The 115343-nt window shown below is 28.0% G+C and carries 97 protein-coding genes and 1 other annotated feature (2 of these 98 only partly in view); of the genes, 15 read left to right on the top strand and 82 right to left on the bottom strand.

The window, feature by feature from the left end; translation table 11 throughout:
- The 18 genes from wecB to ACTG48_RS05440 form a co-directional block, all read right to left on the bottom strand.
- A protein-coding gene (gene wecB, locus ACTG48_RS05525) for a non-hydrolyzing UDP-N-acetylglucosamine 2-epimerase (RefSeq protein WP_479918345.1) crosses the window boundary here: on the bottom strand, positions 1–621 show its 5' portion. It extends 504 nt beyond the left edge of the window; only the first 621 of its 1125 coding nucleotides appear in the window; it begins with the start codon at positions 619–621; its stop codon lies beyond the left edge, outside the window.
- Positions 622–681: 60 nt separating this feature from the next.
- On the bottom strand, positions 682–1767 hold the full coding sequence (locus ACTG48_RS05520; RefSeq protein ID WP_479918344.1) for a glycoside hydrolase family 113: 1086 nt from the start codon (positions 1765–1767) through the stop codon (positions 682–684).
- A 36-nt stretch (positions 1768–1803) separates the two neighbouring features.
- Entirely contained in the window at positions 1804–3885 is a 2082-nt protein-coding gene (locus ACTG48_RS05515; RefSeq protein ID WP_479918343.1) for a cellulose biosynthesis cyclic di-GMP-binding regulatory protein BcsB, read from the bottom strand.
- A gap of 22 nt (positions 3886–3907) precedes the next feature.
- The gene (locus tag ACTG48_RS05510) at positions 3908–5164 is read right to left on the bottom strand and encodes a glycosyltransferase family 2 protein (protein WP_479918342.1); all 1257 of its coding nucleotides are present in this window, start codon (positions 5162–5164) and stop codon (positions 3908–3910) included.
- Between the two features lie 48 nt (positions 5165–5212).
- Complete coding sequence (locus ACTG48_RS05505) at positions 5213–6874, bottom strand: DUF2334 domain-containing protein (protein ID WP_479918341.1); 1662 nt, start codon at positions 6872–6874, stop codon at positions 5213–5215.
- Positions 6867–7715: a diguanylate cyclase domain-containing protein gene (locus ACTG48_RS05500; protein ID WP_021383776.1), complete on the bottom strand. Its 849-nt coding sequence runs from the start codon at positions 7713–7715 to the stop codon at positions 6867–6869. The genes ACTG48_RS05505 and ACTG48_RS05500 overlap by 8 nt, the downstream gene beginning before the upstream one ends.
- A 355-nt stretch (positions 7716–8070) precedes the next feature.
- The gene (locus ACTG48_RS05495) at positions 8071–9123 is read right to left on the bottom strand and encodes an ABC transporter substrate-binding protein (protein WP_479918340.1); all 1053 of its coding nucleotides are present in this window, start codon (positions 9121–9123) and stop codon (positions 8071–8073) included.
- Positions 9123–9797: an ABC transporter permease gene (locus tag ACTG48_RS05490; protein WP_003432155.1), complete on the bottom strand. Its 675-nt coding sequence runs from the start codon at positions 9795–9797 to the stop codon at positions 9123–9125. The genes ACTG48_RS05495 and ACTG48_RS05490 overlap by 1 nt, the downstream gene beginning before the upstream one ends.
- Before the next feature lie 104 nt (positions 9798–9901).
- Positions 9902–10738, bottom strand: a complete 837-nt coding sequence (locus ACTG48_RS05485) for an ABC transporter permease (protein WP_021383784.1) — start codon at positions 10736–10738, stop codon at positions 9902–9904.
- Position 10739: 1 nt separating this feature from the next.
- Positions 10740–11783: a spermidine/putrescine ABC transporter ATP-binding protein gene (gene potA / locus ACTG48_RS05480; protein ID WP_021383779.1), complete on the bottom strand. Its 1044-nt coding sequence runs from the start codon at positions 11781–11783 to the stop codon at positions 10740–10742.
- Between the two features lie 18 nt (positions 11784–11801).
- Entirely contained in the window at positions 11802–12341 is a 540-nt protein-coding gene (locus tag ACTG48_RS05475) for a helix-turn-helix domain-containing protein (protein ID WP_021383760.1), read from the bottom strand.
- Between the two features lie 432 nt (positions 12342–12773).
- Positions 12774–13463, bottom strand: coding sequence for a YczE/YyaS/YitT family protein (locus tag ACTG48_RS05470; protein ID WP_479918339.1), 690 nt, complete (start codon positions 13461–13463; stop codon positions 12774–12776).
- A 331-nt stretch (positions 13464–13794) separates the two neighbouring features.
- Positions 13795–14460 (bottom strand): amino acid ABC transporter permease, encoded by a 666-nt coding sequence (locus tag ACTG48_RS05465; protein ID WP_021383742.1) that lies wholly within the window; start codon positions 14458–14460, stop codon positions 13795–13797.
- Between the two features lie 9 nt (positions 14461–14469).
- A complete protein-coding gene (locus tag ACTG48_RS05460; RefSeq protein ID WP_479918338.1) occupies positions 14470–15270 on the bottom strand; it encodes a transporter substrate-binding domain-containing protein in 801 nt (266 codons plus the stop codon).
- 418 nt (positions 15271–15688) lie between these two features.
- Positions 15689–17629, bottom strand: a complete 1941-nt coding sequence (locus ACTG48_RS05455; protein ID WP_479918337.1) for a CotH kinase family protein — start codon at positions 17627–17629, stop codon at positions 15689–15691.
- A 16-nt stretch (positions 17630–17645) separates the two neighbouring features.
- Positions 17646–18320, bottom strand: a complete 675-nt coding sequence (locus tag ACTG48_RS05450) for a DUF4956 domain-containing protein (protein WP_021383793.1) — start codon at positions 18318–18320, stop codon at positions 17646–17648.
- Between the two features lie 77 nt (positions 18321–18397).
- Positions 18398–19087, bottom strand: a complete 690-nt coding sequence (locus tag ACTG48_RS05445) for a polyphosphate polymerase domain-containing protein (protein ID WP_021383737.1) — start codon at positions 19085–19087, stop codon at positions 18398–18400.
- Positions 19088–19485: 398 nt separating this feature from the next.
- Positions 19486–20073, bottom strand: a complete 588-nt coding sequence (locus ACTG48_RS05440) for a LysE family transporter (protein ID WP_479918336.1) — start codon at positions 20071–20073, stop codon at positions 19486–19488.
- A gap of 106 nt (positions 20074–20179) precedes the next feature.
- Between ACTG48_RS05440 and ACTG48_RS05435 the strand changes: the two genes are divergently transcribed.
- Entirely contained in the window at positions 20180–21067 is an 888-nt protein-coding gene (locus ACTG48_RS05435; RefSeq protein ID WP_021383775.1) for a LysR family transcriptional regulator, read from the top strand.
- Positions 21068–21165: 98 nt separating this feature from the next.
- Positions 21166–22704 (top strand): amidase family protein, encoded by a 1539-nt coding sequence (locus ACTG48_RS05430; protein WP_479918335.1) that lies wholly within the window; start codon positions 21166–21168, stop codon positions 22702–22704.
- A 233-nt stretch (positions 22705–22937) separates the two neighbouring features.
- On the opposite strand, the gene ACTG48_RS05425 is transcribed toward ACTG48_RS05430, so the two are convergent.
- Both ACTG48_RS05425 and ACTG48_RS05420 read right to left on the bottom strand, forming a co-directional pair.
- Entirely contained in the window at positions 22938–24800 is a 1863-nt protein-coding gene (locus ACTG48_RS05425; RefSeq protein WP_479918334.1) for an ABC transporter ATP-binding protein, read from the bottom strand.
- A 35-nt stretch (positions 24801–24835) separates the two neighbouring features.
- The gene (locus ACTG48_RS05420; RefSeq protein WP_479918333.1) at positions 24836–26563 is read right to left on the bottom strand and encodes an ABC transporter ATP-binding protein; all 1728 of its coding nucleotides are present in this window, start codon (positions 26561–26563) and stop codon (positions 24836–24838) included.
- A 72-nt stretch (positions 26564–26635) separates the two neighbouring features.
- Between ACTG48_RS05420 and ACTG48_RS05415 the strand changes: the two genes are divergently transcribed.
- Both ACTG48_RS05415 and ACTG48_RS05410 read left to right on the top strand, forming a co-directional pair.
- A complete protein-coding gene (locus ACTG48_RS05415; RefSeq protein WP_479918332.1) occupies positions 26636–27466 on the top strand; it encodes a MerR family transcriptional regulator in 831 nt (276 codons plus the stop codon).
- Between the two features lie 16 nt (positions 27467–27482).
- Complete coding sequence (locus tag ACTG48_RS05410) at positions 27483–28460, top strand: CPBP family intramembrane glutamic endopeptidase (RefSeq protein ID WP_479918331.1); 978 nt, start codon at positions 27483–27485, stop codon at positions 28458–28460.
- Positions 28461–28667: 207 nt separating this feature from the next.
- On the opposite strand, the gene ACTG48_RS05405 is transcribed toward ACTG48_RS05410, so the two are convergent.
- Both ACTG48_RS05405 and ACTG48_RS05400 read right to left on the bottom strand, forming a co-directional pair.
- The gene (locus tag ACTG48_RS05405) at positions 28668–29291 is read right to left on the bottom strand and encodes a hypothetical protein (protein WP_479918330.1); all 624 of its coding nucleotides are present in this window, start codon (positions 29289–29291) and stop codon (positions 28668–28670) included.
- A gap of 54 nt (positions 29292–29345) precedes the next feature.
- A complete protein-coding gene (locus tag ACTG48_RS05400; protein WP_021383780.1) occupies positions 29346–30425 on the bottom strand; it encodes an amidohydrolase family protein in 1080 nt (359 codons plus the stop codon).
- Positions 30426–30630: 205 nt separating this feature from the next.
- On the opposite strand from ACTG48_RS05400, the gene ACTG48_RS05395 reads away from it, so the two are divergent.
- Positions 30631–32187 carry a PucR family transcriptional regulator gene (locus ACTG48_RS05395; RefSeq protein ID WP_479918329.1) on the top strand — a complete coding sequence of 519 codons (1557 nt, stop codon included), beginning with the start codon at positions 30631–30633 and terminating at the stop codon, positions 32185–32187.
- Positions 32188–32259: 72 nt separating this feature from the next.
- Complete coding sequence (locus ACTG48_RS05390) at positions 32260–33342, top strand: immunity protein Imm33 domain-containing protein (RefSeq protein ID WP_479918328.1); 1083 nt, start codon at positions 32260–32262, stop codon at positions 33340–33342.
- Positions 33343–33531: 189 nt separating this feature from the next.
- Here the strand turns inward: ACTG48_RS05390 and ACTG48_RS05385 are convergent, their stop codons facing one another.
- From ACTG48_RS05385 to ACTG48_RS05375, 3 genes are all read right to left on the bottom strand, one after another.
- The gene (locus tag ACTG48_RS05385; protein ID WP_021383797.1) at positions 33532–35145 is read right to left on the bottom strand and encodes a sensor domain-containing diguanylate cyclase; all 1614 of its coding nucleotides are present in this window, start codon (positions 35143–35145) and stop codon (positions 33532–33534) included.
- 217 nt (positions 35146–35362) lie between these two features.
- Positions 35363–36850, bottom strand: coding sequence for a HAMP domain-containing sensor histidine kinase (locus ACTG48_RS05380; protein WP_479918327.1), 1488 nt, complete (start codon positions 36848–36850; stop codon positions 35363–35365).
- Positions 36840–37556: a response regulator transcription factor gene (locus tag ACTG48_RS05375; protein ID WP_021383749.1), complete on the bottom strand. Its 717-nt coding sequence runs from the start codon at positions 37554–37556 to the stop codon at positions 36840–36842. The genes ACTG48_RS05380 and ACTG48_RS05375 overlap by 11 nt, the downstream gene beginning before the upstream one ends.
- A 480-nt stretch (positions 37557–38036) precedes the next feature.
- Here ACTG48_RS05375 and ACTG48_RS05370 point away from each other — a divergent pair, with 480 nt between their 5' ends.
- The gene (locus ACTG48_RS05370) at positions 38037–38456 is read left to right on the top strand and encodes a hypothetical protein (protein ID WP_479918326.1); all 420 of its coding nucleotides are present in this window, start codon (positions 38037–38039) and stop codon (positions 38454–38456) included.
- Between the two features lie 90 nt (positions 38457–38546).
- Here the strand turns inward: ACTG48_RS05370 and nagB are convergent, their stop codons facing one another.
- The 3 genes from nagB to ACTG48_RS05355 form a co-directional block, all read right to left on the bottom strand.
- A complete protein-coding gene (gene nagB / locus ACTG48_RS05365) occupies positions 38547–39296 on the bottom strand; it encodes a glucosamine-6-phosphate deaminase (protein ID WP_479918325.1) in 750 nt (249 codons plus the stop codon).
- Between the two features lie 98 nt (positions 39297–39394).
- Positions 39395–40528 (bottom strand): N-acetylglucosamine-6-phosphate deacetylase, encoded by a 1134-nt coding sequence (nagA, locus tag ACTG48_RS05360; protein ID WP_479918324.1) that lies wholly within the window; start codon positions 40526–40528, stop codon positions 39395–39397.
- Positions 40529–40537: 9 nt separating this feature from the next.
- Positions 40538–41272, bottom strand: coding sequence for a GntR family transcriptional regulator (locus ACTG48_RS05355; protein WP_021383802.1), 735 nt, complete (start codon positions 41270–41272; stop codon positions 40538–40540).
- Between the two features lie 293 nt (positions 41273–41565).
- Here ACTG48_RS05355 and ACTG48_RS05350 point away from each other — a divergent pair, with 293 nt between their 5' ends.
- Positions 41566–42408 (top strand): CvfB family protein, encoded by an 843-nt coding sequence (locus tag ACTG48_RS05350; RefSeq protein WP_479918323.1) that lies wholly within the window; start codon positions 41566–41568, stop codon positions 42406–42408.
- A 409-nt stretch (positions 42409–42817) separates the two neighbouring features.
- Here the strand turns inward: ACTG48_RS05350 and ACTG48_RS05345 are convergent, their stop codons facing one another.
- A complete protein-coding gene (locus ACTG48_RS05345; protein ID WP_479918322.1) occupies positions 42818–43081 on the bottom strand; it encodes a zinc ribbon domain-containing protein in 264 nt (87 codons plus the stop codon).
- Positions 43082–43205: 124 nt separating this feature from the next.
- On the bottom strand, positions 43206–44090 hold the full coding sequence (locus ACTG48_RS05340; protein ID WP_479918321.1) for an AraC family transcriptional regulator: 885 nt from the start codon (positions 44088–44090) through the stop codon (positions 43206–43208).
- 302 nt (positions 44091–44392) lie between these two features.
- Here ACTG48_RS05340 and ACTG48_RS05335 point away from each other — a divergent pair, with 302 nt between their 5' ends.
- Positions 44393–45172, top strand: coding sequence for a class I SAM-dependent methyltransferase (locus ACTG48_RS05335; protein WP_479918320.1), 780 nt, complete (start codon positions 44393–44395; stop codon positions 45170–45172).
- A 102-nt stretch (positions 45173–45274) separates the two neighbouring features.
- On the opposite strand, the gene ACTG48_RS05330 is transcribed toward ACTG48_RS05335, so the two are convergent.
- From ACTG48_RS05330 to ACTG48_RS05150, 37 genes are all read right to left on the bottom strand, one after another.
- Positions 45275–45616: a GNAT family N-acetyltransferase gene (locus tag ACTG48_RS05330; RefSeq protein WP_479918319.1), complete on the bottom strand. Its 342-nt coding sequence runs from the start codon at positions 45614–45616 to the stop codon at positions 45275–45277.
- Positions 45617–45870: 254 nt separating this feature from the next.
- Positions 45871–47052 carry an NAD(P)-dependent malic enzyme gene (locus tag ACTG48_RS05325; RefSeq protein WP_479918318.1) on the bottom strand — a complete coding sequence of 394 codons (1182 nt, stop codon included), beginning with the start codon at positions 47050–47052 and terminating at the stop codon, positions 45871–45873.
- A gap of 66 nt (positions 47053–47118) precedes the next feature.
- On the bottom strand, positions 47119–47667 hold the full coding sequence (locus ACTG48_RS05320; protein ID WP_479918317.1) for a Fe-S-containing hydro-lyase: 549 nt from the start codon (positions 47665–47667) through the stop codon (positions 47119–47121).
- 12 nt (positions 47668–47679) lie between these two features.
- The gene (locus ACTG48_RS05315) at positions 47680–48519 is read right to left on the bottom strand and encodes a fumarate hydratase (protein WP_479918316.1); all 840 of its coding nucleotides are present in this window, start codon (positions 48517–48519) and stop codon (positions 47680–47682) included.
- Positions 48520–48717: 198 nt separating this feature from the next.
- Positions 48718–49188: a Cys-tRNA(Pro) deacylase gene (gene ybaK / locus ACTG48_RS05310; RefSeq protein WP_479918315.1), complete on the bottom strand. Its 471-nt coding sequence runs from the start codon at positions 49186–49188 to the stop codon at positions 48718–48720.
- Positions 49189–49309: 121 nt separating this feature from the next.
- Positions 49310–50008, bottom strand: coding sequence for an ABC transporter ATP-binding protein (locus ACTG48_RS05305; protein WP_479918314.1), 699 nt, complete (start codon positions 50006–50008; stop codon positions 49310–49312).
- On the bottom strand, positions 49996–50781 hold the full coding sequence (locus ACTG48_RS05300) for an ABC transporter permease (protein ID WP_021383772.1): 786 nt from the start codon (positions 50779–50781) through the stop codon (positions 49996–49998). Before ACTG48_RS05300 ends, ACTG48_RS05305 begins: the two co-directional genes overlap by 13 nt.
- Positions 50753–51748, bottom strand: a complete 996-nt coding sequence (locus tag ACTG48_RS05295) for an ABC transporter substrate-binding protein (protein WP_479918313.1) — start codon at positions 51746–51748, stop codon at positions 50753–50755. Before ACTG48_RS05295 ends, ACTG48_RS05300 begins: the two co-directional genes overlap by 29 nt.
- Before the next feature lie 106 nt (positions 51749–51854).
- Positions 51855–53789 (bottom strand): YgiQ family radical SAM protein, encoded by a 1935-nt coding sequence (locus tag ACTG48_RS05290; protein WP_479918312.1) that lies wholly within the window; start codon positions 53787–53789, stop codon positions 51855–51857.
- 183 nt (positions 53790–53972) lie between these two features.
- Positions 53973–57521, bottom strand: a complete 3549-nt coding sequence (locus ACTG48_RS05285) for a sensor domain-containing diguanylate cyclase (protein ID WP_479918311.1) — start codon at positions 57519–57521, stop codon at positions 53973–53975.
- 677 nt (positions 57522–58198) lie between these two features.
- Positions 58199–59449 (bottom strand): DUF1015 domain-containing protein, encoded by a 1251-nt coding sequence (locus ACTG48_RS05280; RefSeq protein ID WP_021383787.1) that lies wholly within the window; start codon positions 59447–59449, stop codon positions 58199–58201.
- 30 nt (positions 59450–59479) lie between these two features.
- Positions 59480–60421: a D-2-hydroxyacid dehydrogenase gene (locus ACTG48_RS05275; protein ID WP_479918310.1), complete on the bottom strand. Its 942-nt coding sequence runs from the start codon at positions 60419–60421 to the stop codon at positions 59480–59482.
- 226 nt (positions 60422–60647) lie between these two features.
- Positions 60648–61724, bottom strand: a complete 1077-nt coding sequence (locus tag ACTG48_RS05270; protein ID WP_021383755.1) for a pyridoxal-phosphate-dependent aminotransferase family protein — start codon at positions 61722–61724, stop codon at positions 60648–60650.
- Between the two features lie 351 nt (positions 61725–62075).
- The gene (locus ACTG48_RS05265; protein ID WP_479918309.1) at positions 62076–62591 is read right to left on the bottom strand and encodes a PaaI family thioesterase; all 516 of its coding nucleotides are present in this window, start codon (positions 62589–62591) and stop codon (positions 62076–62078) included.
- A gap of 282 nt (positions 62592–62873) precedes the next feature.
- Positions 62874–63944, bottom strand: coding sequence for a 3-isopropylmalate dehydrogenase (gene leuB, locus ACTG48_RS05260; protein WP_479918308.1), 1071 nt, complete (start codon positions 63942–63944; stop codon positions 62874–62876).
- A gap of 6 nt (positions 63945–63950) precedes the next feature.
- Complete coding sequence (leuD, locus tag ACTG48_RS05255; RefSeq protein WP_021383791.1) at positions 63951–64442, bottom strand: 3-isopropylmalate dehydratase small subunit; 492 nt, start codon at positions 64440–64442, stop codon at positions 63951–63953.
- Between the two features lie 14 nt (positions 64443–64456).
- Complete coding sequence (leuC, locus tag ACTG48_RS05250; protein ID WP_479918307.1) at positions 64457–65734, bottom strand: 3-isopropylmalate dehydratase large subunit; 1278 nt, start codon at positions 65732–65734, stop codon at positions 64457–64459.
- Positions 65691–67433, bottom strand: coding sequence for a 2-isopropylmalate synthase (gene leuA / locus ACTG48_RS05245; RefSeq protein WP_479918306.1), 1743 nt, complete (start codon positions 67431–67433; stop codon positions 65691–65693). The genes leuC and leuA overlap by 44 nt, the downstream gene beginning before the upstream one ends.
- 127 nt (positions 67434–67560) lie before the next feature.
- Positions 67561–67807, bottom strand: a binding site (T-box leader).
- Between the two features lie 156 nt (positions 67808–67963).
- Positions 67964–68410, bottom strand: a complete 447-nt coding sequence (locus ACTG48_RS05240) for a hypothetical protein (RefSeq protein WP_479918305.1) — start codon at positions 68408–68410, stop codon at positions 67964–67966.
- A 20-nt stretch (positions 68411–68430) separates the two neighbouring features.
- On the bottom strand, positions 68431–69150 hold the full coding sequence (locus ACTG48_RS05235) for a phosphatase (protein WP_021383759.1): 720 nt from the start codon (positions 69148–69150) through the stop codon (positions 68431–68433).
- Between the two features lie 117 nt (positions 69151–69267).
- Positions 69268–70533 carry a 30S ribosomal protein S1 gene (locus tag ACTG48_RS05230; RefSeq protein ID WP_021383773.1) on the bottom strand — a complete coding sequence of 422 codons (1266 nt, stop codon included), beginning with the start codon at positions 70531–70533 and terminating at the stop codon, positions 69268–69270.
- Between the two features lie 210 nt (positions 70534–70743).
- Entirely contained in the window at positions 70744–72111 is a 1368-nt protein-coding gene (locus ACTG48_RS05225; protein ID WP_021383746.1) for an MATE family efflux transporter, read from the bottom strand.
- 253 nt (positions 72112–72364) lie between these two features.
- Positions 72365–72802 carry a COG2426 family protein gene (locus tag ACTG48_RS05220; protein ID WP_021383745.1) on the bottom strand — a complete coding sequence of 146 codons (438 nt, stop codon included), beginning with the start codon at positions 72800–72802 and terminating at the stop codon, positions 72365–72367.
- Positions 72803–72833: 31 nt separating this feature from the next.
- Positions 72834–73463, bottom strand: a complete 630-nt coding sequence (locus ACTG48_RS05215; RefSeq protein WP_021383778.1) for an HAD family hydrolase — start codon at positions 73461–73463, stop codon at positions 72834–72836.
- Between the two features lie 21 nt (positions 73464–73484).
- Positions 73485–74372: a decaprenyl-phosphate phosphoribosyltransferase gene (locus tag ACTG48_RS05210; protein ID WP_479918304.1), complete on the bottom strand. Its 888-nt coding sequence runs from the start codon at positions 74370–74372 to the stop codon at positions 73485–73487.
- A gap of 28 nt (positions 74373–74400) precedes the next feature.
- Positions 74401–75621, bottom strand: a complete 1221-nt coding sequence (locus tag ACTG48_RS05205; RefSeq protein ID WP_234781101.1) for a DUF6080 domain-containing protein — start codon at positions 75619–75621, stop codon at positions 74401–74403.
- A 307-nt stretch (positions 75622–75928) separates the two neighbouring features.
- Positions 75929–77071: an aldo/keto reductase gene (locus ACTG48_RS05200; RefSeq protein ID WP_021383748.1), complete on the bottom strand. Its 1143-nt coding sequence runs from the start codon at positions 77069–77071 to the stop codon at positions 75929–75931.
- Positions 77072–77211: 140 nt separating this feature from the next.
- The gene (locus tag ACTG48_RS05195; RefSeq protein ID WP_021383688.1) at positions 77212–78078 is read right to left on the bottom strand and encodes a cation diffusion facilitator family transporter; all 867 of its coding nucleotides are present in this window, start codon (positions 78076–78078) and stop codon (positions 77212–77214) included.
- A 252-nt stretch (positions 78079–78330) separates the two neighbouring features.
- Positions 78331–79878 (bottom strand): ABC transporter permease/substrate-binding protein, encoded by a 1548-nt coding sequence (locus ACTG48_RS05190; protein WP_479918303.1) that lies wholly within the window; start codon positions 79876–79878, stop codon positions 78331–78333.
- A complete protein-coding gene (locus ACTG48_RS05185; protein ID WP_479918302.1) occupies positions 79871–81007 on the bottom strand; it encodes an ABC transporter ATP-binding protein in 1137 nt (378 codons plus the stop codon). Before ACTG48_RS05185 ends, ACTG48_RS05190 begins: the two co-directional genes overlap by 8 nt.
- 340 nt (positions 81008–81347) lie before the next feature.
- A complete protein-coding gene (gene dinB, locus ACTG48_RS05180; protein ID WP_021383701.1) occupies positions 81348–82445 on the bottom strand; it encodes a DNA polymerase IV in 1098 nt (365 codons plus the stop codon).
- A 390-nt stretch (positions 82446–82835) separates the two neighbouring features.
- Positions 82836–84341 (bottom strand): DUF1846 domain-containing protein, encoded by a 1506-nt coding sequence (locus tag ACTG48_RS05175; RefSeq protein WP_021383690.1) that lies wholly within the window; start codon positions 84339–84341, stop codon positions 82836–82838.
- Positions 84342–84602: 261 nt separating this feature from the next.
- Positions 84603–84953 carry a DUF6483 family protein gene (locus ACTG48_RS05170; protein ID WP_021383697.1) on the bottom strand — a complete coding sequence of 117 codons (351 nt, stop codon included), beginning with the start codon at positions 84951–84953 and terminating at the stop codon, positions 84603–84605.
- A 222-nt stretch (positions 84954–85175) separates the two neighbouring features.
- A complete protein-coding gene (locus ACTG48_RS05165) occupies positions 85176–85367 on the bottom strand; it encodes a hypothetical protein (protein ID WP_021383686.1) in 192 nt (63 codons plus the stop codon).
- A 119-nt stretch (positions 85368–85486) separates the two neighbouring features.
- The gene (gene blaAHM / locus ACTG48_RS05160; protein WP_479918301.1) at positions 85487–86401 is read right to left on the bottom strand and encodes an AHM family subclass B3-like metallo-beta-lactamase; all 915 of its coding nucleotides are present in this window, start codon (positions 86399–86401) and stop codon (positions 85487–85489) included.
- A gap of 162 nt (positions 86402–86563) precedes the next feature.
- Complete coding sequence (locus ACTG48_RS05155) at positions 86564–88060, bottom strand: 4Fe-4S dicluster domain-containing protein (RefSeq protein WP_021383683.1); 1497 nt, start codon at positions 88058–88060, stop codon at positions 86564–86566.
- 267 nt (positions 88061–88327) lie between these two features.
- Positions 88328–89818 carry a 4Fe-4S dicluster domain-containing protein gene (locus ACTG48_RS05150; protein ID WP_479918300.1) on the bottom strand — a complete coding sequence of 497 codons (1491 nt, stop codon included), beginning with the start codon at positions 89816–89818 and terminating at the stop codon, positions 88328–88330.
- A gap of 466 nt (positions 89819–90284) precedes the next feature.
- On the opposite strand from ACTG48_RS05150, the gene ACTG48_RS05145 reads away from it, so the two are divergent.
- Entirely contained in the window at positions 90285–90485 is a 201-nt protein-coding gene (locus tag ACTG48_RS05145) for a cold-shock protein (protein ID WP_003418660.1), read from the top strand.
- Between the two features lie 173 nt (positions 90486–90658).
- Here ACTG48_RS05145 and speB read toward each other — a convergent pair whose 3' ends face one another.
- Genes speB through ACTG48_RS05125 form a run of 4 tightly spaced genes read right to left on the bottom strand, consistent with a single transcriptional unit; the run spans position 90659 to position 94361 of the window.
- Positions 90659–91537 carry an agmatinase gene (gene speB / locus ACTG48_RS05140; RefSeq protein ID WP_021383698.1) on the bottom strand — a complete coding sequence of 293 codons (879 nt, stop codon included), beginning with the start codon at positions 91535–91537 and terminating at the stop codon, positions 90659–90661.
- Complete coding sequence (gene speE / locus ACTG48_RS05135; RefSeq protein ID WP_021383695.1) at positions 91527–92378, bottom strand: polyamine aminopropyltransferase; 852 nt, start codon at positions 92376–92378, stop codon at positions 91527–91529. The genes speB and speE overlap by 11 nt, the downstream gene beginning before the upstream one ends.
- Positions 92379–92413: 35 nt before the next feature.
- Positions 92414–92827 (bottom strand): adenosylmethionine decarboxylase, encoded by a 414-nt coding sequence (gene speD, locus ACTG48_RS05130; RefSeq protein ID WP_003418655.1) that lies wholly within the window; start codon positions 92825–92827, stop codon positions 92414–92416.
- Positions 92828–92885: 58 nt separating this feature from the next.
- A complete protein-coding gene (locus ACTG48_RS05125; protein ID WP_479918299.1) occupies positions 92886–94361 on the bottom strand; it encodes an aminotransferase class I/II-fold pyridoxal phosphate-dependent enzyme in 1476 nt (491 codons plus the stop codon).
- Positions 94362–95072: 711 nt separating this feature from the next.
- On the opposite strand from ACTG48_RS05125, the gene ACTG48_RS05120 reads away from it, so the two are divergent.
- Both ACTG48_RS05120 and ACTG48_RS05115 read left to right on the top strand, forming a co-directional pair.
- Entirely contained in the window at positions 95073–95507 is a 435-nt protein-coding gene (locus ACTG48_RS05120; protein ID WP_479918298.1) for a MarR family winged helix-turn-helix transcriptional regulator, read from the top strand.
- The gene (locus ACTG48_RS05115) at positions 95500–96831 is read left to right on the top strand and encodes an MATE family efflux transporter (RefSeq protein ID WP_479918297.1); all 1332 of its coding nucleotides are present in this window, start codon (positions 95500–95502) and stop codon (positions 96829–96831) included. Before ACTG48_RS05120 ends, ACTG48_RS05115 begins: the two co-directional genes overlap by 8 nt.
- 146 nt (positions 96832–96977) lie before the next feature.
- Here ACTG48_RS05115 and ACTG48_RS05110 read toward each other — a convergent pair whose 3' ends face one another.
- The 11 genes from ACTG48_RS05110 to ACTG48_RS05060 all read right to left on the bottom strand — a co-directional run bounded on the left by ACTG48_RS05110 (position 96978) and on the right by ACTG48_RS05060 (position 112361).
- The gene (locus ACTG48_RS05110) at positions 96978–98282 is read right to left on the bottom strand and encodes an MATE family efflux transporter (protein WP_479918296.1); all 1305 of its coding nucleotides are present in this window, start codon (positions 98280–98282) and stop codon (positions 96978–96980) included.
- Between the two features lie 97 nt (positions 98283–98379).
- Positions 98380–99174 (bottom strand): MerR family transcriptional regulator, encoded by a 795-nt coding sequence (locus tag ACTG48_RS05105; protein ID WP_479918775.1) that lies wholly within the window; start codon positions 99172–99174, stop codon positions 98380–98382.
- 190 nt (positions 99175–99364) lie between these two features.
- Positions 99365–100003, bottom strand: a complete 639-nt coding sequence (locus ACTG48_RS05100) for a GntR family transcriptional regulator (RefSeq protein WP_021383687.1) — start codon at positions 100001–100003, stop codon at positions 99365–99367.
- Positions 100004–100243: 240 nt separating this feature from the next.
- Positions 100244–102109, bottom strand: a complete 1866-nt coding sequence (locus tag ACTG48_RS05095; RefSeq protein ID WP_479918295.1) for a glycoside hydrolase family 13 protein — start codon at positions 102107–102109, stop codon at positions 100244–100246.
- 4 nt (positions 102110–102113) lie between these two features.
- Positions 102114–104534, bottom strand: coding sequence for a glycogen/starch/alpha-glucan phosphorylase (locus tag ACTG48_RS05090; protein ID WP_479918294.1), 2421 nt, complete (start codon positions 104532–104534; stop codon positions 102114–102116).
- 13 nt (positions 104535–104547) lie between these two features.
- The gene (gene glgA, locus ACTG48_RS05085) at positions 104548–105990 is read right to left on the bottom strand and encodes a glycogen synthase GlgA (protein WP_021383699.1); all 1443 of its coding nucleotides are present in this window, start codon (positions 105988–105990) and stop codon (positions 104548–104550) included.
- Positions 105991–106018: 28 nt separating this feature from the next.
- Positions 106019–107149, bottom strand: a complete 1131-nt coding sequence (gene glgD, locus ACTG48_RS05080; RefSeq protein ID WP_021383704.1) for a glucose-1-phosphate adenylyltransferase subunit GlgD — start codon at positions 107147–107149, stop codon at positions 106019–106021.
- 1 nt (position 107150) lies between these two features.
- Positions 107151–108311, bottom strand: coding sequence for a glucose-1-phosphate adenylyltransferase (locus ACTG48_RS05075; protein WP_021383694.1), 1161 nt, complete (start codon positions 108309–108311; stop codon positions 107151–107153).
- A 771-nt stretch (positions 108312–109082) separates the two neighbouring features.
- Positions 109083–110126 (bottom strand): SPFH domain-containing protein, encoded by a 1044-nt coding sequence (locus ACTG48_RS05070; protein ID WP_021383684.1) that lies wholly within the window; start codon positions 110124–110126, stop codon positions 109083–109085.
- A gap of 20 nt (positions 110127–110146) precedes the next feature.
- Positions 110147–110593 (bottom strand): NfeD family protein, encoded by a 447-nt coding sequence (locus tag ACTG48_RS05065; RefSeq protein ID WP_479918293.1) that lies wholly within the window; start codon positions 110591–110593, stop codon positions 110147–110149.
- Positions 110594–110774: 181 nt separating this feature from the next.
- Entirely contained in the window at positions 110775–112361 is a 1587-nt protein-coding gene (locus ACTG48_RS05060) for an NAD(P)H-hydrate dehydratase (protein WP_479918292.1), read from the bottom strand.
- 801 nt (positions 112362–113162) lie between these two features.
- On the opposite strand from ACTG48_RS05060, the gene ACTG48_RS05055 reads away from it, so the two are divergent.
- From ACTG48_RS05055 to ACTG48_RS05045, 3 genes are all read left to right on the top strand, one after another.
- A complete protein-coding gene (locus ACTG48_RS05055) occupies positions 113163–114065 on the top strand; it encodes an ABC transporter permease (RefSeq protein ID WP_479918291.1) in 903 nt (300 codons plus the stop codon).
- Positions 114052–114807, top strand: a complete 756-nt coding sequence (locus tag ACTG48_RS05050; RefSeq protein ID WP_021383681.1) for an ABC transporter ATP-binding protein — start codon at positions 114052–114054, stop codon at positions 114805–114807. Before ACTG48_RS05055 ends, ACTG48_RS05050 begins: the two co-directional genes overlap by 14 nt.
- 97 nt (positions 114808–114904) lie before the next feature.
- Positions 114905–115343 carry the start of an ABC transporter substrate-binding protein gene (locus ACTG48_RS05045; RefSeq protein ID WP_479918290.1) on the top strand. Its footprint extends 599 nt past the window's final position, so 439 of the gene's 1038 nt are visible here — the first part of the coding sequence; it begins with the start codon at positions 114905–114907; its stop codon lies beyond the right edge, outside the window.

Below are 115343 nucleotides of genomic sequence, written 5' to 3'. Positions count from 1 at the left end.
GTGAGAAGTTAATAAAATCATCCTATCATTACCAATCTTATCAATTATAGGATGATTGTAGTCTTCTTTTATTGTCATCTTTAACGCATCAATTGCAGTATTACCAGTTACAAATATATTATTTTTAGGCTTTCCTTCAGAAATTAAGTTTTTTCTAGCCAAACTAGTAGGAGCAAAGTGTATATCAGCAATAATACCTGTAAGTTGTCTATTTAATTCCTCTGGAAATGGAGAATATTTATCATAGGTTCTAAGTCCAGCTTCTATGTGACCAACAAAAATTTTACTATAAAATGCAGTCAAACTAGTAGCTAGAGTTGTGGTTGTATCTCCATGCACTAATATTATATTTGGATTTTCCTTATTTATAATTAATGGAAGTTCATTTAAAATTTTGCATGTTATATCGTTTAAACTTTGTCCTTTTTTCATTATATCCAAATCATAGTCTACATTTATGTTAAATGTCTCTATAACTTGGTCAAGCATTTCTCTATGTTGAGCTGTAACACACACAATACTTTTTATATGCTCTCTTTCTTCAAGTTCTTTTATCAAAGGTGCCACTTTGATAGCTTCAGGTCTAGTACCAAACACAGTCATAACCTTGATGTCATTCATTTGTATCTCTCCTAATCATCCATTTTAATTTATGCAAATACTAATATTTACATAATAAAACTATTCATACCAAGACTTAATAATCTTTATACTCTCCTTTGATGGGTAAAAATTTTTTTCTTCATCTATTTTACCTACACAAAACACAGAAAAGCCCTTTATCCAATCTTCATTTTCAAAAACCTTTTTATATGCCTCAAAGCACCTTGCTTGCTCTTCACCATTTATAACTTTTGAAGGAATATGATTCCAAGGTTGAGAACTCGCATTTTCTCTATTTGAAAAACCTAGTTCTCCAAAAAATATTGGTTTTCTATGAACCTTATAAAGATTATATATTTCTTCTTTTATATTTTGTCCTCTATTATTTACAGTAGATGAATATAGTGCAGAAACCAATTCATCCACTGTATTAACAGATTTATTACTTAATTCAAAATATGTTGCTATAGATATAAAATCTAATTTATCAAAAAAGTTATTATTTAGCTTTTCTTCATAAGACAATTTACTATTTAAATCATCTTTTTTTGTATACCACCAATTAGTCCTGTATGTTATAAGACCATCAAATTTTGATTGTACAAAATCTATTATCTCACTCCAATTTTTCTGATATTCCTCTAAATGTACAAAATTAGAACCTATATTCAAAACATTTACATCTAGAGGATTTGCCACATCTATTATAAGTTCATTTAATATAGTATTTTGCCATGTATAAAAAAATCTTTCTTTATTTCTAGGATTCCAGTCAGTCTCATATAACTTGCCATTTTCTATCCATGGATATGCTTCTAATATTGTTGAAACACCTTTTTTATTTAGTTTTTTTATCAACTTAATTGCTTTTTCTTTACTGGTATTATCTATTGACATAATATCAGAATTAATTTCATCTACATTTATAATTATAGGTACATTTACTGTATTCAATCCTAGTTTATCTATATCCTTCATAACTTGCTTTATTTCATAGTCTACAGATAAATTGGCTGATTTAATCTTACCATTATATTGATTCTTTATTAAACTTTTTTCTTTTAATTCTATGCTTATAAAGTAAATTATAAATATAAAAATTAAAACCATCACTGAGATTAAAACATTTCTTTTTAATTTAAATTTATTTACATGTTTATTCAAATTATATACCTCTTTTAAAATAATAGATTTATCATTTTATCTTCTTTTATACTTTTTTATATATAACATTGACAATACTGCTCCTACAATTATAATAATAAAAGAAATCATTAAAAATACTTTAGTAGTCTTACTAATACTGATGTTACTGTTTGAATCTTTTACTTCCTTATTAATTTTTAAATTATAAGCTAAATCTTCTACCTCTCCATATTCATCAACTGTTAATGTATCTCCTTTTAAATCATTAACTTTACTTTTATTCAATAAATAATCCATACCTAAATATAAATTTTTTTCATTTATTGAACTAATTGCCATGATATCCTTTTGATTATTATAAGGTGATTTTATTAATTGAATTGCACAAATATTTTTTCCATAATTATCAATAAAACTTATCTTATCATTTGATAAAAAGTTGGAGTAACTTTTATTAAACTTTATGTTTAAATTATTGTTTAACATCTTTATAACAGAATTATTAAATGGTACTCCAAAAACTATAATATTGGTATCCTTATATTTCTCATTAAATTCTTTTCCTCTAATTACATTTATATTTCCTTTATATGAATTTATATTTGCACCTAAATTAACCCCTAATCTAGACATCCAAGTCATAGCTTGTGAACCTGAATAATCTGGCATTATCACAGTTAAGTCATTAAACTCATCATCTTTAACAAATGGATATGGATAACTTTCAAAGGACAAAGCCTCATTTTCTTTTGTAGATAACTCCAAATAAGAACTATTTAATACATATGCCCAAGGATTATTACTTTCTCTTGTAATACAATTCGAATTTTTTATACTCAAATTAAAAGCTAACTTAACTTGATAGTAATTTTTATTATCTATATCTTTAGGTATTTTTAGTTCTAACTTATCATTATTAGAATGTGACCTATCCAATTTTTTACTTCCCACAACAACATCATTTATAGACACTGTAAGCAACGATTTTTCAAAGTCCAAATTATCAGAGTACCTTAAATTTAATACAATTTTTGAACCATTATCTAATACTTTGCCCTTTGGTATTTTAACATCAAACAAAGCTTGTTGACTAAATGCACCTTCTAACAAAAAATCTGAATATCCTAAATCTTTTAATGTCAAATGAGCTAAGTTTAGTTCTTGTTGTTCATTAATTTTTATATTAGTATCTTCATTTACAAGTACTGATGACGATAGCACTTTACTAGAAATTTTATTTTCTACTAATAAATTTGATGCTTTTATTAAATAATCTTCATTACTACCAATTATCACCATCATCTTTTTATTCTTATTGTAAGGTGAATCTACTTGCTTAATTATGCAATTTGAAGATAAGAGGGTTTGTTCTTTTGTACTTAAAATATTCAAAATTTCTTCTGCTGTATTTTCAGGTTTACCTATATATATAATATTATCTTCTGACCAATTTTTCATTTCTGAAAATAGTTTAACATCAAGTCTTAAATCATCATTTTGTGTTATTTTTCCAAATTCTGAAGCTAGATTGAATACAGCTGTGGATTCTCCTCTAGTCATATTGTCTGGAACTACTATAGTTGTATCTAAGTTAAGCTTATCTTCAATTTCTGCATATGGATATGGATATTCATTTATCGAATTTCCCATATTTTTCTGCTTATATCTAATTGATGTATATGATTCTTTATGAATAACCATCCAATTTCCAGTATTAGAATCATCCTGACAAATTTCATCAGATATTGTTTTATATGCTTTTATTTTTATTTCATTATAACCTTCTATTATATAATCTTTTGGTACTAGTACTTCTAGTGTATTTTTATAATTTGTTTTAGTATTTAATTTAATAGATTTTATTGGTACATTATTTATTAAAACAGTTAAACTTGAAACATCTCCATTTAATATTTGACTTTTACTAAAACTAAGATGTAATAAAACTTCCTCAATATCCCAATTTTTATTTACCTCAAAAAAAGTACTATTACTTCCTATAACACCATCAATAGTGATGTCTCTTTCAAACTTATAGTTTTTAACTTTCGTCTCATCAGCCTTTACTTCATCTACAATTGCTATATTTGAAAAAAACAATACTAGAGATATAATTGATATAATAAATTTTTTCATGCTAGTTCCTCCTGTACATGAATCAAAATCTTTCTGTTTTATACCATTTAACTTCTCTTTTAAAAATTATATCTTTTAAATACTCTATCATTCCTTTTATAGCTACAAATAGCCATAATTGAGAGTATGTAAAATACATGATTGCAACTATGAATATATTTTCAAATGTTGATTCACCTTTTTCTATACTCAGACTTATACTCACCTCTATGATAAATAAAAGATATGATAGTATCCATATTAGAAAAAAGTTAATTGGAATTGAAATCTCTATTAGTTTAGATATACTTAAAACAAATAAAATATCTGATATGATGACAGATGTTAAGAATAAAAAATATACAGAAAAAAAGTATGCTATATCAAATACAATTTTATTTTTTCCCTGTTTAAATATATTTTTTATATATTTCATTAAGACATATATATTACCCTTTGCCCATCTGGTACGTTGCTTTATCCATACCTTAACAGTTTCTGGTTCTTGTTCCCATGTTATAGACTGTGGTACAAGCTTTATCTTATACCCCAAGTTATATATCCTAAAGCTAATTTCTGTATCTTCTGCAATTGCTTTACTATCCCATCCTCCAATTTCTTCTATGATACTTTTTCTCAATATAAAGTTAGTTCCTGGTATTGTACACAGATTAAATAATTGCCATCTACCAGCTTGTGACATCCATTGAAAGCTTAGCGTTTCTATGTTTATGAATTTTGTTAATAGATTTTTATTTTTATTTCGAGTTCTAAATTTTCCAATAACAGCACCTAATTCATCGTCCATTACTATTGTTTGTATTAAATATCTAAGTGCATTTCTGTCCGGTGTGTTATCTGCATCATAAACAGCTATAAACTCTCCTTTAGAAATGGTATATCCAATATTCAATGCATTTGATTTTCCTTTTCCTCCAGTTAAATTATCTGTATTTATTATGGTAAAATTATAATTATTATACTTATTTTTTATGCTTTCTAAAATTTCTTTACTATTATCAGATGAGTTATCATTTATAACAATAAGTTCCATTTTATCCTTAGGATAATTAAGTAATAGTAAAGATTCCACAGTTTTACCTATTACTTTAGCTTCATTATGAGCAGGAACAAGTATTGATACCATAGGATATTCATCAATTTTTTTTACTTCTTTATCAATATTTTTAAAATAAAATATATAACCACCCATAGCTAAAATAATATTTATAAGCAATAAAGACCATATACTAAATAAACTAAATATAAATAAATACTCTGATATATTTAAATCTCTCATAAATTTCTCCTAAAAGTTTTTAAAACATTGATTCTAATATAAAATCACTTATTTTAAAAATTTCTTTTTATCTATTTTTTTAAAATATATAAATATAATCACAAATGTTAAAACACTTACAGATACTATTAATATCAAAATTTTGCTAATATTGGATATGGACTTAAATTTAATATCACTTTCAGTATTTTCTTCTAATTTTCTATCATAAGTTACTCTAATTTCATCTCCAACATTTCTTATTTGTATTTCGTCGACTTTTACCCAATTATCAAAATCTCTTAAATCCATAAAATCTATATCTTGTTTTTCTAGATATTCTATTGCGTATTTTAAATACTCTATATCTAAATATGAATGAAAAAAGAATCCTCCACTAAAACCTCTAACAATAGATATTTTATCTAAATTTTCTTTTATATTTTGAAAAGTAAAATTATCTTTTGGGTCTATATATCCTAAATTTTCAGGTATAAGTATATTAAACTCTTCTGTATCCCGAATAACATAAGGATATGTATTTGTACTAAATTTTTTATCATTATTTTGATGTTGACCTACATAAGTAGAAAAATATTTTTTTAACTCTCTGTATCCTTCCGATTCTATTGCATAATGTGGTGCTTCAAACGCAAGAGGATAAATTCCATTTTCTATGCATATTCTAAGGCCACTCAACACCCTATTTTTTACAAATACTTTCATGTCTTCCTTTAAAGGTGCATCCCTTTCTCCATCCCAAAATTCGTACCCTTCTCCAGAAACTGCTTCTTTTTTATATTGATGAGTATATCCATGTAATATCACTGTACCCCCCTTATCTTGCATATATTTTATTGCTTTGACAATCTCAGGGCTTTCTGATAAAGTAGTTATTTTATGATTCTTAGGATTTACATAAGCTGGTATCAGTGCAATTGTAAATGGTATATTCTTATCACTTAAATAATCAGCTATCTTTACAAGGTCTTCTGGGTCTCTGAAAGCATGTACATCTTCTATTCTTACAAATAGACTTCCCTTATCAAACTCTTTAATATTAAAAATATCGTTCAATGAATCACAGAATATATAAAATAAAACACCATCCAAATCCAATTTTGATACATAGAAAAGATTTTTATCATTTATTATATATGGATACTTGTTTAATGTATCATCAATCCTTCCTATCACTTTATTACTTGTATCTTTTGATTTTATAAGGTTAAATAAATAGTGTTCATTCAAATTGTATGATTTCCCCTTATAATTTACATTAACTATATTATTTGTTTTTCCCAAATACTCTAAATTATACTTTTTATATTCCAAAAGATTTTCTATACCATACCCTAACCAACATATATTGCCTTTATATGAATCCAATGAGCTAAGTAAATATTTAGTTTTTTTGTCATTACTATATGAATTTTCATTAATTCCTATAATAAACACATGACTATAATAATTTTTATTTATTTCATCATCATAGTTACTTAATTTTAATGATTCAATATCTGAACTAAATCTTCCCAATAGAGTCCTCATAATTTTTAAAATATCTCTATTGTAAGCTGTTTCTTTCTTAGAATCATATATGATTAAGACCTTATTTTTATTAGAAGTAATTTCTGATGCATATGAAGATAGGTTAAAATTTAATATTATTAATACTATTGATAATATCATTACTAGTCTTGATAAACTCTTATTAAATATTTTAAACATCGTATTGTAGTTCCTCTTCAACCATATTCTTAAAATTTATACTATCTCCAAAGCTGTCTTTATACTCTAAAAATGCAATTTTAATGTCTATATTTACATACTTTCCTTTATTGTTTAAATCTAAATTTAGTTCTCTTATCCTTTTATTTATTCTGTCTTTAACAACTTTTGAGCCTTCCAGAGATGTATTTGGCATTAATATTCCTATCATATCTTTTTGTAAACTATAGATTATATCCTCATTTCTTGTACAGTCTATAATACTAGAACTGATATGTTTTACTATTTTATTAGTTTTATTTTCTCCAAATATTGTCTGTAGATTTCCGTAGTATGGCAATTTTACTATCATAAGAGAAAAATTAGTATTATGTCTAGTAGATTTACTTATCTCCATATTTACATCATTATAAAAAATCTTTAAATTTCTAAGTCCAGTTTCTCTATCAATAGTCACTAATTCTTTATATTGTTCAGATAACTTTATGTTCGTATCTTGTAATTCATTTATATTTTTATTTAAAGTACCTATTATAATTGAAGATATAGGTATTGCTATTATCCACATATATGATATAAATTCAACATCTATATTATGAGTAATATTGTTATATAAAATATAGGATGTATATATAAATATAGTTATCGAACTTGTTATCAATCCTACTACTGAGTTTGATAAATAAGTTAACATTATTATGAAAAAAATTACTGCAAGCATTATAAATACATTCAATTTATTTTCTGTTCTAATAGATAATATTACTATTCCAACAATTAAAAACATAAAAACTAGTAAACTCAATATTAATAAATCTATTTTTTTATTTATCCTATTCATTTTTATAAATTTACACCTCCAATTATTCTATTAAGTTGCCCATTTTTTCTAATTATTATTAAAGTCATTATACAAATAAGCTTTTCACTTACTTAATTCTTATTTAAATTGTATGTGAACATAGTTTAATAAAAAAACAAGCAAACACTTGACATTAAAGTCATATATTTGCTTGTTTTTATGAGTGTTATTACAAAACTAGTAATCAACTAAACTTATTGAATTTTAAATTATTATAAAAATAAATTCAAAAAAAGTATATAATATGAGCAAAAAATAAAACTGTTCAATAATTAGAAAATTAATTTCTAAAAAGAACAGTTTTATTAAGTAAATATAATTAATCACCAAAACTCTATTTTGACTTTAATTCTATCCAAGCCTTATCATATAACTTTATGTTTTCACCAATATCTTCAAAAGTCTCACATTTACTAAGTACTTCTTTAGACGGATATGCAACAGGATTATTAGTTATTTCTGGGTCTAATAATTTTAGTGCTCCTGTATTAGGTGTCGAATATCCAATATACTCAGCATTTATTTTTGCATTTTCTGGGTCTAATAAAAAGTTTATAAACAATTCAGCTTCTTTTTTATTTTGTGCAGTTGTAGGTACACACATAGCATCTACCCATTTATTAGTACCTTCTTTAGGTATAGCATAATCAAGGTCAGGGTTTTGGTCCATCAATGTAACTGCATCTCCAGAATACAACATACCCATTGCTACTTCTCCACCAAGTAGTCTATCCTTACCTTCATCATTTACATAGGCTAATACCAAGTCTTTTTGTTTCATTAAAAGATTTTTCGCTTCATTTATTTCTTTTGGATTTACACTATTCATACTATATCCTAATTTTTTAAGAGTTATTCCTATAGTATCTCTAACAGAATCAAACATCATTATATTGCCCTTATACTTTGGATTCCAAAGTATATTCCAGCTATCTATAGGTTCTTTAACTTCTTTTTTATTGTACAATATTCCAAGAGTTCCCCACATATATGCAACACTATATTCATTAGTTTCATCGTATACAGGATTTAAAAAACTCTTATCTAAATACTTCATATTAGGTATATTTTTAAAATCTAGCTTTTCCAAAAGACCTTCATTTTTCATTTTTTCTACCATATAGTCTGAAGGAAAGACTAAATCGTAGTGTGTACTACCACTCTTTACTTTTTGATACATCATTTCATTAGTATCATAAGTCGAATATTGAACATCTATTCCCGTTTCTTCTTCAAACTTATCTATAAGAGATTCATCTATATAATCTCCAACATTATATACATTTAAAACTTTTGTAGAATCAGTTGCTTTATTACATCCTGTAAATAGAGTAACTGTCATCACACCTACAGCTATAAGGGCTATTACTTTTTTAAACTTAATCATTATTTAGTCCCCCTTACTATAGATTCTTTTTTGTTAGCTAATAAAAGTAATCCTAAAACCACTGCAAACATTATTGTTGATAATGCATTTATTTCAGGTTTTATACCTCTTCTAGCCATTCCATAGATTTCTATAGAAAGATTACTTACACCATTTCCAGCATTAAAGAAACTTATTATAAAGTCATCTATTGACATAGTAAATGCAATTAAAAATCCAGAAACTATACCTGGCTTTATTTGTGGTAAAATTACCTTTCTAAGAGCATATATAGGTGTTGCTCCTAAGTCCATAGCTGCATCTTCTATATTATCAGGCAATTGCTTCATTTTTGGTAAAACTGAAAGTATAACGTATGGCAAACAAAACATTATATGTGCCAATAGCATTGTTGTAAATCCAAATTCCATTTTTACAAATACAAACAGACTCATAAGAGCTACTGCTGTAACTATCTCTGTATTTAAAATAGGAAGATAGTTTACATTTAGTATTAGTTTTTTGCTCTTACCTCTCATCTTATGTATTCCTATAGCACTTATAGTTCCTACTATTGTAGATATTACAGATGCTAATATAGCTATTACGATAGTATAATATAAAGCACTCATTATACTCTCATTTTGAAGTAATTGACCATACCACTTCCATGTAAATCCATTCCATCTTGCCATTGATTTTGAATCATTGAAAGAGAATAGTACTAAGGCAAATATGGGTGCATATAAAAACAAGAATACTAATGCTAAATATATATTAGAAGTTATTTTCTTTAATTTTAAAATAGTAACCCACCGCCTTCTTTGTCAGACTCATCTCCAAATTTTGACATTATAGACATCGATATCAATATTACTATCATCATAAATATCGATATTGCTGAGCCAAAGTTCCAATCTCCAACAACTGTAAATTGTTGTTCAATCAAATCTCCAACTAGCATTATTTTACCTCCACCTAACAGTCTTGATATTGCAAAAGTAGTAACTGCTGGCATAAATACCATAGTTATTCCAGACATTACACCTGGTAAACTCAAAGGAAATATAATTTTTCTAAATACTGTCATATTATTTGCACCTAAGTCATGAGCAGCATTTATCAAATCATTATCCATCTTTGATAGTGCAGTGTATATTGGAAGAACCATGAATGGTAAAAAGTTATATACCATACCTAAAAGTATAGCAAAATTAGTATACAAAATTGCTAATGGCTGTATTCCAAACCAACCTAAAAATGTATTTAAAAGTCCATTTTTTCCTAATATAGCAACCCATGCATACGTTCTTAAAAGAAAATTCATCCACATAGGAAGAATAAATAATAATATTAATGAACCTCTTCTACTTACATGAGCTTTTGAAATTATATACGCCACTGGATAACCAACTACAAGGCATATCAATGTCGCTCCTCCTGCTAAAAGAATAGAACGAGCAAATACTTTAATATATATGGGGTCTATTACTTCTTTATAATTCTCAAGTGTAAATGCATAACCTCCACCTGATTCTTTTGTAAAACTGAAAAATACTACTAGTATTAAAGGAATTATTACAAATATCGCACTCCAAACTACATATGGATATGCTAAGAAAGATTTTCTCTTCATCTTAGTTATTCTCTTTTCTCATTATATGGATGTCTTCTGGATATATGTCCATACCTAGTTCTGTTCCAACCTCAGCATTTTTAGTATTATGAAGTATCCATAATCTGCCATTCTCATTTAATTCTATCTCGTAATGCACTCCTTTAAACACAGTAGATGTAACTTTCCCCTTTAACATTCCTTCTTCTGGCTTTACCATTTTTATATCTTCTGGTCTTATTACCACTTCTATATTTTCATTTTTTTCAAACCCTTTATCAACACATTCAAAATCCCTATTACAGAAATTTACTTTATAATCTTCTATCATAATTCCATCAAATATATTACTTTCACCTATAAACTTAGCTACAAATGAGTTTTTAGGTTCATTGTATATATCCTGTGGTGTTCCCATTTGTTGTATCTTACCCTTATACATTACGACAATAGTGTCTGACATAGTAAGAGCCTCTTCTTGGTCATGAGTTACAAACACAAATGTTATTCCTAATTTTTTTTGAATTCTTTTTAATTCTATTTGCATTTCTTGTCTTAACTTTAAATCAAGTGCTCCAAGTGGCTCATCTAGTAACAGTACTTTTGGTTCATTAACTAGAGCTCTTGCTATTGCAATTCTCTGTTGCTGTCCTCCACTTAGTGAGTCAACTTGTCGTCTTTCAAAGCCTTCTAGTGCAACAAGTTTTAAAACCTCTTTCACTTTAGCATCTATTACATCTTTTGGAGTCTTTTTAATTTTTAGTCCAAAAGCTACATTTTCATACACATCCATATGTGGAAATAAAGCATATTTTTGGAACACTGTATTTACTTGTCTTTCATATGGTGGCAAATTATTTATCTCTTTACCTTCAAATAAAACTTTACCATCATCAGCATACTCAAATCCTGCTATTATTTTTAATGTAGTAGTTTTTCCACATCCACTTGGTCCAAGTAAAGTTAAAAATTCATTTTTCTTTATATCTAAATTGAAATTATCTAAAACGGTAAGTTCTTCATAATGTTTAGATATATCTCTTAATTCTATTATATTTTCTACCAATTATTAAACACCTCTATTCTAAAATGATGGTGGCGTACTTACCCAAATCACTTTTGCTGTCGTTTTACCTTCGTTTGATATATAGTGATTTGCTCTTGGTCTAAAGTAAAAGCTTTCTCCTTTTTTTACCTTATTTTTCTTTTCGCCTATATGAACATATATCGAACCTGCTAATACATATCCAAATTCTTCGCCTTCATGTGGCTTTTCTTCTTTATATTGTCCTCCTGGATACAATGTTATTATTATTGGCTCCATTTCATTTTTTTGTGAGTTCGGAATTAGCCACTTCAGTTTATATTTTAAGTCTTCATCTTCCGTTTCAAACATATCCTCTTTTGTAAAACTAATTCTTTCGTCATCTATTTCATTAAAAAATTCCCTTAAATTCGTACCTAGTATTTCAAGTATATCTATAAGGGTAGCTATGGATGGTGATGTTAAGTTATTTTCTAATTGAGAAATAAATCCCTTTGACAATTCACATCTATTAGCTAACTCTTCCTGGGTCAGTTGTTTTTCTGTTCTTAATCTTTTTATCTTTTCACCTATATCCATGTTGCACCTCCTAGTTTCTGTTTTATTTTACTAAACATTTTGTTTACTAAACATTGAGTTTAAAATTTGTAAACAACATAGGTAATTATATATAAAATTTGGATATAATACAAGAGTTTTTTTGACATTTTTTTATTTTTTTATTTAGAATAGATGCAAGTATTTTAAAGGCTTTGGAAAATACACAATCTAAGGGTGTTTATATTAATATCTATAAAGTTTAGTATCCCTAATTATAAATTAATCAATTCATTAAATACATAATAAAACTTCTAAAACATAAAAAAATGTTAAACAAATAAAAAATTGCTAGAAATCTATATTTTATAGATTTCTAGCAATTTTCATAGTTTAATATTCTTTTAATATCCAACGTTATATATATAATTTTAAATTTACAATATTTAACCTTTTACTAAGTTTATTGTTAAGTTACTTAGCTATATTTTGAGCAGTAGTTTTTTTATCTCCACTCATATATATCTTAATAAATTTTATATCATCTACTATAAATCTATGTTTAATCTTGCTACAATCCAATTTAAATAAACTAAATATTATCTGTGTAAAATAACCTAATCCAAATGCACTTATTATAGTTCCTACACCAACTTTTCCTCCTAGGAAAAATCCTACTATTAATGCTCCAACTTCTATAGTTCCTCTTATTAAGTTAAGTGATTTTCCAGTTTTCTTTTGAAGTGCAACCATCAGACCATCTCTAGGTCCACTTCCTAAACCACTTCCCATATAAAATACCATTCCAATAGCCAAAAGAATTAATCCTAATATTAACATAATTATTCCTACAAATAAACTATCAGCCTCTGGAATTAATTTACTATACAAAAGTAAATCCATAAAGAATCCAATTAATAGCATGTTAAAAACAGTTCCCCATCCTACATTCTCACCAAGAACAACATCAGCTATAACTACTATAGAGCCTACAATTATAGAGGCAGTCCCTATAGTTATTCCTATATGATTTGAAAGACCTTGATGAAATACATCCCAAGGAGATAAACCAAGGTTACAATTTATCGTCAGTACTATACCAACTGAACATATAAATAAACCTGCTACTAGCTTTAAAAATTTCCATAATACTTTTTGTAACAAAATCTACCCCTCCTAAACATAATTTAACTACTCACTTTAAAAATCAAAAGCCAGCAGTTCTCTTTTAAAAAATCTTACTTTATTAATTTTATAATACACTTCTATGATACATCATTTTATGCTAAATAACTACCATTTTATTACAATTTAGTTACAATTTTTAATTATTTTTTTATTATGGATTATCTAGTTTTAGCATTTCTAAAATTGCTTTCTATATTTTAAAAGTCTTTATTACTTTATTGCCCATAAATAAAACAATAAAATAGAAACCACTTAAATATAATAGGAAATTTTATTTAAATGGTTTCTATTTTATTATGTAATACTATTAATATGCAGAATTTAGTTTTGCTTCTATTTTCTTTTGAACAAGTCCAAATACAAATAATATAAACCAATATACAAATCCTGCAACTAAGAATGCTTCTAGATATTTATATTTACTACCACCATTATAATTTGCTGCTGCCATTATTTCTATTACCCCTATAGTAAAAGCTAATGAGGAACCTTTAATTAAATCTACAAAGTGATTAGATAATGCAGGAATAGCTACTCTTATAGCCTGTGGCATGACTATCCTTCTAAATATTTGTACATTTGTAAGTCCAATGGAAGCTCCTGCTTCATATTGTCCCTTATCTACAGAAGAAATTGCTCCTCTTATAGTCTCTGACATATATGCAGACATATTTACTGATAAAGCAATTATCATTGCAGTAAATGGAGACATATCTACAAGAGCTGGAATAGCTCTTGGTAATCCAAAATACAATGCATACAACTGAACTAACAGTGGTGTACCTCTAAAAATTGAGGTATAAACTTTAACAATTTCATTTAATATTTTAACTTTGTTATAGCTTATTAACGCCATTATAGTTGCTATTATTAAAGATAGTACTAGTGATATTAAAGCCATTATTATTGTTTCTTTAGATGCTATAAATATTTCTGGCAAAATGTTAAACATGAATGATACATCTAAGCTCATAAAATTCACCTATCTCTCAATTGTTATATCTTCTCCAAACCATTTTTTAGAGATTTCAGTAAGAGTTCCATCTTTTCTCATAGCCGTTATTGCATCATCAACCTTAGCTTTTAAAGCCTTTGATTCTTCATCTTTTCTAAATGGATACGCATTTATTTCTTCATAAATAGGTTCTCCAACAGATATGAAATTTGAACCCGCTTTTTTATTTCTAGCAGCTGTTGCAGAAACAGAAATTATCCTTGCGTCAGATCTCCCAAGTTCAAGACCTTCATATGAATCAGCTCCATCATTGAATACTAGTTCCATTGAATTATCTTTATTTTTTTCCTCCATTATTGCTCTTTCAGATGAATTTGCTCCAACTTCAACTTTTTTTCCTTTTAAATCTTCAAGAGTTTTTATCTTGTCTTTATCTTCTGGTCTAATAGTTATCATTAGAGGATTATAAGCATATGGTACTGTAAAATCATATACTTCTTCTCTTTCTGGTGTTATACTTATTTGTTGAGCTGCTGTATCTGCTTTACCACTGTCCACCATTCCAAGTAAACCACCTGTATCTCCATTATTTACTTCATACTTAATTTCAGAATCTAATCTTTTTCCAATTTCATTCCATATATCAATTTCAAAACCTTGCATTTTCCCGTCCTCTCTAAAATTAAACGGATAATACTTTGCTCCTGTGGCTACTGTAATAGTCTTTTTTTCTTCTTTTTTAGCCTCTTCTTTTGTTGAACAACCTATTGTTAATCCACAAATAACTAACCCTAATGTTAATAAGCTTAATGCTCTTTTCCAATACATTAAAATCCCTCCATACTTGATGATATTTTTATTTACATGAATTTAAACTTTATTTATATACCATGATTTAGTTTTATAATTTTTCAACTTACATGTAACCTTTTACTTTAATATAAGTTAAATTTAAAACATTCATTTTTATGGATATTTCTACAAAATATAAGTTTATTTTCCATTTACCCCAAAACAATCGTATTATACTTTTCATACTTTGTCTAATTGTTTTTTTCTATGCACTTTTTTAATAGAATTAAATTTTACTATATCTTCTTAAAATTATAAATGTACGAAATTACAACGATTATTAATCTAACACCCATAAGAAAATACTTTTTATTAAAAACAAAGATATTAAAATAAAAAAAATACTGTTAAGTAGATATTTACTTAACAGTATCAATATTATTTGTATCTTAATCTATTTTGACTTTATAAATCTTCTTCGGTTTATCTTTGATACACCTACTAGCATAACTGACATGATTATCATTGAAGCTCCACCTAAAATTAATTTAGAGTATGTTGTTGTTTTATTCATAGAGCCGCCTCCTTTATTACCAAAACCTCCAGCTTCCTTTGGATTTCCTTGACTTCTATCTATATTCATATCTCCATTTTTACCATTCATATCACCCTTATCCATATTTCCCATTCCTGGTGGTGTTTTACCATCCATACCTTCAGGTGGCTCTGGCATACCACCCATGTTCTCATCAGATTTTTCTGTGTCTTTACTTTCACTTGAACTATTATCATCAGAAGTTTCCTTAGTTGAAGAAGATTCTCCACTTAATTGAGCATTTATAGTTTTACTCATATTTTCTGCAACTTCTAAAACTCCTGGTATTGACTTTCCACCTTTGCCCATAGGTCCTCCTGACTTTTCATTAGTATCGTTTCCATCTTTATTGGTATTTGTATTATTCTCATTTTCACTATTATCTTTAGTATTATTTTGAGTATCATTATCCGTATTAGTTTTGACTTCGCTTAATGTTAATTCAGCATTAACTTCTTTTTCATTACTTTTGTTTTCAAAACTCTTATTTTCATTGTTAGAGTTATTATTGTTAGAATCATTGTTATTGGATTCATTGTTGTTAGAATCTTTATTATTAGAATCATTATTATTAAACTCTTTATCACCAAATCCCTTATTATCACTAGAATCTTCAATTGAAGATGTTATATTTTTCTCAAATTCTTCATAAGTATAAAATGCTGTTGGGTCTTCTTTTACATATGATGCTATCAAGTCATGTAGTTTTGTTGTCATATTTTCTAGATAATCTGAATCCAAATACTTGGTTACTATTTCTTCTAGATATTCATGATACTTAGTTTTATATGTATCATTTTTTAATAATGCAGATATTAAAGGTCTATCTTCCAAATTACCCGTTGTAGGTTCATCAATAGCTATAGATTGACTACCTCCACCAAAACCACTAAATCCACCAAATGACATATTAAAATCCCATGGCAACATAGAAAACACTCCATCTTGTTCATATAAATAGTAATTATGAGCAAAACTACCTTGATAACTATCTAGATTTAATAAAGCTGTACTTATTGCTATATTTTTGAGGACAGAATCTACATCAAGATATTTTTCAATATCTTCACCTGTATCTAAAGATTTTAGTAGTTTTGTAACTTTAGACCAATCAGCTGTTTTTTTATCACTTTCAACGATTAGATTTGAGTAACTATCTGGGTCATCACCCTCATATTGTAATGAGGCTCCTTCATCTGATTTGTATAAGTCTCCAGTTACATCTCCAAAATTATTTTCAAGATACGATTCTTTTAATCCTTCTACTGCCAAATATAATCCATGATATTCACCATTTATAGAAACTTTAGCATATGCAAATTCTGGAGTAGCTAAGCCCATATCCTCACAGACACTATATGTTAAAAATTCTCTCATATAAGATGGGTCAGAATAACAGTTATTAAGGTTTAATTGAGTAAGACCTTCCATACTTTGACTAGTATTATATTTATCGAAATTAATCTTATAGCTATATCTATCGCTATCACTATTTGCTACTGATGTAAGACTTGAATTTCCTTTAGTTCTTATACCAACGTTTCCATATGTGTCTCCATTTACAGTTACTTTTGCAACTTTAAATTCTTCTTTTATAGCATTTTCATTCATGTCTTCCAAGTCACTTTCATCTATTTCTATATTAACTTCCATAACCTTGTCTCTGTCAAAATATTTTTCAATATATACATTGCTATATAAATCAACACCTTTATTACCATATGTACTGTAAACTCCAACTACTGCACATAAAAATATAATCATAATTGAGATAAGAAGGGTAAATTTTTTATCTTTCATAAAAGATTACTCCTCTCTATGCTACATAGTCACCATTATAACTTACAAGAACTGCATTAGTAACTCCATCTACTTGGCTTAAGTCATTTATAAGACTTGTTTCTCCATCCTTCATTCTTACTTCAAATACCAATTCTATACCTTTTTCTGGTGTAACACTTTTTGATTTTATTTGATACTTAGAAAATACTTTTTTAATTTTGTCAGTTGCAATATCCTCTGAATTTTCATTATTACAATTTACCATCAATATATATGGTGTTTCAGATATTGTTTTGTTTGAAAAGAATATTAGAATCAATCCCATGATTATTGAACCCATAACAGCCAATGGAATCAAACCTGCTCCTAAAACTATACCTGAACCTAATGACCAAAATAGAAATACCAAATCCATTGGGTCTTTGATTGCTGTTCTAAATCTTACTATAGATAAAGCACCAACCATACCTAGAGATAAAACTACATTTGATGTAACTGCCAATATTACGAAAGTTGTAAGCATTGTAAGTGCTACAAGTGACACATTAAATGGTCGAGAATACATAATCCCCATATATGTCTTTTTGTAAATCATATATATGAACAAACCTACTAAAAATGCTGAACCTAGAGCTAAAGCACTATCTATAAATGAAAAACCTGATACATTTTCTATAAAACTTGATTTAAAAATATCGTTAAATGTCATAACTAAAATCATCCTTCCTGTTTCTTAATTTTTTTATTTTATTTAAACACTCTTTACATAAAACTTAGATTCCATTCCTATATATACAGTCTACTTGATGCATACTTTGAAACTGCTGTAGAAGTGGTTTTATTAATCTGAACCAAATCTTTTATAAAATCTGGTATAAACTCATCATATTTAACTTCTAATACAGTCATATTTTCATCAATAACTGATACTGTTGGCAGTTCTTTATTGAACAAATCTATTGAATTTACAGAAGTTTTAATGTCACTATCGATTGTGACTCTTACATTTCCAAGCGGATAAACAAAAGCTTCTCTATCATAATCAACTATACTTTTTGCCTCCAATCTTTCACATTTTATTTTTAAGTAAAACTCTCTTAATAAGCAGTTTGTCGATTCTTTTAAAAACTCAATGTCATTTTTTAATATCTTCTCTACTTCTTTTTTAGTTAAACTAGCTGATAGCTTTGATGTCATATTATAATGTTTTATTTTCTTCTCCAACTTTATATAAGAAGGGTTATTGTTATAAAATCTTATTCTAAACTTTTCTCTCATTGCAACTCCATTTAACTTATCTAAAAGCGCTTTATCTTCAGGTGTATCAAAATACAAACTTCTGATAAGATACTTTCCATCTTTTGATGCGTTTCTATCTTTCTTCATTATTGGATAAAGTCTTGATTTTAAAGCTAGGACATCAGCTTCAGTTATTTTGTGTTTCATCTCAAATCTATAGTTTAACTTCTTATCCATTATTATCACCTCTCAATTCATTTAACTATGTTTGATTTATTTTATATTTAGAGTATACTTCACTTTACTTTGTTAAATCTCCGTAAAATAAGTGCATCTTTATGGCATATATGTGGCAAATAAGATTAGATAAAAAAATAAATGTGAATTTATTTATCTAATTTTTAATAATATCTTATATCTTCATCTGTAAATTAAATTTTATATAGTATTAGATTCTGTATAACTAACAAATAGTAGTTTTAGGAAGCAAAAAAAGAAGATGTTACTTATAGATAAATTAAATCTTTCAAATAAAAAATAAAATTTCTTATTCAAAATTATATAACCTATAGTTTCATCTTCTAAATTTATAATACTAAATAATTAAATTTATATATTTCTACCTATATGCTCAGTTATGTTAAAATTAGTTTTACTGCACTCCAAATAAGTACTAGTGCCATAATGATATTAATTACTTTGTAATGTTTGTTTATATATTTTTGTAAAATACCTCCTGCTAGAGCCCATGTCAAAGTCCCAGATATGCCCACAATACTATTACAAACTGCTGCTGATAATAAATATTCAACTGACTGTGACACAGGTATTACATACCCTGTATATACAGTAATAGCAAATATTATAATTTTTACATTAACAAACTGCAAAATAAATCCAGTCCAAAAGGATTCTTTCTTCACATCACTATCCTTGTTTGGTTTGCTCTTAGCTACTTGTATTGCTAACCAAATAATATAAAGTGCTCCTATGTACTTCATAATACCAGTAATCATTGGTATAAACTTTGATAATTCAAGGCATCCAAGAGCACATATGAACATAATACACATAAATCCCATGCCAATTCCTATAACTACTGACTTCCCTTTTTTCCATCCATTAGTACTAATCGTATTTAACGCAAGGATATTATTAGGTCCTGGTGTAAAACCTGTAACAAATGCGTATGGTAAAAAAGATAATAAAACTTCACTCAACACTTGCAATCACTCTCCTTTTATATTATAATACTATAAATTAAACCATAAAAAAAATCGAAATATTTAAATTTATACTTCAATTATATTGAATGAAATGAGGTTAAATATGTATCTTAAATACCTACAAACTTTTAAAACTATAATAGAAGAAGGCAGTTTTTCTAAAGCAGCAAATAAGCTCAATTACACACAATCAACAATAACATTTCAAGTACAACAGCTAGAACAAGAACTATCTACACATTTATTTGAAAAAATAGGAAGAAAAATGGTTCTAACTAAAGCTGGTAAAAATCTAATACCTTATGTGGATGATGTTCTATGTTCTGTTGATAAAATGAAGAATTTTGGTACTGACTTATCTGAGTTACGTGGTGATTTGCATATAGCAATGGGAGAAACTCTTATTTGTTATAAAATGCCTTCTATCTTAAAACAATTTCATGAAATGGCACCAAATGCACGACTATTTCTTCGCTCAATGAATTGCTATGATATTAGAAATTCTTTGCTTGCAGGAAGTATTGATTTAGGAATATTTTATAAAGATATTGGAGGCTTAGGAAATTCTATTTCTACCTATACTGTTGGAGAATCACCTTTAACACTAGTTGCATCACCAAAAGTAAAAAAACAATTCCCTGATTTTATTACTCCAAACCAAGAATTAAATATTCCTTTCATAATAGATGAACCAGCATGCATTTTTAGACAGATGTTTGAATCATATTTAAATGAAAAGAATATTATTCTAGACCATACGATTGAACTTTGGAGTATACCTACTATTAAAAATTTAGTCAAAAATGATATGGGAATATCATATCTCCCTACGTTTGCAGTAGAAGATGATTTGAAAACAGGAGAACTATGTGCAATAGATACAGAGTTAGATGATAAGAGTATTGTTTCAGTATGTGGTCATCATAAAAATAAGTGGATTAGTCCACTTATGCAATTATTTATTGATTTAGTTGTTGCAAATGAAAAATAGAGCTTGTGAATTCTATTTATATATATTGGTATTTAAATTGATAAATAGTAACTTATATTAATAAACAATTAAAGTAGATACAGTTTAGGAGGTAGAACATGAAAAAAAAGATTATTATTGGAATAACCATATTTATTTCAAGTCTTTTAATTTGTGCATATGTATACATTAAAAACGTTATTCCACCTGGAGAAGAATGGATTTCTTATCAAAATGATAAGATAATTAAATCTATCAATCAGCAATTGAGTAAATTAGATATAGATAGTATAATGGCAAATAAAGAAAAATATGTAGTTGAAAAAAATATTGATGAAATCCAAAAATCAGTAGAAAATGGACTAATAACTTATGAGGAAATTACAGCAATATATCTTTATAGAATTAAAATGATAGACCAAATTAAACATGGATATAATTCCGTGGTAGAAGTAAATCCAGGTGCAATTGCTGATGCCAGAACTATGGATTCAGAGAGATTAAAATTGTCTTCACAAGATAAAATAATACCTTCTCCACTTTTTGGTATTCCTGTCATGTTAAAGGATAATATTAATACCTCTAATATGCCGACAAGTTCAGGTACTGTTGCCTTTGCAGATTTTATTCCTAATGAAGATGCTAATTTAGTAAAGGATTTGAAAAAACAAGGTGCTATTATATTGGGAAAAAATAATCTGTCTGAATTCGCAAATTATATTTCAGGAATAATGCCTAGCGGATATAGTGGTAAAAAAGGTCAGACAGTTAATCCTTTTGGCCCTTTAAAGATATCTCCATCTGGTTCTAGTAGTGGTAGCGCTGTCTCTGTTACCGCAAATATAGTTCCAATCTCCATAGGAACAGAAACAGATGGTTCCATTGTTGCTCCAGCCTCAGCAAATTCAGTGGTGGGATTTAAACCATCTAGAGACAAAATATCTAGTGATGGAATTATGCCACTAGTCAAAAAAATTGACACAGCTGGTCCAATAGGAAAAACAGTACAAGATGTAGCGATTGCTTATAATGCAATTTCAAATGAAAATATATCATTGGACTTTGATATTAACTCACTGAAGGGTATGAAGATTGGGTTATTAAGCTATGAGTATAATGATGAAAAAATGCTAAAAAATCTAAATCAAGAATTAGAAAAAATGAATGTCACTGTTGTGCCTATTAGTCTCAACGAAGAAGGAATTGGCATAATAAATACTATCAATTTATCCTTTAAAAAAGACTTTGAAGACTTTGCTGATAAGTATAATATGCCGATAACAAAATTAAATGCCTTAATTGAATTTAATAACGCTGACTCCAAAAGAAGAATTAAATATGGCCAAGACTTATTGGAAGAAGCTAATCAAGTAGAAAAAAGTAATATGAATAAAATAGATGATTCAATCCAGAAAGCGAAATCAGTCCTTAATAAAACTTTTAAAGAAAAAAACTTGGACGTTATTGTTTTTTTAGATAGCTCTGGTTCTACAATGGCATCAGCATCAGGATATCCTGAATTAAATGTACCATTTGGATTGGACGAAAAGGGAGCTCCTATTGGAGTTACGTTTATGACACTGTATGGTGAAGATAAAAAAGTCTTAGATATTGGATATAGCTTTGAAAAAAATATTAGAGGAAGATTAACTCCATAAAAGAGTCTTTAATATAATTAATACATTATAAATGTGAATGTAAATATTAGATTTAAATAAAACTGACTAAGCAATATTTTTTAATTAAGATTCAACATATATACTTAGAATCAAAATAGAGATAATAAAATTACTTTTAATTATTGGAGTAATTTTTATTATCTCTATTTTTCTTGTAATACAATTCTTAATATCCTAATTATATATAAAATCTTATATTATAATATTATTAATTATACAACTTCTTCATCATATTCACTTGAAAATTGACTATTATAAAGTTCTTCATAAAATCCTTTATTTTCAATAAGTTCCTTATGATTTCCTTGTTCGATAATATTACCTTCTTTCATTACTAATATTAAATCTGCATCACGAATAGTTGATAATCTATGTGCAATAACAAAGCTAGTTCTTCCCTTCATCAAGTTGTTCATTGCCTTTTGAATCTCAACCTCTGTTCTGGTATCAACACTAGAGGTTGCTTCATCAAGAATTAACACTGACGGGTCTGAAAGTATTGCCCTGGCAATTGTTAAAAGTTGTTTTTGACCTTGAGACAGATTAGAAGCATCTTCAGTCAATACAGTATCATACCCTTGAGGTAAAGTCCTTATAAAGTGGTCTACTCTTGCTGATTTTGCTGCCTTTACAATCTCATCCATTGTAGCATCTGACTTACTATAAGCAATATTTTCTTTTATACTACCATTAAACAGCCATGTATCTTGAAGAACCATTCCAAACATAGTTCTAAGCTCTCCACGCTTTAAGTCTTTTATATTAACTCCATCAATAGTAATTCTTCCACCTTGTATCTCATAAAACCTCATAAGTAAATTTACAAGAGTTGTCTTCCCAGCTCCTGTAGGTCCAACAATTGCAATTTTATCTCCTGCATTCAATTTAATATTAATGTCTTTCATAAGAATAGAATCATCACTATATCCAAATTTAACATGCTCAAATTCTACCTTTCCTTTAGGCATGTTGATAACTTTTGAATCTTCTTTGTCCTTCATTTCTTCCACTTCATCCATAACTGCAAAAACTCTCTCTGCAGATGCAATTGCTGCTTGAAGCATATTTACAATATAAGATATCTCTGTAGTAGGCTCTGATGCTTGATTTACATATTGGATAAATGCCTGTATACTACCAAGAGTCATTGCTCCAGTTGATGCAAATACACCACCCACAACTGCTATAATAACATACCCAATTTGATTTATAAATCTAATAATTGGAGATATAGCATATGATGAGAATTGAGCTTTTCTACTAGCATTATAAAGATTTTGATTTAATTCTTTAAAGTTTTTTATAGTATCTTTTTCTTTGCTAAATGCCTTAACTACTATTTGACCAGTAAACATCTCTTCTATATTGCTATTTAATTCTCCTAATGCTTTTTGATTTTCTGAAAATCTAGTTTGTGATTTTCTTGCAATTATGACAGTAATACCTAAAGAAACAAGCAATGTTACAGCTGATACTATTGTAAGTGGTATACTTATGCTTATCATCATTACAATAGAACCAATCACTGTGACCACTGCTGTAATAAGTTGCATTAATCCTTCTTGTAAACTATCTGCTACCTTCTCTAAATCATTTGTAACTATACTAAGTGTTTCCCCTTTTTTGTGAGAATCATAGTATTTAAGCGGAAGTTTATTTAATTTATCACTTAAATCTTTTCTCATGTTAAGAACTAAACTTTGTGCAACACCTGACATAATATATTGTTGTATATATATAAATACTGCACTAATTAAATACAACCCTAGAAGTATTGATATTATACCTCCCATAGTACTAAAATTCACACTGAACTTTGTACCTGTTTGAACTGCAGTTTTAATCCCATTAAATAATTGGTCAATAGCTTTTCCCATAACCATTGGTGCTAAAACTGTAAGAGCTGAACTTATTAATACTGAAATAAAAATCATTAATAACTTAAATTTTTGTTTTTTCATATATTTCAATAATCTTTTAGTTGTCTTTTTTGCATTTCTAGCTTTTTCTGCTGACATACCATCTTCAAAGCTAAGTACTTCTACATCTTGTTTTTCTGTTATTTTTTCACTCATATTACACCTCCAAATACACAGATTGATTCTTCACTCTATGCAAGTTCTTCTTTACTAAGCTGTGAATCTGCGATTTGCTTATAAACTTCACAATTTTCAAGTAACTCTTTATGTTTTCCTATACCTACAATTTCTCCATCATTCAAAACTATAATCTGATTAGCATCCATAATTGTACTTATACGCTGTGCTATAATTATAGCTGATGAATCTTTAATTTCATTCTTTAATGCTTTTCTAAGCCTTTTATCTGTCTTGAAATCTAATGCAGAAAAACTATCATCAAAAACATATACTTCTGGTTTTCTAACTAATGCCCTTGCAATAGATATTCTCTGTTTCTGACCACCAGATAAGTTATTTCCACCTTGTGCTACAAATGAATCATACTTATCTTCCATATCAGAAATAAACTCATCAGCTTGGGCTATACTTGCAGCATGCTTTACTTCTTCAATACTTGCATCTTCTTTTCCATATCTTATATTTTCTTCTATTGTCCCACTAAATAAAAAGGCTTTTTGTGGTACAAATCCAATCTTATCTCTAAGCTCTTTTTGAGGCATGTTCTTAATATCTTGACCATTTATAGATATTTCTCCAGATTGAATTTCAAAAAAACGTGGTATTATATTTGCAATAGTAGATTTACCAGAACCAGTGCTTCCTATAATTGCAGTTACTTCTCCAGATTTTGCTTCAAATGTTATATTATTTAAAACGGGTTCCTCCGACTGGGAATATGAAAAAGTTACGTTTTTAAATACTAAATGACCTCTTTCTGAAGTAATATCCTTATATCCATTTCCATCTACAATTTCAGGTTCTATATCTAAGATTTGATTTACTCTATCTGCACAAGCTCCTGCTCTAGGTATGTACATAAATACCATTACTCCCATAATTAAATAAAATAATATTAGGATACAATATTCAACTAGTGCCATTATATGACCTATCTCCATATTTCCATTGCTTACTCTCATACCACCAAACCAAATTATACTCACTATACCTAAGTTCATTATTAACATTACAACAGGCATAAGTACTGCAAATATTTTATTTATTGAAATTGCCGTTTCAGAATAATCTATTGCAGTTCTATCAAATCTCTTTTTTTCAAAACGACTCCTATCAAAAGCTCTTATAACTCTTACTCCAGTTACTACTTCACGTAATACTCTATTCATATTATCCATCTTTATTTGCATCATTTTAAACAATCGGATAACTTTTTTACCAACCAAAAATGCAGATAACATGAATAGAAACATTACTGTAACAATAATAATTGTCATTACTTTATCTATAGAATATGCTAAGAATAAACCAGAAACCGTTATAATTGGTGCTGGTAATACCAATTGAATAAACATAAACAAAGATTGACCTATTAAAGTAATATCACTAGTACTCCTAGTAATCATTGAAGCTGTACCTATCTTATTAAAATCATTTATTGATAAATCTTGTGATTTTATAAATACTGCTTCTCTAATATCTCTACAAAATCCAGATGAGAGATTTGATGATACTTTGCAAACTAAAACAGCTGATAAAGCTGTTATACCTGTTGCTATCAACATAATTAGACCTGTCTTTACAATATAATCTACGTCCCCCTTTACTACACCATTATTTACTATATTTGCTGTAAGTGTTGGTATATATAAAGTTCCAAGAGTTTGTAAAAATGTAAACATCAGCACTGTAACAATTAAAACTCTATATGGTTTTAAAAAACGAATTAATTTTTTCATACAATCACACTCCTTTATAGAATATTATGATAAACTATACTGTAACAGGATAGTCAAGGAGGAATTTTAATTATGAGTCAAATTTCGAAAAATTATTTCACAACTGGAGAATTTGCAAAGATTTGTGGAGTCAATAAAAAGACGCTTTTTCATTATGATGATATAGGTCTTTTCTCTCCAGAGTTAAAGAAGGAAAACGGATATAGATACTACTCATACCATCAACTCAGTATTTTTGGTATAATTTCTTCACTTAAGGAAATTAAAATGCCTTTAAAAGAAATTAAAACTTATATAGATAAACGAACTCCTAATTTACTAGTTGAACTTTTAGAAAAGAAAACTATTGATATTAATAATGAAATTGAAAAACTGAATAATATTAAGGCTTTAATGGAGTCTACTATTTCATTTACTAAAAAGGCCTGTAATATAGATGCAAATACGATTATTTTAGAAGAACATGAGGAAGAATACTTAGTCAAAACGCCTCTTACTTCTAAAGAACCCTTTCTTGGAGACGATGATGAAAACTTTTTATATGAATGTATTAACTTTATGGATAACTATGATTTAGGTGATGATGGTATGATTGGTTCAATCATTAAAGGCGAAGATATAATGAATAGAGATTTTGAGTCATATTCATATTTATTTACAAAAGTTAATAAAGACTATAAGAAATATCCTACATCAATCAAACCAAAAGGGCTTTATGTAACTGCTTACCATAAAGGAGGTTATGAAACTATTAATAAAACTTATGAAAAACTCTTAGAATTTTTTAATCAGAATAATTTATATATGGGAGATTTTGTTTATGAAGAGTATCTCCTATATGACATAAGTGTACGAGATTCTAATGAATATCTAACTCAAATCTCAGCAGAAGTTAAAATGTAAAGGGAGATAAATTATTATGATAAAAAGTAATATAGCTGAGAAAAACAATGATAAAAAAATAAATAGTATAGAAGTCGCAATATTTTTTATAGTCACTTATGGTATATCACTATTATTTGGAATCCCTCTCTACTTTAAAGAATATATGAACCCAGAAATAATGGTAATATTTATGACTATACTACCAGCATCAGGAGTTTCAATAGCAAGAATTTATAGATATAAGAAAAGTGATAAACATATCATACTTAATTATGTCATAATAGCTGACTTTTTATTATCTTTATCTCTAGTTACTTTAAAAACATTTCGAATAATAGATGATGAAACTATAAACCTAGGGATAGGTATTTTAGTTTTATTTGCTGGTATTACAACTATATGTTATGTATGTATAGAAGGTAAAGAACTTTATCCATTTAAAAACGAAAAAAAATCTATTAAATATATTTTTATTTTTATAATAGTAATTAATTTAAGTAAATTTATAATGTTAGGATGTAAGGATATTAATTTTATTAATTTATTTATGAGCATATTTTCCATTATTCCTTATCTCGCAACCCAAAGTATTCTTTTTTTTGGTGAAGAATATGGATGGAGAGGATTTCTTCAAGAAAAAATGCAGATAAAGTTTGGTAAACGAATAGGAGTTATTTTATTGGGGGTTATATGGGAGCTATGGCACATACCTTTATGGTTTACAGTTTATCATGTAGACGGTTTAGGCATATTACTTAGATTATTTTTTGTAATTAGTATTTCTATATTTTTAGGCTATGTTTATATGAAAACTAAAAATATATGGGCATGTATTGTAATTCATTTAATTAATAATACAGTTTTTTTAGATGCTGATTTGAATAATATCTTTTTAAATTTTAATTCTTCAAATCTTAATTCAAATATTATATTAGGTTGTTTAATTTTTTCTGTACTCCTTTCATTATTTATTTTTACTAAAGAGTACAAAAAAGAATATAAAAAGGAGTAACAAAAATAGCAAATTAAATAAATTTTTTATAGAGTATTATCTTAAATATACAAAGTTTATTTAAAAAGAGGCTGTCTCAAAAGAGAGATAAGTCTCTTTTTCATTGTTGAAATGATAAAAATATATTTGATTTCATACAAAGAAGAGTGCCTCATAAACTAAAAAGTTCATTTTGAGACACCCCCCTTTATTTATATTTAAAACAATCTAAATTCTAGAGTTCTCTAATAGCCATTTTTCTGCATCTTTATAAAGTCTATCAACCTTTTCTGGTCTATCTATTCCAGGAAGTTCTTGATTTATTTTATATCCATCCTTACTAAGCATATAAGAAAGACTTGCATATGAAGGTCTATAATCCTGTATGTCTTTCTTAGAAGTTTTGACATCTCCATCCTGATAAACAGGTAAAATTATATCTTTTTCATATATAGCATCCATAGATATTATATACCATATATCATCTATCTTTTGAGTCTTATACAAAAACTTGACATCTGACTGAAGTTCAACTAAATTTCCATCAATTTCATTTCTAATATGAATAGCCCCCATTGTGATTGATACTGCCTTATTATTATTTATCCAAACTAATGTATCACAAATTTTATGTGGTGCATAAGATTTCATCTTACTTGATTCTTCTACAAACCCTTTTCCACTACCTTGATACCAAGATATTGAAACAGTAGATTCCTTTGCAAAGCATTTTTTCATTTCATCCCATAATGCATTATCCCTACAAAATCTCTCAAATTCTATAAGTTCTTTTACACTATTTTTATCTACTATATCTTGCATAGAATTCTTTCCTGGTCTACTTAATAACATGTTCTCAATCTCCTTTAACATAAATTTCTTTTATTTTTAACACTACTCAGTTTACTATCTTACTTTATTGCCTTTTATCCATACACCTTTTATATTTCTAGTTGCTGTTATATCTTTAATTGGGTCACCTTCAACCATTACTAAATCAGCTCTTTTTCCTTCTTTTATTAATCCACGGTCATTAAGACCTAATAGTTTTGCTGGCAAACTTGTTGCACTCTCAAGTACCTCAATTGTATTAAGACCTGCCTTAACTAATAATTCAAATTCACGATGAAGGGACTCCCCATGTTTCACTATACTAACAGAATTCTCATCATTATTTGCATCAGTTCCAGCTAATATCACCACTCCAGCTTTTTTCAATGTAGCTGTATTTTCTATTGCTGTTTCTAACCTAACCTCTTCTCTTCCTGTAGCTTTTTTTATATTTGATATTATACTTTCCATCATAACTATAGTTGGAATTGATATAAGATTTTTCTCTTTTATCCTTTTTACTACATCATCAGATAATTTCCCTATAAAAGGAATATGATTTATTACATCAACATTTGCTTTTTCTGCATATTCATAAGCTATAGTTGTAGGTGCATGAGCAAATACTTTTTTCCCATTTTCATGAGATATTTCAACTACTCTTTTTATTGTCTCAAAATCAAAAGCTATTTTAGATGCTTTTGGGTCTTCTATTATAATTTTTACGAAATCTGCTCCTTGTTTAATTTGTTTCTTAGCAAAATGTTCAGCATCTTTAATAGTATGTATTTTACTATCTTTAAACCCCATGCCCATAAGATGAGGGTGTGATGCTGGTGCAACAGGTTCATATACACTACGAATATCTGTTAGTCCATCTATATTTCTTAAAGATTCTACTATCTCTTTGCTATTAGTTGCCATATCAAGCATAGTAGTTATCCCCCAGTTAGTTGCATCCTCCAAGTTTTTTATACTATCTAAATGAACATGAGAATCAATAAATCCTGGAAGTAAGGTACATCCTTCCCCATCTATAATAATATCAGCAGTTGTTTTTGATGATATTACTCCATCTTCTATTACAATACTCTTTTGTTTTGAAAGTTTTTCTCCATCAAATATTTTAATATTTGTAATTTTAGTTATTGCCATACTCCACACTCCCTTTATTTTTATTTACTAAAAACCTTATTCTTATTTAATTAAAATTTTTTACTTTGATGCTTTCTTAGTTTATATAACTAATTATATATAAATTAATTTGCTTAAACTATGTGTTAGAATCTAAACTTTGATGTAAAATATACTATATCTATTGTGTTATAGTACAATCAGATATAATGAGAGGAGGTTTCCCATGAAATTAGTATATTTAATGAAAGGTATATCTCAATATATCTCAGTATTAAAGCCATTTCTAGATGAATATATAGATATCACTAGCTTAAATATTTATAAAAATAATCAAACTGAATTTAATACTGGATGTTTATATTTAGGAAATATAACAGATATTTCTGTAGATTTGACCAATATGAATTTTTTAGGTATCTTTATACAAAATGAAGTTAACATTGATTTAGAAAGATATAATTTAAACCCAAATATTTGTATCATAAAATCTAAAAAAGAAAAGTATGACCTTTTTGGTGAATTGTTAAATATCATGAATCAAGAAGTACATCTTAGTTTATGTTCTCAAAAGTTTTTTGATGTAGTTTCTGAGAATAAAGGCATACAATATTTAATCGACATAGCACATGAAGAATTCGGCTATCCTATAATAATTCGTGACTCTAGCTTCAAAGTTTTAGCTTATTCTTATGATGTCAGTGATATATTACAACTTACTGAGGATTCTAATGGAGATAAATATTTAGACGAAGAAACTATAAATTACATAAAATATCAAAATATCCATAAAAAAATACATTATAATAAATCTACTAAAGATGAAAATAAACCAGATAACTGGCTTGGAACATTAGTCTCATCCGTATGTGTAGAAGAAATTGAAGTAGCTCATATAGCTATCTGTGAATGGAAAAAACCACTTAATGAGTTTCACTTTAAATTATTAGAATCACTTAATAAAGCTTTATCTCTAGAACTACAAAAAAATAATTTGTTTAATATAGATAAAAAACTTATTCCTAATTATATACTTTCTGATTTGTTGGAAAAAAAGTACCTAGATGATGATACTATAAGCAAAAGATTCCATTATTTAAATTGGACTAAGTCAAATTCATTAAATATAATGGTAATAGTAAACAAAGATAACAATTATTTTGATAGTAAAGTTCCTTTTATCATGCAATCTTTAAGTGCATTTATACCATCTAATAACTGTGTAGTACATAAATCTGCTTTAGTCGTTTTTATTAATGATTCTTTAATTCATAATTTAATTGACAATGAGAATGAAGAATTTATTAATTACTTAAAACTAAATTCACTTTATGCTGGAATAAGTTCAAGATTTTCAAAGCTATCTGATAGTTGGAAGTATTATATTCAAGCTAAAAGAGCTAGTGAAATTGCTCAAAAATATGATATAAACTTTTCTCCATTTGGGAAAAGCATACCATATATACTCTACGAGCTACTTAGTACTAATTATGATTTATATGACCTCAATCATCCAGCTGTAACCAAACTAATTGAAGAAGATAAAAAAAATGGTTGTAATTTATTAGATACCTTAAAACAATATATATACTTTAATAATTCACCAAGCAAGGCTGCTAAAGTCTTAAATATTCATAGAAATACTCTGTTTTATAGAATTAATAAGATAAAAGAAATCACAGGTATTACACTAGACTATGCTGATGAAATACTTCAGATTTATATTTCTATAAAAATGATTGAAATTAACTCAAGAAATAAAAGCTATGAAACACATAATTAAACTATATACTTTATAGCTTTTATTTTTTATATGTATGTGCTTTTACAAATATAAAAAGTAAGGAGAATTTATATGAAATTATCTAGTAAAAAGGAACAAAATGTCGAAAACTCAGAAATGAAACAGTATATAACTGGAGCAGGAGGTTGTATTGTCAGTAAATCAATTCTCAATGGAACATCAAAATTGAAGTGGCTTTTTAGAGAAGACAGTGAATTTGGAAATGGATGGATTGCTTTTGGAGATACAGATACACAGGAGTATGTTGATAATCCTAAAAACATGACAATTATAGATTTTAATACTCTTGTTAATATTGAACCAACTACTTTAAATATTTTTTATATGCCTATAGGAACAGACCTAGAATTTCGCTCTGATAAAAGTGGAAAATATTTTATTGACACAAACACAAGGAAAGAAATTAGAGAACCAGTTAAGCATCCTGCACAAATAGCCTTTGAAAAGAACCTAAAATTTTTAAATCAGGAAAATTATCCAATAGAATTTTTTAAAAGCTTGTTTCAAAAAAGTGACAAACTTGAACCATTTATCGTGGGGAAAACAGATTTTCCAAGCGGAGAAGTTGTCCTTGCAGACCCTCTTGCATATTTAGGGAGTGAGTATGAAACTTGTTTAGAAAGAAAAATACCAGTTGGAAGTTATTCTGTAGAAATATCTATTTGTCATTCTAAAATTGCTGGACTTAGAATTGCAGCAGCTAGATTAATTATTAGTGACAAGCAACCTATTACATATGAAATTGCTATGCCAAAAGGAAAAGGAATCGAAGACTTTGGAAAAGCAGGAGCATGGACTTTTTTTGGTGTGGATACAGGATTAGCTTGCTTTTCAGACGCAAAAGTTGCAAAGGAATATGCTAGTTTTACAACAAAATGGCAAAATGAAAATCCAGATAAAAATAAATATCATGATTATTTTTCAGCACTTTTTAAAAAAAGCTATGAAATGTATCCAAACATCCAGAATAAAGATGGCAATTTCTTGATTTGGCAATTGCCACAAACACCCTATAGATTAATTATGTTAACAAGTGGCATGGGTGATGGTATTTACAGTGGATATTGGGGACTTGATGCATATGGAGAGGTCACAGAACTCATAATACCATTTATGAATCCAATATATTTTTAAGCTATAAAACTTATTGTCGATTTAGGTTTACTAAATAATCTCCTTTTAAAATACATAATACTTAGTTGAATAGAAAAGTAAGGCTATGCTTTTTATGACCATAGCCTTGCTAATAAATGTTTATAAATTCAGCTACATGAGCCAACTTTTTAATAATTTATCTATATACTTAAACTATATATTCTAAATTCACTGTATATATAGTTCTTCCTCAAACAAACAATAAGAATTCTTACCAGATGCTTTTACATTATAAAGTGCTCTATCTGCATTTTTGAACAATTCTATAAATGAATTTCCATTTTGGGGATATATTGCAATACCTATACTAACAGAAGCCTCAAAACTAAAACTTAAGTCATTATAATTATCATAAAGAACTCTGTTTAATTCTTTTGCTTTTTTATGCAAGTTTACTTCTGAATGATAATCTTGCATATATACTACGAATTCATCACCACCAATTCTTCCAACTAAATCTTCATTACCAAAACTGGCTTGTATCTTCTCAGCAAAAGTTTTTAACACAAAATCACCAAATGGATGCCCGAAATTATCATTTATTTCTTTAAAATCGTCTAAATCAATAATGAATAAAGCATCTTTTTTGTTATTTTTATTTGTAGATATAACTTCTTCTACTAGTTTTTCAAATGTACCTTTATTATATATATTTGTCAATGAATCACTTTCTGCTCTAGTTTTTAGCTCTTCATATTTTTTTATATCACTATCTACATCTACAATCACGCCTACAACCTTTAAAAGTTTATTTTCATCATCAAAAATCTTTGTTACTGATGTTCTACACCAAATATATTCGCCATTAGATTTTTTTAAACGATATATTACTTGATTATGTTTGTCATTTTCTTTAATACTTTCAAGAAAATCTTCAAATACACTGTAATCTTTACGATGAACTAATTCTTTATCTCTAATCTCTTTTAAAAGATTTTCACATTTACTGCTATATCCAAATTTTTCAGTCCAGGCCTGAGATACAAATGATTTATCTTCTTTAAGATTCCATTCAAAGACAACAGAGTCAGTCTGTTCAACAATAATCTTATAACGTTCATTACTAAGTCTTAATTCTTCCTTATGAATTATTTCTTGCTCAAGTATTTCATACTTCATAGATAATTTAGTTTTATCTATAATAGATTTAAATAGATAAAATACAATAAAATTAATATATAAAATACCAATACTTGATATTAAATTTAGAAATTTTAAACTTTCAGAACTAAAGAACTTGTTTATATCAAATATAGAAATAGCTAGAAATAAACTAAATAAAGGTATTGCAAGTAAAATAATCCAATACTTTATTGGCATATCTGAATGTACATCTTTTTTAAATAAACAAACAATCTTACATATAAATAAAAAAACGATTTTAGATAAAATTGTGGCTAATACTCTTATACCATTGTTTTCAAACATTATTTCAAAGCCTTCTTTTATAAATAAGACAAAAATACTTGTAACCACAATTTCTGATAATATAAAGAATACATTTAATAAAACAGTAGCAAATAATCGTGTCTGTATATTTCCTTCATATAAAAATGATGCTGAAAAAATAAGAATAAAAATTAAAGGTATTGTGATTGCAGGATTTAAAGTTATTAAATTACAGACTCCTAAGCATATTATAAAACCCAATCTAGCATATCTTATAGCTCTTGTATATCCTTCTTTCTGACCTAAAAAATCTGATAAAAACATATGGACAACAAAAGCTTCAAATATAACAGTTACTAAATTTGTAATATCAAAAAGCAGTTGTTCTTTCATACATATTTTTTATAAAATAAGAAGCTTACTTAAGCTAAATACACTTCAGATTTTACTTTTCCTTTCTGAATATATATTTAAGCATCTACTTTAATTGTCAACTATTATAATATATGTCAGCTTAATATTGTTCTTTTTTCAACAGTATACAATAGATATATGTAAAAAACAACTTCAAATATTGACATATTTTCTTTAATATCTCTTTATATTATCTTTATAACTTAAATACTATAGTAAACTTAGCACCTTTTTTACCATTTTCCGCATATATACGTCCACCATGCTTATTTACAATAGATTTAACTATTGATAATCCAATTCCATGATTACCCCCAACCCCCTTATAAAATCGTTCAAAAATGTGAGGTAAATCTTCTTTATTAATCCCAATTCCATCATCTTCAACTATAACAACTATATTTTTTTGATTATGTTTACATACTATTTTAATTTCACTCTTAGCGTATCTTAAGGCATTTTCTATAAGGTTCATAAATGCTTTGGATACATTTTTTTCATCACATTCAAATAAAACCATTTTTTCATCAAACTCATAAACAAATCTTATACCTTTATTTATAGCTCTTACATTTTGTCTAGAACCACAGTTTGAAAGTACTTCTCTTAAATCACATTCTACGAGTTCATAATCTTTAGTTATATTATCAATTTTAGATATATATAACAAATCTTCAACCATATCACTCAATCTATCACTTTCTTCAAGAATTATATCACTTGCATGTTTGCTGTCTATTACATTATACTTTATAGCTTCTGCATAACCTTTAATGGACATAAGTGGTGTCCTAAGTTCATGAGAAGCATTTTGGAAAAATATTTTTTGTTCATTATCATACTTATCAAGATATTCAGCACTCTTATTCATAATATTTGAAAGTTCTACCAATTCCTTGTCTGAAAAATCAAAGTAAGTCCTTCTAAAATCACCCTGACCCATTTTTTTTGCAAAACCACATAACTCTTTTATAGGTTTAGCAATTTTTTCAGATAAAACTATAGCTGTAAATATTGCTAATATACCTGCAAAACACATTACAAATATTAATACAATGTTTATCTTTTGGACTAGATTTAAGGTTTTTGATATATCTATAAAAAGAATTAAATACTTATCTTGTTCTCCATATATACTAGTTATTTTTACAGTTGAAATATAATAATCATTACTTCCAGTAGATATGCGTGTATTTTCATCTGAGTTTAAATCCAGTTTTTCATTTTGAATACACTTTTTAATAGATTCCATCTCATCAATATTCTTTAAAAAGTCATCCTCTCTTGTTGGAAATATCAAGTTATACTTTGAATCAACCACCATAGCATCAGCATCTGATTGTGTTTCTGCCATCCTAACTTTATCTTGTACATTTCTCATAAAATTAGATAATGCTTTTGGAGGAAGCTTTCCATCATCTTGAGGAGGCTTAATAGGTCTAAAATTGCTATCCATATGTTCTACTATTTCTGTAGATTTTGTTAGCTCTTCATTTGCAGTTGTTTTTATGTACGTATCAAGCAATATATTAAAAGATACTAATATTATCATAAATACTACAATTATTAAACACAGTATACTCAATAAAATCCTAGTTTTTATGCTTATATTTTTCTTTGAAAATTTTAATTTAAATATAGATTTAATCTTATTTGCTGTATTTTTATCATTTTTATTTTCCATCTGAATTTTTCTCCTTTAATCTAAACCCAAAACCCCAGACAGTTTCTATCAAAATATTTGTATCTAAAATCTTTTTACGTAGTCTTTTAACTGTATCATCAGCAGCTCTTGTCTCAACTTCTATATCATATCCCCATATTTTATTTAATAATTCATCTCTAGAAACTGCCCTGTCTCTATTTTCAAACAGATAAGTTAATAGATTGTATTCATTTGGTGTTAAGTCTATATTGTCACTTTTATTTGTAACGATTTTATTTTTTTTATTTATTGTTATATCACCAAATTTTAATTCCATATCGACAGAATCACCATACTTATCATAATTTTGTTTCTTTTCAAATTCTATCCTTCTAAATATAGACTTTACTCTCATAACTAAAGACATTGGACTAAATGGCTTTGTAAAATAATCATCACTACCCAAAGTTATCCCTGTAATATAATCTATATCTGTATCTCTTGCAGTAAGCATGATTATTGGAACAGTACTCTTCTCACGAAGTTTCGTACATACATCAAAACCACTTAAACCAGGCATCATTATATCTAGAATTACTAAGTCACACTCTTTTTTATTAAATTGCTCTAAAAGTTCATCACCTGTTTTAAAATCCATAACATCATGACCTTCATTTTTTAAGAATGTCTTTACTAAATTTCTTATATTATCTTCATCGTCTGCTATATAAATTAACTTATTCATACACTCACTCCCTAATAAACTTTTAATTTAAATTAAATAGTATAAATATATTGATTAAACAATTAAATTCCAATATGTAAGATAAATATTATTTTTTACTATATTTAAATTATATCAGTTTTTTATGGTACATTAGTTTTAAAATTGTTTAGATTTTAAGGCAATTTTAAGGCAAAGACAAATTATTATAGAATTTATTAAATTCAGTGCAAAATGTCATAAAACAATAATCCAATATTTAACTATATTTATTCATTTTTTATCGAAATTGCTATTTAAAAAACTTTTCATTGAATATTCAAACAATTAATATTATAGTTATATTAAATAATACAGTTTACTTCAAGCATAAAAAACATTTATTAATATGTCATACTTAGTCCATTCTCAACTAATTTTATGGATTTCTTAAACTCATTGGCAAAACTAGATTTCAACAGAATAAAACTAGATAAAGTCTTTATGAAAGGAGAATTTAAGATGAAAAAAGCTCTTAGATATTTTTTATTTTTAATTATTCTATTACTCATGTATTTTTTAGCTGTTAAATTAAATTTTGATTACTATCAGCAAATTCATACCAGTTTTACACAAGACTTTAAAAAATTTGTTTTTATTAATTTGATTTCCTCTGGTGGTATTGGTTTATTACTAGGCGTTGAATTATTTATTAATGAATATAAAAAAAGTGGTAATTGGTATCTTGATATTCCAAGATTAGTTATTATCTGTATTCCATCTTTTTTTCTAGCATTAATGCCTATGCTAATCTTTATATTTCCAGTTGGAAATATTCCAATTATAGGAAATTTCATTATACTTGACCGAATACCACTGAACATAACAATTTTTAATATCTTACTTGGATACTTCTTGATAACTAGTTTTCGTAAAAAGTAATAACTAAATAATTCAAATAAGAATAGCTGTCTTTAAATAAATTTGATTATTTAAAAGACAGCTATTTTTTACTTAAGTTATATTCTATTCTTATACTAATTTATAATCTTTTGGATTCAGTTTACTTGCTGCTGCTTCATCTACTATAACTATAGTATCCTTGTGAAGTTGAAGTATAGAACCAGGAACTTCTGGAGTTATATCTCCATAAACAGTTTTATATACTGCATCAGCTTTTTCTTCCCCTGAAGCTAAAAGTAATATTTTTTTAGATTTTAATATTGAACCAATTCCCATACTTACAGCCTTTTTAGGAACATCTTCTCTTGATTCAAAGAATCTTGCATTGGCCTCTATTGTAGATTCTGTAAGTTCAACTACATGAGTTCTTTTTGCAAATTTATTATCAGGCTCATTAAAACCTATATGAGCATTACGACCTATTCCAAGTACTTGTACATCTATACCACCGGCTGCATCTATAGAAGCTTCATAATTTATACATTCTTCTTCAATATCATCAGCCATCCCATTTGGTAGATGGGTATTTTCTGGCTTAATATTTACATGATTGAATAAATTCTCTTTCATAAAATAATCATAACTTTGGTCATTAGATACTGGTAACTTATAATATTCATCTAAATTAAAACTAATTACATCTGAAAAATCTACTATATTATCATTATATTTCTTTACTAAATCTCTATACATACCTACTGGTGTGCTTCCTGTAGCTAGTCCCAATATTGAATTTGGTTTTAAAACTATTTGAGCTGCTATCATCTCAGCTGCTTTTTTACTCATTCCATCATAATCTTTGCATACTAATACTCTCATTTTGTTCCTCCTAAATTTTAGCTAAAACTTTAATTGATATAAATTTACTGTTACTTTTTTATGTTACTTTTATCTTCTTTAAATTTTGTTTTTATATATTATATATTTTTATATACTACTTCACCTAAACAAAGAGTCATCTTACAATTCAAATTCTCATCAAATACAGCTATATCTGCATCTTTACCTATTTCTAAACTTCCTTTTTTATCATTTATACCTAAAGACGTTGCTGGATTTAGAGATGCTAAATTAATTGCTTCATTCACCTTAAGATTTGTATTCTCTAAGAAGTTAAATACCATTTTATTTAAAGGCAATACACTTCCAGCTAATGCTCCATTTTCAAGTCTAGCCTCATTACCCTTAACTATGACTTTCTGACCTCCAAGAGCATAATTTCCATCTTCAAGCCCACCAGCCTCTATAGAATCTGTTATTAAAATCAATCTTTCTTTCCCTTTATTATTCAGTATAAATTGAAATAAATCTTTATTTATATGGATTGTATCTGCTATTAATTCACTGTATACATTAGTTGTAAGTGCAGCACCAACAACCCCTGGGTCTCTATGGTTTAAACCAGTCATTGCATTAAACATATGAGTTACATTTGTTACCCCTAAATTTATAGCTTCTTTAGCTTGCTCATAATTTGCATTACTATGACCAATAGACAACACTATATCTGTACATCTTTTTATTTCCCTAGTAAAATCAAAATCAATGTCTTTTTCTGGAGCATAAGTTATGACTTTTATAACATCTTTATATTCTTTGATAAATTCGTATTTTGAATTTATTATAAATTTTTCGTTTTGTGCTCCTTTATAACTTTCATTTATAAAAGGCCCTTCTAAATGTGCTCCTAATACCTGTGCTCCTTCAAGTTTTCTATTTTGAGCTTTTTTAATGACTTCAAGAGCATCATAAACATGTTCTTTATCCATGGTCATTGTAGTTGGAAGAAAAGAAGTCACTCCATGTCTCATTATTGATTTTGAAATTGTTTCAATAGATTCATCAGTCGAATCCATTGTATCTTTTCCCATATTTCCATGTATATGAATATCAATAAGCCCTGGAGATATATACTTTCCATTAGCATCTATAACTTCACAATCTTTTGGTGCACTATCAGTTATATCCATTATTTTTTCATCAAATACTAGTACTTTATTTTCCAATATTTGATTCTTTAATATTATTTTTCCATTAATTAAACATTTCATATTATTCACCTACTCACTCAATACTATTTCATATTGATATTTATCTGTCCTAAATATTGATATGGTATATTCTATTGGATTACCTTCTCTATTATAAGAATTTCTATGAAGCTTAAGAGCCAAAGCGCCTTCTTCGGTCTCTAGAAGCTTACTTTCTTCATCTGAAAGTATTATTGGCTCCATTACTTGCTCAGCTTTTTGTATCTTATAACCATACTTTTCATTTAAAACTCCATATAATGAAGAATTATCTAATATCCCTTTTGTAAGACCTTTACACATTTCTTCTGATAAATATACTATTTCCAATCCAAATGGCTCTCCATCAGTATATCTAAGTCTAACAATCTTATATATATTTGTGGTGTTGTCATTTATTCCAAGCTTTCTTTTAACTAAATCATCAGGTAGTTCCATCTCAAAGGATAATATATCCGTTTTTATGTTTACTCCCTTTTCTTTCATAACATCAGTAAAACCTTTTACATTTGAAAACTGGTATTTCTTTTTTTGCTTTGCAACAAAGGTTCCTTTACCTTGTACTCTATAAAGAAGACCTTCTGTAACTAATCCAACAATAGTTTTATTTACTGTCATACGACTTACATTTTGTATGTTACAAAGTTCTCTCTCTGGCATTATTGCATCACCTTCTTTAAGCTCACCTGTCTCTATCATTTCTCTTATTATTGAACTTAATTGAGTATGCAATGGTATGTTATTAGATTTATCTACTATTTTCATATAATCACCACTTTTCGATATGGTATATACCAATTTTGGTATATACCAATTATACTTTAAAAGAAATTTTATTTCAATACTTTTAACTTATTTTGTAAAAATTTTAGTAAAATCTAAAGACAAAAAAGAAATTGGAGTTTATACTATATAGGAAGCTAGAGAATTGAAAAATGCATAAATAACTACATTATTTATTTCAAATTTCACTAATACTAATACATATACTGTGACAAACTACTACATAGGTATATTATGGCTAAATTATAAATATAAAATGAGAGGATGATTTTAATTTGATAAACATAGGTGATTTTAATAAACTTACAGTGAAAAGAAAAACTGAGTTTGGATATTTTTTAGATGGACAAACTAATAACACAAAAGACGATATACTTCTTCATAATAGATTAGTCGGAAAAAATGAAGTAAATATAGGTGATGAAGTAGATGTCTTCATATTTAAAGATTCTGATGATAGAACTGCTGCTACTTTAATACCTCCTTTAGCTAAGGTTGGAGATGTAGCACATTTGAAAGTAGTTGACAATACAGATATTGGAACTTTCATAGATATGGGACTTTCTAAGGATATACTAGTTCCTTTTAAAGCTAAGACTTATCCATTATTTAGGGATGAAAAATATTTATTTTATATATATTTAGATAAAAGTAAAAGAATTGCTGCTACTACAGATATAGATTCATATTTATCAACAGACCATACTTACAATGTAGGAGATGTTGTAACTGGAATTGTATATGGATTCCAAACTAATAATTCTGCCATGATATGTGTAGATAATAAATATGCTGGTGTAATACTTCATAATGAATACTTTACTGAATTAAAAACTGGCGATGTTCTTGAAAATTTACATGTTATAAAGGTATATGAAGATGGAAAACTAGGACTTTCTCCTAGAGGAAATAGAAAAGATGAACTTGATACTTTAGAAAATAAAATTTTAAGTTATTTAGAAGGCTCTGATGGATATATGAGATTTAATGATAAGTCTGACCCTAAAGATATTTCTATATTATTTAATTCAAGCAAGAAAAATTTTAAACGTGCTCTTGGAGTGCTTATGAAAAAAGGATTAATTTATCAAGATGAAGAAGGAACTTATCTAAAGTAGAATAAAAATTTTATACTGTAAAAAAAGAAGTAAAAATGAAAGATATTTTCTATTTCATATTTACTTCTTTTTTAATCTGATAATTGGCTAAAGATTCTTAATCAGATAAATCTTGAGGTAAAAAAGACATGGATAGATAAATAGCGTAGAAAGAACATATTTTAAACTTTGCCGTTTGAGGATAATGTAGATTTAACCATACAATAAGAACTGAACTCTCAGCCAACAACAAGTGGTATGCCATGAGGCATACCACTTGTTGTTAATATCATATTTTATATTCTTCTTCATACACTTCCTTGTAAACTGACCTAATACATTATTTAAATAAATCTAATCAGCATTCAGAATCAATATATTTATTATTAATTTTTATAAATTTTATACTATCTACGAATTTTGTATAAATTTACTTCCAACGTTTTAATGTTGGAAAGAAACTATTCATCATTGTTCTTGCTTCATCTTCAGTCATGCCTTTATTACTTTCAAGCATAGGAGGTATACAAACCTCTATCATCTCTTTCATACTTATATCTGCTATAAATTCACCATCTTTAAAACAATAGCTACAGTAATCAGTACTTTTACTTCCATCTTTATTTGTCCCATATAATTCATCAGTTTTTCCCATTGGCATAGCACAACATTGGCAAAATTTAGTTTCTTCCATTTTAAATCACTCCTTATATTTTTCTTTGGCTCCTAACCATATTCAAATTATATCAAGACTAATATGACATTATTATGTCATATTAAAAATAAAAAAACTAATAAAATTATTCCATATAAAAAACTCATTTCAAGTTTTCCATATCTCTATATTCTTTTGGAGAATATCCTGTTTTTTCTTTAAAGCATTTACCAAAATGGCTCATTTGGTTAAACCCAATAGTTACAGCTATATTACCAATAGGTTCATTTGTATGTTTCAGCAGTTGTGTTGCTTTTAATAAACGAATTTCATTTAGATATTTATATGGTGTAGTATTTAAACTGGATTTAAAACATCTTGAACATTCTGATTTACTAATATTTGCACTTTTTGCTAAATCCCCTAAGGTTAAATTTTCTGAGTAATTTTCTTCAATATATCGAAGTATTTTTTGTATACAGATATTCACTATATTTTTTTGTTTTCTTTTTGGGAAATTAATATTCTTTATCATTGTAAGCCAAAGAGAAGAAAGGCAAACTAGTACCTCATATATATAAAATTCTGTTTTATTATTTTCTATATCTGCTAATTGACTCAAAACAGACAATATTTCGTCATGCCAAACACTCCCCTGTATAAAGTGATAGAAAGTAAATTGTTCGTTCTCTACCACACTATCAACAAATGATTTTACATAAGCTCCAGCATAAAATTCTAAAAAATAGTTTGGAAAAATAAAACTATTATAATGACAATCTTTAATATGTTTTACATGATGTATAACATTTTTGTTGATGAAGATTCCTTCTCCTGTTTTAACTTGAACAATGTCATCAAGAGTCGTAACTTCGATTGCTCCACTCAGTACATATATAAATTGTAAATCATCATGCCAATGCATGACTTGAAAACCGAGATTTTTCGGATAAGATTTGTCATTGACTACATCAAGAGCAAGATAAGGAAAATCAGTATTTATATTCAGATTTATGGAATTGATGTATTTTTCTTTTTCTAAATCCAATGTTCATCTCTCCTTTGGTAATATTGTGATAATAATTGGTGTTTTTTTAATATTTTTTTGAAGTTTATCGTGATAAAATCATAATATGAACAATGATAAAGGTCAATATAACAATGAAGATATGACTATGATTTTCACATATGGCGACATGTAAATAGATACAGATTTATTCTCTTACATATTACACACTACATTATCAGTCAACAAATATCAATAAGAACACAAATTATAGTCTGTAAAAAGATTTAAAAAAGATAAAATAAGGAGGAAACTAACATTGAAAATAAGAAAGGAACCGCACTATGAAACCATCAAATTTAGAAATACTTAATCAGTCTTTCGATGTACAAGCCCCTAATTTTGAAAGTGATACTGTACAATTTTCAAAACAAGATTACTTAGATTATACTCTGTCCAATATAGCTCCCAATAAACATGATACTATTTTAGAAGTAGCTTCGGGAACTTGTATTTGTGGACGTTTCTTCTCACCTTTTGTACGAGCAGTAGTATGCTTAGACGCAACAATGTCTATGCTACAAGCTGGAAAGAAAGAAGCAGATAAAAATCACTTAGATAATATGTTTTTTATGAAAGGTTGTGCAGAGGAACTTCCATTTTTAGATAACAGTTTTGATATTGTATTTTCTCGTCTTGCTTTTCATCATTTCACAAACGTAAACACTGCATTTTCAGAAATGGTAAGAGTATTAAAACCTAATGGTAAATTAATAATGATTGACATGGAAGCTCCTCATGAAACATTGAGAAGTATAGAGGATAAACTTGAAACTTTGCGTGACCCATCTCATGTAAAAAACTTAAGTAAAGATGAAATGCAAAAACTATTTGAAAATTATGGTTTACACATAGAAAAATGTGACTCAAAGAAAATCGAGCAAAATTTAATGGCTTGGCTAGACTTAACCTTTACTAATGAAACAGCAAAAGAAAAGATTATCACTTGTATGCAGGAAGATATAAATGGTAAGAGAAAAACTGGTTTTTATCCTTTTCAAAATGATAAGGGCATATGTTTTAATCAAAATTGGGTTTTTATATTGGGAAGAAAAAGTATATAGTAAATATCATAACTTGTGTTGATAAAGATAGAGAGATACACAGCTTAGCTGTGTAATCTCCCTTATCTTGTATCATCATATCAAGACTAATTCAATTTCCAACTATCGTTTCTTTTTTATTGTGTAGGATTGTAAGCTCCTTTGGCATCCGTTTTTTTCATAGAACTCTTCTACTCCTGGTTGTGCACCAAAGTACAGCATGGTTGGTGTATTTTCTTTGGCAAGCTGGAGAAGTCTACTGCCAATACCTTTTTTCTGATACTCTGGAAGAACAAGTAACTCTGTAATTGTTCCAAAATAATAGCCATCTGAAAGAACTCGTAGACAGCCCACAAGCACTTTATCATCATAAGCACTTATATTCAATGTTTTTGATAATGCAGTCTGTGTTTTATCCATATCATAATCTCCTGGCCATATTCTGTTGACAAACGGAATGAACATTGAGGCATTAAGTTCTTGGTCATTAACTTTATATTCCATCATTTGTTACACCTCCACAAATTTAAATTTTTCACTTTATCATACCTGTATTATATCACTCACATATAAGCACAACAATAAAAATCAACACGACAAAATATAATGAGTATCATTAGATAGTAAAAATGCTCATATATCCAATAAAATAAGGATCTACGAGCATTTATAAATATTTTTAAAAATAAGACAAATCATATATAAAGTTTATAAAAAGATTATATTCTATTTACTTTAGTTTTTATAGCTGCTTCTTTAACTGCCTCAGCAACATTTTTTACAACATTTTTATTAAATACATCTGGTAATATGTACTCTGGACATATTTCCTCATCACTTATAGTATTGGCAATTGCATATGCAGCAGCTATCTTCATCTCTTCATTAATTTCTTTAGCCTTAACATCAAGTGCACCTCTAAATATTCCTGGGAAAGCCAATACATTATTTACTTGATTAGGAAAATCTGAACGACCAGTTCCCATTATGAACGCTCCACCTAATTTTGCTTCCTCTGGCATTATCTCTGGAGTAGGATTTGCCATTGCTAATATTATTGGCTTTTCAGACATACTTTCAACCATTTCCTTTGTAACAGCTCCTGGACCTGAAACACCTATAAATACATCTTTTCCTTTTATAATATCTTTTAAAGAACCTTTTTCATTTCTTATATTTGTTACTTCTAGCATCTCTTTTTGAACATAATTTAGATTTTCTATACTAGCTTCTAATGCACCACTTCTATCACATAATATTATATTCTTAACATTCATATTAAGTAATATCTTTGCTATAGCTATACCAGCAGCTCCTGCTCCATTTATAACTATTTCTAAATCTTCCATTTTTTTGTTTTCAATTAACTTTATTGAATTTATTATAGCTGCTGCAACTATTATTGCTGTTCCATGTTGGTCATCATGAAAAACAGGTATACCTAAAGATTTTTTTAGTCTCTCTTCTATCTCAAAACATCTTGGAGAAGATATGTCTTCCAAATTTATTCCTCCAAATACTGGTTCCATCAATTCAACAGATTTAACTATCTCATCTACATCATTAGTCTTTAAACAAATTGGAAAAGCATCTACATTTGCAAATTGTTTAAATAATATAGCCTTACCTTCCATAACAGGTATAGATGCTTCAGCACCAATATTACCCAATCCAAGCACAGCACTTCCATCGCTAACTACTGCTACTAGATTACCTTTAGAAGTATATCTATAAACATCATCTTGACTTTCATGTATTTTTAAACAAGGTTCTGCAACACCTGGCGTATATGCTGTTGATAAATCGTCCTTAGTTTTAATTTCTACCTTACTTTCTACACTTACTTTTCCTTTATTAATTTCATGCATTTCTAATGCCAATTTTGCATAATCCTTATACATCAATTTTCCTCCTTAAAATATATACAACTGTTTTTAAATTTTGATATGCATATAAATTTCTAAACCTTATTTACATTCATAAAGTGCTCGACCTTGCTCATATATATTATTCCCATAGCTATCTATAGCTACTGTAAGTTTAAGGTCTTCTACTACAATCTTTCTTATAGCTTCAGCTCCTAAATCTTCATATGCAATAATTTCACATGATTTTATTGAATTTGAGATATACGCTCCAGCTCCACCTATCGCAGCAAGATAGACTGCTCCATATTTTTGCATACCTTCTATAACTTCATCGCTTCTTTTTCCTTTGCCTATCATCAATCTAAGACCTCTTTCTAAAAGAGGTATAGTTAAATCATCCATTCTATAACTTGTTGTTGGACCAGCAGCACCTATAATTTCGCCTGGCTTTGTAGGAGTAGGACCTACATAATATATTCCTTGACCATATACATCAAATGGTAATTCCTCTCCTTTATTTATACACTCTATCAACCTTTTATGAGCAGCATCTCTTGCTGTATAAAGTATACCACTCAAACTAATTGTATCTCCACAATTTAATTTAGCTATATCAATTTCACTTACAGGTGTAGTTATATTTATCATTTTATTTTCCTCCTAAATTACTACCTTTGTATGTCTTGATGCATGGCAGTTTATGTTTACAACAACAGGAAGACCTGCTATATGTGTAGGAAAAGTCTCTATATTTAGACCTAAAGCTGTTGTAGTACCTCCCAAACCTTGAGGTCCTATTCCAAGCTTATTAATAGATGCTAATAATTCACTTTCAAGTTTAGCTATATTTTCATCTTTATTAAATTCTCCTAATTCTCTAAAAAGTGCTTTTTTAGCTATTTGAGCACATTTATCCACAGTTCCGCCTATACCAACTCCTATTACCATAGGAGGACATGGGTTAGGTCCAGCTTCTGAAACTGTATCTATTATAAATTTTTTAATTCCTTCCAGACCATCTGATGGTTTTAACATTTTCATCTTACTCATATTTTCGCTTCCAAATCCCTTGGCTGCAAATTCTATTTTAACTTTATCACCTTTCACCATCTCATAATGAATAATAGCTGGTGTATTATCTTTTGTGTTCACTCTGCTAATTGGGCTTACAACAGATTTTCTTAAGTACCCTTCTTCATATCCCTGTCTTACTCCCTCATTTATAGCATCAGTAAGCGTATCACCTTCAATTACAACCTCTTGTCCTAATTCAACAAAAAATACAGCCATACCAGTATCTTGGCATATTGGTATATTTTTTTCTTTTGCTATTTCAGCATTTTCAACTAATATATTTAATATATTTTTTCCAACTTCACTCTTTTCACTTTTAGCTCTTTCTTTTATACAACTTAAAACATCTTCTCCTAAATATAAACTTGCTTCTATACAAAGTTTTTTTACATGTTCAATAATTTGTTCAGACTTTATTTTTCTCAAGCGAACATCCCTCCATTACTTTATAAAAAATATTCGTGATTATACTTACACTTTACCATTATTCTTAAAATTTCTCAATATTTTTGTACAATTACATATAAGTAACTGAATATTTATTTCAGAGTTATTACTAATGTTATAAACAATATAACTCTTATCATTAAGCATATAGTCTCTATGTTTTTTATGTAATTTTTATTATTTTATTACATCTACAAATTCTACTTGTATAAGCTTTTGTAAATCAAATGGTGACAATTCTATTTGATATCCTATTTTACCTGCACTCACGATAATTGTATCCAAATTTTTTGCACTTTCATTTACAAAAGTTCTATAAAGTTTTTTCATACCTATAGGAGAACATCCGCCTCTAATGTATCCTGTAAACTTATTTATATCTTTTACATGAATCATCTCCACACTTTTCTCCTTAGCTACTTTTGCAACCTTTTTTAAGTCCAAGTTTTCATGTACTGGTATTACATACACATAGATATTCTTACTAACTCCTTGAGTTACTAAAGTCTTATACACTTCATTTACATCTCGTCCTATATCATGTGCTACCTCAACACCATCTACATGTTCACTTTTCACTTCATAAGACATTACTTTATAATCAATTTTATTTGAATCTAAGATTCTCATAGCATTAGTCTTAACCATACATTCACTTCCCTCTCATAAAATACGAACATTATACATCTTTTCGAATATTCTGTACTATTTTAATATAGTCTTATACTTTTAAATAAGCATATTTTAAAATAACAGTATTATTATAACTCTATATTAACTTCAAAACTTCATTTTTTTCCAATTCCTTAGAATTTTTTAGTATTTTTTTTATTCTAACAGGAGAATCACCCAAAATAAATATTCTATCAGCTAAAAATAATGCTTCCTCAATATTATGAGTTACAAATAACACAGTTCTATTTTCTTTTTTTAGTATATCTCTAAAATTATCCATTATAATTTGTGTATTTTTTGCATCAATAGATTTAAATGGTTCATCCATAATAATATTTCTTGATGGATATATAAAGGCTCTTGCGATATTTACTCTTTGTCTAAGACCTCCACTAAGCATTTGAGGATAGAATTTTTTATATTCACTAATTCCAACCAATTCTAAATACTCATCACAAATTTTATTTAGTTGAGTTTTATTATAGTATCTATTTACGACTATCTTTATATTTTCTTCTACTGTTAACCAATCTATAAGTCTATCATCTTGAAATATGTAACTAGCTTCCAATTTACTTTCTCTTTTATTCAATTCGTCTTTGATATTTAGATTGTTAGTATCATTTTTAATAATTCCACTTATTATGTTCAAAAGTGTAGTTTTTCCACACCCTGATTTTCCAAGAATACAATTAACCTCATTCTCATAAAAATCAATATTAAAATTTTTAAATATAATATGCTTATCATATCTTTTATTTATATTTTCAATACTTAGCTTCATCTTTTCCATAAAAAAGCTCTCCTTGCTAAAAACTTTTGAGCTATTTGCAAAATGGCGGAAATTAAAAGAACAATAATTATCCATGCAAATATTCCAGATGTATTAAAATTGATTTTTTCAGTCTGTATCATAGTTCCAATACCATATGTAGGTTGACTATACACCTCTCCTGCTATAGCAACTTTCAAGCTCAAAGAAAAGGTTGATACTAATATAGATATAATTTGAAATTTTATGGCTGGCAAATAAATTTTTAATACCTTATCTACAAATCTTATTTTATACACACTTGCCATTTCTAACAAGTTCTTATCTATATTAAATATAGCTCCCAAAACGTTATCATATAAGATAGGAAAAACTATAGCAAAGCCAACTATAAAAGGTGTACTATCTTTTTCAAACCAAATAAGTGCAAGTACTACCAATATCATAGTTGGTATTGAACGTGCTAAAGCATTGATTGGTTTTAATAAATTTCTAAAAAACCTACTTAAGTAAGACATTATTGATAGTATAATAGCAAAAATCATAGCAAATAAAAAACTAAAAAAACATCTGCCCAGAGAATAAAGTACATCTATATAGAAAGTAGAATTTAGTATGATTTCTTTAATGCTATTAAATACTTGAGTTACTGTAGGTAAAAATATGTCATTATCAACTTTTAAAGCAATAATTTGCCATAAAAATAAGAGGATAACACAAGAAAGTGTTACCTCTAATTTATCTATAAATTGTTCTTTATTTTTTTTATTTCTCAACAAAGTATATTGCTTCATCTGGTACTTTGCCTCCTAATGTCTTATCATCAAAATCAGCCAATTTATCATAGTAGTTTTTGTAGTCTTTAACCATGTCTTTAACTGGAATATATTTTAAATTAGCTCTTTCAAGAGCTTTTCCTATTATCTTGGATTCCGTAGATATTTTTATTTTTTCAGAATATGCCCCTAATTCTTCAGGATTTTTATTTGCCCAATCTATACTATTTGATAATTGACCGACAAAAGAATCCACAAAATCTTTATTATCTCTTAAGAACTCAGATTTTACAATTAATGTAGATTGAGGATAACCATCTTTTGAACCACTTACTTCCTTCCATGAGTCATTTAAACTTTTTATAATTTTTATATCTGGATTTTTAGACATCAAGGCACTAAGTGCAGGTTCTGGAACAATACCTGTTGTAATTTTACCAGTAGCCAATAATGGCACTAATTCACTTGCTGAATTCACATAATTGAATTTTATATCTGAAGAACTTATATCTTTTTGTAATAAAAGGCTCTTTATAGTTATATCTGGAGTAAGCCCTTTACCAGTACATCCAACTTCTTTACCAATTAAATCAGAATAATCTTTTATATTTTCTGTTGACACTAAATAAAGTGAACCCATTCCTACAGTACCAACAATGTTATATGCTGAAGTTTTATTATATGCTATTGCAGCCATGTTTGATGGAACTATAGCTATATCTACATCTTTTTTCATCACTCTAGTAGAAATCGCCTCTGGTGTCTTCTCAATACTATACTCTGTCTCGTAGCCTTCTTTAATTTCTGGATTTTCATTTGCAAGTTTAGCTATTGCTACTGCTGGTAATCCATCTGGAACAGCCACTTTTACTTCTTTAACAACTGATAACTCTTTTTTTGGAGATTTACCTTTTTCTGATGTACATCCTCCTAAAAAAACTACCCCAAATACTACTAACAATATTATAGAAATATACTTTTTCATCTTTTCCTCCCAAAGCTAACATCTTATAAAATAATTATATTTATTTATATTAATTTCTGTTAATTTATCGAATTATCCTTCTTATTTAAATATTTTTATTTATATTCTAATATTTTTTCTTTTTTTTAGTTGAATTTTTTTGTTGATTCTTATTAGTTTTGTTATTTGTATTAGCTCTTTTATTTTTATTTGCACCTTTAGATGTATTTTTCTTAGAATTATTTCTGTTAAAATAAGGCTTCTCATCTCTTGGCTTTATTAGACATCTATGTCCAAAACCAATTAAATCTTCTCTTCCTTCTTCTACTAATGCAGAATACACTAAATCATAATTTCTAGGTGCTCTATACTGTAATAAAGCTCTTTGCATCGCCTTATCACGTTTTGACTTAGGTACATAAACTGGTTGCATTGTAAGCGGGTCTATACCTGTATAAAACATTGTTGTAGATAGTGTCCCAGGAGTCGGATAAAAGTCCTGAACCTGCTCTGGTTGATAATGAGTATCTCTTAAATACTCAGCTAACTCTATAGCACTGTTTAATGTTGAGCCAGGATGACTAGACATTAAATATGGTATTAAATATTGCTTTTTACCCAATTCTTCATTTATAGCAAAAAACTTCTGTCTAAACTTATCATAAGTTTTTCCTGCTGGCTTTTGCATATATTTTAAAACTTCTTCTGATATATGCTCTGGTGCTACCTTTAATTGACCACTTACATGATGTTCTATCAACTCTCTAAGGAACTTATTGTTTTTATCTGCCATTACATAATCGTATCTAATACCAGAACGCACAAATACTTTTTTTATTTTAGGTAATTTTCTTACAGTTCTAAGTAAGTGTAGATACTCACTATGGTCTGCATCTAGATTTTTACATGGTGATGGTGATAGACATTGTCTATTTTTGCAAGCACCTTTAGTAATTTGTTTATTACATGCTGGCCTTCTAAAATTAGCTGTTGGCCCTCCAACATCATGTATATATCCTTTAAAATCATCCAAATTTGTTATTCCTATCGCTTCATCGATAATTGATTTTTCGCTTCTACTTTGCACTGCCCTACCTTGATGAAATGTTATTGCACAAAATGAGCAACTACCAAAACAACCTCTTGAACTTACTATACTAAATTTCACTTCTTCTATCGCTGGTATACCACCAAATTTTTCATACACAGGATGATATGTCTTTTGATATGGTAATCCATAGACTTCGTCTAATTCTTCTCTGCTAAGTGGCTTCTCTGGCTTATTTTGCACTAAATACTTACTCCCCTGAGGCTGAACAATTACATTTCCTCTAAATGGGTCTTGTTCATCATATTGAATTTTAAAAGCCTCTACATACTTCATTTTGTCTTCACATATTTCTTTATATGATGGAATTAATATATATTTATCATATACTTCATCTAATGTATCTGCAACATAACATGTCCCATCAATATGTCTAATATATTTTGGGTCATATCCATCATTAAGTGCATTGGCTACCTCTACAATCTGCTTTTCACTCATACCATAAACTAATAAATCAGCTCCACTATCTATTAACATAGATTTTCTGACCTTATCACTCCAATAATCATAGTGTGCAAATCTCCTTAAACTCGCTTCAATCCCACCTATTATTATTGCAACATCACTATATGCTTCTCTTATTTTATTGCAATAAACTATAGTAGCTCTATCTGGTCTATGTCCCATTTTTCCACCTGGAGAATACATATCCTTCTCCCTATGTTTTTTGCTAACAGAATAGTGGTTAACCATAGAGTCCATATTCCCTGCATTGACTAAGAATCCAAGTCTAGGCTTTCCTAACCTCATAAAATCTTCTGTAGTCTTCCAATCTGGTTGAGCTATTATTCCAACCTTGTAGCCAGCATTTTCTAAAACCCTGGATATTATTGCTGTCCCAAAACTATGATGGTCTACATACGCATCTCCTGTAACTAGAACAAAATCTAATTCTTCCCATCCTCTATCTATCATATCCTGTTTACTTATTGGTAAAAACTTATTTTCCATATTATCACCTGCTTAATATATATTTAACAAATATTTTTTCATACAAAAGTATCTTTCTATTTTGTTCTTAACGCTTAATTATATCACAAAAAATACTTAAAACCACAACTTAAATGATTTATATAGACATTTTAAGTCTAATAAATTCAAATTGTGATTTTAAGTAATCTATAATACAGTATTTTAAACATTTTCTTCAGTCTGAATACTACTTACTTCATTTCCAAAGATTAGACATGCATCTTTGCCATCAAACCATTTCAAAGTAGTTGTAGTTATGTTTGCATTTACATCAAACTTTCTATTATGCATAAATGATTTACAAGTATCATCAATATCTTTTAAATGTCTCATAGGGCATTTTTTACAAGGTTCATTTTGATTGTTCCAGATTGCCTTATAACATAAATCACCTACATGAGTATTTGGTGCTGACTCAAGCATTTTTTTGTTGACAAATAACAATTCATAAGTATTTTTATCAATAACGTATGCCCATATATCCATATTATCCATTACAGACTTTTGAATCTTTAAAGACTCTTCTAGTTTGTTCTGCATACGCATTTTTAATAAAAACATACTAATCATTTTAGATATAAATATCAGTGTATTTACTTCGTCATTAGTCCACATACGATTGTATGAACATTCATCAAAACCTACAAACCCTCTAAATTCATTTCCTTCTAAAATTTTACATTGTAACATTGAGCGTATACCTTGTGGCTTAAGTATTTTTTTCTCATCACTGCCTAAGTTATCAATATCATTACAATAAAATAATCCATCTGCATTAAAATTTAAAAGATAATTACCTAAATCATCATAGTAAATATTTTTAAGATTATCAATTTCTGAACTTATACCTTCATTGCACCATTCAAATGTGTTTTTACAAGCTAGATTATCATCTGAATTCTCAAATATATAAACACGGCTTACATTAAAATACCTACCTACAATATCTAGAATTAAATTTACTGCCATTTCTATATCATTTGATTCATATAGTATATCAAATATATAATTTGTTATATGTTCTTTAAAAGACCTCTCTATATTGGTATTTTCATCTGCATTTCTCGTGTTAGTTATATACTGTGCTTTATAAATTCTTTTATCATATAATGTATAACAATTTTTACCTTTTCCCTTAGCTGAGTAAAGAGCTATATCTGCATTTCTAAACAACTGCATATAGTCCATACCATCTTGTGGGAATCTCGCAATTCCAACACTCAACGATATTTTATAATTGTACCCTTTCCCTATAAAAGACCTCTCAAAAGTTTTAACCAGTTCATCTGCTTTATTTATAATATCCCTTGTTTCAGAAATATCTTTCATAAAAACAATAAACTCATCTCCACCTATTCTTCCTACTATATCAGATGCTCTAAATAGATTGATTAAATCACTCGCAATTTCACTTAATACAGCATCTCCATATAAATGTCCTAAGTTGTCATTTATTCCTTTAAAATCATCAATATCAATAATCATTAAAGCACCTTTTCTTTTTTTATCTAATGTTATGTATTCTTCTATAAGTGATTGGGATGCTTTTTTATTATATAAGTCTGTTAAAGGGTCTTTTTCTGCTCTTTCTTTCAACTTTTCAGCTTCTCTCTTTGACTCATCAATATCAGTCAAACTTCCTACAACCTTATAAGGTATTCCATTATCATCAAAAAGTGTTGTTGCCTTTATGCTAAACCAAGCATAAGTAGTATCCCTAATTCTAAGTCTAATTTCACACTCTTCATATTCACTACCTCCAGAAGTAAGTTTAATTAATGAAATAAACTTATTCATGTCATCATGATATATATCTACTGATTTAATTATATTTTTTGTTGCGTTTTCAGTTATAGGGTCATAACCAAACTTATTATACCAATTTGGTGAGATATTCATTTGGTCTTTTTTTATATCCCACTCTACTATGATATTTTGTGTCTGTTTTATAATAATCTCATGACGCTCTTCATTTTTTTTAAGTTCTTGCTCTAATAATTTAGCAGAAGTAATATCTACAATAACACTACACAATACAGATTTTCCATTTTCATAAATTATTCTTCTCCCTTTTAATAAAACCCAGACAATCGTGCCATTTCTTTTCTCAACTCTTTGTTCACATTCAAATGTATCACTTACTTTGAGCTGTTCATTGATGCTACCAATCATTGCTACTCTATCATCTTTAAAAATCAATTTTATTAGCTTATTATTTAATTCATCTTTTAGTTGTTTACGTGTATATCCAATCATATTTAAATAGCCCTCATTTAAATATATACTGTCAAAATCGTCATTTATTTCAGTTATAACTATTCCACCAACAATACTATTGTTGATAGCTTCTATTTCAAATCTTTTTGAATTTAACTCTTCCTGTATTTTCTTAAGCTCTGTTATATCAGTTAAAACACCCTGAATACACTCATTTCCTTTACTATCTTTTATAGATTTACTTCTCTCTAAAACCCAAATTATACTTCCATCTTTTTTTACAATTCTATATTCAACTTCAATTCTATCTTGTTTCTCTAATTGATTTAGAATAATACAATTAAACTTGTCTATGTCTTCTTTATAAATTATATCTTTGAATTTATTTTTAAATATGCTATTTAAATCTTCATTAGAGTAACCCGTAAGTTCTAGAAATCCTTGACTTACATAGGTCATAGTCATACACTCATCTTTAAGACAGTTTTTAACCCCTCCAAGTATATTATCAGTAAGTGCCTTAAATTTTTCTTTTTCATTTACAATGGCCTTAGTGTTGTTATTTATAATACATGCTATGTATACTATAAAAATCAATATAACTAGTAGTATTTCTAATGCAAATACATATACATCATAAGATATATTTTCTGACTGAATAGATACTATTTCATTTGGTACGACAGAAAAAATATACCAATCATTAATTCCAAGTGGCTGATAGTTTAACATAAATTTTTTATTATCTAAATTATAATTAGAATATCCTGATTTATTATTTTGCATATTTTCTTTTATCGTTTTTAGACAATCAACTTCATCACAATTCTCTTTGTCAAAAAGCTTAAATATACATGATAGCATTTGACTATTTTCATTTATATTTTGAGCAATTATATCTCCATTTTTCTTGGCAATAAAAACATCTGCTTTTTCATCAAATGCAGATAATCTTAACAACTCATTTAGCCTTGTTGAATCATAAACTCCACTTAAAACACCAACTATTTTCCCGCTTTTATAAATTGGTGTAGATAGAACTATTATTTCTTTTTTATTAATAATAGACTCTAAAGGCTCTGATATATTACTTTCTCCTTTTTTAGCTTTTTTAAAGTAATCTCTATCTTGAATATTACTGATGATTCCATCATTAGAATAACTTTTGCCATCTAATGTAGAAACATTCATTCTAATCAAAGAACTTCGCTTTACACCAGAATCCATTAAATCAATTACCAATTCATCATTTATATTGTTCAAGTTTCCAATGAAATTAGCAATGGATTCAAGCATGTCAAATTGACCACTAAGCCTCGTCTTAAGATTAATTATATTATGTTCTGTAAACTCAGCCAAATACATATGCGTGGTTTCTTTTAACTTATTATCTAATTTAAACTTAAACTTAAAAATAGCACCACCAGTTAAAATAATTATAATAATAAACAAGATACTAATACCTAAAACTCTTGGTTTTAGTCTGTTCATCATACTCACATCCCCATTATATATAACTATATTATTTAATTCTTCAGTAGGAAGTTATCTTAAAATAGAAGAAACATTTAACTAAAGTTTAGTGCTCTTTATTCACATTGCAAACCTTTGCATGCACTCCTATTTTTAAGATTTTTCGATAAATATTTTCTGCATTCCTATATTAGAATTAAACAATATACCTTTATATTTATTTATAAAGCCTTCATTCATACTTCAATCTTAATAAATACTAAAACTGTAACTTCACTTTTAATATATCAACGCTAATAATGTAATATATTCATTATTATTCATTCCTTTTCTAATTAATTACTATCCCCTTCATTTCATACAAAAAAAATAATATGTATTATCTCCCCTAAAATACATTTTTTTATTTATCACTATTTTATAAAATTTCAACCTTATTCAAAAATCATACACTTTATATTCATACTTAGAATTTAGGTTTCCGGATAATAATTCTAGTAGAACATTATAATATCCTTTTATTTTTTCATTCTAAATTATAACATAGAATATCACCATCTATATGTTAAAATTATCCATTTCTAAAAAAATGGTAACTATTATTGAAAAAATTATATCCTAATGTTCATATTTGATGCATGATTTCCAATAAAAAAAGGGCTAAAAAGTGTAATTCTCACTTCTTAGCCCTTTATTAATTATTCATTTATTTCATGTAGAAATAGCCCACATCTTACTTTAGGTTCAAACCATGTTGATTTAGCTGGCATTATCTTACCTGCATCTGCTACTCTTATCAAGTCCTCAATACTAGTTGGATACATTGCAAACGCTACCTTCATATCTTCATTAACTCTTTTCTCTAATTCTTCAAGACCTCTTATACCACCAATAAAGTCAATTCTTTTATCTACTCTAGGATTTTCAATACCTAAAATAGCATCAATAACATAGTCTTGTAATATAGAAATATCTAATGAATCAACAGGGTCTTCTATTTCTAATAAGTTTTTATTAGCCTCCATTTTGTACCATTTATTACCTAGATACATTCCGAAAGTTCCTTTTTTGTCAGGTTTATATTTTTCTTTTCCTTCTATTTCTTTTAGCTCAAAATTTTCTTTTATTTTATTTATAAATTCTTCCTCACTTAAACCATTTAAGTCTTTGATAACTCTATTATAATCTAAAACCATTAAATTCTCATCTGGTGCAATCATTGCTATAAAATAGTTAAATTCTTCTTTTCCAGTATAGTTTGGGTTCTTAGCTCTCATCTCTTTTGCTACATTTTCTGCTGAAGCTGTCCTATGATGGCCATCTGCAATATATAGATAATCTAACTTTCCAAATTCATCTACTAAATTGCATATTATATCATCATTCTCAATCTTCCATACTGTATGCTCTATCTTGTCATCTGTTACAAAATCATATAAAGGGTCATTATTCTCCATAAAATCGTTGATTATATCATCTATTAATCTTTGATGTTTATAAGTTACAAGTATAGTTCCCGTATTAGCATCACAGTATTTTATATGCTTAGTTCTATCAATTTCCTTTTCTGGTCGAGTGTATTCATGTTTTTTTATTGTTCCATTTAAGCTTTCATCAACTGATATACATGCTACTATACCAACTTGAGCTCTACCATCCATGATTTGTTTATATATATATATACACTCTTTATCATCTTTTACTAGAATTTCTTGTTGTCGAAATTCATCTAAATTTTCTCGCGCTTTTAAATAAACTTTTTCATCATATAAATCTATATTTTCATCTAAATCAATTTCTGATTTATCTATATGCAAAAATGAATATGGATTCCCTTCTGCAATTTTTCTAGCTTCTTTACTATTCATAACATCGTAAGGAAGTGCTGCTACTTTATCTACTATATATTTATTTGGTCTAACCGCCTTAAATGGTTTAATCGTTGCCATTACTTATTTCCCCCTAATTATATAAATATTTTATAATGCTACCTCTATTATATTGTTGAAGTCAAGAAAGAAATCTTGAATCACATTTACTATTTCTTCTCCTATTCTTTCTTGAGCTTCTACTGTAGATGCACCAATATGAGGTGTAGGAGAAACTCTTGGATGATTCACTAAGTCTAGATTTAATGTAGGTTCTTGTTCATAAACATCTATAGCTGCTGCTGATAATTTACCTTCATCTAATGCTTTTAGTAAATCTTTCTCATCTACTAAACCACCTCTTGCACAGTTTAGTAAATAAGCACCATCTTTCATCTTGTTTATTTCTTTTTCAGTAATTACTGCCCCCTTATTCTTATCAAATGGTATGTGTAAAGATAAGAAATCTGCCTTTTCTAAAACTTCTTCCATATCACAGAATCTATATTTGTTAAAGCCTTGTGCTTCACCCATTATGTCAGTATATATAACATCCATACCTAATAGTTCGGCTCTCTTTGCAACTTCTTTTGCAATTCTTCCAAAACCAATAAGTCCAAGTGTTTTTCCATTAATTTCTGTACCTTTATATTTTTTCTTCTCCCATTTTCCATCTCTCATAGTTACATTTGCAGTATTTATGAATCTTGCAAGTACAAACAATTGACCTATTGTAAGTTCTGCAACAGATATACTACTTGCATTTGGAGTATTCATAACTTTTATGCCATTAGCCTGTGCATATTTAACATCTATGTTATCTAATCCTACTCCACCTCTTACTATTAACTTCAATTTTTTTCCCTCTAATGCTTTATCTATTACCTCTTTAGTAACTTTAGTAGCTGAACGTACTACAAGTACATCAACATCTTTAAGTTTATCTCCTAAAACATCTTTTTCATAAAACTGCTCTATAACATTAAAATTTAACTCTCTCAATTTTCTCGCTGCTTCTTTCTCTATTCCATCAGTAATTAATATATTATACATAACAAACTCCTCCAATTTTTATTCACTTAATTTTCCCAATTTTTATTTTTTAAAGTATTTTTATCCATAAAACACTTTATTTAGTTTAACTTTCTGTTTATATAATTTTCAAAATATTTTTTATTAAAGTCATATCAAATTTTCTTATTCTTTGTTAAAAATTTAATATGTAATTTTTATAAAATATATTCTAAATTTATCTTAAAATATACATAATTTTATAATATTATTTATTAAAACCTAATATATCATCAATATTATCTAATAATTCTTGTACATCTTCGACAGTATAGTCACCCATATGTGAAATTCTAAAAGTTTTTTCTTTTAAATCGCCATAGCCATTTGCTATCTGGAATCCTCGTTCTTGTAATTTTGAATTTAAATTTGATACACTAATACCTTGAGTATTTTCTATAACAGTAAGTGTATTGGATAAGTGATTTTCATTGGTAAAAATTTGGAAGTGTTTTTTAGCCCAGTTTCTAACTAAGTTTGCCATGTCTTCATGTCTGTTAAACCTGTTATCTAAGCCTTCATCTAATATATTATCTAATTGGAAATCTAAAGCGAACATGTGAGAAAGAGATGGTGTTGAAGGGTATTGGTAGTTTTTCTTGATTAAGTATTCATACATTGCTAACAAATCAAGATATACTCCTCTAAAAGGTACTTGCTTAGCTCTATCGATTGCTTTTTGAGAAAATGTGCAAATAGACATTCCTGGTGGTAATCCCAGTGCTTTTTGTACTGATGTTATACAAATATCTATTCCAATCTTATCAACCTCGACTTTTATTCCACCGGCTGAACTTACAGTGTCTACACAGTAGACCACATCTTTATACTTTTTAACAACTTCTCCAATTTCTTCTATTGGATTTCTTATTCCAGTTGAAGTTTCATTGTGAGTTACAGTTATTAAATCGTATTCTCCGGTAGAAAGCACCTTATCAACCATTTCTGGTGTTGTTGCCTCTCCTAATTCAACTTTAAATATATCCGCTGGGACATTATTAGCCACTGCCATTTTGTACCATCTATCACCAAAGGATCCACAGGAAAATACTGCTGCCTTTTTGGATGTACAGGAACGAATGGAGCCTTCCATTAAACCAGTTCCGGATGACGTGGATAAAAGTATCGTGTTGTTTGTATAGAATAGTTTTTGCATTTTTTCACTTATACTCTTTTGGAGTACAGATGCATCTTTTCCTCTATGTCCTATCATTGGTGTAGCCATCTTTTGCAAGACTTCTTCTTTAACATCAATAGGACCAGGAATAAATAATTTCTTACTCATTATAATTCCCCCCTTTTTTAGTTTGTAATATGGATAGCGTTTTTACTGTCCTTATTTTTAATAACTATAATATCAAGCTGAATTAACTATGTCAACATAAAATTTATTTTTTATATATAATTTATATTATATATTTTATGAAATCATTCATTTCGTACATTATCACAAGTCTGAATATTCTGAAATATACTCTCAAAAAAAATAGACTTTTTAGCTATATAAATTAATTTTTTTGATATGTAAATTTAACGCTATTAAGAGAAATCTTTTTAGTATAGCTAATTTATTTTTATCTTATATTTTTTATATAATTTTTTAATTTTATCTTTTTTAGATATAAACTTTTTTTAATTAAATTTCAATATATTCTACATTTTCTTTTGATTCTTCAAAAAACCATTCTTCATTAGAGAAGTCACTTTCTGAAATTTGACCAATAGGCATTTTCATATACTTTCCTGTTGCTGTTACTGCTATATCTCCATTTGGTAGAATTATTTCTCCTGTACCTTCAAACAATTTTCTATTCTCTTTAGTTATTCTTCCAACAACTTTTATAGTAGCATCTGTTGGTACTGGTTTTTTATATTTTAATTCTAAAGACACTGTTACACCCCAAATTTGGTCATCATTTATACTTACAGCTCTTCCAATAGTCTCATCTAATATTGCAGCAGACATACCTCCATGTACTCTTCCTGGATAACTTTGATGCCAATCTTTTGTATTGCAAATTGATACAAGTTCTCCATTCTCAAGTTCATAAAAATCTGCTTTAAGTCCTAGTTCATTTTGTGTCCCACAAACTAAACAAGATTTGCTACTATTTTGCTTTTTTAAAACCTTATACTTTGCCAAAAATTCCATCTCCTAACCTACATTAATAGTGGCTTAATGTTAAATAATTCTAAAATACATTATATAATATTAATTAAATCCCTGCAAACTTCTAATAATAAAAATAGACTATTTTAAATATTAGAACTTTAATTTTATATATTACTTTCTAAAAAAACACAATATAGTTTTATGTAATTAAAATTACTTAAAACTATATTGTGTTCTAAAGATAAACTATATTATAATAGATTTTTTACTAATTTTCCAAATTATACATTCAACTTATATTATACAAATTAAATTATAATTCTATATTTCATTTACTATTAATTCGCCCATTTTTTTCGTTCCTACAACAGTTCCCATGCCATTATAGATATCACTAGTTCTATATCCTTTATTAAGTACATTTTGCACAGCATCTTCAATACACTTAGCTTCTTCTTCTAAGTTAAAACTGTGTCTTAGCATCATGCTTACAGATAGAATAGTTGCAATTGGATTCACAATATCTTTTCCCGCTATATCAGGTGCACTTCCATGTATTGGTTCATACATACCAAAACTATCTTCTCTAAGTGATGCTGATGGTAACATACCTATAGAACCTGTAATCATGGATGCTTCATCAGATATTATATCTCCAAATATATTATTAGTTACTATTACATCAAACTGACTAGGTTCTCTTACAACTTGCATAGCAGCATTATCAACATACATATGGGATAACTCGACATCCTCAAACTCTTTAGCTAGTTCTTCCATTATACTTCTCCAAAGTATTGAACTCTCAAGTACATTTGCCTTATCTACACTTATAAGTTTTCTTTTTCTATTTCTAGCTATTTCAAAAGCTCTCTTACCAATTCTTCTTATTTCATTTTCGTTATATGTCTCTACATCATAAGCATTTTCAATGCCATCAATAATTTTTCTTCCACGTTCTCCAAAATAAATGCCCCCTGTTAACTCTCTTACAACAATAAAATCAATGCCTTTCTCAACTATATCTGCTCTAAGTGGTGAAGCTTCTTTTATACTTTCATACATTGTTGCTGGTCTTAAGTTTGCAAATAAGCCCAATGACTCTCTTAACTTTAAAAGACCTGCTTCTGGTCTTATATCACCCTTACATTTATCCCACTTTGGACCGCCAACAGCACCAAGTAATACCGCTTCGCTTTTTCGACAAACTTCAACACTTTTATTTGGTAAAGCTTCTCCAGTTTCATCAATTGCGCATCCCCCAGCTAATACATATTCACAATCGAATCTATGGTTAAATTTACAACAAATTTTATTTAGAACCTTTATACCTTCATCTATTATTTCTGGTCCAACACCATCACCTTTTATGACTGCTATATTATAATTCATACCCCACTACCCCCTGTTTGCTTTTATCGAATTGATTAAGCCTTCTTTTAGTATAATATTTTGCATAAACTCAGGAAATGGTTCAGCCTTATACTCTTTTCCTTTTGTTATATTTTTTATCACACCTGTAGAAAAATCTACTTCTACATTATCTCCTTCTTCTATATTATTAGCAGCCTCTTCACATTCAAGTATAGGAAGCCCTATATTTATAGAGTTTCTAAAAAATATTCTAGCAAAAGTAGAAGCAATTACACATGACACTCCACTTTCTTTTATTACAATTGGAGCATGCTCTCTTGATGAACCACAACCAAAGTTTTTAGTGGCAACTATAATGTCTCCTTTTTTTACCTTAGAAACAAATTTATCATCAATATCCTCCATACAATGCATAGCTAATTCCTTATAGTCAGCTATATTTAAATATCTAGCTGGTATTATTACATCTGTATCTATATTATCACCGAATTTAAAAACACTTCCATTAGCAATCATAAACTTTACCTCCTTTAAATTATATCTGATGGTTTTGATATTTTACCAGTTATAGCTGATGCTGCTGCTACGGCTGGACTTGCAAGATATACTTCTGAATCAACATGACCCATTCTTCCTACAAAGTTCCTATTTGTTGTTGAAATTGATTTTTCTCCTGACGCAAGTATCCCCATATGACCTCCTAAACAAGGTCCACAAGTTGGAGTAGAAACTGCTGCTCCTGCCTCTATAAAAGTAGTGATATAACCCCTTTCTATAGCTTCAAGATATACTTGTTGAGTTCCAGGAAATATCATAACTCTAACTCCATCTGCAACTTTTTTACCTTTCATGATTTCAGATGCTACTTCAAGGTCTGATATTCTTCCATTTGTACAAGAGCCTATTACAACTTGGTCTATCTTTATATCCGTATCAATCTCATCTACTGTTTTAGTGTTTTCAGGAAGATGAGGAAAAGCTACTGTCTCTCTTAGTTCAGCTAAATCAATTTCATATACTTCATCATAAACTGCATCTTTATCTGCTTCGTATACATTTACATCTTTTGTTATTGTTGTACACTTATGTGAATTTATATATTCCATAGTTTTATCATCTACTGAAAAAATTCCATTTTTAGCTCCTGCCTCTATTGCCATATTACAAATAGTAAATCTATCATCCATAGATAAATACTTTACTCCATCTCCACAAAACTCCATTGACTTATAAAGTGCACCATCAACGCCTATCTTACCTATTATATGAAGTATTACATCTTTACCACTTATCCATTTATTTGGTTTATTCTTTAAAATAAATTTTATTGCTCCAGGTACCTTAAACCAACATTTTCCTGTAGCCATGCCTGCTCCCATATCAGTCGAACCTACACCAGTAGAAAATGCTCCTAATGCTCCATATGTGCAAGTATGAGAATCTGCACCTATAATTACATCTCCAGCTGTTACTATCCCTTTTTCAGGAAGAAGAACATGTTCTATTCCCATCTCTCCCACATCAAAGAAATTTATAACCCCTTTTGATTTCGCAAAACTTCTTGTAAACTTGCATTGTTCTGCGCTCTTTATATCTTTGTTAGGTGCAAAGTGGTCTAAAACCATCACTACTTTAGTCTTATCATAAACATCTTTAATGCCTAATTTTTCAAATTCTCTAATAGCTACTGGCGATGTTATATCATTTCCTAAAACTATATCTAAATCTGCTTCAATTAACTGCCCTTTCTTAACCTCATTTAAATTAGCATGTTTGGCTAAGATTTTCTGTGTCATAGTCATCCCCATCTTTTACTTCCTCCTCAATATAACTTTTATTTATTGCATTCATAAGTGCATTAATAGCTGCCGTATTTATATTTTCCGATATACTTACACCAAAATAGACTTTATCGTTGTGTTCTATCCCTACATAAGCTACACCTCTTGAATGTGAACCTTCTTCTAGTGCATGTTCCCAATAGTATCTGAATTTGTAATCTTTCATACCACATTCTTTTAATGCATTGTTAAATGAATCTACAGGTCCATTTCCTACACCAACAATCCTTTGTTCATTTCCCATGTAAGTTATTCTTGCAGTCATCTCAATCATGTTGGTATCATTAGAGTCATCATTTTCATAGTTTAGTTCATCCATTGATTTTATTTTATATTTTTTAACTTTATAAGGGCTTTCAACATCAATATATTCTTTCTTAAATAAGTTAAATATTGCTTCACTACTAAGTTCTTCCCCTATTCTATCAGATTCCATTTTTACTACATTTCCAAAATCAGAATGCATATTCTTAGGTATCATAAATCCATAATCTGTTTCCATTATATAAACAGCTCCTCCTTTACCAGATTGGCTGTTTATTCTAATAATCTCTTTGTATTCTCTTCCTATATCATGAGGGTCTATTGGCAAGTATGGAACTTCCCAGTAATCATTATCTCTGTTTTTCATTGCTATCATGCCTTTTCTAATAGCATCTTGATGTGAACCTGAAAAAGCACAATGTACAAGATTACCTGCATATGGATGTCTATCATGCACTATAAGTTTTGTACATCCCTCATATATTTCTCTTATCTTATCAATATTACTGAAATCTAAATCTGGGTCTATCCCTTGTGTATAAAGATTAAGTCCAACATTTACTATATCCATGTTTCCCGTTCTTTCACCATTTCCAAACAAAGTACCTTCAAGTCTATCTGCTCCAGCCAATAATCCAAGTTCACTTGCTGCTGTACAAGTTCCTCTATCATTGTGAGTGTGCAAACTTAGTATAATAGAATCTCTACAACTTACATTTTCACAAAACCACTCTATTTGGTCTGCATACACATTTGGTGTTGCCATTTCCACTGTTGATGGAAGGTTTATTATCACCTTCTTTTGTGGAGTTGGCTTCCAAACATCTATCACTGCCTCACATATTTCAAGTGCATAATCCATTTCTGTTCCTGTAAAACTTTCTGGTGAATATTCAAAAGTGAATTCTGTCTCTGGGTATTTTTTTACTTCTTCATTAAACAATTTTGCCCCTTCAACTGCTATATCTATTATTTCTTGTTTACTCATATTAAAGACCACATCTCTTTGAAGAACCGATGTAGAATTATATAAATGTATAATTGCTTTCTTACATCCTCTTATTGATTCAAATGTTTTTTCTATAAGATGGGCTCTAGATTGTGTAAGAACTTGTATCGTTACATCATCTGGAATCATATCCTCATCTATTAGTTTTCTTAAAAATGTATATTCTGTATTTGATGCTGATGGAAATCCCACTTCTATTTCCTTAAATCCCGTATCCAAAAGCATTTTGAACATTCTGACTTTTTCATTTACACTCATAGGTGTTGGTAGTGATTGATTTCCATCCCTTAAATCAACACTACACCAAATTGGAGCTTTAAATATCTCATTATCTGGCCATTTACGATTTTCTATTTGCATTTTACCATATTTTTTATACTTACCATATTGCATGCTATTTCCCCCTTTTTTGTTTTTTGTATCCAGTATACCTTATATCGACGCAATCTTACCCTATTTAATTCATAAGAATAAATGTTAATTTTATCATTAGAATAAAAATAACCTCATCTCTAATAAAATTAGAGACGAGGTTTTGCTCGCGGTACCACTCTATTTAGCTTTATAAAAAGCTCTCTTAGTAATAGCCAAAATCAATACTTGTAATGACTATATTTCCTATAACGTGGAATTACTCCGATTATCCTAAGACTTAAATCCTGGAAACAGCTCCTAGACAAGTTCAGAACTATCAACTGCTAAATCACACCACACTTTAGCTCTCTGAAAGTTTCATTGTTCTTACTACTTCTATTCATCGCTTTTTTAATCATTTAAATTTTCTAAATATTTTGATTTAATAGTTATTATATACACATTAAAAAGTATTGTCAACACAAAAAAATAATTATCTATGTTTTTTTATTTTTTATTTTTGATAAGTAATTTTATAAACCATGCTAACTATTGAAAATAGTATAGTATTATCCCTTAAACTTTTTCATCTTTTCCTCTATGATATTCAATAATTTTTTTTCATCTTCTACACTCAATGCACTCAATCTAATTTTGTAACTAGAATCATCAGTATATATATTTAATATTTTTTTTGCCACTTCTATTTTTTCTATTATTTTATAGTTAAACTTTTGATTTTTTTTAGATTTTATACTGAATATATATTGATTATTTATTGATATTGAATGATTATCGAGAGTAAGATATACCTCTCCCTCATATTTATTTGAAAAATCACGACCTTGTTTAAAAAGAAAAACTGCTGTTATTATACATAAAAGGTATAAGATTGTCGTTGAATATATAAAAATCGTAGCTAAAATTACAAGTGCCAAGACCATATATATAGCCATTCCTTTTTTAAAATAACCATTGTCATAATAATTCATATAGATAAACTTGTTTTTACTCAAAATTTTTCACTCCTACGATTCTAAAAATTAATATCAAAAAACTCTATAATTTCATCTTCATGATAATTTATGACTAATTCATCTGGAAAATCTACTGATTTTAAAACTTTCTCTGCATTTTCAAATTCTCCTATAGAATAACATATATGAGAATCCGTACCAAGAATTACTCTTACACCATATGTTTTACATAGCATTAACATGTGACTTGCATTTTCCCAAGTTCCAGTTCTATGAGAATTTGAACTTAATGATGAATTATTTATTTCTAAAAGAATGTTTTTTTCTTTAGCTTTCTTTACTATAGATTCATAATCTAAAGGATATCTACTATCATCTGGATGACCAATTATTTTTACTTTAGGTTTATCCATTACATTCAAAATAGCATTTGTATTTTCTTCTTTTGTTCCTGAAATTATACAAGGTCTATGCAGACTTGCAATTACATAGTCCAAGTGTTGTAACATATCTTCCTGAACATCTAAATTTCCATCATAATCCATTATATTTCCTTCTATTCCTCTAAGAACTCTTACATTTTGTACTTTTCGTGGAAGTAGATGTAAATTATAAAAATAAAATGGATGTGGACCTCCTGGCATATTAGGTCCATGGTCTGATATTCCCAGATATTTTATATTTTTCTGAATTGCTTCTTCAACATTTTCTTTAAAAGTACTGTGTGCATGTCCACTTATTAAGGTGTGACAATGTACATCTATAATAGACTTTTTCATTAAACTTCCTCCTAACATCTTATATAAGTTTTTGTAGATAGCTAAAGGGCTATTTCAAAACTAAAGCTGTCATAATAGACAGAGTAATGTTTTAAAACAGCCCCATTTTCAATTATTTTACACTTCTAAATCTTTAAATTTATCTTTAAATAATTCTCCAATACTTCCTAAAGATTCTTCCACTTCTAAGTATTCTGTTATATCTTCTTCTGGCTCTCTAGTTGCCTCTTTTATTGAAACTAACATTCTTTTAGTCTTTGGTTTAAAGTCAAGAATTTTAACTTTAACTTCATCTCCAATATTAACAACATTAGTAACTTTAGCCACTCTAGTATCACTCAATTCAGATATTGGTAAATAAGCATCTACACCTTCTTTAATCTGAACAAAAGCTCCCTTTTCTATTATTCTAAGAACTTTAGCATTAACAACATCATCAATTTTTACTTCTTTTGCTATTAAATCCCATGGGTCATTATTTATGTCTTTTAATGCTAATGCAATTTTTTTAGTATCTTTATTTACATCTAGCACATAAACTTCTACTTCTTGACCTTCTGAAACAACTTCTTCAACACTTTCAACTCTTGTCCAAGCTAAATTGTTTATATGTGCTAATCCTTCAATTCCACCAATATCCACAAATGCACCATAAGGCATTATTTTTGTTACTTTACCATCTCTTTTTTGTCCAACTTCAAGTGAATTAAATAATTCTTCTTTTGCAACTTTAATACGAGCCTTTTCTTCTTCTCTTTCTTGTTTGATTCTAGCTCTTTCAGCTTCTTTTTCTGCTTTAATTTGGGCTCTTCTTTCTTCTTTCTCTTTATTTATACGTTCTTGTAATACGTCTCTATGAGATGCTACAAGTCTGTTTTTCCTAATATCAAAGTCTTTTATATAAACTTCTAAGTTAAGTCCAACAAATTTAGATGTGTCTGTAATGAATTTTGTATCAAGTTGAGAAATTGGTATAAAAAATGTATATGTATTGTAATTAGCAAACACACCTTTTTCTATATTTTTTTCAACATTTACAGTTATTATTCTATGTTCATCATAAGCTTTTTGTAATTCAGCAAAATCATTTCTTTTATCAAGTTGTAATTTAGATAAAGTTATTGTCCCATCTTTTTGAGATACTTTTGTTATTACAGCAGTTATTTCATCACCTATATGGTATAAATCTTCTATATATTGATTTTTTTCTATGTTTAATTCACTTATAGGTATTATTCCATCAAACCCATAGTCTAATCCTAATTGTACTTCATCATTTCTAACTGCAGTTATTTTTCCAGTTATTAATTCTCCAACTTTCACTTTGCTGAATACTTGTTCTTGCTGGTCAAGTAATTCTTGCATTGTTAAATCATTTTCCATTATATAAACATCCTTTCCTCTTATTAATTATCATATCTGTAAATATTATACCATTAATATTGCAAATACTTACATTTTTCTTACTGTAATTTTTAAAATTAATTCGACTTTATATCTTTATACATTATAGAAAATATCTTATTAAATTAAAATACAAATTCTAATTTTTATCTACTAAAATATTTTCATGGAAATTTTATTATATATATCCTATTCTTCTGTTGTTTTAGATTTTGATAGAGAACTTTTATAAAATACAAAGAAACAGATTGCTGTTACAGTAGCTGCTGTTATATCTGCAACTGGCTCTGCTAAAAGCACTGCAAAAAGTTTTTCATTAAAAAATGCTGGAAGTATAAATATTAAAGGTATTAAAAGTACAACTTTTCTAAGAAGAGCTAAAATCAAAGATATCTTTGCTTTTCCAAGTGCTAAAAATGTTTGTTGACAAGCTAGTTGAATTCCAAACATAAAAGAACCTGCAAAATATATTTTTATACTCCAACTAGTCATGCTAAGTAACTGCGGATTATTATTAAATATACCAACAAAAAATGCAGGGAACATCATAAGTAGAATCCACAAAATAGTAGAATATGTAAAACATGACAATAGACATAATTTAAATGTCTTTTTGACTCTATCAAGTTGTCCTGAACCATAATTGTAACTTATTATCGGTTGTGCTCCTTGTGTAAATCCCATATTAGGAAGCATAAGAATTTGCATTATACTACTCATTATAGCCATTGAGCCTACCGCTAAATCTCCTCCATACATCTGCAATTTACTATTTAATGCTATAAGTACTAGACTTTCTGTAGATTGCATTATAAATGGAGATATTCCTAACCCCAAGACTGGTAATATAATACTTGCTTTAGGTATCATATACTTCTTTTTTATCTTAAGTATACTTTTCTTTCCAAATAAAAACACCAATACCCAAATAGCAGAAACACCTTGTGCAATTATAGTAGCTAATGCAGCTCCCTTTACACCCATATTAAGACCAAATATAAAAATTGGGTCAAGTATTATGTTTATCAAAGCACCTATAGCAACTGTAATCATACCAGTTGTAGCAAATCCTTGGGTATTTATAAAAGTGTTCATTCCCAATGAGATTTGAACAAATACTGTACCTATTAAATAAATTTTTAAATAATCCATTGAATATCCAATAGTAGATTCACTTGCCCCAAACATCCAAAGCAGAGGCTCTTTTCCAATCTGAAAACCTATAGTTAAAAGTATTGCTAAAATCACTAGTACAGAAAAACTATTACTCATTATTTTCTCTGCACCATCATTATCTTGTTCACCCATTTTTATGGCTGCTAATGGGCCTCCTCCCATACCAATTAAATAACTACATGAAGTTATTATAATTATTATTGGAAATGCTACACCAACACCTGCCATAGCAACTTCTCCACTTTCCATTCTACCAATAAAAATCCTGTCCACTATGTTGTATAAAACATTTACAATTTGTGCGATAATAGCGGGTGTAGCAAGTTTAAATAACAATTTTCCTACACTTTCATTGCCTAAATTAGTGTTTGAATTTTCCACTTTAAAACCTCCTTATTCTGTTAATTAAAATTTATTGTAATTGAAATCTTATTCCATATAAAAATTTTATTTTACTTGTAAGAAAATTTGTAGTACTTTCCTCACAAGTAATACTATACTATATTTCTTTATCCATAGTAAACATTTTAGAGCTAAATGAATTTAAATACTCCATCAGTTTTTGTGGCTATTTTTAAAAATAGTTTTGTATCTACTCACAAAAAAACTATCCAAATATATTGTTTGGATAGTTTTATATTATATGTAGAGAAAGAGCTGAAACTATAACTCCTGATAGCAAATTGCCAAGAAATACTCCTATAAAAGCATCTTTTATTCTCATTTTTAATATAGAAGCTATAGCAGATGCCGTCCATGTTCCTGTAGTTGGAAGTGGTATCCCTACAAATAGTATTATACCTATTATTGAAACACTTTTTAATTTTTTCATCCTTGAATTTATTTTCCTATCAATTGTATCTGCAATCCCTTTAAATAGCTTTTTCCCTCTTAAAAATTGCAATATGTGCCTAAATGTTAATATCAAGGGAATTGATACCAAGGTAGAACCAATTACACTAAATACATAAACCCACATAGGATTTAAGCCCATTGCAATACCTATAGGAATTGCTCCTCTTAATTCTGTTACAGGAACCATAGACAAAATTAATATGTGTAAATATCCCAAACTATTCCCTCCTATTCTAAGTGATATTAAGTTATGAATTTATTTGTTCTATAACTTCACCATTCTTTTTACTAACCAAAAATGCGTTTTTAGCTAATGAAAGCATCGGTAAATCACTCTTAGAGTCCGAATATGCATATGAATTTTCATAATCAATCTCTATCCCAAGCTTATCTAACACAGTCTTTATTCTTTGTATCTTTTCAATTCCCTTACAGTTTTCTCCAATGAATTGATTTTTATATCTTGAATTTTTGTAAAATAACTCAGTGCCTATGACCTCGTCTGCAAAACCATAATGTTTAAAGTATTTCATATATGCATATGGAGATGCTGTTATCATAATTATAACATTATGCTCTTCTTTGTTTTTGTAAATAACTTTTTTCATAGACTCGTTAATTTTTTTCATTATACAGTCATCAAAAAAAATTTTTAAATCTTCTTCACTAAAATCTACTATTGGATGAAAGATTGCCTCTTTTGCTCTTTTCAAAGGTACTATTCTAATTAAATACATAGCTAGAGTAAAAATAATGTATGGCAACTTTATAATAGTTTTAAATGTTTTATTTTTTAAAGAATAAATAAAAAAATCTAACATGCTATCAGTATTTATAACAGTATAATCTATATCGAGTAATAGTACACTTTTTTTCATAAGTATTTCCCCATCCTATCACTAAAAAATTAATATTATAAAACATGCAATTATCCATAATATTACGTTTATTTTTAAAGCACTGTCTTTTAATACAATATCGGTGGGATTCCCTTCATTTGTAGTATTAATTATATAATTATATCTAAGTACACCATAAACTACAAATATGGTTGTAAATATCATATGTGGCTTTTCTGGATTACTTGTAGAGTACAATGCATAACATACAATTGTAGAACTTAACATTACTACCATCATTTGATTTAGATTTTCTATATCATAATCTTCTAATATCTTTCTATGTTCAATTGCATCATCTCTTAAAGTCACTATTTCTTTTTTACGCTTTCCAAAAGCTAAGTATAAAGATAAGAAAAAGGTACATAATATTATCCAATTTGATAAGTTGACATTTATGGCTACACACCCTGCATAGACCCTAAGTATAAATCCAAGAGATATGGAAAACACATCTAATAGTATTATATTCTTTAACTTAAGAGAATATAATATATTGTTTATCAAATAAAGAACAAGGATTATAGATAAATTAAAATTAACAACTGTTGATAAACAAATTGAACACAAAGCCAATATTACAAATAGTATATTAGCATTTCTTTTACTTATTCTTCCACTTGCAACTGGTCTATTGCGTTTTTTGGGATGTTTTTTATCCTTGTCCATATCTATGGCATCATTTAATGCATATACTGATGATGACATAAGGCAAAAACATACAAATGCAATAAATGTTTTTAACAATAAATTTGTATTTAGCATATTATTCGAAAAAATTATAGCAGAAAATACAAAAAAATTCTTTATATATTGCTTTATTCTCATTAGTTTTATATAATCTGAAATTTTAGTAAGAAGCTTTATATTTGTATTTGTCTGTTTCATAAACTTACTACCCTTTCAACATTATTTTTTAAACAGGATATGACTTTATTCCTATATTTAAAATTTCTATAAATCCATTTACATTACTGATTATTATAGTAACCAATAACAATGATAGAAATATATTATACATATTTTTTTCATTTTTTCTAAGTGCTTTAGTAAAGTAAGCCAATAAAACTATAACTGCAAAACTAAAATTTATAGCCATAATACTTGAATTAACTAGATTGTATCCTATTATTCCATGTAAAGTTAAGTTAAATATAACTATTCCCATACATAGTTTAGGTACTCTTTTGTCTGAGTTTTCAATAACTGATAAAACACAAAAACAAAATGCTAATAATGTAAGAATAACTGGTATTGTTGAAACTTCACCATTTTGCAAAAATAGACCTTTTTTTAACGCTGCTCCAGGAAAATAAAAAACTGAGTATAGTAGTCTCTCTATAATCATTGCAATTTTTTCTAGAATTGGTTCTCCACTTATAAATTTAGTATCATACTGTATTACATTTCCAAGATTCATGAAACTCTCATAAGATTTCGTTGAAATTACACAAATGTATGCCATTAAGATAAATGTAGCTAAATGTTTTAACATTTTTCCTATTTTTAATTTAAATTCAAATATCATATTAAAAAAATACAAATATATATTACTAATAGTTATTCCAAATAGAGGAATAGCAGCGAATTCCACCAAATAAGAATACTTTCCTTTCATCTTATTTGCAATAACTATGAAAAATATTAATGAAAATTGACTATATATAAACCTCTCTACATTTAAAGTCATAAATAGTTGTGGGAAAGAAAATATCATTATCATAGTAAGTAAAATTAAAGTTAACCTCTGCATTTTTATCTTTTTAATATGATTAAAAACTAAAGTTATAGACATAGCACTAGTTATTATTTGTAGACAAATTAATCCAAATCCATAAGCACTATTAAAATCGGCTGTCCCTGGATTTGCTATTGAAGTACAAAATAAGTATATTGGATATGCAAAAATTGATATAATTGCTGAAAATAATATGTGTTTACTATTATCTTGATTTATAGCAAATACATTTAAATTGAATAAAACACCTGTATCTGTATCTAACAATACATCATAAGTATTGTTCAAGTCATAAAATATAGTAGTCTTGGAAAAAAATATCTTAGTTATTATTAGATAAGTTATTACAACTAATATAAACAACAACATCTCATTTTTGTATTTTAATATTTTACTCATCAATATATATCACCATCCATTCATCATATAGGATTTGCTGCTACCTACAATTTATTCCTTTAATTTTAATAATTCCCCTTTATAATATCCTTACTTGTTTTATTGTAATTGAATAACTCTTTATTTACAACCACAATATTCACTTTATTAATGCTATGTTTAAATAGATACTATATATATAGTATTTATTTTTATAAAATACAAAAACATAATTTAAGGAGACAAAATTATATCTTGTCTCCTTAAATATTAAAATTATATTTTAAAATATTACTAAACAATAAATTTCAAGTATGATATAAATTAATTATACTGTAACATCATTAACTCCATTTTCTTCCCACTTTTTAATCTCTTTTAATCTATCAATTATAGGTAAATGCTGAGTACATTCAACTTCACATTTTCCACAAGATATACACTCTTCAGCTTTTGCATCACTATTCATTGTATAATTCCAATGCCCTAATCCATAAACTAATTTTGTCATCTCTTCATCACTCTTTTTAAACATCTGCTTTTCATTATAAAAAAGCATATAAGCTGGAGTATTAATACCTTTTGGACATACCTTACAATACCCACATCCTGTACATATTTCATTCATATTTTGATTTAATCTTGTTTCAATGTCATGTATATCTTCATCTGAATAAATTCTATTTTCATCCGCAATTTTACATGCATCATCTATATCTTGCTTTTTATTAAACCCTATCAAAGATACGTTTATTTGTGGAATTCCTATATTAAATCTTAAAGCTGCTTCTATAGTACTTTCCCTATCTTTTGCTAGAAAAGAAAGCTCTTTATTGTATTTTGGAATAGTTCCACCACTTAATGGATTCATAGCTACAACACCATATCCATTATCAACAGCATACTTAGCACCTTTTAGTCTATATGGAAAGTTTAATATATTGATTCCCATAGTTACACCTTCAAACTTATTTTCATCGAGGATATCTATAACTTCATCACCTGGTTGATGTGATGAGAATACTATATGGTCTATCAATCCTTCTTCTTTACATTTTAATAATCCTTCATATTGACCCCCAGGTTTCATAGCTAGTTCATAATGCTCCATCTTTCTAATATTCCAAACATGATAAAAATTTATTTTAGATACGCCTAATCGTTCTATTGACTTTTTTACTGCTGTTATGGCTTTTTCTGATGTATCGCATACTTTCGGTTTTTCTTTAGTTGATACATAAAAATCGGTCTTACCTTCATCTATCATTTGTCTAAAAGCTAGTCCAAATATATCTTCACTTCTGTCATCACAATATCCTGGTGCTGTATCGAAATAATTAATACCTTTTTCATATGCGTATTTAACTAAATCAGCATTTTCTTGGTTGCTTTTCTCTAAATCAAACCTTAATCCTCCATAACCAACTACTGAAACCATTTTCCCCGTCTTGCCATATTCAACGTATCTCATTATAAATTCCTCCTTAGATATATTAAGACTTAATTTCTTTATAAAAAATATTATACCATAAATATTTTTTATAAATTATTTATGGTATAATATTTTTTTTATAAATTATAATTTTTTACAATTGACCTTTTCTAATCAAATTAAAAGCTATAAAAAGGTTCAATATGAACTATTACTTGAGCATTTTCATTAATCTCTTCTTGTATTTGTTTCTCGATTTTATGTGTTAAAGCATGAGATTGCTCTATACTTATAAATGGGTCAACCATTACATGCATATCAATATATATAGAACTTTTACTTCCCCTACTTCTGATATTGTGAACATCTCTTACTTCATTAAATTCAAACACAATTTCTCTTATATAATCCTCATCTACAGCTACTCTATCTACTAAGATTCCAATAGATGGTCTAAATATCCCATAAGCTGAGTAAATTATAAATGCAGAAATAATAATAGGAACTATAGATTCTATTATTACTGGAAAACCTAATTTTACACCAACTAAAGTAATCAATACTCCTAAAGATACAAAAATATCACTTCTTGTATGCAATGAATCTGAAATCAAAACATAACTATTTAATTTAGTTCCAATCCTATATTCATATATACAGACAAAAATATTTATAAAAAGTGTAATGATTAGAGCAATTAGACTTTCTATAGTTATAGAAGGTGTAATTGGATTGGATATTCTTGATACTGCACTAAGAATTATCTTAATCGCTATAACAAATAACATACCACTAATAAATAAGCTAGTTATAATTTCGAATTTTTTATGTCCATAAGGATGATTTTTATCTTTTGGCTTAGATGCAAAGAAAATGCCTATGATACCTACTATATTTGATGCTCCATCTGACAGAGAATGGAATCCATCAGCTGTCATACTATAACTTTTGATTTGATTACCAATAATGATTTTTAATAACGCTACTGCAAAATTAGCAAATAAAATTATCCATAATACTTGCTTCACTTTCTTATAATTATCCATAATAATCTACCTCCTCCCTCCGATTTAATCGAAAAAAGACTATGTATCAATATTAATTAACTAGACAATAAAATTGTATATAAGCACATTTACTATATTTATATTCAAAATTGGTTGTACTTGTTCACTCAATTTGAAACTTAATTATAAATAAAAAGTACTGTTATAATTTTGATACAAATAAAAATAAGTTATAGATAATATATAAAATATTATCTATAACTTAAAGTTTTGATATAAACTATTAATTTTTTATACTAACCCTTCTTTAACTAAGAATGAATGAGCAACATCTTCTGGTGATTTACCAAGTTCATCAACTTGATAGTTAAGTTCTCTCATAGTTTCTTCATTTATTTTACCTGAAAGCATATTCATTACTTTTTCTAAATCAGGATATTTCTTTAAAGTATCTTCTCTTACTAATGGAGCTGCATAATATGGTACAAAGAAGTTTTTATCATCTTCTAATATTTTAAGATTAAACTTTTTAATAAGACCATCAGTTAAGAATGCATCTATAACTTGAGATTCATTATTATCTAAAGCTGTATATCTTAAACTTCCATTCATTGCTTTTACATCTTTGAATTTTAAGCCATAATCTCTAGCAATACCTATAAGACCATCTTCTCTATTTTCAAACTCTAGAGTTGGTGAGAAAGTAAGGTCTTTACTATATTTAGTTAAATCAGATATAGTGTTTATTCCATACTTATCAGCAGTCTCAGGCATCATGGCTAATGTGTAAGTATTATTGAACCCAAGAGGGTCAAGTAAAGTTAACTGATTTTCTTTTTCCATAGTATCTTTTACAACCTTATATGCTTCATCAGCATCTTTAATTGGAGTATGTTTCATTACATTTACCAAAAGTGTACCTGTATAATCTACATACATATCTAGCTCTCCAGACTTAATTGCATTAAATGCAACAGACGAACCACCTAGATTTAAATTTTTCTTGACATTAAGATTTGTATTTTTCTCTATTAATTCAGCAAAAACATTACCAAGTATAAGTTGTTCTGTATAATCTTTAGAACCAATAGTTATTGTATCTTTCTTACCTGAAAAACTTGAACTAAAAACAACAAACAACATTGAAACTACAACTACAACAGATATTACTTTAAGTGCTATATAATTTTTCTTTGGTGCTTTTGGATTTAATCCTTTTGGAGTAACTGCAACTTCAATTTTACTAAATAAATAATCAACTAGTAGTGCAATTATACATGATGGAATTGCCCCTGCCAAAATCATATTATTGTTTACAGTTTGAACACCTGAAAATACTAAATATCCTAAACCACCTGCACCTATAAACGCCGCAAGAGTCATCAAACCAACAGCTGTAACTGCAGAGATTCTAACCCCACCCATTATTATAGGAAGCGCTAAAGGAAATTGTATTTTAAATAAGGTCTGATTTCTTGTAAGACCAATCCCTTTAGCCGATTCTAATACTACTGGGTCAATACTGGTTATACCTATATACGTATTTTTTACAATTGGCAGTAATGAGTAAACTACTACCATAAATATGGCTGGTCTACTTCCTATCCCAAGTATGGGTACAAGAAGACCCAAAAGTGCCATAGATGGAACTGCTTGGACTAAGTTTACAAATCCAAGTATTATTTTTCTAAGAGATGAGACTCTTGAAATAATGATTCCAAGAGGAACCCCAACTATTATAGCTATCAAAATAGATGTAACTGTTAAACTCATATGTTGTATTAAAAGCTCTATAATCTTATCTTTTTGTAATAGTATAAAGTTTAAAAAATTATCCAAGGACACTCACCTCCATTTCTAGGAATTGTTCACTTAAAACAGAAAGTAAACTACTTCTAGTAATTAGCCCCACAAGTTTATTTTCATCAGAAATAACCGGAATATATCCAACCGAATTATGATTCATTACATTCAGTATCTCAACTAAATTATCGCCTTCATTTACGTGTAAAGGCTCTCTTGACATAATATCAGCAAGCAATATTGATTTATCATTAATGTCTTTCATATCCTTTACAGTAACAATGCCTTTTAATGTTTTAGCTCTGTCTATAATTAGTAAACTGTCAACCTTACTTGTTCTCATAATTTCTATCCCTTGAGTTACAGTTCTCGTTGAAGTAACAGCAATAGGATTTTTTATCATAATATCTCTTGCTTTTATATATTCTGGATTATCCCAAACTCTATCTTCTCCAATAAAATCTTTTACAAAATCATTTGCAGGTTTTCTAAGTATATTTTCTGGAGTATCATATTGTGCTACTCTTCCATCCTTCATAATACAAATTTTATCAGCTATCTTTAAAGCCTCATCCATATCATGAGTTACAAATATTATAGTTTTTTTCAATTCATCTTGAAGAGAAAATAATTGCTCTTGTAAAGATGTCCTTGTTATTGGATCTAACGCACTAAAAGGCTCATCCATTAATATTATTTCAGCATCAGTCGCAATGGCCCTTGCAACACCAATTCTTTGTTGTTGACCACCACTAAGTTCTGAAGGATACTTATTTAAAAAATCATCACTATTAAGACCTACCATCTCAAGTAGTTGCAATGTTCTTTTCTCAATTTCTTCAACGGACTTTTCCTTTTTTAGGCGTGGAATTAACTCTATATTTTCTTTTATTGTAAGGTGAGGAAATAGGCCTGTGTTCTGTATAACATATCCTATTTTTCTTCTAAGCTCTATTTCATTTTCCTGAGAAATTGGTTTGCCATTAATATATATTTCACCAGATGTAGGTTTTATTAATTTGTTTATAAGCTTCAAAGTTGTAGTCTTCCCACAACCACTTGAACCAATCAAAACTACCAGTGTACCTGTTTCTACAGTTAGAGAAATATCATCTAATATAACATTATTTCCTATCTTCTTGGTCACATTTCTTATTTCTATCATAATTTATCATCCCCTCTATCGACAAGCAACCTTCACCAATACTATAAGTTGTTTTTTTAATTATATCATATTATTCGCTTTATGTAAACTAAGTACAACTTTTAGGTCAATATATGTCTGAATATTGCTACAGATGCAACGTATTTATGTATTATATAATCTAAAAAACAAAAAAAGAATAAAAATATTCATAAAATAACATAAGAGGGTCTTAAAATGAATGTTTCAGTTCATGATGTACTCTTTTTTGTATGAAATCAAATGTATTTTCATCATTTAACAATAAAAAAGAGGCTTATCTCTATTTTGAGATAGCCTATTAATTTATTTAAATAAAAAATTATGGTTGAATACTATCCATATACTCAAATAATGTAATATCTTTATAAGTTTCTTTTTTATCACTTAAGTTTGAAATTGTAACTCCCAATAACCGAATTTGTTTTCTATTCATCTCAACATTTCTTAATAAATTATCTACACAACTTCTTATATCATTATATTCATCAATATAATGTTCTACGCTAAGGCTTCTAGTTATCTGTGTGAAATCCTCATATTTAATTTTTAATGTAAGTGTCTTTCCAAATTTTTCAGAGTTTTTTAATCTATGACATACCTCTTCACAAAGTTCATCAAGGATATTGCGTGTTTCTTCTTCATCAATATCCAAATTATGACTTAATGTAGTCTCAGCTCCAACAGATTTTCTAACTCTATTTGGCTCTACAGGCCTATCATCTATTCCTCTTGCAAATTTATACAATTCATAACCTTTTTTCTTGAATATATTTTCAAGTTCAAATAAATTTAAGCACCTTAAATCGTATCCTGTTTTTATACCTAAATTTTTAAGAGTATTTGAAGTGACTTTTCCAACACCAAAAAATTTATTTACAGGTAATTTATCTAAAAATTCTTGAGCATTTTTTTCATTTATTACAGTCAACCCATTTGGCTTTTTTAAATCTGATGCAATTTTAGCAAGAAACTTATTGTACGAAACACCAGCTGAAGAAGTAAGACCAACTTCTCTAAGTATATCTCTTTTTATTTGCTTTGCTAACTCAATTGATGAATCAATATTTTTTTTATTTTTTGTTACATCTAAGTAAGCTTCATCTAAAGACAACGGCTCTACCAAATCAGTATATCTATAAAATATGTCTCTTATTTGATTTGATACATTTTTATACACTTCAAATCTAGGCCTTATAAAAACTGCATAAGGACATCTATTATAAGCTACAGCTGATGGCATAGCTGAATGTACGCCAAATTTTCTAGCTTCATAAGAACAGGTTGCAACTACACCTCTACTTTGTGGATTTCCACCAACAATAACAGGTCTTCCTTTTAATTTTTTATTATCTCTTTGTTCTATAGATGCATAAAAAGCATCCATATCTATATGAATTATTTTTCTATGAAGTTCCATCCTTATCACCTTTTAAAATATAAACATATTAATTTTATTTAGATTACTTTTTAATTATACCAAACTTATGTTTCTTTATGCTCTTTTTTTTATAATTCTCTTTATAGATTGACATTTTCCATATATAAAGCATCCTATAATCAACCAATTTAATATAATTTATAAAAAATCCTTAAAAACACTTGCAAAAACTATATAAAAGCTTTACAATAGGTATTCCAAGGAACTAAATTTAAAATTCCTTATGGATAACAGTATATATATTAATTTAAATGGGATGTTTTAAAAACAAAAGACTGCCTTATATAAGACAGCCTACTGATTTTATTATAATTGTAATGGACTGCTCAAACTATTACTTTAAAACAGCCCATATTTTTTTATATAATTTTAGCTATAGTAAAGATTTTGTGAAGGATACTCTGGGTCACAAGTTACATCTATACCAAGTTTTCTAAATGTTTGTTCATCATCTCTATTTAGTATAGTAGTAGAATGAGCTTGACACCCTTTTAATAGTGCCAATTTTTCCATAGCAAATTGTGCAGTTGGATTAGTTACAGCACAAATGCTAAGTGCAGTTAAAACCTCTTGGCAACTAAGTGACACATTTCTACTAGCTAAAGTTTTTGTTTTTAAATTTATAATAGGTTCTAATATTACAGGTGATATTAAGTGCATATCATCAGATATATTAGCTAAGTGTTTAATTGCATTTAATATTGCAGCTGCTGTTCCATTCATTAAGTCAGAACCCTTACCAGTTAATATTGTTCCATCCTCTAACTCTAATGCTACTACAGGGCAAGTATCATTTTTATCAGCATTTTCTTTTAATTTATTACTGTAATTTCTAGCAGGTAAGACAACTTTTCTATCTTCTGGCTTTAAGTTAAGTTCTTCCATAATCATTTTCATTCTATCATAGGCACCCTTATCAACTTGTCCTTTTTTATATTCACAAGCAGTTTTAAAGTATCTTCTTATTATTTCTTCTATAGATGCTCTTCTTATTACTTCATCATCTATTATTCCAAATCCAACTCTATTGACACCCATATCAGTCGGAGATTGGAAAATTGATTCTTTTCCAGTTATCTTTTCTATTATTTTCTTAAGCACTGGGAATAATTCTAAGTCTCTATTGTAGTTTACTGACATTTCACCATAAGTTTCAAGATGGAATGAGTCTATCATATTTACATCTTTTAAATCAACCGTAGCTGCTTCATAAGCTATATTTAAAGGATGCTTCACAGGTACATTCCAAACTGGGAATGTCTCAAACTTAGAATATCCAACTACATTTCCTCTTTTGTTTTCATGATATAACTGGCTTAAACAAGTACCAAGTTTTCCACTATTAGGACCTGGCGCTGTTACTACAACTATTGGTTTTGTAGTTTCTATATACTCATTTGCCCCATACCCTTCATCACTAACTATAGTCTCAACATCTGACGGATATCCCTTTGTTGGATAATGCTTATAGACTTTAATTCCTCTACGTTCCAATTTATTTATAAATACAGTTGTAGCAGGTTGTCCTTCAAATCTAGTAATTACTACACTGTTTACATCTAACTCGTAACCTCTTAAATCATCTATTAATCTTAAAACTTCCATATCATAAGTGATACCAAAGTCTCCTCTTATTTTATTTCTTTCTATATCTCCTGCATATACACAGATTACAACTTCAACTTTTTCTTTCATATGTTGTAGCACTTTTATTTTTGCATTTTCATCAAATCCTGGAAGCACTCTTTTTGCATGAAGGTCTCCCATCAATTTTCCTCCAAACTCTAAATAAAGCTTGTCAAAATTGTTTACTCTTTCTAAGATATATTTAGACTGCTCTTCTAAATATTTTTTGTGGTCAAATCCTACTTTCATCTTAACACCTCACTAAATTAAATTTCTTATTGATAACAGTATATTTATATATATTTTTTTAGTAAAACATCTTATAAAAAAATGTTAATACTTTTTCACTCAAAGTAATATTATACAATTAAGATTAATTTTTTTCAAGATAGTTTTATTGTAATTTAGATATACCTATATAACTAATAAAATAAGAATATTATATTCTACATATCTAAATATAATATTCTCACCTTATCATTAATTTATTTCAATATTCTCATATATCTTTTATTCTAAGTTCAATACTTTTCTAATATCTTCTATTCCTTGATAAACTTCTTGTTTAGAGAAATTCATAGCCTCTAATTCTTCATCAGTTTTTTCCATAAGCATAGTATAAAATTCTATTGCTATATACTGCATATTTTCAGTATTCACAGTGTTAGCCTTATCGAATAAAATCTCTTCTGCTTCATTCACTTTTCCTTGAAAAACTAGTCGTTTCAATGTTATAAGTATAACTTCTTCTTCTGTATTATACACTAAATCTTTTTCTTCATATTCACTGTATTTTTTTCCCAATAAAAGTCTTGCGACCATAAGTTTTATCTCATTGAAAATCTTATCCACTATAGCCATTTTTACATCTCCTATAAATAAAATTTATTTTCTTTTTAATTATATCAGACTTTATAGTAAAAATTATTATATGTAAATGAAATAATTCAAAAATAGATTTTAAACATAAAAAAAAGAAGGTAGCGGGGGATTTCCGACTACCTTCAAACACTAGATTGTGATTGGTTTGGTATTTTACTTATACCCACCATAAGCTTCGTTAAATCATCTAAATTGATTTTTCTAGCATCCACATCCTCCATCAAAAACGTCACCGCATTCACAAAGTATTAATAATACTATTAAGAAAGGTATCCATGCACATAAGTCCATCTCAGCCCAACAGTCTTGGAATGCTAAGAATAAGAAGAATAATATTATTATCCACCAAGCACATCCGCCAAATCCGCCTTCACCAAAAAATCTATCCAACATAATATGTTACCTCCTAGTAATTTTGTATGTGGAGTTTCAGCTCCTAAAATATACTATGTTTAAGGGGTAATATTTGCTAATGATTTTTTAAAATTTTTTTAGAGATTTTCTCAAAAAAATTATTGGCTTACACTCAATACCTTGCCATCACTATTGATGGCTACATCTCCATCAGAAGTCAAAAATGTTTTTATATTCAGTTTTTCTAATATTTTTAAGACATCCTCTTCTGGAGCTTTTTTCTCTGAACAAGTTATAACAGCATATTCTGGGGATATAGAGTCTAAAAATGCTTCAGTTAATTTGTCATATCTCCCATGATGAGGGATTTTAACAAAATCATATTTCAAAGTATTTTCACTTATAAATTCTGCCAACCTTTTTTCCTCTGCATCTCCTGCAAACAAAAATTTGTGTTCTCCATAATTTATACTAGTCATTATTGAGTAATCATTTGAACCCTCATACTCACTTTTTGAAGCTGGTTGTATACTTATTTCTGCATTACTGATTACAAGATTCATTTTTTCCTTAAGCACTACTGGTTCTACATCAGCTTTTTTAAGTGAATCAATATACTCATCATATTGTTTACTGTCTTTCTTATAATTTGCTTGTATCAGATTCTTTACTTTGACACTAGATAGTACACTATCGACTCCACCTATATGGTCCTTATCTAAATGAGTTAAAATCAAATAATCAAGTGTGTTTATTTCTTTTTCTTTTAATTTATCGACTATTTGTTTTCCATTTTTATCTTCTCCTGTATCAATCATTATGACTTTATCACCTATCTCAATTAGTATGCAGTCTGACTTACCAGTGCTTAGTATAGTAGTCTTAAATGCAGTATTTTTTGTGCTACTCTTAATATTATTTTGACTTACACTATTTTTGTCACTCTTTAAATAAGATTCACTTGTTGATTTTATCTTACCATTAGTAGTTACATTTACTACAATCAATAATATTGCAATTACAGATAATGTAGTAACAAAAAACATGATGTCTCTTAATATTATTCTCTTCATCCAAAGTCTCCTATAAATTTTATTTATTTCATATTTATAGTATAACAATCCTGACTTAGTAAAATACACATATAAACAGGGCAAATTCTAGGCATATTTGTGGCATTAAAAAAAAGAACAATATAGTTATAAACTGTACTGCTCTTTTTATAAAAATTAAGTCTATCTTTCTAAAGTTACATCTTCAAATTCTTTAATTTTATCATTAGATAAAACACTTTTTTTAGTTGATTGTCCATTTTTTCTATCAAAGGTATTCTTAGCTTTAGCACCTGATAAAAACTTACCAGCTCCATTAATACAACCTTCTTCACACATCATTCCTTCTATAAAATTACCTTCTAGTCTATTCAATTTAGCCATTGTCATTGTTTTTTTAATTTGTCTTGGACCAGATACTTTTATAGGTTCAAAATCAAAACTAATTCCCTTCTCAGTAATATAGTTCTGTATTGATTTAGTAAGACCTCCAGATGCTCCAAATCCTCTTCCAAAAATTGACCCATCATTTATATCTTCATTCGAACATTTTGATAAATCTATATTAAATGATTCAAATAATGCCATTAACTCTTCAAAAGTAAGCACATAATCTACTGCATCTTTTAAGTATGTCTCTGTTGCCTCACTCTTTTTGGCTGTACATGGTCCTATAAATACAACTTTAGCATCAGAATCAAATTTTTTTACTAATCTTCCTGTTGCTATCATAGGAGATACTGTAGATGATATTTTATCTTTTTCATCAGGGAACATCTTCTCTATGTACTTAAAAAATCCAGGGCAACATGAATTTGTCATGTAATCATCTCCAGATTTTATTCTCTCAATAAATTCATTACTTTCATGAACTGTAACCGCATCTGCCCCACAAGAAGCTTCTATCATATCTACAAACCCCAACGACTTTATAGCATTTTTTAACTGTCCATATGTAATATTGCTATCAATTTGACCTGTTATAGCTGGAGCTACTATTGCATACATATTTTCCTTCTTTGCAAGTTTTTTTGCAACAGGTGCTATCAAACTTTTGTCAGATATTGCTCCAAATGGACATGCTGACATACAAGCTCCACAATTTATACAATTATCTTCATGTATCATGGCTTTCATAGTATTTCTATTAAAATCCAATGCTCCTGTTGGACAGACACTCTTACAAGGTCTTACAACTTCAGATATAGCATCGTATTGGCATGAACTTTTACACATTCCACAAGCTTTGCATAAATCATGATTTATATATGCTCTTCCATTTATGTAAGAAATTGCCCCAAACTTACATGCTTCTTTACATCTATGAGCTAGACAACCTCTACAAAGTTCTGTAACTGTAAATTCATTTATTGGGCATCTATCACATGCTGCTTCTACTATATATATAATTTGCTCATCCGTATCTAAATTAACTAAATCAGGATTTATATCTCCATATTTACTATTTGGTGTTAAACTTAATGCAAGTTGTGCTCTTTCAAGAACTACTTCTCTCTCCTTATAGACACAGCATCTATATCTGGCCTTTTCTCCTTTAATTATTTCATATGGAATTTTTTCTATATTTTCTTTTGTTAATTTTTCTTCAATCGCTAATCTTGCTACTGCCGTTAAAACTTCATGCTTCAACCTTTTTAGTTGCGTTTCGAACTCAAACATAAGTAATCCTCCCCATAAATCACATCTTTTTCGCTATATTTCTACTATTATGTATATTGTATTTTTATTTATTTCCATAAATTATTATAACACAGGCATATACTTTGTTAAGTTATATACAAAATATTATATATGTAATTTTTATTTTAAGTGCATATAGTTTTTGTTTTAAATTACTAAATAACCAAATATATAAATAAAAATAGAGTTGTCCAAAAGTTAAACTGCAACTTAGAACAACTCTATTAATTATATGTATTTCTCTTTTTATTTTTCTAAATTTATTTTACTAAAATCTTTTATCTTTGTATTTGCTAAAACACTCTTCTTAGTTGATTGAGAATTTTTTCTATCAAAAGTGGCTTTAACCTTTGCACCTGATAAGAACTTACCAGAACCATTTATACATCCACCTTCACACATCATTCCTTCTATAAAATTACCTTCTAATTTTCCTAAATTAGCCATAGTCATAGTTTTCTTGATTTCTCTTGAACCAGAAATCTTTACAGGTTCAAAATTAACACCTATACCTTTTTCAGCAAGATAATTCTCTATAGCTTTTGTAAGACCACCAGCAGCTCCAAAACCTCTTCCAAATATTGATGCATCATCTATATCTTCATTTGAACACTTAGCTAAGTCTATATCAAATGCTTCAAATAATGCCATTATTTCTTCAAAAGTCAGTACATAATCCACTGCTCCTTTTAATTCTTTCTTAGCTGCCTCACTTTTTTTAGCTGTACATGGTCCTATAAATACAACTTTAGCATCTGGCTCAAAACTTTTTATAAATCTTCCACTAGCTATCATAGGGGATACTGTAGAAGATATTTTCCCTACATGATTTGGGAATGTCTTTTCTATGTAACCAACAAATCCTGGACAGCAAGAATTTGTCATAAAAGCTTCTCCTTTTTCCATTCTTTCAGCAAACTCTAAACTTTCATGAACTGTAACTGCATCTGCTCCACAAGCTGCTTCTAGTACATCGACAAATCCTAATGATTTTATAGCATTCTTTATTTGACCATATGTAACATTTGCTTCAACTTGACCTGTTATAGCAGGAGCTACTACTGCATACATTTTTTCGTTTTGAACTAATTTTCTAGCTACAGGAGCTATCAAACTTTTATCAGATATTGCTCCAAATGGGCATGCTGACATACATGCACCACAGTTTAAACACTTATCTTCATGTATCATAGCTTTCATATTCTCTCTATCAAATCCTAAGGCATTAGTTGGGCATACACTCTTGCATGGTCTAACAACCTCTGAGATGGCATCATATTGACAAGCTTTTTTACACATTCCACAAGCCTTACATAATTCATGATTTATGTAAGCCATTCCTCCGACATGTGTTATAGCACCAAATTTACAAGCTTCTTTGCATCTATGTGCTAGACAGCCTCTGCAAATATCAGTTACTGTGAATTCATTTATTGGACAACTATCACATGCAGCCTCCAAAATATATATAATTTGTTCATCTTCTCCTATATCCATTGTATCTAAATCTATCTTATCTTGACCTGGCTCTAATCCCATACTTACATTTACTCTCTCAGATATTATAGCTCTTTCTTTATAAACACAACATCTGTATGTAGGTTTCTCACCTTTTATTATTTCATATTGAATATTATCCATTGCTTCTCTTGTAAGGTTATCATCTTTTCCAAGTCTAGCTATTGCAGTTAAAACATCATGTCTTAATTTGTGTATTTGTGTTTCAAATTGAAACATTTTAATACCACCCCCGTAAATGATTTTATACGATACCATTATAACATAATATTTCCTTTTATTAATATATACATAAAATATTATATGTTTAAATTTTATTTTATCGAATATATACAATGTTTTTTCATTTGATTATATAATAATATTGATATTTCTGAAATTTCACTATTTTTATTTCAAATTTTTAATCGAATATATAATATTTTTTATTATAAAATTTAATTACGTTTTTTACTCACATTCCTTTTTATTACATTTTTTGATATTAAATTTATTCCTTATATTCATATTTTTGTACGATTTTATACTACTTATTTTTGCATCATTTAACAATTTTTTTTAAATTCTAAAATTAATTAATCTTTTTAAAAATTTTATTTGCTTTTATTTAAATTTTATGCTATATTAATAGAACAGACTTATTTTTTTAGTTTGTATTTTTTAATAAAGCGGAGGTTTTCTTATAATGAAAAACGGAATAGTAAAATGGTTTAACAATGAAAAAGGATTTGGATTCATATCTGTAGAGGGAGAAGACGATGTTTTCGTACATTTCTCAGCTATACAAAATGATGGATACAAAACTTTAGAAGAAGGCGAAAAGGTTAGCTTTGATATAACTCAAGGTAATAGAGGACCTCAAGCTGAAAACGTGAATAGAATATAATTATTTAATTTAAATATATATATTTTAGAAAAGGAGCTATAGTAGGCTCTTTTTTGTTGTTCATTATACTTATAATACGTTACAAAAACAAGAAGTTACTTTAAAAAAGACAATTCAAAACATCTTTTTAAAATAACTTCTTTTATTATAATATATTACTATCAAAAACTACTCTATTTAATTTTATCAGATATTATTAAGCATAACTCTCTTAATATTTTACAGGCTATAACTGTTGATACACCTGTAGTATCATAATCAGGACTTAACTCTACAATATCACAACCAACGATATTTATATTAGAGTTTTTTATGATTCTAAAAACTTCTTGAAATTCTCTATAATTTATACCACCAGGTTCTGGTGTACCTGTTCCTGGAAATACAGATGCATCTAGTATATCTAAATCTACAGTTAAATAAACGTTCTTTCCATTCAACATATTAATTATATTTTCAAAAGTGTTTATTCCTCCAATTTCCATATATGTATGCTTTTGTTCTGTCGCAAACTTAAATTCTTCTTTTGTACCAGACCTTATACCAAATTGAAATATTTTATTATCTCCTACAACATCCCATACCCTTTTAATTACTGTTGCATGAGAGTTTTTGCTATTATTATACTCTTCTCTTAAATCTGCATGAGCATCAAAATGAATTACATATATATCATTATACTTTTCATACACTGCTTTAAAAGCTGGTAGTGTAACTAAATGCTCTCCTCCAATCATAAATGGAACTTTTGAATCTCTAACAATCTTAGATGTTTCTATATATATTTCTTCTAATACCTTTTCTGTACTTCCTACACTTATTTCTAAGTCTCCATAATCACATATACTGTAATCTTCCAAGTCCAAATCTAAAAACGGGCTATATGTTTCAAGACCATAAAATTCTTTTCTCATATAACCACTTGCAAATCTAGCTCCTGGTCTATTTGAAGTAGTTCCATCGAATCCAACACCAAATACTATAAGATTAGATTCTTCATAATTTTTGTCCATACTCATAAAGGTATTCATGTAATAGAAATTATTGTTCATCTAACATCTCCTTTACATATTGAGGTAACATAAACGAACCTAAATGTATATTACTATTATAATATTTAGTTTTTAAATTTAATTTTTCCCATCCATCCCTATCTTGATTTTTTATTGGACTAAATTTTTTCGAAGCAAAACCAAACAACCAATGACCAGATGGGTATGTTGGTATATGTGCTTGATAGACTTCAGATATTGGAAATATCTCTTTTAACTTCTTATTAGCTCTTTTCATTTCCCTAGCATTAAAATCAAAATAAGGACTTTCACTTTGATTTACCAAAATTCCATCATCACTCAGTATTCTATGGCAATCTGTATAAAAATCAGTTGAAAAAAGACCTTCTCCTGGTCCTATTGGGTCAGTTGAATCTACTATTATCAAATCATAAGATTTATCAGAGGCACATTTAACAAAATTAACACCATCTTCAAAATATAAATTTACTCTTTCATCATCTAATTTGCATGAACATATATCCATATACTCTTTAGATACATCTACAACCATTTTATCTATTTCGACCATATCAATCTTTTCTATTTGTGGATAACGGCTTAATTCTCTTACAGTTCCGCCATCACCCCCACCTATTACTAATACTTTTTTTATGTTTAAATTTGTAGACATAGGAACATGAGTTATCATCTCATGGTATATAAATTCATCTTTATCTGTTACCATCATTAACCCATCTATTGTTAGAAACTTTCCAAATTCATCACTCTCAAATACATCTATTCTCTGAAATTGAGACTTCCCCTCAAACAAATGTTTATTTACTTTTATAGAAAATCTTACATTCTCTGTCCATTCTTCTGTATACCAAAGTTCCATATAGTAATCCTCACTTTCTCTCATATATTCTACATTTATACTGCTTCTGGTTTATGAGTAATCTTACCTAAATCTTTTTTTGAATATTTTTTTATTTTTGTAGTCAAACCTCTTGGAATTTCTGTAGACTCACTTCTTTCTGACTTTAAAAGCTGTTCTAACAATTCAAAACTTTTCCATGGGTCTATATCACCACAAGTGAAAAAATCCGCTGCTGCATAACCATATTCAGGCCAAGTATGTATTGTTAAATGAGATTCTGCAATTATAACGGCACCTGAAACACCCCAAGGATTAAAATGGTGAAATACAGAATCAACGATTGTAGCTTTTGCATTTAATGCTGAATCATTCATAAAATTTTCTATAAGACGTGGGTCTTTGAGTACATTCTCATCACAATTATAATATTCTACTAGTATATGTCTTCCTAGTGTTTCAAATTTCATTTCAATCCCAACTCCTCTACATATTTAATCTATTCTTATCTTTTCTAAATAAATCAATTTATTTTATTACAAGTATTCTATCTAAGTTTTTATCTTGCACATCTGTTAGATATGCATTACTACTTTTTAAGAAGATAATATATTCCATAATTTCTTTTGTTATCAATTCTCCTGGAGCAACAATTGGTATACCTGGTGGATATGCCATTATTGATTCTCCGCAAATTCTATTTATACACGAATCAATTTCTACACTTTCTTTTGGTGCATAAAAAGCTTCTCTCGGATTAAGCTTAATGGTTGGATTTATTTGAACCATATTAAACTCATTTAATGCAGTTTCTTTTCTATAGACCTTTGCAATTATTGAAAGTGCTTTCACTAATCTATCAATATCAGACTTGTTCGTTCCAATAGACACAAGTGCAAGAATATTGTATGAATCTCCTAATTCCACTTGAATTGAAAAATTTTTATACAATAAATCATAGACTTCAAATCCTGTTAAATTTAATTCTTTCACGTTTATACATAGTTTTGTTTCGTCTATAAATTTAGCACCTTTTTGCTTTAGCATTTCAGTAGATAAGACTTTTATTCCATCAATTTTGTTTAATCTAGATTTTGCATACCTAGATAAGTTTAATGCTTTTGATAGTTGCTTTTCCCCATTCTCAACTAGATTTGCTCTAGCACCATCTATACTTGCCATAAGCAAATAAGATGCAGATGTTGACTGTAGCATGTTTATTGATTGAAGAACTTTTTCGAACTTCACATTATCTCTATTCAATAAAAGTGCTGAAGACTGTGTCAATGCTCCTCCAGTTTTATGTATGCTTACGGCTACCATATCAGCTCCCAAGCCTATTGCAGAAGGAGGTAAATCTAAATGGAATGGAAAATGAGCTCCATGAGCTTCATCCACTAGTACCAAAATATTATTTTTATGACATAGCTCTATGATATTTTCAATGTCCGCACAAACACCATAATAAGTTGGATTAAGGAAAAACAATGCTTTTATATCACAATTTTTTTCTATCTCTACTTTAATTTTTTTAAGAGTAATATTTAAACTTATGCCTAACTGTTCATCAAACTCTGGCTGTATAAATATTGGTATTCCTCCACAGAGTATTAGTGCATTTATCACTGATTTATGTATATTCCTTGGAAGTAATACTTTTTCACCTGGTTTTATCACACTTAAAATCATTGCATGTATTGCCTGAGTTGTACCATTGGTTATAAAGAATGCTTCATCAGCGGTATATGCTTGTGCCAACAAATCCTGTGCATTTTTTATAACACTATTTGGAGCAGATACATTGTCCATAGTTGGTGATGAATTTATATCCATTTTCATGAGATTTTCACCTAGATATTTATTTAATATATCTACACCTCTATTTTTTACATGTCCAGGCACATCAAAACAAGCTATATTTTTTTCTGAGTATTCCTTTAAAGACTCTAATAATGGAGCACATTCATAGCTTAATTCAACCGCATTTGCAAACTCACTATCCATGATTTTGAATTCATCCCCTCTCTATATTAAAATAATTATTGTATTTTTATTTATTATTTCTATTTTTTATTTTTACTTTTATTAAACTCATGATATTTATTATATTAATATCCAAGACTTTTTACAAGTGTTTTTTTGGCTCTATCCAAAAACTCACACATTAGTAATGTCAATATTTTTAAACTTTTTTATTTTTTATTGTTTATATTAATTTTTTTTAAAATTAGTATTTATAAACTTTTTTGTTTTTTATTTTTTTAGCATTTCTATTTTTTTGAGATTTACTAAGCTTTTGAGTTTAATATTTTTAAGTTGTAAGTATTTTATTACTAAACTTTTATATTATTCTGATTTCACATGTCAAAATTTCTAGTTTAGTTAGACTAAATAAATTTCCTATTTTTGTATTTTTATTTGCTGTTAAAATTTATTAAATTTTTTTTATTTGATGAAATAAATTCTATTCTTATAAACAAAAACAGATACAAAATTAAGATTATTCACATATGTACTACACTTACTAGGAAAATAACGAAACACAAAAGAAAGATTTACAACGAATAAAAGTGTCTTGATATGACAAAACAACCTTATTTAGAATGACAAATAGTTAAGGAAGATATTTTTTGTTTCTTTTTATTTCTTATTGACAATAGTACTAATTAGTACTATACTACATAAAGTACCGATTAGTACTATTAGGAGGATGTTATGGATATTAGAAAACAAATCAGACTTGTAAACTCTGCTTTAAGCAGTACATTAGATTTATATAGGATATGGGCGAAAAAGAATAAGTTGAATTACAATTCTTTGGTTGTTTTATATACCTTGTACGATTTTAAGACATGCACTCAAAAACAAATATGTGATTGGTGGGCTTTACCTAAACAAACAGTTCATGGAATTTTATTTGATTTTGAAAAAAAGGGCTATATTTTAATTACTCCAAATGAAGAAAATAAAAGGGAACGATTGATTACATTTACACCTAAAGGAAGTGATTTCGCTCGCGAAATATTAAAACCATTACTTCAAATGGAAGAAAATGTAATGGAAGAATTAGGTGAAGAATTGATAAATCAGCTAATTGTGAGTAACACAAAATATTATGAATTACTCAAGGAGGAAATCAATAATGAATAATGTTTTGGCTAAAAAATTTTCCTTTTGTTCATTATTACAATTTGCAATACCTAACATTGTGATGATGATTAGTTTATCTATGTATATTATTGTTGATGGAATGTTTGTATCACGATTAATTGACACAACTGCTTTATCTGCTGTTAATATGTTTTATCCTGCAATATGCTTTGAAATGGCAATCGCAATTATGATTGCAACTGGCGGTAGTGCAATAGTTGCAAGAAAATTAGGCGAAGGTAAACAAAAAGAGGCACAGGAAAATCTTAGTTTTTTAATTGTTATAGAGGTTTTAATAGGAATTTTGATTGCGATTCTAGGGAATGTTTTCATTGATGAAATTATTTCACTTTTAGGTGTAAGTCCCATTCAGTCTCCCTTAACTATCTGTTATGCAAAAATTATATTTTCATTTGCTCCAGCTTTCTTTCTTCAAACAGCTTTTCAAACGTTCTTTGTTACAGTAGGAAAACCAACATTAGGATTAGCCGTTACTTTATTAGCTGGTATTACAAATATTGTCTTAGATTATATTTTTATGGCACCCTTGAATCTAGGTGTAAATGGTGCCGCAATTGCTACAGGAATAAGTTATTGTATTCCTGCAATCGTGGGCTTGTTATTTTTCTTTACATCTAAAAAAAATTCATTATGCTTTGTAAAACCTAAAATGGATTGGCAAGTACTTATAAAATCTTGTACAAACGGTTCATCTGAGATGGTAACAAATTTAGCAAATGCTGTAACAACTTTTTTGTTTAATTATGTTCTATTAAAATTTTATGGAGAAGATGGTGTAGCTTCCATTACAATCATACTTTATTTTCAATATATATTCACTGCTCTTTATTTTGGATATTCTAATGGAATTGCACCTGTCATAAGTTTCAAATATGGAAATGATGACAAAGAGCAGTTACAGAGTATATTTAAAAACAGTATTGTTTTTTTGCTTATAAGTACAGTATTAGCAAACTTTTTGATTCATTTGACAGTAACAAAAGCAATCACAATTTTCACTCCAGTAAATAGTAGTGTTTATGATATTACACTTCATGGATTTTCTATTTACTCCCTATCTTTTATTATTATGGGATTAGGAGTTTTTGCTTCTGCAATGTTTACCGCATTTTCAGATGGAAAGACATCAGCCATTATATCATTTTCAAGAACTTTCATTTTTATTGTAGGTGCTATTCTTATTCTTCCTAATATATTTGGAGAATTTGGTGTTTGGATGGCAGTTCCTGTAGCAGAAGCTCTTGGATTCATTGTGGCAGTATTTTATATATTTAAGAAAAAGGATACCTATACTTATATTTAAATATATCATCAAATAACACATTCCTGTTGAGTGTTGTATGAATTAGGAAATTTTTTATAAAAAATATAAAAGAGTTGAACTTAAAATTTGATTAAAAAGGTCAGCTTTAAGACAACTCTTACTCATATAATTTATAATATTAAATGCTATAAACTTATAGCATTTTTTGTACATTCCTTTATATTCACTGCTTTACTTATAATCAAAACTGTTAAAAGCTCTGAAATAGCCATACTTACCCATATTCCATTTACTCCAAATAATTTAGAAAAAATAATCAATATAATAGGTAAAAGCAAAATTGAACGCAAAGCCCCTATAATATTAGAATGTATTGGCATTTCTATTGCTTGATAATACATAGTTGTTGTTAAATTTTTTCCAATCATAAGGTAAGCTATATTAGCCATATTAAGTGCAATATATGCCATTAAAATAATTTCTTCATCACTTGTAAATACTTTTATAATCTCTCTTCCAAACAAGAAGCACACTATTGTAAATATTACAGACACAAAAATACTCATCTTCGTTGCCATACTATAATAACTTAACATTTTATTACTTTCTTTAGAACCAAAATTATAGCTTATAAGTGGTTGAACACCCAAAGTTATCCCCATTAGGAGATTATAAATATTTGTAGTTATATAGTTTACTACAGCATAAGCTGAAAGACCTACCTCTCCAACTACTCTTGTTAAAACTATATTGTGTGCAAGTATTATAATTGAAAAAGCACATTCTGCAAAAAATGAAGGAAATCCTATTGTAAATAGTTCTTTTAAAACATCTTTTTCTATTTTAACTGAACCAAAAGACAATTTACCTTTCTTAAATACAAAATGAGGTAGCATTATCATTAGTGTTGATAACTGACCTAATCCACTTGCGATTGCTGCACTCTTTATACCAAATCCAAGTTTAAATATAAATATATAATTCAAAGCTATATGAAAAATTGTCCCTGACAAAGTGGCTATCATTGCAAGTTTTGGTCTTCCATCATTTCTTAAAAAGCTACAGAAAACAAGTCCTAATAAGTTTGGAAGACAAAAAACAGCATAAAAGGTTAAGTACTCAGCAGATAATCCAACCAAACTTTCAGTTGCTCCCATAAATCTAACAATATGATTTGAAAAAAGTATACAAAATATTGTAAGAGATACACTACCCAATATTAAAACTTTTATAACTTGCCTAAATATATTTATAGCCCTTTCATCATCTCCAGAACCAAAGTTTTTTGATACTAATGCTCCTCCTCCAACTGCCATTAAACTGGATAACCCTAAAAATACCATAACAAGAGGTACCACTATACTAACAGCTGTAAGTGCTGCATCACCTAGTCCTTTACCCAAAAATATTCCATCTAATATAGTATTAAATGACGATACAAACATAGCAAGAGCTGATGGTACAGCATATTCTAAAAATTTTTTTATCATTATAAATCTCCCCTCTATATATTATTATGATAATTATTATTCCACTATATAAAATATTAATATATCCTCTGAGGGGAGAGTCAAGTTTTTTTGTATACTATTTTTTTCTTATTTCTAACTGAACTAATGTCTTTTCTTTCGAATCTGAGTCTACTCTAGAGAGTATCCATATTTCATTAAAATCACCAACAATTTCTATATTGTTATCCTTAGTATAATCTATTATTTTTTGATAATAATCATATGCATTATTCCAATTATCATCATATAAGATAGTTAGATATTCTCCTTCTGGCAAAATATATTCATTTTCATAATTGTCTCTCCTTGTAAAATCTACTATGTTATCATACAATAATGTATCTCCTTCCTTAATTACTTTTTCATAAGAAATACTACCTGATATTATAGGATAGACATCGTTATACTTATCTTGAATATGTAAAATAACACGTCTAAGATACATCTCAAACTCAACTTCATCTTTTGAATCACACTTATATACACTTACTTTTCTTTCTTTATTGTACTTTATAAACACCTGATTTAAACCGTATTCCAATAATTCATTTACATTAGATTCTATATCATTTAAGTATTTTTTTACATATGACAATTCTTTTATTTTGTTTTCTATCATTTTTTTCTGTTCATTAATTGTATTCAACATAGATTCTATTGAACCATCTGAGTCAATCAATTTTTTTATATCTTCAAGAGTCATCCCCATAATCTTGCAGTACTTAATTACATCTATACTCATAAACTGCTCTCTTGAATAATATCTATATTTATTTTCTTGATTTACATATGCTGGTTTTAGTATACCTATTTTATCGTAATATCTCAAAGTTTTTATTGATAATTCAAAAAGCTTAGATACTTCACCTATTGAAAAATATGTTTTTATATAATCTCCCCCTTTATATTTTGCATTAAAATAATACTATATTACTATACAAACAGCAATATAAAATTAATTATATCTTTAATTAATTTTATGCTTATTTTTTCATTAATAATTACTTAAGAAACAGTAAAATACTATAAAAAATAAAGAGAAGCTTTGTAAAAGCTTCTCTTTATTCCATCTCTGATATCGGTATCGTTTTCCAATGTTCCCTCAAAATTCTTTCAACATTTTCTAAATCATTTTCTCTCATAAATTTGACTACCTCAATATGTTGATTATTACTGTATATCAACATTTTATATAACTCATCTTCATTATTACTAGTATATGACTTTGACATAAAATTATATCTTAAAGAATTCAATAAGTTTATTAACACTTGATTTTCTGATTTAGCTATGTATATATCATGAAATTCATTACTTAATTTTAAATAGTTACTGTAATTTTTATACTTTATAGATATTGTCATCATTTCTGTTAATTCTTCCATTTTTACTAAGTCTGATTCAGTTAAATTTTGTAATGCTGAAGAACCTGCTAACGCATCCAATGCTCCAATTACAGAGTAGGTATCTAGTTTTTCCTTTTCTTGAAATTCTTTTACCACAAACCCTTTATTAGGTATCTTTTCTAGTAAATTTTCACCTGCCAACCTCGTTAGTGCTTCCCTTGCTGGTGTTCTACTAACTCCTATAGAGTTACAAATCTCTGATTCAGTAATTCTCTGATTAGCTTCATACTCTCCATTTTGGATTTTCTTTGATATATAGTCATATACTTGAGTTGTAAGTGGATCTACCTTCATAAGACGTTCCTCCATATTAAGATTATAAAAGTTAAATCTCCCTACAACTTTGGTAGAGAGGTTACGTTTTATCTTACTAATTTATATAATATCACAATTATCAATTTTTTTATACTTCTTTGTAAGATTTTAAAATACTAAAATTTTTATAATAATTTAAACAAAAAATGTAGAAAAAGTTTTGATTTATCAAAACTTTTTCTACATTTTTACTTTCTATTTATATTTTAACTCACATATTTAATTTACACTAAAAACTCCAAATGATTTAGCTTCTAAATCAACTTTCAATTCATTACTTTCAATATTTATTGTATCATTTACATTTTTAGGGCTATATTTTATTGTTATTTCTTCAATAAAACTACCATCTATATTTAATGATATTCTTTCAGTGTTCTCACTTCTATTTACCAAAATTAATATTCTATCATTATTTTCATTAAATCTAATAAAAGCGAATACAGAATCATTTCCAGTATATATAAATTCTGTATCTCCTGAGTTTAAAAGTTTATTTTTATTTCTAATTTTTATAATATCCTTATAAAAACTAAGTATATCTTCATCTTCATTTTTCCATGGATATGTCCTTCTATTATCTGGGTCAACGCCTCCACAAAGACCTGCTTCATCTCCATAGTATATATATGGTACACCCTCAAATGTCATCTGTATAGCTACTGCAAGCTTCATTAAATCCACATCATCACCTAATTCAGTTTTAGCTCTTGTAACATCATGTGTACCAATTAAATTTAAATTAGACTTAAATGATTCTTTTGGATAATGCTCCTTAATCTCCATATATCTATTACAAAGTTCATATGAGTTAATTTCTCCTTTTAGAAAAGAAAACATGTTGTTTCTGAAAGGATATCCCATAACAGAATCTAATTCTTCTCCTAATAGATAACTTCTTCTTTGACCATAACTAATCTTATTTGATGCATCTTCCCAAACTTCTCCTATAAGAATTGAATCATCGTCAGCTTTTTTTAGTTCCTTTTTTAACTCTCTTATAAACTTAGTTGGTAATTCGTCTGCAACATCCAATCTCCAACCCTTAACACCCATATCTATCCACTTATTTATAACACTATCTTTGTCATATATTATATAATCCATATAGGTATTTTCTAATTCATTTATATTTGGTAATGTCTTGACACCCCACCAACTTTTATACTTTTGAGGAAATTCTTCAAACATGTACCATGAATAATATGGAGATTCTTTTGATTGGTATGCTCCTAGACTATTATAGTTTCCATACATATTAAAGTATTTACTATCTGCTCCAGTATGACTAAAAACGCCATCTAATACTATTGATATATCTTTTTCTTTTGCTTTATTGATAAGCTCCTTAAATATATCCTCATCTCCAAACATTGGGTCAATCTTTTTGTAATCTCCAGTATCATACTTATGATTACTAGATGCTTCAAATATAGGGCTTAAATATAATATACTTACTCCTAGTTTTTTTAGGTAGCCAAGCTTATTAATTATACCTTTTAAATTACCACCATGGAAGTCCCATCTTACAATATCACCTTCACTATCCTTTATGTACATAGGTGTATCTTCCCAATTACCATATATAAAGCTATTCTTTTTAGGATTATCAACCTTACCATTTCGGTTACCATTATTAAATCGGTCTACAAATATATGATAAAGTATTCCTTCTTTATACCATGTTGGCACTTTGAAATCTTTATAAACAGTGATTTGATATTTATTAATATCATTATAATTATACTCACAAGAGTATCCATTTTCTCTATTCTTTCCATAAAATACAGTTTTTTTATTACCATCCACTTCAACATCAACTTTAAAATAATAAAAATAAATACCTGTCTCTTCAAGTCTTTCCATCTTGCAACAAAAACACTTTCCAAGTTTGTCATTACCGAATTCTTCATTTAAAGTTATTGTTCTCATTTCTTCTTCTTTATTTATTTCTAGGGAAATAGAATCGACATTATAGCCTTCATTTACTTTAACATAAATTGTCAATTCCTCATCAAATTTTAAAGCTCCAAACGGAGCCTTAAAATTTTTATCCCAAGAGTTATATTCTATTATATCTTGCATCTAATCACACCCTTTTAAACCAAATGTCTTTTGCATATTCAGAAATTGTTCTGTCTGAAGAGAAAAATCCCGAGTTAGCTATGTTAATCAAAGACATTGTATTCCATTTTTCTTTATCTCTATATAATCTATTTATATCAGCCTGAGCTTGACCATAATTTTCAAAATCTCTCAATACAAAATATTCATCATTGTAAGTAGTAAGTGAATTATAAATACTTCTTCCTTCTTCACCTAGATTAGGAATAAATCCATTTATTAAATCATCTACGACTCTTTTTATATTCATATTAGAATGATATAAATCAAGTGAAGAATATCCACCATACTTATTATAATTCAATACTTGTTCTGCACTAAGCCCAAATAAAAACATGTTTTCTTTACCCACTTGTTCACATATTTCTACATTTGCACCATCAAGTGTAGCCAAAGTTATAGCACCATTCATCATAAACTTCATATTACTTGTTCCAGATGCTTCCTTTGTTGTAGTTGAAATTTGCTCACTAACATTTGCTGCTGGTATTATTATCTCTGCTAATGATACTCCATAATTCTCTAAAAATACTACTTTTAACTTGTCCCTTACTCTAACATCATTGTTTATAGTACTTGCAACAGAATTTATAAATTTAATTATACACTTAGCTAAATAATATCCTGGTGCAGCTTTTGCACCAAATATAAAAGTTCTCGGGTCAATATTTAAATTAGGATTATCAAGCAACTCATGATACATATGAAGGACATTAAATATATTCAACAACTGTCTTTTATAAGCATGTAATCTCTTAACTTGAACATCAAATATTGAACTTGGGTCGATATTTAAATCATATTTACCTTTTATAAACTTTGCTAAATTTGCTTTATTATCGTATTTTATATCATCAAGTCTCTGTAAAACAGAAGAATCATTTTTAAATTTTTCAATATTCTTTAATTGTAAAGTATCCTTCTTCCACGAATCACCAATTAAATCTGTAATTAAATTACTAAGTTGAGGATTTGAACTTATAAGCCATCGTCTATGTGCAATTCCATTAGTCTTATTATTAAATTTATTTGGTTCATCTTGATAGAAATCTTTCAATACCTCAGTTTCAAGAATCTGAGTATGAAGCTTAGCAACTCCATTTACACTATGACTTGTGACAATACATAAGTTTGCCATGTTGATGTTATCCCAGTGTATTATACTCATTCTATTTATTCTATCTTGGTCATATCCTTTATTATTTAATTCCTCTACATATCTTCTGTTTATTTCTTCTATTATCATATAAATTCTTGGTAATAGCTCTTTCATCATACTTACAGGCCATTTTTCCATAGCTTCTGACATTATAGTATGATTAGTATAAGATACTGTTTTTTTAGTTATTTGCCATGCCTCATCCCAAGATAAGTCTTCTTCATCAAGCAAAATTCTCATGAGTTCTGGTATACATAAGGTAGGATGTGTATCATTTATATGAATTGCTACCTTATCAAATAAATTGTTGATATCCAATTTGTTCTTTTTATATTTTCTTATTATATCTTGTATACCTGCACTCACAAAAAAGTATTCTTGTTTTAATCTCAATAACTTTCCTGCATAATTTGAATCATCTGGATATAGCACCTGTGATATTTCCTCAGTATAATACTTATGTTTTAAAGCCTCTTCATAACTACCAGAATAATTTAGAGCATTTGAAGTAAGTTCACCAAAATCTCTCTTTGGTATCTCACTTTTAAACAATCTTAAAGTATTTATACATTGATTTTGATACCCAATTATCGGTATATCATAAGGCATTGCCATTACAGGAAGGTAGTTTTTATGTATTACTTTTAAATGACTACCTTCCTTAACTAATTCCACCTCTCCACCAAACTTCACCATTGTTGCTTCATTTGGCCTTACAGTTTCCCAAGCATATCGTCCTTCTGTAAGCCAGTTATCAGGTACTTCTACCTGATAACCATTTATAAATTTTTGTTCAAACAAACCGTATTTATATCTTATTCCATACCCTTGACCACTTATATTCAAGGATGCCATAGAATCTAAAAAGCAAGCTGCTAATCTACCAAGACCACCATTTCCTAAGGCTGGGTCTATTTCAGCTTCAATTAAACTATCCAAATTAATTCCTAATTCTGATAAACCTTCTCTAACTTCTTCTTCAATATTCAAATTTAGTAAATTGGATTTTAATTGTCTTCCTATCAAAAATTCAAGACTAAAATAATAAACTTCTTTTTTCTTGTCTAACTTTGTAGCAACCCATTTTTTTGCTATTTCATCTTTCAGTAAACTACATAGTGCATTTAACAATTGTTCATCAGTAGCTTCCTTGATAGATTGTGCATATAAGCTATACATTTTCACTTCAAATTTTTGCTTGAATTTCTTTTTGCTTATTGTTACCAAAAAAACCACTCCTTTAATCACATATGTCTCTATATGTTTCTATATACTCCTTAGCTGATTTTTTCCAACTATTATCTGTGTTCATTGCATTTTCAACTAATTTCGTCCATTCTTCTTTATCTTTAAACACTTTGATTGCATTTTGCAAACAGAAAAACATCTCATGAGCATTGTAATTTTTAAAACTAAATCCATTACCTTCACCAGTAAATTTATTGTAAGGTATTACAGTATCCTTAAGTCCTCCGGTCTCTCTAACTATTGGTAAAGAACCATATCTCATAGCCAACATTTGCCCTATACCACAAGGCTCAAATAGCGATGGCATTAAGAATATATCACTTGCAGCATATATCTGTTGAGCTAATGATGTATTAAAAGTAATTCTAGCTGATACTTTATCTGAAAAATTAGAGTCATAATAATTGAACATTGATTGATATTGATGTTCTCCTGTTCCTAAAACAACAATTTGTAAGTCTTCTCTCATAAGTTCAGGCATCATATACGCTATTAAATCAAATCCTTTTTGAGAAACTAATCTTGAAACTATTCCTATCAATGGAATAGACGAATCTTTTTTCAACCCTAAAATATCTTGTAACTTCAATTTATTTTCTACCTTTTTATCAATAGAATCTACATCATAGTGAACAAATATGTCTTTATCTTTTGCAGGGTCGTTTAAATCGTAGTCTATACCATTTAATATACCTTTTAATTTTCCTGATTCTTTTCTAAGCAAACCATCTAATTGTTCACCATAAAATGGTGTTTGTATTTCATTAGCATAAGTAGGACTAACAGTTATAATTTTATCTGCAAAATTTATTCCAGCTTTCATAAAGTTTATTGAGCCATAATATTCTATATCTCCATTATCAAAGTATTTTTGAGGTAAGTCCAATATATCATCTAAAACAAACTTATCAAACACACCTTGATATTGCAGATTATGTATAGTATACATAGTTTTTATATTTTTATACCCCTCAAGGGTTGCATATCTCTCTTTTAAAATCAATGGTAACATGCCTGTATGCCAATCATTTATATGTATTACATCTGGATAAAAGTCAATTCTACGTATAGCTTCTAAAACAGCATTTGTAAAGAAAGTATATCTTTCTGCATCATCTCCATATCCATATATACTCTTTCTTTCGTCTTCCCTTCTAAAATAAAATTCATTATCTATAAAGTAAAATTTGACACCATCCAGTTCCATTTCTAAAAGTCCACAATATTGATTTCTCCATCCAACACGTACACTAAACACAGCTATTTCTTTTAGTTGATCTTTTAAATAACTTGGTATAGTTGAATATTTAGGCATTATAACCCTTACATCTACACCTTCTTTTTTTAATTCTTTAGGCAATGCATAAGAAACATCTCCTAATCCTCCAGTTTTTGCAAAGGGCCAACACTCTGCTGTTACATAAAAAACCTTCACTAGTCATTCCCCCTTCTAAAAAATATATTTATATACTTGTATTCTTTTCTACTACAAGAGGATATTTTTCATCTCCTCTTAACTCTTTTCCATTTGATATATTTGTATTTTTATCTAATATTGCATTATATAATTTTACATTTGACTTTATTACACAATTTTGCATTACTATTGAGTTTTCTATAACTGTTCCCTTTTCAACATTGACCTTTCTAAATATAATACTATCTTTTACAGTCCCTTCAATTAGGCAACCTGATGCTATAAAACTATTTTCTACTTTAGCACTATCTGTATAAATTGTAGGAGATTCATTCTTTTCTTTTGTAAATATCTTTCTTTCAGAATACAATAATTCATCAGCAATTTCTAAATTTAATAAATCTTTGCTCATTTCAAAATATGATTCAACAGAATTTACACATTTTAGATATCCTGTATACTCATAAGCTCCTACTTTCATATTTTCTGCTTCTTCAATAATGAATTCTTCTAGATAACAATAATTGCCTTTATTTACAATATTATATATACATTCTACAAAATCTTCACGTTTCATAATATAAGTTTCCATACATATATTTGCTCTAGGGAATTTACCCAAATTATTTCCGACATTTATTACCCTATTGTTACTGTCTAAATTTAAAGTTAAATTACCAGCAAAATCTTTATTTGCATTATTTACATTTTTATATACTATAGTTATATCATTATGAGATTTTTTATGGTATTCTAATGCCTGAGAATAATCTAAATTGCATAGCATATAACTAGGAGCTATTAAAATATATTCTTCTTCACTCTTTTCTATATAATCTAGATTTGCTAAGATAGTGTATATATCACCTTCTCTATGTGAATAAGTATTTCTGTACTTAGTGTTTTCTGGACTAAAAATTGATAAGCCACCTTTTTTTCTACTTAAATCCCAATCTTTCCCACTACCTATGTGGTCTGTCAATGATCTGTATTTTTCCTTTGCGAATATTCCAACTTTAGTGATTCCTGAATTTATCATATTAGATAAAGCAAAGTCTATTATTCTATATCTTCCAGCTATTGGTGTAGATGCTATTGGTCTTCCATAATTAAGTTTGTTTATTGCTGGGTCTCCTTTTTTGTTTAAATTTATTATACCTAAACATTCATTTCTCATCTTAAAGACCTCCTTCTATTAATACGCATCTAGGTTCGATATTTTCATACTCAGAAACTACATTTATTTCATTATTTACATTTTTTATCTGAACATTATCATTTATAGTTGCACACTCACCTATCATAGCTTTTTCTATAGTTACATTTTCACCTATTACAACATTTGGCATTATTACTGAATCAATTACTTTACTTCCTTTACCAACAACAACTCCATGTGATAATACAGAGTTCCCTACTTCACCTAAAATCCTACAACCATCTGCTATCATTGATCTATGAACATTTGCATTTTTACCTATATATTGTGGAGGCATCGCCATAGTATTTGTATATATCTTCCACTTAGGGTCTGCTAAATCAAGTGTTTCTGGAGATTTTATTATATCCATATTGGCATCCCATAAACTTTGTATAGTCCCTACATCTCTCCAATAGCCTTTAAATGGATAAGCATACATTCCAACATTATCCTCTAACATTTTAGGTATTAAATTTTTTCCAAAATCATCATAATTTATTTCTGAATTTTTTTCTGCTTCTTTAAAGTAACTTCTCAACATTTTCCAATCAAATATGTACACTCCCATAGATGCCAAATTACTCTTAGGTTCGCTTGGTTTTTCTTCAAATTCATAGACACTTGAATCTTCATTTGTATTCATTATTCCAAATCTAGAAGCCTCATCCCAAGGAACTTCAATTACTGCTATTGTAGCTTTAGAGCCTTTTTCTTTATGAAACTTTAACATCTTGCTATAATCCATTTTGTATATATGGTCACCAGATAATATCAATACATATTCTGGATTATAAGTATCTACAAAATCCATATTTTGATATATTGCATGTGCTGTACCATTATACCAATTTCCCTCTTTTTCATTCATAAATGGTTGTAAAACATATACACCACCATTTATTCTGTCCAAATCCCAGTGACTTCCCATACCTATATGTGAATTTAATATCAATGGTCTATATTGAGTTAAAACACCAACTGTATCAATACCAGAGTTTGAACAATTACTTAACACAAAATCAATAATTCTATACTTGCCTCCAAATGACACAGCTGGCTTGGCAATTCTCTTTGTAAAAACTCCTAACCTTGAACCTTGACCTCCTGCCAAAATCATAGCTAACATCTCTTTTTTCATTTAATGACACTCCCCTCATCTAGTAATTAATATTTATAATTGCATTTTTACTTTTATAAACTCTATCAGTCAATAAATGCTGTGTATAAATCTTGCTAAAATGATACTTTAATAAAAATAAAATAATACCAACTATACAATTGATATAATGTATACCCCATAATGGACTTATCTACGTATACATTATTTTCCATAAAGACTATAGTATTTATTAATATTCAATTCTCAGTTAAAAAATAATACAAATTTTATTTTATAGACATAAAAAACATTTTTTATAAATCTTTTATATTGTATAAACATACTTATTTTTTATTTATTAAATTCATAATAGTAAAACATAATTCTAATTTTGTAAAATAATTATATAAAAATTTTTAAATAACCACTAGTCAATTTTATCTTTATATTAATATTTATTTTCTTGTCATCTAAACAATAAATTATGAAATTCCAACTCAATTATTAGTTTTCTTAGTAGTATCATTGATACTTTTATAACTATGTATGCTAATAGTACAAATGATTAGTTAAAATCATTCTCATTACCTACATGTTTTATATATTATTATATAACACTTTTTATATTAGTAAAGTATAAATTGTATAAAGATTCTGTTAATTTATTTTTATAATACCATTTTTTAAATAAAAACAAAGAAGAAGACTTAAAAAGCTATAAGTCTTCTTCTTTTCAACGTGCATTTTTGTGCTATATTTAATTAATTCGACCTTTAATTTCCATTTCCTTCCTTCGATAACAAAACTCTTTTATTTTTTTAATGACTCATTGTCACCTAGAACTTCTTTTACATCTAATATATCTTTGTTATCATCACTCATAACTTCTTTTATACCTTTAAATGTTCCTAAGAAATTAACTGCTTCTGAAGGTAAAACAAGTTTTGTTGACTTACCTTCAGCCATTTTTTCAAGTGCTTCCATAGATTTTAATGCTAAAATATTATTATCAATATCAGACTCTTTCATTGCTGAAAATACTAGTTTTAAACCTTCTGCTGTTGCCATTTGAGTTCTCTTTATCATTTCAGCTTCACCTTGTGCCTTAGCAATAGCTGTCTGTCTTATAGCTTCAGCTTCACCTTCTGCAACCAATATAGCAGATTCTTTTTCACCTTCTGCTACACGTACCATAGCTTCTTTTCTAGCCTCTGCTGTTAATATTGCAGATTGTTTTTCTCCTTCTGCTTGTAATATTGCAGCTGATTTATTACCTTCTGCTTGAAGTATTGCTTCTCTTCTTTCTCTTTCTGCTCTCATTTGTTTTTCCATAGCAACTTGAATATCATGAGGAGGCATTATATTTTTTAACTCTACTCTGTTTACTTTTATTCCCCATTTATCTGTTGCTTCATCTAGGATAGTTCTCATTTTTACATTTATTATATCTCTTGATGTTAATGTTTCATCTAAGTCAAGTTCACCAATTATATTTCTTAATGTTGTAGCTGTTAAGTTTTCAATAGCAGCTATTGGATTTGCTATCTCAAATACATATCTAACTGGGTCTGTAACTTTATAATACACAACTGTATCAATCTGCATAGTTACATTATCTTTAGTTATAACTGGCTGAGGTGGAAAATCTATTACGATTTCTCTCAAGTCAATTACATATGCCATTTTATCTAGAAATGGTATTAAGAAATGTACACCTGTCTCTGCTACTTTCTGAAACTTACCAAGTCTCATTATTATACCTACTTTAGATTGTTTTATAACTCTTATGCAGGTTAAACTTATTGCTACAACTACTACAATTAATACAATACTTAAAACAATTTTAGTACCCATACTATAAATCCTCCTCTATTCTATTGATTCGTAACACTAGTTGTAGCGTTTACTTTTTTAACAACTAGTTTTACCCCTTCTATTTTCAATACTTCTACTGTGGCATCTTTTTCTATCTTTTCACCATCTATAGAAATAGCCGTCCATGTTTCATGTTCAACTACAACTAGACCTGTGTTATTTGGAGAAATCTCTTCTGTAACAATACCTTTCTTAGACATCATTGCTTGTAAATTAGTATTAGACTTATATCCTTTATCTTTTTTTACAATTTTTTTAGTAGCTACAACCAACATTGCTATAGAGATTACTGCAAATATTAAAATTTGTAATAATATACTGTCTATAAAGCTACTTAAAAATATAAGTATTACCGCTCCTACACTAAACCATATTAGTGTCAAGCTTGGTGTCAACATTTCTGCTATTCCAAATAAGATTGCTACTATCAACCATATTAACTTCATACTATCTACCCTCTTCTCATATGAATTATATAACCCTATATAAATATTATGTTTATACAATGCTTTTAACTCTAAATTTAAACTCTAAATCAATAAAATAAATTAATTTTAAATTAATTTAATAGTATTATATCAACATACTTTGTTAAAGTTGTTACAAAGTAGTATCAAATATAATTTGTTATCCAAGCAAAAACTCCTTCATTGTTAACGAAATGTTACTTATTAAATCTGTGGCATTTATTGTATACATCTTTTTACTTAATTTATCTCCTATATAGCCATGTATATATGCTCCACTAACTGTAGCTTCAAATATATCCATACCTTGACCTATAAATGAAGTAATCATACCAAGCAAACAATCTCCCATCCCACCAGTTGCCATACAGCTATTTCCTGTAGGATTTATATATGTTTTTTTACCATCTGTTATGACAGTTTGATATCCTTTTAAAAGTACAACAACATTATATTTTTGAGCAAATTCTTTTGCTACATCTACTCTATGTTCTCTTATATACCCAATTGAGTCTCCTGTCAACCTGGCCATTTCTCCCAGATGAGGTGTAATCACGAATCTATTTTTCCATTCTAAAAAGCTATAACATCTATCTTTCATAATGTTTAATCCATCAGCATCTAATACAATTGGGCAATTAGAATTTTCTACTATTTTGAGTAATTTATCAAATGTTTGATTATTATCTCCCATTCCCGGACCAAAACCAATTGCATCACTAGAACTCAATAGTTTATCTAATCTTTCTTCTTCAAAATTTGCAGTCATTGCTTCTGTAAGCCTAATAGATGCCTTGTTTTGTACATCTTCTTCACTAATTAACGTTACAAGTCCACTTCCACTCTTAACAGCAGATTCAGTTGCTATAAAACTTGCACCATAAAATCCTTTTGAACCTGCAACTATAGATACTTTTCCAAAATCGCTTTTAAAGCCATGTATATCTCTTCTTCTAATACTATTTTTCACAAAATTCTCATCAGTTATGAACTCATCTTCATGGTATTTTCTTGTAATAAAATCTGGAACGCCGATTTTTTCTACAATTACATCACCTATAAGTGAACTAGTATCATAGTTTAAAAAACCTCTCTTATAAAACTCAAAACTAATTGTCTTATTTGCTTTAATACAAGTTCCTAATACATATCCTTTATCACTATCTATACCAGATGGAATATCTATAGAATATGTATTTTTACTGTTATCATTTACTATATCAATTACTTCTTTAAAAATACCAGTTATATCTCGTTTTAATCCAATCCCAAATATAGCATCTACTACAACATCACTTTTAGATATTGTATTTTTAAATATTGTTAAATTTTTATTTTTTATAATATTTTCTTTCTCAACCTTAATAATTTTATCAACTTCTTTTTCATTTGTATTTCCAGCTTCTTTTTCATTTAAATCATTTTTATTAATATTTATAATATTAATTCCCATATTTAAAAGTATGTTGTAGTTTATTTTAGAACATTCACTTAGTTTTTCAAGATTACCAACTAAAAATACTTCTATATCTTTTCCTTTTGTATTTAAATGTCTTGCTATTCCAAGACCATCTCCGCCATTATTTCCAACACCACATACAACAACATAACTATTATATATATCTATATCCATATTTTTCATTGCAGACATCACAGCGTTTTCCATTAATACAACCATTGGAATTCCCAACTCTTCCACACATGCAGCATCAACATTTTTACTTAAATTAGATGTACCTATCAGCATAAATCATCACTCCTATAAAGTTAAAGACTTCTTAAATATCCACAGATAAATATCTATTGAAGTCTTTTTAATATCATAAATGTCATAATAAAATTACTAAAGCTAAAATTTTAAAGCAATTTAAAATAACAAAAAATTTTGAATTAAAATAATTATTTAATTTTATTATATCACATAATTTGAGTTATTATGTTGGTTTAAAGCCTATTTGAACTAATCATCTAAAGATTTTTTACTTTTTATAATCTTTTATTGCTTATTGATATTTTTTATTTTTATTTAGAAAATAGTAATCAAGAATATTACTATATTCCACACATAAAAATTTTTTTATTTAAATCAAATTTTCTGATAATTTAACAATTTTTCAAAATTTATAGTTGACTTTTATTTTTTACTGTATTAAACTAATTACTATACAAAATAGAAAACAAAATTTTCAAAATTATTAAATTAAAAGGAGAGATAAACATGAAGACTTTATTAAACAAACAAGTACGATTTTTTAATAGCCAATTTAGTTAGGGTTTGTAGCTAAGTTAAGACAAATTGTCATGACATAGATACAAACCCCTTAGGATTATGATTTTTAAGGATTGTATCTGTGTTGGCTATAGTAATTGTTGTTAAAGTTTTTATTTTATCATCATAATATAGAGCCACATGGATTATACTGTGTGGCTCATTCGTGTTTTTGCCATACAGTTATATGTACTGTGTGGTTTTTTTATACCAAAATTCAATTTTAAAATTAAATTTAAAAAATTATTTAAAAATATTTTTCAAAGGGGTGTTTTATTTATGTCAGGTATTATATCTGTAATGACGCAAAGTTTAATTTTATCAATCATGGCACTGGGGGTTTATATAACTTACAAAATCTTAGATTTTCCAGATATGTCTGCCGATGGTAGCTACACAATGGGTGCTTCTATCGTAGCATTTTCTCTTACTAATGGTATTTCCCCTGTAGTGGCAACACTAATGGCTATATTATGTGGTTGCACTGCTGGTCTTGTTACTGGAATTCTTCACATTAAGTTTAAGATTTCTAACTTGCTTTCTGGTATTTTAGTTATGGGGATGCTATACTCTATCAATTTAAGAATAATGGGAAAATCAAATATCCCTCTATTTAGTTTCAAGCACTTATTCAATGGAGAAGTATCTCCTATAGTTTTAGCCTTAGTATTCGTTTTTATCTGTAAAGTCTTCTTAGACTTATTCTTAAAGACAGGTCTTGGATACACTTTAAAAGGTGTTGGTGATAACTCTCAAATGATTAAATCTTTGGGTATAAATATCGGTTCTATAAAGATACTAGGACTTATGATTTCAAATGGACTTATAGCTTTATCTGGTAGCCTTATGGCTCAGTTCTTAGGATTCTCAGATGTAAATATGGGTATAGGAACTTTAGTTCTTGGAATTGCATCTATCATAATTGGTATTACTTTATTTAAGAAATTCACTTTTATTAAAGATACTACTGCAATAATCGTTGGCTCTTTTATATACCAATTCACTATATACTTTGCAATGAGTTTAGGAATGTTATCAACCGACTTAAAACTAATAACTGCTATAGTTATAATAGCTTTCTTAGCTACTGGTAACTTAAATATTTCACTAAAAAAAAACAACCACAAAACTAGTACCAAAAATAAATCCGAAAAAAGAGGTGTTATAGATGTTACAAATTAAAAATCTTTCAAAAAGTTTCCCTAATCCATACGGTCAACCTAATACTATATTTGAGAATTTATCAATTGATATAGAAGATGGTGAATTTGTAAGTATCATAGGCAGTAATGGAACTGGTAAATCTACTTTATTAAATATAATATCTGGGCTTATAAAAGAATCTTCTGGTGAAATTACTTTAGACAATAATACTATAACAAATTTAGCCGAATACAAAAGGACTCAGATAGTAAGTAGAGTTTTTCAAGACCCAAGCCTTGGAACTTGTCCTTCTATGACAGTTAGAGAAAACTTATCTTTAGCTCTTAATAAAGGGAAATTATTGAACCTAAAAAGATGTCTTCGTCATAAAACGAATGACTTAGAACATTTACTTGAAGGAATTTCTTTAGACTTAAAAAAATACTTAGATATAAAAGTACAATATCTTTCAGGAGGTCAAAGACAATCACTATCATTAATTATGTCTAGTTTATCAAGTCCTAAAGTTCTCTTGCTAGATGAGCATACAGCAGCACTTGACCCTAAAACATCAAATGAAGTTATTGGGTTAACAGACAAAATAGTAAGAGAAAAAAATATAACTACACTTATGGTTACTCACAACTTAAAACATGCTCTTCAATATGGTGATAGGTTGATAATGCTTCATAAAGGTGAAGTTGTCTTAGATGTAAGAGATAAGGAAAAAGAACAATTAACAGTTGAAGAAATCTTAGAAAAATTCGAATATGCAGTTTAAGAAATAAGAAACTTAGTCTTAAGCAAGTATACTTATAATCTTTTATATGAATATATGAACAAATATAATTATTTAAATTTTGAGGGAGGAAAATAAAATGATAAAAAGTAAAAAAATATTAAGTTTAATTATAGCAGGAGTACTTGGTGTATCAATGCTTACTGGATGTTCTCAAAATGGTGACTCTAGTGCCTCTAATGAAAAGAGCAAAACAGATAGCAATAAACAAAAAAATATAGGTATCACTCAATTAGTAGAACATCCATCTCTAGATAAGGCAAAGAAAGGATTCATAAAAGCACTTGAAGACAAAGGCTATAAGGATGGAGATAATATAAAAATAGACTTCCAAAATGCACAAAATGATATGCCTACTACACAAAGTATTGCAAGTAAATTCGTATCTGATAAAAAAGATTTGATATACGCTATATCTACTCCATCTGCTCAAGCAGCTTATAATGCTACTAAAGATATACCTATAATCATGACTGCTGTTACAGACCCTGTAGAAGCTGGGCTTGTTAAATCTATTG

This window comes from Clostridioides sp. LIBA-6822 (assembly GCF_056688955.1).
This window is presented reverse-complemented; position numbering and strand designations above follow the sequence as displayed.

Coding starts and splice junctions, on each gene's coding strand:
- ACTG48_RS05415 (WP_479918332.1), top strand. CDS start 26,636: ATGAGTCAAATTTCGAAAAATTATTTCACAACTGGAGAATTTGCAAAG.
- nagB (WP_479918325.1), bottom strand. CDS start 39,296: ATGAGAGTATTAGTATGCAAAGATTATGATGGAATGAGTAAAAAAGCA.
- ACTG48_RS05060 (WP_479918292.1), bottom strand. CDS start 112,361: ATGCTGATAGGTACATCTAATTTAAGTAAAAATGTTGATGCTGCATGT.
- ACTG48_RS05290 (WP_479918312.1), bottom strand. CDS start 53,789: ATGGAAAATAAGTTTTTACCAATAAGTAAACAGGATATGATAGATAGA.
- ACTG48_RS05120 (WP_479918298.1), top strand. CDS start 95,073: ATGGATATTAGAAAACAAATCAGACTTGTAAACTCTGCTTTAAGCAGT.
- ACTG48_RS05430 (WP_479918335.1), top strand. CDS start 21,166: ATGAAAAAAAAGATTATTATTGGAATAACCATATTTATTTCAAGTCTT.
- ACTG48_RS05115 (WP_479918297.1), top strand. CDS start 95,500: ATGAATAATGTTTTGGCTAAAAAATTTTCCTTTTGTTCATTATTACAA.
- ACTG48_RS05265 (WP_479918309.1), bottom strand. CDS start 62,591: ATGGAATTTTTGGCAAAGTATAAGGTTTTAAAAAAGCAAAATAGTAGC.
- ybaK (WP_479918315.1), bottom strand. CDS start 49,188: ATGGTTAAGACTAATGCTATGAGAATCTTAGATTCAAATAAAATTGAT.
- ACTG48_RS05400 (WP_021383780.1), bottom strand. CDS start 30,425: ATGGCAATAACTAAAATTACAAATATTAAAATATTTGATGGAGAAAAA.
- dinB (WP_021383701.1), bottom strand. CDS start 82,445: ATGGAACTTCATAGAAAAATAATTCATATAGATATGGATGCTTTTTAT.
- ACTG48_RS05275 (WP_479918310.1), bottom strand. CDS start 60,421: ATGTATAATATATTAATTACTGATGGAATAGAGAAAGAAGCAGCGAGA.
- ACTG48_RS05145 (WP_003418660.1), top strand. CDS start 90,285: ATGAAAAACGGAATAGTAAAATGGTTTAACAATGAAAAAGGATTTGGA.
- ACTG48_RS05475 (WP_021383760.1), bottom strand. CDS start 12,341: ATGGATATAGGTGAAAAGATAAAAAGATTAAGAACAGAAAAACAACTG.
- ACTG48_RS05285 (WP_479918311.1), bottom strand. CDS start 57,521: ATGATGAACAGACTAAAACCAAGAGTTTTAGGTATTAGTATCTTGTTT.
- ACTG48_RS05460 (WP_479918338.1), bottom strand. CDS start 15,270: ATGTATTGGAAAAGAGCATTAAGCTTATTAACATTAGGGTTAGTTATT.
- ACTG48_RS05155 (WP_021383683.1), bottom strand. CDS start 88,060: ATGTTTGAGTTCGAAACGCAACTAAAAAGGTTGAAGCATGAAGTTTTA.
- ACTG48_RS05305 (WP_479918314.1), bottom strand. CDS start 50,008: ATGGAAAAGATGAAGCTAAGTATTGAAAATATAAATAAAAGATATGAT.
- ACTG48_RS05355 (WP_021383802.1), bottom strand. CDS start 41,272: ATGAAAATAGTAGATAAATCTAATAACATACCATTGCATACTCAATTA.
- nagA (WP_479918324.1), bottom strand. CDS start 40,528: ATGAAATGTTTAATTAATGGAAAAATAATATTAAAGAATCAAATATTG.
- ACTG48_RS05055 (WP_479918291.1), top strand. CDS start 113,163: ATGTCAGGTATTATATCTGTAATGACGCAAAGTTTAATTTTATCAATC.
- ACTG48_RS05425 (WP_479918334.1), bottom strand. CDS start 24,800: ATGAGTGAAAAAATAACAGAAAAACAAGATGTAGAAGTACTTAGCTTT.
- ACTG48_RS05230 (WP_021383773.1), bottom strand. CDS start 70,533: ATGGAAAATGATTTAACAATGCAAGAATTACTTGACCAGCAAGAACAA.
- ACTG48_RS05125 (WP_479918299.1), bottom strand. CDS start 94,361: ATGGATAGTGAGTTTGCAAATGCGGTTGAATTAAGCTATGAATGTGCT.
- ACTG48_RS05075 (WP_021383694.1), bottom strand. CDS start 108,311: ATGAAAAAAGAGATGTTAGCTATGATTTTGGCAGGAGGTCAAGGTTCA.
- ACTG48_RS05050 (WP_021383681.1), top strand. CDS start 114,052: ATGTTACAAATTAAAAATCTTTCAAAAAGTTTCCCTAATCCATACGGT.
- ACTG48_RS05185 (WP_479918302.1), bottom strand. CDS start 81,007: ATGATAGAAATAAGAAATGTGACCAAGAAGATAGGAAATAATGTTATA.
- ACTG48_RS05320 (WP_479918317.1), bottom strand. CDS start 47,667: ATGATAAATATAACTACACCTGTAAGTGAAATTGATATAGCTAAATTA.
- ACTG48_RS05510 (WP_479918342.1), bottom strand. CDS start 5,164: ATGAGAGATTTAAATATATCAGAGTATTTATTTATATTTAGTTTATTT.
- ACTG48_RS05345 (WP_479918322.1), bottom strand. CDS start 43,081: ATGGAAGAAACTAAATTTTGCCAATGTTGTGCTATGCCAATGGGAAAA.
- ACTG48_RS05235 (WP_021383759.1), bottom strand. CDS start 69,150: ATGAAAAAGTCTATTATAGATGTACATTGTCACACCTTAATAAGTGGA.
- ACTG48_RS05300 (WP_021383772.1), bottom strand. CDS start 50,781: ATGAAGCAATATACTTTGTTGAGAAATAAAAAAAATAAAGAACAATTT.
- blaAHM (WP_479918301.1), bottom strand. CDS start 86,401: ATGAAGAGAATAATATTAAGAGACATCATGTTTTTTGTTACTACATTA.
- ACTG48_RS05070 (WP_021383684.1), bottom strand. CDS start 110,126: ATGGGTACTAAAATTGTTTTAAGTATTGTATTAATTGTAGTAGTTGTA.
- speD (WP_003418655.1), bottom strand. CDS start 92,827: ATGAAATTTGAAACACTAGGAAGACATATACTAGTAGAATATTATAAT.
- ACTG48_RS05405 (WP_479918330.1), bottom strand. CDS start 29,291: ATGTTATTAAGTAGACCAGGAAAGAATTCTATGCAAGATATAGTAGAT.
- ACTG48_RS05380 (WP_479918327.1), bottom strand. CDS start 36,850: ATGGAAAATAAAAATGATAAAAATACAGCAAATAAGATTAAATCTATA.
- ACTG48_RS05170 (WP_021383697.1), bottom strand. CDS start 84,953: ATGGCTATAGTGGATAAGATTTTCAATGAGATAAAACTTATGGTCGCA.
- leuC (WP_479918307.1), bottom strand. CDS start 65,734: ATGGGGATGACTATGACACAGAAAATCTTAGCCAAACATGCTAATTTA.
- speB (WP_021383698.1), bottom strand. CDS start 91,537: ATGAACAATAATTTCTATTACATGAATACCTTTATGAGTATGGACAAA.
- glgD (WP_021383704.1), bottom strand. CDS start 107,149: ATGAGAAATGAATGTTTAGGTATAATAAATTTAAACAAAAAAGGAGAC.
- ACTG48_RS05370 (WP_479918326.1), top strand. CDS start 38,037: ATGAAAAAAGCTCTTAGATATTTTTTATTTTTAATTATTCTATTACTC.
- ACTG48_RS05270 (WP_021383755.1), bottom strand. CDS start 61,724: ATGAGTAAGAAATTATTTATTCCTGGTCCTATTGATGTTAAAGAAGAA.
- speE (WP_021383695.1), bottom strand. CDS start 92,378: ATGGAACTTTGGTATACAGAAGAATGGACAGAGAATGTAAGATTTTCT.
- ACTG48_RS05295 (WP_479918313.1), bottom strand. CDS start 51,748: ATGAAAAAGTATATTTCTATAATATTGTTAGTAGTATTTGGGGTAGTT.
- ACTG48_RS05435 (WP_021383775.1), top strand. CDS start 20,180: ATGTATCTTAAATACCTACAAACTTTTAAAACTATAATAGAAGAAGGC.
- ACTG48_RS05325 (WP_479918318.1), bottom strand. CDS start 47,052: ATGTATAAGGATTATGCAAAATTGGCATTAGAAATGCATGAAATTAAT.
- ACTG48_RS05100 (WP_021383687.1), bottom strand. CDS start 100,003: ATGAAGGTAGATCCACTTACAACTCAAGTATATGACTATATATCAAAG.
- ACTG48_RS05505 (WP_479918341.1), bottom strand. CDS start 6,874: ATGTTTAAAATATTTAATAAGAGTTTATCAAGACTAGTAATGATATTA.
- ACTG48_RS05495 (WP_479918340.1), bottom strand. CDS start 9,123: ATGATTAAGTTTAAAAAAGTAATAGCCCTTATAGCTGTAGGTGTGATG.
- ACTG48_RS05395 (WP_479918329.1), top strand. CDS start 30,631: ATGAAATTAGTATATTTAATGAAAGGTATATCTCAATATATCTCAGTA.
- leuB (WP_479918308.1), bottom strand. CDS start 63,944: ATGAATTATAATATAGCAGTCATAAAAGGTGATGGTGTTGGACCAGAA.
- ACTG48_RS05280 (WP_021383787.1), bottom strand. CDS start 59,449: ATGGCAACGATTAAACCATTTAAGGCGGTTAGACCAAATAAATATATA.
- ACTG48_RS05150 (WP_479918300.1), bottom strand. CDS start 89,818: ATGTTTCAATTTGAAACACAAATACACAAATTAAGACATGATGTTTTA.
- ACTG48_RS05450 (WP_021383793.1), bottom strand. CDS start 18,320: ATGACATTTAACGATATTTTTAAATCAAGTTTTATAGAAAATGTATCA.
- ACTG48_RS05200 (WP_021383748.1), bottom strand. CDS start 77,071: ATGAGATACGTTGAATATGGCAAGACGGGGAAAATGGTTTCAGTAGTT.
- ACTG48_RS05500 (WP_021383776.1), bottom strand. CDS start 7,715: ATGAATAGGATAAATAAAAAAATAGATTTATTAATATTGAGTTTACTA.
- ACTG48_RS05110 (WP_479918296.1), bottom strand. CDS start 98,282: ATGATAAAAAAATTTTTAGAATATGCTGTACCATCAGCTCTTGCTATG.
- ACTG48_RS05445 (WP_021383737.1), bottom strand. CDS start 19,087: ATGGATAAGAAGTTAAACTATAGATTTGAGATGAAACACAAAATAACT.
- ACTG48_RS05195 (WP_021383688.1), bottom strand. CDS start 78,078: ATGGATAATTATAAGAAAGTGAAGCAAGTATTATGGATAATTTTATTT.
- ACTG48_RS05165 (WP_021383686.1), bottom strand. CDS start 85,367: ATGTTGGATAGATTTTTTGGTGAAGGCGGATTTGGCGGATGTGCTTGG.
- ACTG48_RS05215 (WP_021383778.1), bottom strand. CDS start 73,463: ATGAAAAAAAGTGTACTATTACTCGATATAGATTATACTGTTATAAAT.
- ACTG48_RS05490 (WP_003432155.1), bottom strand. CDS start 9,797: ATGGCAAGATGGAATGGATTTACATGGAAGTGGTATGGTCAATTACTT.
- ACTG48_RS05210 (WP_479918304.1), bottom strand. CDS start 74,372: ATGAAACAGACAAATACAAATATAAAGCTTCTTACTAAAATTTCAGAT.
- ACTG48_RS05390 (WP_479918328.1), top strand. CDS start 32,260: ATGAAATTATCTAGTAAAAAGGAACAAAATGTCGAAAACTCAGAAATG.
- ACTG48_RS05335 (WP_479918320.1), top strand. CDS start 44,393: ATGAAACCATCAAATTTAGAAATACTTAATCAGTCTTTCGATGTACAA.
- ACTG48_RS05485 (WP_021383784.1), bottom strand. CDS start 10,738: ATGAAGAGAAAATCTTTCTTAGCATATCCATATGTAGTTTGGAGTGCG.
- ACTG48_RS05420 (WP_479918333.1), bottom strand. CDS start 26,563: ATGAAAAAATTAATTCGTTTTTTAAAACCATATAGAGTTTTAATTGTT.
- ACTG48_RS05375 (WP_021383749.1), bottom strand. CDS start 37,556: ATGAATAAGTTAATTTATATAGCAGACGATGAAGATAATATAAGAAAT.
- ACTG48_RS05410 (WP_479918331.1), top strand. CDS start 27,483: ATGATAAAAAGTAATATAGCTGAGAAAAACAATGATAAAAAAATAAAT.
- ACTG48_RS05205 (WP_234781101.1), bottom strand. CDS start 75,621: ATGAGTAAAATATTAAAATACAAAAATGAGATGTTGTTGTTTATATTA.
- ACTG48_RS05065 (WP_479918293.1), bottom strand. CDS start 110,593: ATGAAGTTAATATGGTTGATAGTAGCAATCTTATTTGGAATAGCAGAA.
- ACTG48_RS05330 (WP_479918319.1), bottom strand. CDS start 45,616: ATGTTCATTCCGTTTGTCAACAGAATATGGCCAGGAGATTATGATATG.
- leuA (WP_479918306.1), bottom strand. CDS start 67,433: ATGCAATATGGTAAGTATAAAAAATATGGTAAAATGCAAATAGAAAAT.
- ACTG48_RS05455 (WP_479918337.1), bottom strand. CDS start 17,629: ATGAAAGATAAAAAATTTACCCTTCTTATCTCAATTATGATTATATTT.
- ACTG48_RS05515 (WP_479918343.1), bottom strand. CDS start 3,885: ATGAAAAAATTTATTATATCAATTATATCTCTAGTATTGTTTTTTTCA.
- ACTG48_RS05465 (WP_021383742.1), bottom strand. CDS start 14,460: ATGAGCTTAGATGTATCATTCATGTTTAACATTTTGCCAGAAATATTT.
- ACTG48_RS05385 (WP_021383797.1), bottom strand. CDS start 35,145: ATGAAAGAACAACTGCTTTTTGATATTACAAATTTAGTAACTGTTATA.
- ACTG48_RS05095 (WP_479918295.1), bottom strand. CDS start 102,109: ATGCAAGATATAATAGAATATAACTCTTGGGATAAAAATTTTAAGGCT.
- ACTG48_RS05175 (WP_021383690.1), bottom strand. CDS start 84,341: ATGAAAGTAGGATTTGACCACAAAAAATATTTAGAAGAGCAGTCTAAA.
- leuD (WP_021383791.1), bottom strand. CDS start 64,442: ATGATTGCTAATGGAAGTGTTTTTAAATTCGGTGATAATATAGATACA.